The organism is Sphaerisporangium sp. NPDC004334 (assembly GCF_053602655.1).
Genome location: NZ_JBSGDZ010000011.1, coordinates 1 through 111,830, shown reverse-complemented (window position 1 = coordinate 111,830; position 111,830 = coordinate 1). Strand labels below are relative to the sequence as shown.

Annotated in this window: 103 protein-coding genes, 1 tRNA gene, 2 pseudogenes and 2 riboswitches (1 of these 108 running past the window's edge); of the genes and pseudogenes, 63 read left to right on the top strand and 43 right to left on the bottom strand. The window is 72.1% G+C overall.

All coding sequences use genetic code 11. The features are described 5' to 3' along the window. The 3 genes from ACWEN6_RS16065 to mce form a co-directional block, all read right to left on the bottom strand. Positions 1–410: the 5' portion of an AI-2E family transporter gene (locus ACWEN6_RS16065; protein WP_452570872.1), read on the bottom strand. The gene continues 1,039 nt to the left of window position 1, outside the view; 410 of the gene's 1,449 nt are visible here — the first part of the coding sequence; the start codon lies at positions 408–410; its stop codon lies off the left edge, out of view. A gap of 182 nt (positions 411–592) precedes the next feature. Beyond that, positions 593–1,885 carry a DivIVA domain-containing protein gene (locus ACWEN6_RS16060; RefSeq protein ID WP_380826956.1) on the bottom strand — a complete coding sequence of 431 codons (1,293 nt, stop codon included), beginning with the start codon at positions 1,883–1,885 and terminating at the stop codon, positions 593–595. A 275-nt stretch (positions 1,886–2,160) separates the two neighbouring features. Continuing rightward, a complete protein-coding gene (gene mce / locus ACWEN6_RS16055) occupies positions 2,161–2,589 on the bottom strand; it encodes a methylmalonyl-CoA epimerase (RefSeq protein WP_354841907.1) in 429 nt (142 codons plus the stop codon). A gap of 188 nt (positions 2,590–2,777) precedes the next feature. Between mce and ACWEN6_RS16050 the strand changes: the two genes are divergently transcribed. Further along, a complete protein-coding gene (locus ACWEN6_RS16050) occupies positions 2,778–3,965 on the top strand; it encodes an acetyl-CoA C-acetyltransferase (protein ID WP_452571001.1) in 1,188 nt (395 codons plus the stop codon). A gap of 298 nt (positions 3,966–4,263) precedes the next feature. Here the strand turns inward: ACWEN6_RS16050 and ACWEN6_RS16045 are convergent, their stop codons facing one another. After that, positions 4,264–4,743, bottom strand: a complete 480-nt coding sequence (locus tag ACWEN6_RS16045) for a MarR family winged helix-turn-helix transcriptional regulator (protein ID WP_452570871.1) — start codon at positions 4,741–4,743, stop codon at positions 4,264–4,266. 109 nt (positions 4,744–4,852) lie between these two features. On the opposite strand from ACWEN6_RS16045, the gene ACWEN6_RS16040 reads away from it, so the two are divergent. Continuing rightward, positions 4,853–5,686: an alpha/beta fold hydrolase gene (locus ACWEN6_RS16040; RefSeq protein WP_452571000.1), complete on the top strand. Its 834-nt coding sequence runs from the start codon at positions 4,853–4,855 to the stop codon at positions 5,684–5,686. A 52-nt stretch (positions 5,687–5,738) separates the two neighbouring features. Next, positions 5,739–6,851 (top strand): CapA family protein, encoded by a 1,113-nt coding sequence (locus ACWEN6_RS16035; protein WP_452570870.1) that lies wholly within the window; start codon positions 5,739–5,741, stop codon positions 6,849–6,851. 64 nt (positions 6,852–6,915) lie between these two features. On the opposite strand, the gene ACWEN6_RS16030 is transcribed toward ACWEN6_RS16035, so the two are convergent. Further along, positions 6,916–7,143, bottom strand: a complete 228-nt coding sequence (locus ACWEN6_RS16030; RefSeq protein ID WP_452570869.1) for a hypothetical protein — start codon at positions 7,141–7,143, stop codon at positions 6,916–6,918. A gap of 177 nt (positions 7,144–7,320) precedes the next feature. Between ACWEN6_RS16030 and ACWEN6_RS16025 the strand changes: the two genes are divergently transcribed. After that, a complete protein-coding gene (locus tag ACWEN6_RS16025; protein WP_452570868.1) occupies positions 7,321–8,607 on the top strand; it encodes a sensor histidine kinase in 1,287 nt (428 codons plus the stop codon). Continuing rightward, positions 8,604–9,284, top strand: coding sequence for a response regulator (locus ACWEN6_RS16020; protein ID WP_452570867.1), 681 nt, complete (start codon positions 8,604–8,606; stop codon positions 9,282–9,284). The genes ACWEN6_RS16025 and ACWEN6_RS16020 overlap by 4 nt, the downstream gene beginning before the upstream one ends. Before the next feature lie 36 nt (positions 9,285–9,320). Here the strand turns inward: ACWEN6_RS16020 and ACWEN6_RS16015 are convergent, their stop codons facing one another. Further along, positions 9,321–10,013, bottom strand: coding sequence for a DUF4230 domain-containing protein (locus ACWEN6_RS16015; protein ID WP_354841926.1), 693 nt, complete (start codon positions 10,011–10,013; stop codon positions 9,321–9,323). Positions 10,014–10,044: 31 nt separating this feature from the next. Continuing rightward, complete coding sequence (locus tag ACWEN6_RS16010) at positions 10,045–11,538, bottom strand: hypothetical protein (protein WP_452570866.1); 1,494 nt, start codon at positions 11,536–11,538, stop codon at positions 10,045–10,047. A 407-nt stretch (positions 11,539–11,945) separates the two neighbouring features. Between ACWEN6_RS16010 and ACWEN6_RS16005 the strand changes: the two are divergent. Then, positions 11,946–12,452: pseudogene (locus tag ACWEN6_RS16005) on the top strand (MarR family winged helix-turn-helix transcriptional regulator); the annotation flags it as partial. A 220-nt stretch (positions 12,453–12,672) separates the two neighbouring features. On the opposite strand, the gene ACWEN6_RS16000 reads toward ACWEN6_RS16005, so the two are convergent. Then, positions 12,673–14,394: a S8 family serine peptidase gene (locus ACWEN6_RS16000; protein WP_452570865.1), complete on the bottom strand. Its 1,722-nt coding sequence runs from the start codon at positions 14,392–14,394 to the stop codon at positions 12,673–12,675. Between the two features lie 170 nt (positions 14,395–14,564). Between ACWEN6_RS16000 and ACWEN6_RS15995 the strand changes: the two genes are divergently transcribed. After that, on the top strand, positions 14,565–15,524 hold the full coding sequence (locus ACWEN6_RS15995; protein WP_452570864.1) for a tetratricopeptide repeat protein: 960 nt from the start codon (positions 14,565–14,567) through the stop codon (positions 15,522–15,524). Between the two features lie 256 nt (positions 15,525–15,780). Continuing rightward, positions 15,781–17,190, top strand: a complete 1,410-nt coding sequence (locus ACWEN6_RS15990) for an NAD-dependent malic enzyme (protein WP_354841940.1) — start codon at positions 15,781–15,783, stop codon at positions 17,188–17,190. A gap of 104 nt (positions 17,191–17,294) precedes the next feature. Here ACWEN6_RS15990 and ACWEN6_RS15985 read toward each other — a convergent pair whose 3' ends face one another. Then, positions 17,295–18,059 carry a hypothetical protein gene (locus ACWEN6_RS15985; protein WP_452570863.1) on the bottom strand — a complete coding sequence of 255 codons (765 nt, stop codon included), beginning with the start codon at positions 18,057–18,059 and terminating at the stop codon, positions 17,295–17,297. Between the two features lie 177 nt (positions 18,060–18,236). Here ACWEN6_RS15985 and ACWEN6_RS15980 point away from each other — a divergent pair, with 177 nt between their 5' ends. After that, the gene (locus ACWEN6_RS15980) at positions 18,237–18,815 is read left to right on the top strand and encodes a YqgE/AlgH family protein (RefSeq protein ID WP_354841945.1); all 579 of its coding nucleotides are present in this window, start codon (positions 18,237–18,239) and stop codon (positions 18,813–18,815) included. On the opposite strand, the gene ACWEN6_RS15975 is transcribed toward ACWEN6_RS15980, so the two are convergent. Beyond that, positions 18,808–19,557: a TetR family transcriptional regulator gene (locus tag ACWEN6_RS15975; protein WP_452570862.1), complete on the bottom strand. Its 750-nt coding sequence runs from the start codon at positions 19,555–19,557 to the stop codon at positions 18,808–18,810. The two genes, ACWEN6_RS15980 and ACWEN6_RS15975, sit on opposite strands and share 8 nt — an antisense overlap. Before the next feature lie 136 nt (positions 19,558–19,693). On the opposite strand from ACWEN6_RS15975, the gene ACWEN6_RS15970 reads away from it, so the two are divergent. The 6 genes from ACWEN6_RS15970 to ACWEN6_RS15945 all read left to right on the top strand — a co-directional run bounded on the left by ACWEN6_RS15970 (position 19,694) and on the right by ACWEN6_RS15945 (position 26,297). Continuing rightward, on the top strand, positions 19,694–21,265 hold the full coding sequence (locus ACWEN6_RS15970) for an MFS transporter (RefSeq protein ID WP_452570861.1): 1,572 nt from the start codon (positions 19,694–19,696) through the stop codon (positions 21,263–21,265). Positions 21,266–21,361: 96 nt separating this feature from the next. Next, entirely contained in the window at positions 21,362–21,613 is a 252-nt protein-coding gene (locus ACWEN6_RS15965) for a DUF3039 domain-containing protein (protein ID WP_354841953.1), read from the top strand. Positions 21,614–21,787: 174 nt separating this feature from the next. After that, the gene (locus ACWEN6_RS15960) at positions 21,788–22,675 is read left to right on the top strand and encodes a zinc metalloprotease (RefSeq protein WP_452570860.1); all 888 of its coding nucleotides are present in this window, start codon (positions 21,788–21,790) and stop codon (positions 22,673–22,675) included. Between the two features lie 250 nt (positions 22,676–22,925). After that, positions 22,926–23,606, top strand: coding sequence for a hypothetical protein (locus ACWEN6_RS15955; RefSeq protein ID WP_452570859.1), 681 nt, complete (start codon positions 22,926–22,928; stop codon positions 23,604–23,606). A gap of 237 nt (positions 23,607–23,843) precedes the next feature. Further along, positions 23,844–25,601 (top strand): DEAD/DEAH box helicase, encoded by a 1,758-nt coding sequence (locus ACWEN6_RS15950; protein ID WP_452570858.1) that lies wholly within the window; start codon positions 23,844–23,846, stop codon positions 25,599–25,601. Between the two features lie 120 nt (positions 25,602–25,721). After that, the gene (locus ACWEN6_RS15945) at positions 25,722–26,297 is read left to right on the top strand and encodes a nicotinamidase (protein WP_380826936.1); all 576 of its coding nucleotides are present in this window, start codon (positions 25,722–25,724) and stop codon (positions 26,295–26,297) included. 155 nt (positions 26,298–26,452) lie between these two features. Here ACWEN6_RS15945 and ACWEN6_RS15940 read toward each other — a convergent pair whose 3' ends face one another. Then, positions 26,453–27,739: a nicotinate phosphoribosyltransferase gene (locus tag ACWEN6_RS15940; RefSeq protein ID WP_452570857.1), complete on the bottom strand. Its 1,287-nt coding sequence runs from the start codon at positions 27,737–27,739 to the stop codon at positions 26,453–26,455. 45 nt (positions 27,740–27,784) lie between these two features. Here ACWEN6_RS15940 and clpS point away from each other — a divergent pair, with 45 nt between their 5' ends. The 5 genes from clpS to ACWEN6_RS15915 all read left to right on the top strand — a co-directional run bounded on the left by clpS (position 27,785) and on the right by ACWEN6_RS15915 (position 30,477). Beyond that, positions 27,785–28,075, top strand: coding sequence for an ATP-dependent Clp protease adapter ClpS (gene clpS, locus ACWEN6_RS15935; RefSeq protein WP_354916606.1), 291 nt, complete (start codon positions 27,785–27,787; stop codon positions 28,073–28,075). Further along, positions 28,072–28,599: a DUF2017 domain-containing protein gene (locus ACWEN6_RS15930; RefSeq protein ID WP_354841972.1), complete on the top strand. Its 528-nt coding sequence runs from the start codon at positions 28,072–28,074 to the stop codon at positions 28,597–28,599. The genes clpS and ACWEN6_RS15930 overlap by 4 nt, the downstream gene beginning before the upstream one ends. A 9-nt stretch (positions 28,600–28,608) precedes the next feature. Beyond that, complete coding sequence (locus ACWEN6_RS15925) at positions 28,609–29,019, top strand: M67 family metallopeptidase (RefSeq protein ID WP_354841974.1); 411 nt, start codon at positions 28,609–28,611, stop codon at positions 29,017–29,019. A gap of 229 nt (positions 29,020–29,248) precedes the next feature. Further along, positions 29,249–29,527: a MoaD/ThiS family protein gene (locus ACWEN6_RS15920; RefSeq protein ID WP_354841977.1), complete on the top strand. Its 279-nt coding sequence runs from the start codon at positions 29,249–29,251 to the stop codon at positions 29,525–29,527. 2 nt (positions 29,528–29,529) lie between these two features. Continuing rightward, entirely contained in the window at positions 29,530–30,477 is a 948-nt protein-coding gene (locus tag ACWEN6_RS15915; protein ID WP_354841980.1) for a PLP-dependent cysteine synthase family protein, read from the top strand. Between the two features lie 191 nt (positions 30,478–30,668). On the opposite strand, the gene ACWEN6_RS15910 is transcribed toward ACWEN6_RS15915, so the two are convergent. Continuing rightward, positions 30,669–32,318, bottom strand: coding sequence for a DUF3352 domain-containing protein (locus ACWEN6_RS15910; RefSeq protein ID WP_452570856.1), 1,650 nt, complete (start codon positions 32,316–32,318; stop codon positions 30,669–30,671). Positions 32,319–32,499: 181 nt separating this feature from the next. Between ACWEN6_RS15910 and ACWEN6_RS15905 the strand changes: the two genes are divergently transcribed. From ACWEN6_RS15905 to ACWEN6_RS15880, 6 genes are all read left to right on the top strand, one after another. Then, on the top strand, positions 32,500–33,291 hold the full coding sequence (locus tag ACWEN6_RS15905; RefSeq protein WP_452570855.1) for a thioesterase family protein: 792 nt from the start codon (positions 32,500–32,502) through the stop codon (positions 33,289–33,291). A 251-nt stretch (positions 33,292–33,542) separates the two neighbouring features. After that, positions 33,543–34,403 (top strand): glutamate racemase, encoded by an 861-nt coding sequence (murI, locus tag ACWEN6_RS15900; protein WP_452570999.1) that lies wholly within the window; start codon positions 33,543–33,545, stop codon positions 34,401–34,403. Between the two features lie 204 nt (positions 34,404–34,607). Continuing rightward, positions 34,608–35,360, top strand: coding sequence for an MBL fold metallo-hydrolase (locus tag ACWEN6_RS15895; RefSeq protein ID WP_452570854.1), 753 nt, complete (start codon positions 34,608–34,610; stop codon positions 35,358–35,360). Between the two features lie 4 nt (positions 35,361–35,364). Next, complete coding sequence (gene rph / locus ACWEN6_RS15890; protein ID WP_354841991.1) at positions 35,365–36,081, top strand: ribonuclease PH; 717 nt, start codon at positions 35,365–35,367, stop codon at positions 36,079–36,081. Next, positions 36,078–36,701, top strand: a complete 624-nt coding sequence (gene rdgB / locus ACWEN6_RS15885) for an RdgB/HAM1 family non-canonical purine NTP pyrophosphatase (RefSeq protein WP_452570853.1) — start codon at positions 36,078–36,080, stop codon at positions 36,699–36,701. The genes rph and rdgB overlap by 4 nt, the downstream gene beginning before the upstream one ends. 47 nt (positions 36,702–36,748) lie before the next feature. Then, positions 36,749–38,569: a molybdopterin-dependent oxidoreductase gene (locus ACWEN6_RS15880; RefSeq protein WP_452570852.1), complete on the top strand. Its 1,821-nt coding sequence runs from the start codon at positions 36,749–36,751 to the stop codon at positions 38,567–38,569. Between the two features lie 133 nt (positions 38,570–38,702). Here ACWEN6_RS15880 and ACWEN6_RS15875 read toward each other — a convergent pair whose 3' ends face one another. Beyond that, on the bottom strand, positions 38,703–39,365 hold the full coding sequence (locus ACWEN6_RS15875) for a response regulator (RefSeq protein ID WP_452570851.1): 663 nt from the start codon (positions 39,363–39,365) through the stop codon (positions 38,703–38,705). Continuing rightward, positions 39,362–40,477 (bottom strand): sensor histidine kinase, encoded by a 1,116-nt coding sequence (locus ACWEN6_RS15870; RefSeq protein ID WP_452570850.1) that lies wholly within the window; start codon positions 40,475–40,477, stop codon positions 39,362–39,364. Before ACWEN6_RS15870 ends, ACWEN6_RS15875 begins: the two co-directional genes overlap by 4 nt. Before the next feature lie 215 nt (positions 40,478–40,692). Between ACWEN6_RS15870 and ACWEN6_RS15865 the strand changes: the two genes are divergently transcribed. From ACWEN6_RS15865 to ACWEN6_RS15850, 4 genes are all read left to right on the top strand, one after another. Further along, positions 40,693–41,130, top strand: coding sequence for a DUF6223 family protein (locus ACWEN6_RS15865; protein WP_452570849.1), 438 nt, complete (start codon positions 40,693–40,695; stop codon positions 41,128–41,130). A gap of 334 nt (positions 41,131–41,464) precedes the next feature. Next, positions 41,465–42,172 carry a sulfotransferase family protein gene (locus ACWEN6_RS15860; RefSeq protein ID WP_452570848.1) on the top strand — a complete coding sequence of 236 codons (708 nt, stop codon included), beginning with the start codon at positions 41,465–41,467 and terminating at the stop codon, positions 42,170–42,172. A gap of 1,251 nt (positions 42,173–43,423) precedes the next feature. Next, the gene (locus ACWEN6_RS15855) at positions 43,424–44,176 is read left to right on the top strand and encodes a toxin glutamine deamidase domain-containing protein (protein ID WP_452570847.1); all 753 of its coding nucleotides are present in this window, start codon (positions 43,424–43,426) and stop codon (positions 44,174–44,176) included. Further along, a complete protein-coding gene (locus ACWEN6_RS15850) occupies positions 44,173–44,457 on the top strand; it encodes a hypothetical protein (RefSeq protein ID WP_452570846.1) in 285 nt (94 codons plus the stop codon). The genes ACWEN6_RS15855 and ACWEN6_RS15850 overlap by 4 nt, the downstream gene beginning before the upstream one ends. A 115-nt stretch (positions 44,458–44,572) precedes the next feature. Here ACWEN6_RS15850 and ACWEN6_RS15845 read toward each other — a convergent pair whose 3' ends face one another. From ACWEN6_RS15845 to bcp, 7 genes are all read right to left on the bottom strand, one after another. Then, positions 44,573–47,098 carry an ABC transporter permease gene (locus ACWEN6_RS15845; protein WP_452570845.1) on the bottom strand — a complete coding sequence of 842 codons (2,526 nt, stop codon included), beginning with the start codon at positions 47,096–47,098 and terminating at the stop codon, positions 44,573–44,575. A 1-nt stretch (position 47,099) separates the two neighbouring features. Further along, complete coding sequence (locus ACWEN6_RS15840) at positions 47,100–47,861, bottom strand: ABC transporter ATP-binding protein (protein ID WP_354842016.1); 762 nt, start codon at positions 47,859–47,861, stop codon at positions 47,100–47,102. A gap of 268 nt (positions 47,862–48,129) precedes the next feature. After that, positions 48,130–48,822 (bottom strand): response regulator transcription factor, encoded by a 693-nt coding sequence (locus ACWEN6_RS15835; protein WP_354842018.1) that lies wholly within the window; start codon positions 48,820–48,822, stop codon positions 48,130–48,132. Then, positions 48,819–50,000 carry a sensor histidine kinase gene (locus ACWEN6_RS15830; RefSeq protein WP_452570844.1) on the bottom strand — a complete coding sequence of 394 codons (1,182 nt, stop codon included), beginning with the start codon at positions 49,998–50,000 and terminating at the stop codon, positions 48,819–48,821. The genes ACWEN6_RS15835 and ACWEN6_RS15830 overlap by 4 nt, the downstream gene beginning before the upstream one ends. Before the next feature lie 438 nt (positions 50,001–50,438). Continuing rightward, positions 50,439–51,596, bottom strand: a complete 1,158-nt coding sequence (locus ACWEN6_RS15825; protein WP_452570843.1) for a hypothetical protein — start codon at positions 51,594–51,596, stop codon at positions 50,439–50,441. Continuing rightward, positions 51,572–51,645: transfer RNA gene (locus tag ACWEN6_RS15820), tRNA-Leu, on the bottom strand. The genes ACWEN6_RS15825 and ACWEN6_RS15820 overlap by 25 nt, the downstream gene beginning before the upstream one ends. A gap of 50 nt (positions 51,646–51,695) precedes the next feature. Continuing rightward, the gene (gene bcp / locus ACWEN6_RS15815) at positions 51,696–52,169 is read right to left on the bottom strand and encodes a thioredoxin-dependent thiol peroxidase (RefSeq protein ID WP_452570842.1); all 474 of its coding nucleotides are present in this window, start codon (positions 52,167–52,169) and stop codon (positions 51,696–51,698) included. A gap of 123 nt (positions 52,170–52,292) precedes the next feature. Here bcp and ACWEN6_RS15810 point away from each other — a divergent pair, with 123 nt between their 5' ends. Further along, entirely contained in the window at positions 52,293–52,637 is a 345-nt protein-coding gene (locus tag ACWEN6_RS15810) for a DUF3618 domain-containing protein (RefSeq protein WP_354842029.1), read from the top strand. A 230-nt stretch (positions 52,638–52,867) separates the two neighbouring features. Here ACWEN6_RS15810 and ACWEN6_RS15805 read toward each other — a convergent pair whose 3' ends face one another. Further along, complete coding sequence (locus tag ACWEN6_RS15805; protein ID WP_452570841.1) at positions 52,868–54,055, bottom strand: amino acid deaminase/aldolase; 1,188 nt, start codon at positions 54,053–54,055, stop codon at positions 52,868–52,870. Positions 54,056–54,088: 33 nt separating this feature from the next. Then, the gene (locus ACWEN6_RS15800; RefSeq protein ID WP_452570840.1) at positions 54,089–55,576 is read right to left on the bottom strand and encodes a hypothetical protein; all 1,488 of its coding nucleotides are present in this window, start codon (positions 55,574–55,576) and stop codon (positions 54,089–54,091) included. Positions 55,577–55,823: 247 nt separating this feature from the next. On the opposite strand from ACWEN6_RS15800, the gene ACWEN6_RS15795 reads away from it, so the two are divergent. Next, on the top strand, positions 55,824–56,516 hold the full coding sequence (locus ACWEN6_RS15795; RefSeq protein ID WP_452570839.1) for a type 1 glutamine amidotransferase domain-containing protein: 693 nt from the start codon (positions 55,824–55,826) through the stop codon (positions 56,514–56,516). Positions 56,517–56,560: 44 nt separating this feature from the next. Here ACWEN6_RS15795 and ACWEN6_RS15790 read toward each other — a convergent pair whose 3' ends face one another. Together ACWEN6_RS15790 and ACWEN6_RS15785 are read right to left on the bottom strand one after the other, a co-directional pair. Then, positions 56,561–58,075, bottom strand: a complete 1,515-nt coding sequence (locus ACWEN6_RS15790; RefSeq protein WP_452570838.1) for an ArnT family glycosyltransferase — start codon at positions 58,073–58,075, stop codon at positions 56,561–56,563. A gap of 398 nt (positions 58,076–58,473) precedes the next feature. Beyond that, a complete protein-coding gene (locus tag ACWEN6_RS15785) occupies positions 58,474–58,605 on the bottom strand; it encodes an ATP-binding protein (protein WP_452570837.1) in 132 nt (43 codons plus the stop codon). On the opposite strand from ACWEN6_RS15785, the pseudogene ACWEN6_RS15780 reads away from it, so the two are divergent. Then, positions 58,604–59,320 (top strand): annotated as a pseudogene (locus tag ACWEN6_RS15780) (DUF5753 domain-containing protein). The gene ACWEN6_RS15785 and the pseudogene ACWEN6_RS15780 overlap by 2 nt on opposite strands. Positions 59,321–59,351: 31 nt before the next feature. Continuing rightward, positions 59,352–59,483, top strand: a complete 132-nt coding sequence (locus ACWEN6_RS15775) for a DUF397 domain-containing protein (RefSeq protein ID WP_452570836.1) — start codon at positions 59,352–59,354, stop codon at positions 59,481–59,483. A gap of 131 nt (positions 59,484–59,614) precedes the next feature. Here the strand turns inward: ACWEN6_RS15775 and ACWEN6_RS15770 are convergent, their stop codons facing one another. Beyond that, entirely contained in the window at positions 59,615–59,839 is a 225-nt protein-coding gene (locus ACWEN6_RS15770) for a hypothetical protein (RefSeq protein ID WP_354929159.1), read from the bottom strand. 166 nt (positions 59,840–60,005) lie between these two features. Between ACWEN6_RS15770 and ACWEN6_RS15765 the strand changes: the two genes are divergently transcribed. Both ACWEN6_RS15765 and ACWEN6_RS15760 read left to right on the top strand, forming a co-directional pair. Next, positions 60,006–60,524, top strand: a complete 519-nt coding sequence (locus tag ACWEN6_RS15765; RefSeq protein ID WP_452570835.1) for an RNA polymerase sigma factor — start codon at positions 60,006–60,008, stop codon at positions 60,522–60,524. Next, the gene (locus ACWEN6_RS15760; RefSeq protein WP_452570834.1) at positions 60,521–61,003 is read left to right on the top strand and encodes a hypothetical protein; all 483 of its coding nucleotides are present in this window, start codon (positions 60,521–60,523) and stop codon (positions 61,001–61,003) included. Before ACWEN6_RS15765 ends, ACWEN6_RS15760 begins: the two co-directional genes overlap by 4 nt. Before the next feature lie 89 nt (positions 61,004–61,092). Here the strand turns inward: ACWEN6_RS15760 and ACWEN6_RS15755 are convergent, their stop codons facing one another. Next, positions 61,093–61,926, bottom strand: a complete 834-nt coding sequence (locus ACWEN6_RS15755; RefSeq protein ID WP_452570833.1) for an alpha/beta fold hydrolase — start codon at positions 61,924–61,926, stop codon at positions 61,093–61,095. A 96-nt stretch (positions 61,927–62,022) separates the two neighbouring features. Here ACWEN6_RS15755 and ACWEN6_RS15750 point away from each other — a divergent pair, with 96 nt between their 5' ends. Continuing rightward, the gene (locus ACWEN6_RS15750) at positions 62,023–62,673 is read left to right on the top strand and encodes a TetR/AcrR family transcriptional regulator C-terminal domain-containing protein (protein WP_452570832.1); all 651 of its coding nucleotides are present in this window, start codon (positions 62,023–62,025) and stop codon (positions 62,671–62,673) included. A 64-nt stretch (positions 62,674–62,737) separates the two neighbouring features. On the opposite strand, the gene ACWEN6_RS15745 is transcribed toward ACWEN6_RS15750, so the two are convergent. Continuing rightward, positions 62,738–63,853: a glycoside hydrolase family 11 protein gene (locus tag ACWEN6_RS15745; RefSeq protein ID WP_452570831.1), complete on the bottom strand. Its 1,116-nt coding sequence runs from the start codon at positions 63,851–63,853 to the stop codon at positions 62,738–62,740. 662 nt (positions 63,854–64,515) lie between these two features. On the opposite strand from ACWEN6_RS15745, the gene ACWEN6_RS15740 reads away from it, so the two are divergent. Both ACWEN6_RS15740 and ACWEN6_RS15735 read left to right on the top strand, forming a co-directional pair. After that, the gene (locus ACWEN6_RS15740) at positions 64,516–65,373 is read left to right on the top strand and encodes a hypothetical protein (protein WP_452570830.1); all 858 of its coding nucleotides are present in this window, start codon (positions 64,516–64,518) and stop codon (positions 65,371–65,373) included. A gap of 12 nt (positions 65,374–65,385) precedes the next feature. Then, the gene (locus tag ACWEN6_RS15735) at positions 65,386–66,102 is read left to right on the top strand and encodes a hypothetical protein (protein WP_452570829.1); all 717 of its coding nucleotides are present in this window, start codon (positions 65,386–65,388) and stop codon (positions 66,100–66,102) included. Here the strand turns inward: ACWEN6_RS15735 and ACWEN6_RS15730 are convergent. The 7 genes from ACWEN6_RS15730 to ACWEN6_RS15700 form a co-directional block, all read right to left on the bottom strand. Beyond that, positions 66,089–67,465: an L-serine ammonia-lyase gene (locus ACWEN6_RS15730; RefSeq protein ID WP_452570828.1), complete on the bottom strand. Its 1,377-nt coding sequence runs from the start codon at positions 67,463–67,465 to the stop codon at positions 66,089–66,091. The two genes, ACWEN6_RS15735 and ACWEN6_RS15730, sit on opposite strands and share 14 nt — an antisense overlap. Positions 67,466–67,624: 159 nt before the next feature. Further along, complete coding sequence (gene gcvH / locus ACWEN6_RS15725) at positions 67,625–68,014, bottom strand: glycine cleavage system protein GcvH (RefSeq protein WP_354842072.1); 390 nt, start codon at positions 68,012–68,014, stop codon at positions 67,625–67,627. Then, the gene (gcvT, locus tag ACWEN6_RS15720; protein WP_452570827.1) at positions 68,011–69,102 is read right to left on the bottom strand and encodes a glycine cleavage system aminomethyltransferase GcvT; all 1,092 of its coding nucleotides are present in this window, start codon (positions 69,100–69,102) and stop codon (positions 68,011–68,013) included. Before gcvT ends, gcvH begins: the two co-directional genes overlap by 4 nt. 33 nt (positions 69,103–69,135) lie before the next feature. Next, positions 69,136–69,236, bottom strand: a riboswitch (glycine riboswitch). Next, positions 69,237–69,334, bottom strand: a riboswitch (glycine riboswitch). It abuts the riboswitch before it with no gap. An 18-nt stretch (positions 69,335–69,352) separates the two neighbouring features. Then, complete coding sequence (locus ACWEN6_RS15715) at positions 69,353–70,063, bottom strand: gamma-glutamyl-gamma-aminobutyrate hydrolase family protein (RefSeq protein WP_452570826.1); 711 nt, start codon at positions 70,061–70,063, stop codon at positions 69,353–69,355. A gap of 11 nt (positions 70,064–70,074) precedes the next feature. Next, entirely contained in the window at positions 70,075–70,839 is a 765-nt protein-coding gene (locus tag ACWEN6_RS15710; protein ID WP_452570825.1) for a 3-oxoacyl-ACP reductase, read from the bottom strand. Between the two features lie 67 nt (positions 70,840–70,906). After that, complete coding sequence (locus ACWEN6_RS15705; protein WP_452570824.1) at positions 70,907–72,250, bottom strand: aldehyde dehydrogenase family protein; 1,344 nt, start codon at positions 72,248–72,250, stop codon at positions 70,907–70,909. Between the two features lie 33 nt (positions 72,251–72,283). Further along, on the bottom strand, positions 72,284–73,630 hold the full coding sequence (locus ACWEN6_RS15700; protein WP_452570823.1) for a glutamine synthetase family protein: 1,347 nt from the start codon (positions 73,628–73,630) through the stop codon (positions 72,284–72,286). A gap of 144 nt (positions 73,631–73,774) precedes the next feature. Between ACWEN6_RS15700 and ACWEN6_RS15695 the strand changes: the two genes are divergently transcribed. Both ACWEN6_RS15695 and ACWEN6_RS15690 read left to right on the top strand, forming a co-directional pair. Then, entirely contained in the window at positions 73,775–74,497 is a 723-nt protein-coding gene (locus tag ACWEN6_RS15695; RefSeq protein ID WP_452570822.1) for a FadR/GntR family transcriptional regulator, read from the top strand. Between the two features lie 185 nt (positions 74,498–74,682). Further along, positions 74,683–75,534, top strand: a complete 852-nt coding sequence (locus ACWEN6_RS15690; RefSeq protein WP_452570821.1) for a hypothetical protein — start codon at positions 74,683–74,685, stop codon at positions 75,532–75,534. Between the two features lie 18 nt (positions 75,535–75,552). Here ACWEN6_RS15690 and ACWEN6_RS15685 read toward each other — a convergent pair whose 3' ends face one another. Next, positions 75,553–76,143, bottom strand: a complete 591-nt coding sequence (locus ACWEN6_RS15685; protein ID WP_452570820.1) for a TetR family transcriptional regulator — start codon at positions 76,141–76,143, stop codon at positions 75,553–75,555. A gap of 87 nt (positions 76,144–76,230) precedes the next feature. Here ACWEN6_RS15685 and ACWEN6_RS15680 point away from each other — a divergent pair, with 87 nt between their 5' ends. Next, positions 76,231–77,487, top strand: coding sequence for an FAD-dependent oxidoreductase (locus ACWEN6_RS15680; protein WP_452570819.1), 1,257 nt, complete (start codon positions 76,231–76,233; stop codon positions 77,485–77,487). Positions 77,488–77,611: 124 nt separating this feature from the next. Continuing rightward, positions 77,612–77,806, top strand: a complete 195-nt coding sequence (locus ACWEN6_RS15675; protein WP_354842100.1) for a hypothetical protein — start codon at positions 77,612–77,614, stop codon at positions 77,804–77,806. Positions 77,807–77,917: 111 nt separating this feature from the next. On the opposite strand, the gene ACWEN6_RS15670 is transcribed toward ACWEN6_RS15675, so the two are convergent. Continuing rightward, on the bottom strand, positions 77,918–78,559 hold the full coding sequence (locus ACWEN6_RS15670; RefSeq protein ID WP_452570818.1) for an alpha/beta hydrolase fold domain-containing protein: 642 nt from the start codon (positions 78,557–78,559) through the stop codon (positions 77,918–77,920). Positions 78,560–78,855: 296 nt separating this feature from the next. On the opposite strand from ACWEN6_RS15670, the gene ACWEN6_RS15665 reads away from it, so the two are divergent. Next, positions 78,856–79,776 (top strand): TIGR03620 family F420-dependent LLM class oxidoreductase, encoded by a 921-nt coding sequence (locus ACWEN6_RS15665; protein ID WP_452570817.1) that lies wholly within the window; start codon positions 78,856–78,858, stop codon positions 79,774–79,776. Positions 79,777–79,825: 49 nt separating this feature from the next. Here ACWEN6_RS15665 and ACWEN6_RS15660 read toward each other — a convergent pair whose 3' ends face one another. From ACWEN6_RS15660 to ACWEN6_RS15650, 3 genes are all read right to left on the bottom strand, one after another. Next, positions 79,826–81,445: a High-affinity nickel-transporter gene (locus ACWEN6_RS15660; RefSeq protein ID WP_452570816.1), complete on the bottom strand. Its 1,620-nt coding sequence runs from the start codon at positions 81,443–81,445 to the stop codon at positions 79,826–79,828. After that, positions 81,442–82,806 (bottom strand): hypothetical protein, encoded by a 1,365-nt coding sequence (locus ACWEN6_RS15655; RefSeq protein ID WP_452570815.1) that lies wholly within the window; start codon positions 82,804–82,806, stop codon positions 81,442–81,444. The genes ACWEN6_RS15660 and ACWEN6_RS15655 overlap by 4 nt, the downstream gene beginning before the upstream one ends. An 81-nt stretch (positions 82,807–82,887) precedes the next feature. Beyond that, positions 82,888–84,279, bottom strand: coding sequence for a DUF4331 domain-containing protein (locus ACWEN6_RS15650; RefSeq protein ID WP_452570814.1), 1,392 nt, complete (start codon positions 84,277–84,279; stop codon positions 82,888–82,890). A gap of 342 nt (positions 84,280–84,621) precedes the next feature. Here ACWEN6_RS15650 and ACWEN6_RS15645 point away from each other — a divergent pair, with 342 nt between their 5' ends. The 11 genes from ACWEN6_RS15645 to ACWEN6_RS15595 all read left to right on the top strand — a co-directional run bounded on the left by ACWEN6_RS15645 (position 84,622) and on the right by ACWEN6_RS15595 (position 98,291). Continuing rightward, entirely contained in the window at positions 84,622–85,467 is an 846-nt protein-coding gene (locus ACWEN6_RS15645) for a MurR/RpiR family transcriptional regulator (protein WP_452570813.1), read from the top strand. A gap of 26 nt (positions 85,468–85,493) precedes the next feature. Next, positions 85,494–86,189 (top strand): SDR family oxidoreductase, encoded by a 696-nt coding sequence (locus ACWEN6_RS15640; RefSeq protein ID WP_452570812.1) that lies wholly within the window; start codon positions 85,494–85,496, stop codon positions 86,187–86,189. An 85-nt stretch (positions 86,190–86,274) separates the two neighbouring features. Next, entirely contained in the window at positions 86,275–87,630 is a 1,356-nt protein-coding gene (locus ACWEN6_RS15635) for a formimidoylglutamate deiminase (protein WP_452570811.1), read from the top strand. 243 nt (positions 87,631–87,873) lie between these two features. After that, entirely contained in the window at positions 87,874–88,815 is a 942-nt protein-coding gene (locus ACWEN6_RS15630) for a sigma-70 family RNA polymerase sigma factor (protein WP_452570810.1), read from the top strand. Positions 88,816–89,067: 252 nt separating this feature from the next. Continuing rightward, complete coding sequence (locus ACWEN6_RS15625) at positions 89,068–90,381, top strand: ammonium transporter (protein WP_354842128.1); 1,314 nt, start codon at positions 89,068–89,070, stop codon at positions 90,379–90,381. Further along, the gene (locus ACWEN6_RS15620) at positions 90,378–90,716 is read left to right on the top strand and encodes a P-II family nitrogen regulator (protein WP_354842131.1); all 339 of its coding nucleotides are present in this window, start codon (positions 90,378–90,380) and stop codon (positions 90,714–90,716) included. The genes ACWEN6_RS15625 and ACWEN6_RS15620 overlap by 4 nt, the downstream gene beginning before the upstream one ends. A 7-nt stretch (positions 90,717–90,723) precedes the next feature. Further along, positions 90,724–93,087: a [protein-PII] uridylyltransferase gene (locus ACWEN6_RS15615; protein WP_380826861.1), complete on the top strand. Its 2,364-nt coding sequence runs from the start codon at positions 90,724–90,726 to the stop codon at positions 93,085–93,087. Positions 93,088–93,256: 169 nt separating this feature from the next. After that, complete coding sequence (locus ACWEN6_RS15610) at positions 93,257–96,907, top strand: nitrate- and nitrite sensing domain-containing protein (protein ID WP_452570998.1); 3,651 nt, start codon at positions 93,257–93,259, stop codon at positions 96,905–96,907. Positions 96,908–96,938: 31 nt separating this feature from the next. Further along, a complete protein-coding gene (locus ACWEN6_RS15605; protein WP_380826859.1) occupies positions 96,939–97,361 on the top strand; it encodes a roadblock/LC7 domain-containing protein in 423 nt (140 codons plus the stop codon). After that, a complete protein-coding gene (locus ACWEN6_RS15600) occupies positions 97,361–97,720 on the top strand; it encodes a DUF742 domain-containing protein (protein WP_354842137.1) in 360 nt (119 codons plus the stop codon). Before ACWEN6_RS15605 ends, ACWEN6_RS15600 begins: the two co-directional genes overlap by 1 nt. A 13-nt stretch (positions 97,721–97,733) precedes the next feature. Next, entirely contained in the window at positions 97,734–98,291 is a 558-nt protein-coding gene (locus tag ACWEN6_RS15595; RefSeq protein WP_354842381.1) for a GTP-binding protein, read from the top strand. Between the two features lie 167 nt (positions 98,292–98,458). Here the strand turns inward: ACWEN6_RS15595 and ACWEN6_RS15590 are convergent, their stop codons facing one another. Together ACWEN6_RS15590 and ACWEN6_RS15585 are read right to left on the bottom strand one after the other, a co-directional pair. After that, positions 98,459–99,418 carry an SIS domain-containing protein gene (locus ACWEN6_RS15590; RefSeq protein WP_452570809.1) on the bottom strand — a complete coding sequence of 320 codons (960 nt, stop codon included), beginning with the start codon at positions 99,416–99,418 and terminating at the stop codon, positions 98,459–98,461. Further along, the gene (locus ACWEN6_RS15585) at positions 99,415–100,554 is read right to left on the bottom strand and encodes a hypothetical protein (protein ID WP_452570808.1); all 1,140 of its coding nucleotides are present in this window, start codon (positions 100,552–100,554) and stop codon (positions 99,415–99,417) included. Before ACWEN6_RS15585 ends, ACWEN6_RS15590 begins: the two co-directional genes overlap by 4 nt. A 153-nt stretch (positions 100,555–100,707) precedes the next feature. Here ACWEN6_RS15585 and ACWEN6_RS15580 point away from each other — a divergent pair, with 153 nt between their 5' ends. From ACWEN6_RS15580 to ACWEN6_RS15565, 4 genes are read left to right on the top strand one after another with little or no spacing between them, the layout of a single operon-like run. Beyond that, positions 100,708–101,844, top strand: coding sequence for a polyamine ABC transporter substrate-binding protein (locus ACWEN6_RS15580; RefSeq protein ID WP_354929078.1), 1,137 nt, complete (start codon positions 100,708–100,710; stop codon positions 101,842–101,844). 10 nt (positions 101,845–101,854) lie between these two features. Further along, the gene (locus ACWEN6_RS15575) at positions 101,855–102,793 is read left to right on the top strand and encodes an ABC transporter permease (RefSeq protein ID WP_452570807.1); all 939 of its coding nucleotides are present in this window, start codon (positions 101,855–101,857) and stop codon (positions 102,791–102,793) included. Then, positions 102,786–103,559 (top strand): ABC transporter permease, encoded by a 774-nt coding sequence (locus tag ACWEN6_RS15570; RefSeq protein ID WP_354842151.1) that lies wholly within the window; start codon positions 102,786–102,788, stop codon positions 103,557–103,559. The genes ACWEN6_RS15575 and ACWEN6_RS15570 overlap by 8 nt, the downstream gene beginning before the upstream one ends. Further along, entirely contained in the window at positions 103,556–104,620 is a 1,065-nt protein-coding gene (locus ACWEN6_RS15565) for an ABC transporter ATP-binding protein (protein ID WP_452570806.1), read from the top strand. Before ACWEN6_RS15570 ends, ACWEN6_RS15565 begins: the two co-directional genes overlap by 4 nt. A 47-nt stretch (positions 104,621–104,667) precedes the next feature. Here ACWEN6_RS15565 and ACWEN6_RS15560 read toward each other — a convergent pair whose 3' ends face one another. After that, entirely contained in the window at positions 104,668–105,282 is a 615-nt protein-coding gene (locus ACWEN6_RS15560) for a TetR/AcrR family transcriptional regulator (protein WP_452570805.1), read from the bottom strand. A gap of 133 nt (positions 105,283–105,415) precedes the next feature. Here ACWEN6_RS15560 and ACWEN6_RS15555 point away from each other — a divergent pair, with 133 nt between their 5' ends. From ACWEN6_RS15555 to ACWEN6_RS15540, 4 genes are all read left to right on the top strand, one after another. Continuing rightward, entirely contained in the window at positions 105,416–106,699 is a 1,284-nt protein-coding gene (locus tag ACWEN6_RS15555) for a glycosyltransferase (protein WP_452570804.1), read from the top strand. Positions 106,700–106,765: 66 nt separating this feature from the next. Continuing rightward, positions 106,766–108,196 carry an aminobutyraldehyde dehydrogenase gene (locus ACWEN6_RS15550; RefSeq protein WP_452570803.1) on the top strand — a complete coding sequence of 477 codons (1,431 nt, stop codon included), beginning with the start codon at positions 106,766–106,768 and terminating at the stop codon, positions 108,194–108,196. A gap of 309 nt (positions 108,197–108,505) precedes the next feature. Then, positions 108,506–111,628: a nitrate- and nitrite sensing domain-containing protein gene (locus ACWEN6_RS15545; RefSeq protein WP_452570802.1), complete on the top strand. Its 3,123-nt coding sequence runs from the start codon at positions 108,506–108,508 to the stop codon at positions 111,626–111,628. Continuing rightward, positions 111,625–111,830, top strand: a 206-nt coding sequence (locus ACWEN6_RS15540) for a roadblock/LC7 domain-containing protein (RefSeq protein ID WP_452570801.1), incomplete at its 3' end; no start/stop codon positions are given. The genes ACWEN6_RS15545 and ACWEN6_RS15540, both read left to right, overlap by 4 nt.

Below are 111,830 nucleotides of genomic sequence, written 5' to 3'. Positions count from 1 at the left end.
CCGAACGGCAGGTCGGGCCCCGTCATGCCGTCGTCCGCGCCGTCGGCGGCGGCCATCTCCCGTCCCCGCCGCCCGGGCGACGCCACCGCGCGCCCCGGCGACGCCATGCCGCGCCCGGGCACCCCTTCGCGCGCGGAGAACGACTCCCCCGAGAGGGACGACTCGCGCGCGGAGGACGACTCGCGCGCGGGAACCGGCTCGGGTGAGGATGACGCCGTGCGGCGTGGCGGGGCGTACTCGCGTCCCGGGGACGCCATGCTCTGCGCGGACCGTCCCCTGCGGCCGCCGGACGGCGCCGCGGCGGGCATGATGTCGGTCACCTCCGAGGCGTCGGCACGGGCGTCACGCGCGCCCTGGGCCCTCCCTGGAACATCGGACGCGGACCTCGCGTCCGGAGGAAGGTCACGCACGGTCTGCTCCTCGCCGTCGGGGGAAGTCGGGGTCGTGGAAACGGGCGGACAACAAAGGAGAGCCTAGCGACCCGTGATCGCCAGGCTCTCCTCCACCGTCCTGCGTCCCCTTCGCCGGCCTCGCCCTGCTCGGCGGACTCGGGCGCCTTACCCGAACCGCCGGCCTCGGCCAGGTGGGCTGGTTACTCCTGCCACCACTCGGAGTCGTCCTCGGCCGGGGCCGCGGCGCGCTGAGGAGCGGGGGCCGGGCTCGGCTTCTCGCTCACCGAAGGCGTGGCCGCCAGCGCCGGCTTGGGCGCGGGGGCCGCGACCGCCGGGGCCTCGTCCATGCCCGGCAGGGCGGCGCCGCCGAGGAGCTGGCGGAGCTGGGCGAGGTGGCTGGTGATGCTGTCGCGCTGGCGGGTCAGCTCGTCCACCTGGCGCTGGGCGACGGTCCGGTTGCGCTCGGCCTCGGACTTGGCCTCAGACACGATGGAGTCGGCGCTGGCCTTGGCGTCGGCGACCATCTGGTCGGCGTTCTTGCGCGCGTTGGCGAGCAGCTGCTTGGCGTGGGTGTCGGCCTCGCGGCGGGTCTGCTCGGCCTGCTGGGTGGCCTTGCTGGCGCGCTGCTCGGCGGTGGCGGCCCGCTGCTCGGCCTCGGCCACCATTTTCTGGGTGTTGGCCTGGGCGGTGGCGTGACGCTCGGCCTCCAGCCGCTCGGCCTCCTCGCGGCGGGCGGCGAGCTGGATCTCGAACTCGGCCTCGTCCTGGGCGCGCTTGGCCTCGGACTCCTCCAGGACCCGCTGGGCCTGCGCCCGCATCTCGTCGGCCTGGCGCTTGGCCGTGGTGAGCACCTCGTCGCGCTCGCGCTTGGTGGAGGCGCGCAGCTGGGCGACCTCGCGCTCGGTGGTGGTGCGCAGCTTGGCGATCTCGCGCTCGGCGTCCGCGCGCTTCTCGGCGACCTCGTGGTCGGCCGTGGCGCGGAGCTTGGAGACCTCGCGCTCGGTGGTCGAGGTGAGCTCGTCGGCCTCGCGCTTGGCGGTCGAGCGGATCTCCTCGGCCTCCCGCTCGGCCATGGTGCGCATCTCGTCGGTCTCACGGGTGGCCAGCGCGCGCTTCTCGGCGGCCTCATGCTCGGCCGCCGCCCGGACGTCCGCCGCGTCCACCTTCGCCGCGGCCTTGATCTCGTTGGCCTCGGCCCGCGCGGCCTGGACGAGCTCGGTGGCCTGCTCCTCCGCGAGACGCAGCAACTGCTCGATGCGGGCGCCGAGACCGGAGTAGGTCGGGCGCTCCTGCTCCTGCAGCTGCCGCTGGGAGTCGGACAGCTCCCGTTGCAAGGCGGAGAGCTGCTCACGAGTCTGCCGCAGGTCGGTGTCGAGCTGCTTGAGGTGGTCGTGAACCTGGTGCCGGTCGTAGCCACGGAGAACCACGTCGAATTCCCGCGTGGGGGCGTCTTCAAAGAAATTGTTCAGCTGGGCGTCGATGTCGGACTGCATGAGGCTCGATCCTGGGTTGTCGAGACGGCTACACGGGCCGGACGGGGGGCGGACATCCGATGCGGGGGCCGGTGCCGGCGGGCGCGCGCGCCCAGGCACTCGCTCGCAGGGGCGCGCTGCCGCTCGCCCCTGATGTCCTCGTGCCCGGCTCGCCCGTCCACGGCGGGTCCACGTACCGGATGGTAGGCCAGCGTACTCCGGTGTTGCCGAATTGGAGGTCCCGTCCGACTTTCTGCGCGACTTGTTACGAATAAGCCATTGTTAAGTTTCGTCAGCTAGGACGGACGAGGAGGGGACTCGACCAGCTCTGTCAAGACTCCTCCCACATCTTTCGGATGAAGAAACGCGATTGACGTGCCCATTGCGCCGTGCCGCGGGTGCAGGTCGATCAAACGCACCCCCGTGGCGCCGATGGCCTCCAGTGCGGCGGTGACATCGCTCACACCATAGGCGACATGATGGATGCCCTCACCCCGCTTGGCCAGGAACTTGCCGACCGGCGTCCCGGCGTGCAGCGGTTCGAGCAGCTGGATGTAGGACCCCCCGCCCTCGCCGTCCGCCACGTGCAACATGGCCTCTTTCACCCCCTGCTCCTCGTTGACCTCCCGGGCGACCACGGTCACGCCGAAGGCCGACTCGTAGAACGCGATCTTCTCCTCGAGATTCTCGCAGGCTATGCCCACGTGGTCGATTCTCAGCAGCATTGCGTGTCCTCCGTCCGTGACCGGCCGCGAAAGCCGGAATGCCCAGCGGGTCTCTCGCGAGCCGCGCGGCGCGCGCTCCGAGAGACCTGCCTTGGGGGCGGGTGGTGCGTCGTAGGTATGGTGGCAAAGTCGCCGAAGACCCCATCATGGAGGCCCTGGTGTCCAGTTCTCCCGCCACCCCGCCCGGCATGTCGCGATCGGTCATCGTCGCGGGGGCCCGCACGCCCATCGGCCGCCTGCTCGGTTCCCTGTCCGGCCTGTCCGCCGTCGAGCTGGGCGGCCTGGCGATCAAGGCGGCCCTGGAGCGTTCCGGCGTGGCGCCCGAGCAGGTCCAGTACGTGATCATGGGCCAGGTGCTGCAGGCGGGGGCCGGGCAGATCCCCTCGCGCCAGGCGGCGGTGAAGGCCGGCATCCCGATGAGCGTGCCATCGCTGACGATCAACAAGGTGTGCCTGTCCGGCCTGGACGCCATCGCGCTGGCCGACCAGCTCATCCGGGCCGGCGAGTTCGACATCGTGGTGGCCGGCGGCATGGAATCGATGACCAACGCCCCGCACCTGCTCCCCGGCCTGCGCAAGGGCGTCAAGTACGGCGGGGCCGACATCGTCGACGCGATGGCGTTCGACGGGCTCAGGGATGTCTTCGACCAGGTGTCGATGGGGGAGTCCACCGAGCGGCACAACACCCGCCTCGGCATCGGGCGTGAGGAGCAGGACGCCTTCTCGGCGCGCTCCCACCAGCTCGCGGCGGCCGCCGCCAAGGACGGCACGTTCGACGACGAGATCGTCCCGGTGACCCTGCCCCAGCGCAAGGGCGACCCCCTGGTCGTCTCCGCCGACGAGGGCGTGCGCGGCGACACCACCGTGGAGACGCTGGCGCGGCTGCGGCCCGCGTTCACCAAGGACGGCACGATCACGGCCGGCTCGGCGTCCCAGATCTCCGACGGCGCCTGCGCGGTCGTGGTGATGTCCCGGGCCAAGGCCGAGGAGCTGGGCCTGACCTGGCTGGCCGAGATCGGCGCGCACGGCAACGTCGCCGGCCCCGACAACTCCCTGCAGTCGCAGCCGGCCAACGCCATCCGCCACGCCCTGGGCAAGCAGGGGCTGACCGTGGACGACCTCGACCTCATCGAGATCAACGAGGCGTTCGCGGCGGTCGTGCTCCAGTCGTCCAAGGAGCTCGGCGTGGCCGAGGACAAGGTGAACGTCAACGGCGGCGGCATCGCGCTGGGCCACCCCATCGGCGCCTCGGGCGCGCGCATCGTGCTGGCCCTCGCCCACGAGCTGCGCCGTCGCGGCGGCGGCACGGGCGCGGCCGGCCTGTGCGGCGGCGGCGGCCAGGGCGACGCGCTGATCATCACCGTCCCCGCCTCCTGACCTCCCGTGGACGCGGGCGTCGATCGGCGGTCCGCGCAGGCGTGGGCCGTCCGTCCCGTCGCCGCTCGAGGTTTCGGCGGTTCTCGATGAACCGGACCGCTTGAGAGATGGGCCATCTTTAAGGTGTCTTGCCGGGTGCAGTGAATATGGGAGTCAAGTCTCGCGGGTGCGCGCGCATTGGCGCGTGGCATGCCGCGCCGGGCCCGTCTCCGCCGGGTTTCCGTGTCCGCGCTCCGGCGCACGCGGCGTGGGCGGCCCCGGCCGCGACGGCCGGGGAGTGACCTCCTCGGCTGGGGCGTCAGGCGTTGCGGGCGGCGTACGCGCTCGCCGAGGCCGTGACTTGGCGCAGGGTGCGCTGAAGGACGGCGATGGTGGCGGCGTCGATGCCCACGGCCTCGCCGATGGCGGCCGGGATGTGGCAGACCGCGGCCCCCAGGGCGCGGCCCTCGTCGGTGAGCGCGAGCTCCACCGTGCGCTCGTCGTCGGCCCTGCGCCGCCGGGTGAGCAGGCCCCGCGACTCCAGGCGCTTGAGCAGCGGCGAGACGGTGTTGTAGTCGAGCTGGAGCTGGTCGACGATGTCGCGAATGGTGCTGCCGTCGTGCTGCCAGAGCACGACCATCACCAGATATTGCGGGTAGGTGAGTCCTAGGGGCTCCAGCAGCGGGCGGTAGACGGCGGTGAGGCTGCGCGAGGCCGCGTAGAGGTCGAAGCACAGCAGCTCCGACAGCGCGCCCGGCGCGGTGTCGGCCGGTGCCGGGCCCGGTGTGCCTGGTGTCATGGAAAGAGTTTACGCCAGGTCCGGCGCTCCCGATTATCTCGCGCACGAGGTAATCGTGTACGATGCGATGGCAGGCGAACGCAACAGCACCTACCTCGAAGGAAGCGTCATGGCGTACATCACCGTTGGCAACGAGAACTCGACCCCGATCCAGCTCTACTACGAAGACCACGGCTCCGGGCAGCCGGTCGTGCTCATCCACGGGTATCCCCTCGACGGGCACTCCTGGGAGAAGCAGACCGCGGCGCTGCTCAAGGCGGGCTACCGCGTCATCACCTACGACCGCCGCGGCTTCGGCAGGTCCAGCCAGCCCACCACCGGCTACGACTACGACACCTTCGCCGCCGACCTGGACATGGTGCTGAGTGAGCTCGATCTGGACGACGCCGTGCTCGTCGGCTTCTCGATGGGCACCGGCGAGGTCGGCCGCTACCTGGGCACCTACGGCTCCACGCGGGTGAGCAAGGCCGCCTTCCTGGCCTCGCTCGAGCCGTTCCTGCTCAAGACCGACGACAACCCGACCGGCGTCGACAAGTCGGTCTTCGACGGCATCCTCGCCGCCGTGACCGCCGACCGGTACGCCTACTTCGACGCCTTCTACGCCGACTTCTACAACACCGACGAGAACCTCGGCACCCGGCTGAGCGAGGCCGCGCTCAAGGCGAGCTGGTACGTCGCCGCCGGCGCGTCGGCGTACGCCTCGTCGGCCTGCGTGCCCACCTGGCTCACCGACTTCCGCGCCGACATCGCCAAGATCGACGTGCCCACCCTGATCCTGCACGGCACCGCCGACCGCATCCTGCCCATCGACGCCACGGCCCGGCCCTTCCGCCGGCTGCTGCCGCAGGCCACCTACGTGGAGATCGAGGGCGCCCCGCACGGCCTGCTGTGGACCCACGCCGACGAGGTCACCGAGGCCCTGCTGGCCTTCCTCAAGAGCTGACCCGTTCCCAGCGGGAGCCGAGTCGTTCCCGCGGCGCGGATAGCATGAAGACATGCGACGTCGATCTTTGACGTTGTTCCTCTGCGGTGACGTGATGCTCGGCCGGGGCGTCGACCAGATCCTGGACCACCCCGGTGATCCGGCGCTGCGGGAGGCGTCCGTCCGGGACGCGCGCGACTACGTCGGGCTGGCCGAGGCGGTCAACGGCCCGGTTCCCCGCCCCGCCGGCGACCGCTGGCCGTGGGGCGACGCCCTGGCGGTCCTGGAGGAGTCGGCGCCCGGCGTTCGCATCGTGAACCTGGAGACCAGCGTCACACGCTGCGGTGACTTCTGGCCCGGCAAGGCCGTCCACTACCGGATGAATCCCGCCAACCTCTCCTGTCTCGCCGTCGCCCGTCCCGACGTCTGCGCGCTGGCCAACAACCACGTGATGGACTTCGGCCGCCGGGGCCTCGCCGAGACGATGGACGCCCTGACCGGCGCGGGGTTCCGCGCCGCCGGGGCCGGGCGGGAGATCCGCGAGGCCCGGCGGCCCGTGGTGCTCACCCCGGACGGAGGCGGCCGGGTGCTGGTCTTCTCCTGCGGCATGGAGTCCAGCGGCGTTCCCGCGAGCTGGGCGGCGACCGCCGACCGGTCAGGCGTCGACCTGGTCCCCGAGCCGGCGCACATCGGCACGGCGGAGATCGCCGGCCGGGTGCGCCGGGCCAAGGGCCCCGGTGACCTCGTGGTCGTGTCGCTGCACTGGGGTTCCAACTGGGGCTACCACGTTTCCCCGGCGCAGCGGCGCTTCGCGCACGCGCTGGTGGACGCGGGCGTGGACGTCGTCCATGGGCACTCCTCACACCACCCCCGCCCGGTGGAGGTGTACCGGGACCGGCTCGTCCTATACGGCTGCGGCGACCTCATCGACGACTACGAGGGCATCACCGGCTACGAGCGCTACCGGGACGACCTGAGACTGCTGTACTTCGCGTCGCTGGACGCGGACACCGGAAGGCTGCTCGACCTCACCATGATCCCCATGCGGGCTCGCCGCCTGCGTCTCGACCGCGCCTGCGACCAGGACGCCGAGTGGCTCAGGGCCGTCCTCGATCAGGAGAGCCGCGCCTTCGGCGCCGCCGTGGCCCACACCCCGGACGGCGCCCTCACCCTCCACCCCCGATAGGCCCGCCTCGCCTCCCGTGCCGCGCGCTCGCCTTATCGTGCAGGGCCTCCAGCGTGCGGAGCGCTCACTGTGGGCGGGGAGCGGCGGCGATGACGACGATGATCCCGAGCGCGGCCAGCGCCAGGTTGGCGTACAGCTCGTAGCCGGTCAGGAAGCCGATGCGGGGGACCACCACGCGGTTGAAGAAGTTCAGGAAGATCGCCATGAAGGGCTGCACGGCCACCCGGTCGATGGCCCCGCTGATGCCCTCGGCCGCCAGCACCAGCCCGGCCACCTCGATGTTGTTGCGCATGACGGAAAGCTATGGAGCCGCCGGCCCGCCTCGTAACGGCCATACGGACCGCCGTCCTGGACCGCCGTATCCGGCCTCGGCGCTCTCTCCGGCGAAAGTCTCGTCCCTGTTGACTTCCGTATCGCCCGGCTCGCGGGGATGGGCGCTGCGCGGGGGCCGGTCGTAAGCTCGCGGCAGATGAACGGATCAGCCATCGCCTCCGCGCCGCGGCGGCCCGTCCGCGACGCCCTCGCGGACATCGCCGTCTTCCTGCTGGCGGCGGGCTTCGGCCTGCTGACCATGGCCGAGCGCCTCGACGCGGTCATGCCCTCACCGGCGTGGCTGTTCACCCTCGACCAGGTCGTCGGCGCGCTGGGCTGTGCCTCGCTGTGGCTGCGCCGCCGGTGGCCGGTGGAGCTGGCGCTGGTGCTGGTCGCCCTGTCGGCGTGGTCGGAGATGGTCGCGGGCGCGATGCTGGTGGCGCTGTTCACCGTCGCCGTTCACCGGCCTCCGCGCGTCTCCGGCGGCGTCTTCGCCCTCAGCCTGGTGTCCGCCCTCATCTACACGTTCCTGCGTCCCGAGCCCGGCCTGCCCTTCCCGCTGCTGTTCGTGCTGGGGCTGGCCATCCAGGGCGCGGTGGTGGGCTGGGGACTGTTCATCCACCAGCGGCGCAGCCTGGTGCTGTCGCTGCGCGACCGCGCCGTCCGCGCCGAGACCGAGGCCCACCTGCGCGCCCTGCAGGCCCAGCACCAGGCGCGCGAGGCGATCGCGCGGGAGATCCATGACGTGCTCGGCCATCGGCTGTCGCTGCTGAGCGTCCACGCCGGCGCCCTGGAATACCACCCGGGCGCGTCCCCCGACGACGTCGCCAGGGCGGCCAAGGTCATCCGCGAGAGCGCCCACCAGGCGCTCCAGGACCTGCGCGAGGTCATCGGCGTACTGCGCGCCCCCGTCGGTGAGCTGGCCCCCCTGGGCCTGGCCGACGTGCGCGCCCTCGTCGCCGAGTCGCGCCTGGCCGGGATGCGGGTGAAGTTCACCGAGGAGCTGCCGGGCCCGGCCCCCGACCGCGCGGGGCGCACCGCCTACCGCATCGTCCAGGAGGGCCTCACCAATGCCCGTAAGCACGCGGTGGGCGCCGAGGTGCGCGTCCGGGTGCGCGGCGCGCCCGGACGCGGGCTGGAGGTGGAGATCCGCAACGCCCTTCCGGCCCCGTCCGCGCGACCGGCCCCGTCAGGAGCGGGGCAGGGGCTGGTGGGGCTGGCGGAGCGGGTCGCCCTGGTGGACGGACGGCTGGAGCACGGGCCCGCCCCCGAAGGTGACGGGCGGCCGGAGCATGGGCCCGCCGCCGAAGGACTCCCCGTCGAAGGACTCCCCGTCGAAGGGCCCGCCGCCGAAGGACCTGCCGCCGACGGTGACCGGACGCTGGTGGACCGGGCCACCGAAGGTGACTGGCGGCTGTGGGCCTGGTTACCGTGGCCGCCATGACCTCGATCGAGTCGTCCCCGGTGCGCGTGCTCATCGCCGACGACGATCCCTTGGTACGGGCCGGGCTGGTGATGATGCTGGGCGGCGCCCCCGACATCGCCGTCGTCGGCCAGGCCGGTGACGGCGCGCAGGTGATGCCCCTGGTCGACCGGCACGCTCCCGCAGTGGTGCTGATGGACATCCGCATGCCGGTGATGGACGGGCTGGCCGCCACCAGGGCGCTGCGTGCCCGGCCCATGGCGCCGGAGGTCATCGTGCTGACCACCTTCGACGCCGACGACCACGTGCTCGCCGCACTGCGTGCCGGGGCCGCGGGCTTCCTGCTGAAGGACACTCCGCCCGCCGAGATCGTGGCCGCTGTGCGCCAGGTGGCGCAGGGGCGCCCGGTGCTGTCGCCCGGGGTGACCCGGCGCCTCATCGCCCGGGTGGCCGAATCGGGCCACGACCGGCGGCGTGCCCAGGCCAGGGAGCGCCTGACGTCGCTGAACGACCGTGAACGCCAGGTCGCCCTCGGGGTCGGTCAGGGCAGGTCCAACGCGGAGATCGCCGCCGCGCTCTACCTTGGCGTCCCGACGGTCAAGACCCACGTCTCCGGCATCCTCACCAAGCTGGGCCTGAACAACCGCGTCCAGATCGCGCTCCTCGTCCACGACGCGGGGCTGCTGGACGAGGAGTGAGACCCATGCCGCGGCCTTCGGGGTGTGGCGGCCGGGTCAGGGCTCGTCGGTGTAGGCGACGGTGACCTTGGTGAAGCCCAACGACTTCAGCATGCCCTCCAGCATGAGCTTGGTGTTCTGATCGGCGCGGTTGCGCAGGTCGCTGGCCTGAGCGGCCTCGGCGATCTTCTGCTCGGCCAGGACGTACAGCTCCTGCTGGTTCTGGGGGGAGTTGGAGAGCATCTCCTGCACGCGGTCGAGCAGGCCGCGCTGCTGGGCGTACACGTAGGACTTCTTGTTGTCCAGGTTCGGCTTCTCCAGTTGCGCGTGCGGGATGCGCACGGTGACCTCGGTGCGATCGGCGGAGACGGTGATCGCGTCCTTGGGCAGGCGCGAGAAGTCGACGTAGGCGTTCACCCCGCCCGCGCCGACGAAGAGCGTGCGCGATCCTTTGACGGCGTCCGGCAGGAACGGCGCGTCCTTCTCCAGGTCCACGATGACCTGGAAGTTGCCGGTGGCGGACTGGAATCGGCTCATGTTCTGGATCGACTGCAGCAGCACCGGCTGGCTGCGGTCGATGGTGGTCTCCCCGAACGGGTTGAGGTACGACCAGGTCAGCTTGGCGCCCACGGTCAGCAGCACGAGCACGGTGAGAACCCCTGCCAGGATGCGCCAGCCGCGGCGGGATCGGCGTGGCGCCGGTTCCGCCGCCTCGGCGGCCGTCCGGGGGGTCGACGTCTGGCGGTTCACGGCCGTTCTCCTTCCCGGGATGCGAGGTTTCTCACCTTGCCGAGGCCACCGACGTCCGTGCGGGCGAAGAAGGACCGGACGAGGAAGGGCCGGGCGTGGAAGGACCGGACGAGGAAGGGCCGGGCATGGTCGGGTACGGCGAGCCGGGGACCGGCGACCGGCCGGAGTAGAGCGTGGCGCCGGCCGGCCCGGCGGGCGGAGTGGCGTCCCCGCCGCGTGACATCCGCCGCGTCGCCGCCCCGCCGTCGCCGCCGTCCCTCCCGTGCCGGCCGTCCCTCCCGTGCCGGCCGTCCCCGCCGGGAACGGCCGGCGTGCCGCCACCGCCCGCGACGGCCACCCCGCCGCCGAAGTGCGAAGCCTTCAGCCGGCAGGTGGCGAAGTCGGTGTAGAACATGCGCAACCAGTCGCGGCGCTGGCTCTCGCTGAGCGCGGAGAACCACGCGGCGGCCGCCTGGTGGCCCGGCAGCGGCCCACTCGGCAGCGGCTCGCCGCGCAGCCAGGCGCTCACGATGGCCCGGTAGCCGTCGGCGCGGGCCTCGCCGCACCGCGGGGCCAAACGCTCGACGAACTCCGCCGCGGCCCTTGACGCGTAGCCGGGGGTGAGGTCGTCCACATGGATGGCGACCGCGCCGGCCGCGCCCCCAGAGGCCGGGCGGGCGTCGTCGCGCGGCCGCTGCTCGACCCGGGAGAAGGCGGCGGGCGTGCCGGTGAGCCGGGCGGCGATCGTGGTGAAGGCGGCTCCCAGCTCGGTCAGGCCGCTGCGCATGCCGGGGTGGACGCACACCGTGATCGGCCACTCCTGGCAGCTGTAGACCATCGTCTCGGTGGCGGCGACGGCCTGCGGCTCGCCGAGGACCCGTGCCATGCCCGTGCCCGCCGCGAGCACCGCCAGCAGCGCGAAAGCCAGCGCGAGCGCTCTGCGGGTCACAACGGTGGTCCAGATGAGCAGCAGGGCGGTGGTCAGGCCGAGCAACCACAATGACTGGTCGGCGAACGCCGCGCGGCTCAGCCCCTCGAACGGGTCGTACGGCTCGGGCGTCGCGGGCGCGAGCTTGACGATCCAGCCCGACCCCGCCGACAGCGACGCGAACAACGCGTAGCTGCCGGCGCCCGCCGCGAACGGGGCGAGCGCCCAGGGCGCGGCCCAGCCCGTGACCCAGCCGATCACCGCGTACAGCGCGAGACCGGCGGCGCCCACGGCGAGGCCGCTCGGCGCCAGGTGGCCGGCCTGCTCGGTGAGGACGGCCTTCATGGCGAGCATGGTGACGGTGGCGCCGAACGCGCCCACCACGACCGCCAGCACCGCCAGCGGCGCGCGCAGCACCCGCCAGCCGCCCGGCAGCCGGCCGCGGGCGGCGCGGCGCTTGCGCACGGCGACCCACGCGGCGAACGCGGCGGCCACCGGCCCGGTCAACCGGAGCGACCCGATGACCGCGACGACGATGTTCTCCCATGCGGAAATGCCCGGTACAAGGACGCTCCACGCCGCGAGCAGGCCCAGCGCGAGCAGCATCCCTACCGCCACCAGCGCGCTGTGCTTCAGCTCTTCGCGCGAAACGCCCCTTTGCTCAAGCACGGCCCCGCGCGGGCCGGAGACCCGGCCGCGCGGCCCGTGCCGTCGCGCACATGCTCTTCATTTGAAAAACCCCCGTGCCTGGATGAGCGGCGCGTTTCGGCACCGGTGCCGGCCCCTTGGCACCCGGCACCCGACCCTGCTCGCCACGCCGCACACCCGCGGGGATCGCGTAGCCGCGCCTCGCGTCGTACGGCGCGGCTTTCCCCTTGCTTTGGGTCGGGCTTTGCCGCGCCTCACCTCTTGACATGCACACCATAACGGAGCGTGATGTTTGGCGTCCCCGTTCTTGGGTATGCGATGGAACTCAGTGACCCTGCGTCAATGGCGGCGACAGGCGCTAGCGTAGCGTTGTGTCCATCGGTGTACCGAAGCCGCTTAACCTGCCGTTCGACCCCATCGAGCGTGCCGCTGAGACCTGGCGCGTCCGTTTCGGGCCGTCCTCCGCCATGGCCGCCGTCACATCGATCATGAGAGCGCACCAGATCCTCATCGGGCAACTGGACACGCTGCTCAGGCCGCACGACTTGACCTTCGCGCGCTACGAGGCGCTGGTCCTGCTCACCTTCAGCAGGACCGGCGCGCTGTCGCTGTCGCGCATCGGCGAGCGGCTCATGGTCCACCCGACGAGCGTGACCAACACCATCGACCGGCTCGAGCGCGCGGGGCTGGTACGCCGCATGCGCAACCCCAAGGACGGCCGCGGCGTCCTGGCCGAGATCACGGCCAAGGGACGCGAGGTGGTCGAGCGGGCGACCGCCGATCTGATGGGCGCCGACTTCTGCATGACGATGTACGGCGACGGCGAGAAGACCGAGATCTTCGGCCTGCTGCGCACCATGCGCGTGGCCGCCGGCGACTTCCCCGCCTTCGAGGAGGAGGACGAGGTGCTGGTGCCGGGGCGGCCCGGCGCCGGGCCGTCGCGGCGCGACGGCGGCCGCGGCGGCGACGCGAAGGGGCCCGCCCCGAAGGACGGGCCCCTGTGAACCGGCTGACGCCGGGCGTGCCGTCACCCGTGCGGCCCCATGGCGGGGGGCGCTCTACGGGCGTGGCGCTCCGGCTCCAGCGCTGGTTCTCGTTCCGGCTCTAGCGGCCGACGGCGCGCAGGGCGTCGACGATGCCCTTGCCGTAGAAGCCGTTGGACGCCGTGGTGCCCTCGCACACGTGGGTGGCGGTCACCGTGCTGCCGCTCGGCAGGATGCGGGTGTAGGTGTAGGCGGGCGGGTTCGGGCAGGCCGTCTTGGTGGCGGTCGCCTTCAGGATGCTCTCGACCAGGTCGGGCGAGAGGGTCTTGCCGCCGTTGCGGAAGTCCCGGTGGCCGTACTTGCTGACGATCAGCGCCGCGACGCCGACCGCGCGGGGCGAGGCCATCGAGGTGCCCTGCAGGTACTGGTAGTACGCGCAGGTGGCGCCGGCGCAGTCCTTGACGACGTAGTTCACGGTCGGGTTCCCGTCGGCGTCGATCTCACCGTTGGCCACGGCGAGCGACTTGGGATAGGCCGACAGCGTCGCCTTGGTGATGTCGCGGGTGTTGTCCGGGGTGTCGTAGACGTCGCCGCCGGGGGAGGCCACGTCGATGTACCCGTTGCCGTGGTCGGAGTAGTACGCCTTGCGCTTGCTGATGCCGGTGGAGGACACCGAGATCACGTGCTGGCCCTCGCTCGGCATCGAGACGCAGCTGGGGGGGACGGTGCGGGTGCGCGGCGCCTCGCCGGGCACGTCGGCGAAGTCCGGGCTGGTGGTGTCGACGAACGTCTTGGTGTAGTCGCTGGCCTGGTTGCCGGCCGCGGAGATCAGCGTCACGCCGTGCCGGTGGGCGTAGTCCAGGGCCCGCTGGGTGGCCTTGATGATCGTCGCCTGCTCCAACTGGTCGGAGGGCGAGTCGGCCGGGTTGTCGACGCAGTTGAACAGCCACGGGTCGATGTAGTAGCTCATGTTGACCACGTCGACGCCGATGTCGCCCGCGTACGTCAGGGCGTCCACGGTGGGCTGCAGGAAGAAGTAGCCGGAGTCCTGGCCCGCGCGCAGGTTCACCAGCGTGACCTTGGGGGCCACGCCCGCGATGCCGAGCTTGTTGATCGGCGAGGCGATCGAGGAGGCCACGTGCGTGCCGTGCCCGTCCTCGTCCACGTCGTTGGGGTCGTTGCAGGACTTGTCGGGCTCGTCCTCACAGGGGCCGTCGATCGGCTCGCCGTTGGCGTCGGCGGGGACGTCGACGGTGAAGTTGCGGCTCAGCGCCTTGTTGAAGTTCGGGGCGATGTCGGGGTGGGAACCGTCGATCCCCGTGTCGAGCACGCCGACCAGGACCTTGGGGTCGCCCTGCTCGTACTTGTGCGCCTCTTCGGCGTGGATCTGCTTCATGTCCCACTGCAGGTCCGAGAGCGGCTCGGCCTTCACCGCGTGGCCGTGCTTGAACGGCCCGCCGCCGCGGCCCTCCTTCTCGACGGCCTTGGCGTCCTTGGCCGCCCGCCCGGTGAGGGCGGTCCTGGCGGCGCTCTTGGGAACGCTGCCGACCGCGCGGTCGCGGGCCACGCCCTCGATCGCGGCGGAGCTCGTCACCGCGGAGACGAAGCCGGCGTTCGTGGTCGTGACCGTGGCCAGGCCCACGGCCTGGTTCACCTTGACCACGCTGCCGCCCGCGGCCTCGACGGCCTTCTGGGCGTCCGCCGGCGCGACGCCTTCCTTGTACAGGACGACGTACTGGGTCGCCGTCGCGGGTTCGGCCGTCGTTCGGACGGCCTGCGCCGGGAACGCCAGGGTGGCGGCGATCACGGCTGCTGCGGCGGAAACGACGATGACGCGTCTCACACCCACCTCCAAGTGAGCTGAATTCATGCCGAGAGCCATCGTTCGGGATATCCGTGATTTATGACAGATCCGTGCGAATTCGCGATAAAGGCGTGACATAACGGGGCCGAGTCTTCCGAGGGTGCGCCCGCCGACCATGAGCACACGCCGGATGCGGCAGGATTGGACGTATGAGCCCAGCGGACTTCACTCGACCGGCTTCGTTGCAGGGGGCCGTGGATCTCGGTGCGCGCAAGCAGGCGCTCGAAGCCCAGGCCCGTCGCGAGGCGGCGGCGCAACAGGCCGCCGCGGGAGGCGCCCCCGCGGCGCCGGCGGCCGGCACGGTCATCGACGTCACCGACGAGACCTTCGCCACCGACGTCATCGAGCGCTCCATGCGCACCCCGGTCATCCTCGACCTGTGGGCCACCTGGTGCGAGCCGTGCAAGCAGCTCAGCCCGATCCTTGAGAAGCTAGCCGCCGAGGCCGCCGGCCGCTGGGTGCTGGCCAAGGTGGACGTCGACGCCAGCCCCCAGATCAGCGGCGCGCTCCAGGTGCAGAGCATCCCCACCGTCCTGGCCGTCTTCCAGGGCCAGGCGGTGACCGGCTTCCAGGGCGCGCTGCCCGAGGCGCAGGTGCGCCAGTGGCTCGACCAGCTCATGCAGGCGCTCGCCCAGTACCTCCCGCCCACCCCGGACGCCCCTCAGGACGAGCAGGGCGCGGAGCCGCAGCCGCAGACCGACCCCGACCTGCTCGCGGCCGAGAAGGCCATCGAAGAGGGTGACCTCGACGCGGCGGCGGCGGCCTACGAGCGGCTGCTCGCCCGCTCGCCGGCCGACCCGGACGCCAAGATCGGCCTGGCCGGCGTGGGGCTGGTCCGCCGCACGCAGGACCTGGACGCCGGCGCGGTCCTCCGGCGGGCCGCCGAGAGCCCGTCCGACGTCGAGGTCCAGAGCCAGGCGGCCGACATCGAGATGCTCAGTGGCAAGGTCGACGAGGCCTTCGAGCGGCTGGTCCAGACCGTCCGCCGCACCTCGGGCGACGACCGCGACCGCGTCCGCCGCCACCTCCTCGGCCTGTTCGACGCCCTCCCCGCGAGCGACCCCTCCGTCGCCAAAGCCCGCCGCAACCTCGCCAGCGCCCTCTTCTGACCCCTCGCCCCCCAAGGCACCCCGAGCCCGTCAAGCCATTCCCGCGGATCGGCCACAACGCCCCGCTCGGGGCGCCGCCTCAAAGGCGCCCCGAGCCGGCCGAGCGCAGCGAGGCAAAGAAGCACGGCATGAGGCGGAACAACCTGCTCGGGTCTGGCACGATGGATGTCCCGGAAGGGGAGCAGGCGAGCCGGGATGCACCAACAGCGGCACCCGAGCGAGCGCGACCACCACACCCGCAAAGGAGCGGATCGACGTGGCCACCGTGCCGAGCGTGTCGTACTCCATCACCGTCCGTCTCGAGGTCCCGGCGGGCGGTAAGGCCGTCAGTCAGCTCACCCATGCCGTGGAGACCGCCGGCGGCGTGGTGACCGCCCTAGACGTGACCAACGCCGGTCACGAGAAGCTGCGCATCGACGTCACCTGCGCGGCCAAGGACACCGACCACGCGCAGACGATCGTCGACAGCCTGGACGCCGTCGAGGGCGTCGTCATCCACAAGGTCAGCGACCGCACGTTCCTCATGCACCTCGGTGGCAAGATCGAGATGCAGTCGAAGGTGCCGCTGCGCAACCGCGACGAGCTGTCGATGGCCTACACGCCGGGCGTGGCCCGGGTGTCGCTCGCCATCGCCCGCAACCCCGAGGACGCCCGCCGCCTGACCATCAAGCGCAACACCGTCGCGGTGGTCACCGACGGCTCGGCCGTGCTGGGCCTGGGCAACATCGGGCCCGCGGCGGCGCTGCCGGTCATGGAGGGCAAGGCGGCCCTGTTCAAGCGGTTCGCGGGCATCGACGCCTGGCCCATCTGCCTGGACACCCAGGACGTCGACAAGATCGTCGAAGTGGTCCAGGCCATCGCCCCCGGGTTCGGCGGCATCAACCTGGAGGACATCTCGGCGCCGCGCTGCTTCGAGGTGGAGCGGCGGCTGCGCGACCTGCTGGACATCCCGGTCTTCCACGACGACCAGCACGGCACCGCCATCTGCGTGCTGGCCGCGCTCACGAACGCGCTGCGCGTCGTCGGCAAGTCGCTGCCGGACGTGAAGATCGCGATGGCGGGCGCGGGGGCGGCCGGCACGGCCGTGCTGCGCCTGCTGATGGCCGCGGGCGCGCGCAACGTCGTCGTCTGCGACTACCTCGGGGCCGTGCACCAGGGCCGCGACGACCTGGACGCGTCGCTGCGGTGGATCGCCGAGAACACCAACGCCGAGGGGTACGCGGGCGACCTGCGCGGAGCGGTCAAGGGCGCCGACGTCTTCATCGGGGTCTCGGCGCCGGGCATCCTGACCGGCGACGACATCGCCGCCATGGCCGACCGCGCCGTGGTGTTCGCCCTGGCCAACCCCGAGCCGGAGGTCTCGCCGGACGACGCCCGCGAGCACGCGGCCGTCGTGGCCACCGGCCGCTCGGACTACCCGAACCAGATCAACAACGTGCTGGCCTTCCCGGGCGTGTTCCGCGGCCTGCTGGACGCGCAGTCGCGCATGGTCACCGAGGGCATGCTGCTGGCGGCGGCCAACGCCCTGGCCAACGTCGTGGCGGTGGAGGAGCTCGGTCCGAACTACATCATCCCGAGCGTGTTCCACCCCGATGTCGCCACCGCGGTCGCCGCGGCCGTCCGCGAGTCGGCCGGCGGCCGGGCACGAGGCTTCACCGAGGCGTGACGCCGAGGACCCACGCCGGCCACGCCCCGGCGTTGTGAAGGCGTGGGCCGTCACCACGGGACGTGAAGGCGTGGGCCGCCAGCGGGGCGTGAAGGCGTGGGCCGTCAGCGGGGTGTGAGCGGGCGGCGGCCGGTCGCGTAGAGGGGGCGGGGACGCAGCAGGGGCTCGACGGGGGCGCGGCGGGGCCAGATGACCGCGATGCCCCAGAGCATGCCCCCGAAGATGACCATGCCGACGGCGGTGGCCATCTTGCCGTACAGGTCGGCGGGCGGGCCGGTGTAGGGAAGGCGGTCGATGCCCTGCCGGCGCAGCAGCGGGTTGTACCGGTGGGCGCGCAGGCCGTTGACGTGCCGCGCGCCGTGCTCGCCGCTGGAGTGGGAGGCGCTGTCGCTGTCGCTCTCGCTGTAGACGCTCTCGCGGTACTCGCCGTAGGACTCCTGAGAGTCGCGGGAGGCCGGGGTGGCCGTCGAGCCGGTGGAGCCGGTCGGGGCGTCGTCCTCGCAGCCGGAGTAGACGCGGAAGGTCGTGGTGCCCTGGCCCTGAATGGTGACGGTGACCCGTTCGCTGGTGCGCGGTTCGAGGTAGACCGGGATGTTGCGCTGGACGCCGGGCCAGAGCACGCCGTTGCGCACCAGCGAGCCGCCTCGGTAGACGGAGTACTCCACGACGTCGCGGTGGCGGGGGGCGGTCATGATGACGTCGGCCCGCCCGGACGGGCATTCGACCTTGGACATGGTCACCTCGACGCGCCCGTCGCGAAGGTCGCGCGCCTCACGCCCGGTGACGCCCGCGGCGTACGAGGCCCCGGCGGCCGGGACGCCGGCGGCCACGCCCGCCGCCACGAGAGCCAGCATCATGAGGCGGTACATGAGGCCCCTTCCTTTCCTCCCATGCGCGGTGTTCGCGAGCCGATCGGATCCTCCAGTCATCGATACTACATACCGACAGTGCCCGGTTGAACGCGTTGAGTAACATATAGCGAGGTGGCGGCCCTGTCTGCCCGGGGGCGGGCGCGCGTTCCCCGCATCACGCGTCATGATGGATGCATGGCGGAGGCGATCTACGTCGGCGGGCTCCTCGTGGCGACGCCACTGCTTGACGACCCGAACTTCCGGCGCGGCGTCGTGCTGATCCTCGAGCACGACGAGGACGGCGGCACCCTCGGCGTCATGCTGAACCGGCCGAGCGAGGTCACCGTGACGCAGGTGCTCCCTTCCTGGGACTCCCTGGTGTCCGGCCCTCCGGTGCTCTTCGAGGGCGGGCCGGTGCAGACCGACAGCGCGCTGGCCCTGGCCTCGGTGCCGAGCGGGCAGGAGCCGCTCGGCTGGCGCAGGCTGCACGCGGGCTCGTCGGCCGTCTCCAAGCTCGGCACGGTCGATCTGGACGCGCCTCCGGAGATCCTCGCGGGCGAGATCACGCAGATGCGCATCTTCGCCGGGTACGCCGGCTGGACGGCGGGCCAGTTGGAGAGCGAGATCCGCGAGGGCTCGTGGTACGTCGTCGAGGCCGAACCGGGCGACACCTTCGACTCGCGCCCGGCCAACCTGTGGCGGTCGGTGCTGCGGCGTCAGCCGGGCGAGCTGGCGTTCGTGGCGACCTGCCCGGACGACCCCAAGCTCAACTGACCGCGGCCGCGGGCGGCTCGGCGCCCGGGTGCTGGTCGGCGGCGACAGGGTCCTCGCCCTCGCACGGCTCGTGGCCGGCGTGGTGGCCGGAGGGCGGTGCCGCCGACGGTGCCGCCGACGGTGCCGCGGGCGGGCGGTCCCAGCCGGGGCGCAGCGACTGCTCGGCGAGGTCCAGCGCGCGCTCGACGTTGGCGACCAGGCTGTGGAGATAGCTGTCGTCGTCCACCGAGCAGTCCATCCCGACGCGGACGGCCGAGGTGGCGAAGGCCACCAGCAGCCGTGGGCGCGGGTCGGTGGCGGGGTCGGTGCCCTGGCGCCTGGCGATCTCGACGGTGAGCTTCTGCTCGATGTCGGCCATGCGCGCGAAGCTCGTGCACAGCAGCGCCGGGTTGGCGTCGACGACGCGGCGGTGCCGCAGGAAGCGCTCGGTCTCCTCGGCGGCGTCGCTCGCCATGGCGTGGATGAACTCGCGGAAGGCGCGGGTGAGGGCGGTGAACGGCGGCTCGTCCTCGGGCCGGGCGGCGAGGGCGGCGTTGATGCGCTCGTCGTACTCGAGGGTGAAGTCCAGGGCCAGGTCTTCCTTGCTGCCGAAGTAGCGGAAGAACGTGCGCGGGGAGACCTCCACCGCGGCGGCGATCTGGTCGACGGTCGTGGCCTCGTACCCCTGGGCGAGGAACAGCCGGAAGCCCGCGTCTATCAGCGCCAGCCGGGTCTGGTGCTTCTTGCGCTCCCGAAGACCCATGCCGGTCACCTCCTCGAAATGTTCACTTCACATTGTGCCACAAGTCATGATCTGTCGTATAAAACCGTTTGTCATCTGTCATGCTCTGCCATAAATTACTAGAAGTCGACCAATCTTTCGAAACGGGGGATCTTCCATGGCACAAGCGCTGGCCGCGCCCGCCGACGCGCCGGTCCGACGCGGGCACGGCCACCCTTGGCTCACGTTGCTCGCCGTCGCGCTCGGCGTGATCATGGTGATGCTCGACGGCACGGTGGTCTCCATCGCCAACCCGGTGATCGGCAAGGACCTCGGGGCGTCCCTGTCGGACCTGCAGTGGATCACCAGCGGCTACCTGCTCGCCCTGGCCGTCTTCCTCATCACCGCCGGCAAGCTGGGCGACCTCTTCGGCCACAAGCGGGTCTTCCTGGTGGGCATCGCCGGCTTCGCCCTCACCTCGCTCGCCATCGGCCTGACCTCCTCCATCGGCGTCCTGATCGCCCTGCGGGTGCTCCAAGGCCTGTTCGGGGCGCTGCTCCAGCCGGCCGCCCTCGCCCTGTTGCGCGCCGCCTTCCCCGCCGAACGCCTGAACATGGCCATCGGCATCTGGGGCGCGGCGATCGGCGTCTCCAGCGCCGCGGGCCCGATCATCGGCGGCCTGCTCGTCGAGAACGTGAGCTGGCAGTCGGTCTTCTTCATCAACGTGCCGGTCGGCGTGGTCGCGGTGCTGGTCGGGCTGTGGGTCATCAAGGAGAGCAGGTCCGAGGTGCTGTCCAAGGTGGACGTCCCCGGCGTGGTGCTCCTGTCCGGCGCGATGTTCTGCCTGGTGTGGGCCATCATCAAGGCGCCGGGCTACGGCTGGGGGGATGCCCGGACGATCGGGTTCTTCACCGGGGCCGTCGTGCTGGGCGCCGCCTTCGTGTTCTGGCAGACCCGGGCCACCGAGCCCCTGCTGCCGCTCACCCTGTTCCGCAACGCGTCGGTCTCCATCGGCACCGTCCTGATGGTGCTCATGGCCTTCTCGATGTTCGGCGCGATGTTCTTCCTGACCTTCTACTTCCAGGGCGTGCACGGACTGTCCCCGCTGGAGTCGGGCATGCGCATGCTGCCGATGAGCGCCGGCATGATCGTCGCCTCCCCGCTGGCGGGCGCGGCGCTGAGCAGGTTCGGGCCCAAGGTGCCGATCGCCGTCGGCATGCTGATCACCGCGATCTCGATGTTCCTGCTCTCGCGCCTCGGGCTGGAGGCCGGCTACCTCGACACCGCCGTCCCCTTCGCGCTGCTCGCGTTCGGCCTTTCGCCCGTCATGGTCGGGGCGACCGAGGTCATCGTCGGCAACTCGCCCGAGGAGTACAGCGGCGTCGCCGGAGGCATGCAGCAGTCGGCCATGCAGGTGGGCGGGTCCCTCGGCACCGCGGTGCTCGGCGCGCTGATCACCGCCCGCGTGGGGGACGTCCTGCCGGGCAATCTCGCCGCCGCGCACATCCCCGCGACCCCCGCGCAGGTCGAGGCGATGAAGAACCTCGTCGCGATCGGGGTCGCTCCGGTGCAGCCGGGTACGCCCAAGCCGATCGCCGACGCGCTGACGCACGCGGCGCACAGCTCCTTCCTTTCGGGCATGCACTTCGGCTTCACCGTGAGCGTCATCGTGGCCGTCCTGGCCGCGATCCTCGCCCTGTTCGTCCGGGCCGGGCGCAAGACCTACGACGCCGCCGTCCACGTGGGCTGAGGTCCGCTCCCGGCCGGCCCGCGCCGCAAGCGAGGGCCGGCCGGATCAGGGGTTCGTCCGCCGCGCCGCTCCCCGGCGCACGTAGACTCGGATGTCGTGAGCACGAAGATCCTTCCCGAGAGCGAAGTACGGCCGAACCTCTCGCACGGCGACGAGGGAGACCACGAGCGCTTCTCGCACTACGCGGACAAGAACAAGATCACCGAGAGCATGGTGACCGGCACGCCGATCCGGGCGCTCTGCGGCAAGGTCTGGGTCCCGAGCCGTGATCCCAAGAAATACCCGGTGTGCCCCGAGTGCAAGGAGATCTACGAAGGTCTTCCCCTGGGCGGCGGCCCCAAAGAGTGACCCCGCGAGGCCGCGCGTCCGGCCGTGCGGCGAGTCGTTCGTGCTCGGGCGAGCCTGGGTGAACCCTTGGCCGGGGAGCGAGTGTTGCTCCCCGGCGATCGGCGCGGCGGCGGCTAGCGTCAGCACTCTGACCTGATCGAACCGGGGGAGTGCATGGTGCGGCGCACGGTTGCCGTGTCTTTGGGGTCTCTGGCGTGCCTGTTCACGATCGCGGGCGCGCCCGGCGTGCCGGCCCGTGTCGCCGCCGCGCGCCCGTGCGGCGGGCACGCGGGTCCCCCGCGCATGGACGGGCGCGGCCCGGAGCCGTACGCGCCCGACCGCCGGGACACCGAGCGCATGCTCTCGGAGATGCGGCGCCGGCTCGGCGCCCTGCGTCCCGGTCTCCGGGCCCACACGGTCACTGTCCCCTTGTGGGTCCACGTGATCACCGACGGGCAGGCGGGCGCGCCGGAGGCCGCCGTCACGGCCCAGGTCGAGACGCTGAACGCCGCCTACGGAGGACGGCTCGGCGGCGCCGACACCGGCGTGCGGTTCGCGCTGCGCGGCGTCACGCGCACCGACAACCAGGTGTGGTTCCACCAGCCGCTCGCCAACGAGGCCGCCATGAAGCAGCGGCTGCGCAAGGGCGGCGCCGAGACGCTGAACCTCTACGTCGCACAGTTCGGCGAACTGGTGCTCGGCTACGCCACCTATCCGCACTGGTACCAGAACAGCCCCAAGTTGGACGGTGTCGTGGTCGACTGGCGCAGCCTGCCCGGCGGCAGCCTGCGCGACTTCGGCAAGGGGTACACCGCGGTGCACGAGATCGGCCACTGGCTCGGGTTGTTGCACACCTTCGAGAACGGCTGCGGCTCGCCCGGGGACTCGGTCGACGACACCCCGCCCGAGGCCACCTCGACCCAGGGGTGCCCCGATCGCAAGGACACCTGCCCCGACCTCGGCGACGACCCGGTGCACAACTACATGGACTACGCCCACGACCGCTGCATGTCGGAGTTCACCGCCGGCCAGGCCGCCCGCATGCGCGACATGTGGACCGCCTACCGCGCCCCCACTCCCTGACACCTGCCGCGTCCCCGCCCAATGACCGCCGCGCGCCGGATCGCCGTTCCCGCGGTGGTGTCAGGAACCCGGTGACCTCGCGGCCCTGACGCCGGATCGCCCGCGCTTCGGGGCGCCCCCACATCCGCCCGGGCCGGTCTCCGGCGGGGCGTCCGGACGGCCCGTTGCGGTCATCGGCGTCATTATTCGAATGTTTCGTTGACGGAAGGGCCGCCCTGGAACGGATACTCGGTGCACGGGAGGAGGCGCTGTGGACAAGTACCGCACCGGGCGACGGCCGTACGGCGAGCCCGTGTGGCCTCCGCCGGAGGAGGAAGGGCTGCCGCCGTCGGCCCGGCTGTACGGCGCTCCGGCCACCCCCTCGCGGGTCAGGGTGCCTTCCTGGGCCCGCCGGGTGCTCCTGTTCGTCGTGGCGGTGGTCGTGGGCGCCGCCCTGGTGGCCGGAGTGGTCGCCTTCGCCGTGAGCCGCCTGAACGCGAGCCCGGGCCCCGTCCCGGTGGACGACGGCGTCGCCGGAGTCGGCTACACGCTGCCGTCCGGCTGGACGCCGGGAACGGTCCCGCCGGTCACCGGGTTCACCTCGGTCGCCACCGCGGGCGACTCCGCGCTCGTCATGGCCCGCCCGGCCGGGCCGCTTCCGGTCGCGGGCCCGCGTGCGGCCACGCTCGACCTGGCCGAGCTGTACGGGCGGCTGCTGCTGCACGGCGACGAGGTGGAGGTGGTGGACGACCGCCCGGTCGCGGTGAACGGGTTCACCGGCCACACCCGCGCCCTCCGCGCGACCTACACCGACGTGGTCAACCAGCCCGCCTATCTGCGTGTGACACTTCTCACCAAGAACGGCGAGAGCGTCGTCCTGCTCGCCGTCGCGCAGCCGGACACCCCCCGGCGCCGTGCCGAGATCGACGCCATCATGCGCGGAGTCACCTAGCCCGGCCGTCCTCCGCCGGCGTCCCTGTGGACGCCTCAGCGGCGTGCCGCCGGTCCCTGGACGGGGCGATAGCACGGGAGGGGCGCGATGGCGAGCATCCTCGGGGGCGGCACGTCCTGTCGGTGTCCCCCGCTATCGTGGCTTCACTGTGAGGGAGCGAAGCGAGCGCGACGACAAGATCATCAGTGTGGGGCACCGCCCCGAGGTCCGGAAAGGTCCTCTGACAAGGAGGTCGGCGTGAGCTCGTTTGCCGCGTCCCATCTGTCACCTTCCTATCCCGACCGAGCCGCGTGGGGCACCGCGCCCAAGCTCCGCGCGTGGCAGCAGGAGGCGTTCGACCTCTACTCCCGGCGCGAGCCGCGCGACTTCCTGACCGTGGCGACCCCCGGCGCCGGCAAGACGACGTACGCGCTGCGCATCGCCAGCGAGCTGATCAGCCGGGGCATCGTGCGGGCGATCACCATCGTGTGCCCCACCGAGCACCTCAAGCGCCAGTGGGCCGACGCCGCGGGCCGGGTCGGCATCGCCATCGATCCGGAGTTCAAGAACAGCCAGGGCGCCACCTCGCGCGACTACGTCGGTGTCGCGGTGACCTACGCCCAGGTGTCGATGCACCCCGCGCTCCACCGCGCCCGCACCGAGGCCCGCAAGACGCTGGTCATCTTCGACGAGATCCACCACGCGGGCGACGCCAAGTCCTGGGGCGACGGCGTGCGCGAGGCGTTCGAGCCGGCCGCGCGGCGCCTGGCCCTCACCGGCACCCCCTTCCGGTCCGACACCAACCCCATCCCGTTCGTCACCTACGCCGAGGACGGCGAGGGCGTGCGGCGCAGCGTCTCCGACTACTCCTACGGCTACGGCCCCGCGCTCGCCGATGGGGTCGTCCGCCCGGTGATCTTCCTGGCGTACGCCGGTGAGATGCGCTGGCGCACCCGCGCCGGTGACGAGATCACCGCCACGCTCGGCACGCCGCTCACCAAAGACCAGATGGGCCAGGCGTGGCGGGCCGCCCTCGACCCCAAGGGCGACTGGATCCGCCAGGTCCTGCGGGCGGCCGACAAGCGCCTCACCGAGGTGCGCAGGCACGTGCCCGACGCCGGGGCCATGGTCATCGCCACCGACCACGAGACGGCGCGCTCCTACGCCAGGCACCTGCGCGCGATCACCGGCGAGGGCGCCACGGTCGTGCTGTCGGACGACCCCGGCGCCTCCGACAAGATCAAGCAGTTCAGCGCCTCGGAGGAACGCTGGTTGGTCGCCGTCCGCATGGTCTCCGAGGGCGTCGACATCCCGCGTCTCGCGGTGGGCGTGTACGCCACCAGCGTCTCGACGCCGCTGTTCTTCGCCCAGGCGGTGGGGCGCTTCGTCCGTGCGCGCAGGCGTGGCGAGACGGCCTCGGTGTTCCTGCCCTCGGTGCCCACCCTCATGGGCCTGGCCGGTGAGATGGAGGCCGAGCGCGACCACGTCCTGGACCGCAAGCTCCCCGAGGAGGGCCTGGACGACTTCCTCGTCGAGGACGCCCGGCAGAAGAAGGACAGTCCGGACGTCCTGGGCGACGAGCTGCCGTTCGAGACCGTCGAGGCGTCGGCGACCTTCGACCGGGTGCTGTTCGACGGCGGCGAGTTCGGCACCTCGGCCGAGCCCGGCTCCCCCGAGGAGGAGGACTTCCTCGGCCTGCCGGGGCTGCTGGAGCCCGACCAGGTGGCGGTGCTGCTGCGCAAGCACCAGGCCGATCAGCAGGCCGCCCGGCGGCGCAAGGTGGCCGACGCTCCAGCCCCGGTGGCGCTCGCGCCGCACGAGGAGATCGCGGCCCTGCGCAAAGAGCTGAACGGCCTGGTCGGCGCCTGGAACCACCGCACCGGCCAGCCGCACGGCGTCATCCACGCCGAGCTGCGCCGTGCCTGCGGAGGCCCGGCCATCGCCCAGGCCTCCGCCGACCAGATCCGCGCCCGCATAGAGACCATCCGCAAATGGGCCACCCAACGCTCGCGCTGACCCCGCACCCGCTGACTCCGCAGCCGCCCGGGTGACCGGCACCACCATGAGCACGCGGCGCACCGGCGCTCCGGCCCGAGCGTCCGACATTCCCGTCCCGTCATCTCCAGGGAGACCGGCTTGAAGAGCGCGCTTGTCATCGTCGATGTGCAGAACGACTTCTGCGAGGGCGGCAGCCTCGCGGTGGGCGGCGGCGCCGAGGTCGCCGCCGCCATCGGTCCGCACGCCGCCACGGGCGGGTACGACCACGTCGTGGCGACCCGCGACTACCACGTCGACCCCGGCGACCACTTCGCCGAGCACCCCGACTACCAGCGCACCTGGCCCGCCCACTGCGTCGTGGGCACCTCCGGGGCCGACTTCCACCCGGCGCTCGACACCTCCGCCGTGGAGGAGGTGTTCAGCAAGGGCCGGCACAGCGCGGCCTACAGCGGCTTCGAGGGCGCCAGCGGCGCGGGCACCGGGCTGGCCGAGTGGCTGACCACGCGCGGGGTCGAGCGGGTGGACGTGGTGGGCATCGCCACCGACCACTGCGTGCGCGCCACCGCGCTCGACGCCGCGAACAACGGCTTCGCCGTGCGCGTTCTGCTGGACCTCACGGCCGGCGTCGCCCCCGCCACCACCGAAGCGGCCCTCACCGAACTCACCACCGCCGGCGTCGCCCTGACAGGCACCCCCATCCTCAGAACAGCCTGACCCGGCCCAGGGCGCTCCGGCCGGGCGCCGTACAACGGCGCCGGCTTCGCCGTACCCCACCCCGCCGGCCCGGCGCCGATGGAGCACGTCTGGTCGGGCGGGGCGGTCTCGGCCGGCGGTGAGGTGAGACGGGGAGGCAGTGGTGGGGCTGCGGGTCAGGAGAAGAGGGTGGGGATGACGGGGTCGCCTTGGGAGAGTTGGTGGGCGAGGACGGGGAGTTCGGCGACGGAGGCGCGGTGGCGCTCGCGGGCGGCCTCCAGCGGTTCCCTGCCGACGATCTCGCCGCCGCGCACCAGCGTGTGCAGCAGCGGCCGCGCGCCCTCGGGAGCGGGGGCGCCGGGCGCGGTGGTGACCAGCTCGGCGGCGGCGACGCCGTCCTCGACGACGCGGAAGGCGTCCTTCCTGCCGCCCCGGCTCGGCTTGCCGACCGACTTCTTGGCCACCGGCCGCAGCACGCCCTCGCCGTCCTCGCGGGCGACGAGCTTGTAGACCATGGACGCCGTGGGGGCCCCCGACCCGGTGACCACCGAGGTGCCGACGCCGTACCCGTCGACGGGCGCGGCGGCGAGCGCGGCGATGGCGTACTCGTCCAGGTCGCTGGTGACCACGATGCGCGTCTTGGTGGCGCCGAGCCCGTCGAGGAGCTTGCGCACCTCGCGGGCGACCACCGCGAGGTCGCCGGAGTCGATGCGCACGGCGCCGAGCCCGGGCCCGGCCAGCTCCACCGCCGTGCGCACGGCCTTGGCGACGTCGTAGGTGTCCACCAGGAGCGTGGTGTCGTGGCCGAGGGAGTCGATCTGCGCCTGGAAGGCGTCGTACTCGCTGCCGTGCAGCAGGGTGAAGGCGTGCGCGCTGGTGCCGGCCGTCGGCACGCCGTACACGCTGCCGGCCATCAGGTTGGAGGTGGAGGAGAAGCCCGCGAGGTAGGCCGCCCGCGCCGAGGCGACGGCGGCCCGTTCGTGCGTGCGCCGCGAGCCCATCTCGATGATCGGCCGGTCGCCCGCGGCGTGCGTCATGCGGGACGCCGCCGAGGCGACCGCGGAGTCGTGGTTGAGGATCGACAGGATCACCGTCTCCAGCAGCACAGCCTCGGCGAACGTGCCGTCCACCACCATGATCGGCGAGCCGGGGAAGTAGCACTCGCCCTCCCGGTAGCCGTACACGTCGCCGGAGAACCGGTAGGAGGCGAGGAAGTCGAGCGTGCGGTCGTTCACCACCCGCCGCTCGCGCAGGAACGCCAGCTCGGCATCGCCGAAGCGGAAGTCCGCGAGGGCGTCCAGCACCCGCCCGGTGCCCGCGACGACGCCGTACCGGCGGCCCAGGGGCAGGTGGCGGGCGAAGACCTCGAACACCGCCCGATGGTGCGCCGCCCCGCTGTCCAATGCCGCCTGCAGCATCGTCAGCTCATAGTGATCGGTGAGCAACGCGCTGCTCATGGCCATCTTCACAAGTCGAAGACTACGACTGGCGTAGGGCAGGATGGGAACGTGGGTAGTACCGCTCCAGCCGAGGTCGAGCGTCCGTCGACGGACGTCCGTCCCGACCTTCCGTGGCTGACGATCGTGTGGAACGACCCGGTCAACCTCATGTCGTACGTGACCTACGTCCTGCAGACGGTCTTCGGCTACCCCAAGGTCAAGGCCGAGAAATTGATGCTCGACGTGCACCACAAGGGCAAGGCCGTCGTGGCCAGTGGCACCCGTGAGGAGATGGAACGCGACGTGCAGATCCTGCACTCCTACGGCTTGTGGGCCACCGTCCAGAGAGATTCGGCGTGAGCACGGGCTTCAGCGCGACGCGTGGCGGTGGGGTCGCGATCCTGCTGGACGCCGGGGAGGCCTCGATCCTGCGCTCGCTGGTGTCGCAGGTGCTCGGCCTGGTGGAGCCGGGCGCGACGGGGGACGACCCGCTCGAGCGGGCGCTCGGCATCGGCTCGGCGACGGCGCCGTCCGATCCGGTGCTGGCCCGGCTCTTCCCCTCCGCCTACGCCGACGACGACGAGGCGGCCGCCGATTTCCGCCGCTACACCGAGGCGACGCTGCGCGAGGGCAAGCGGGCCGACGCCGAGGTGCTGCTGAAGACCGCCGAGCAGGGCAAGGTCGAGCTGACCGGCGAGCAGGCGCAGGCGTGGCTGCGCGCGCTGAACGACGTGCGCCTGGCGCTCGGCGTGCGCCTGGAGGTCACAGAAGAGGTGCACGAGGAGCTGGCCGGGATGGCCGAGGACGACCCGCGCTACCCGGCGTACGTCACCTACGACTGGCTGACCTACCTCCAGGACACGCTGGTCCGCGCCCTTTGGTAACTTCCAGGCATGCTCACGATCTCACGGGAACTGGTCGACAAGATCATCGCCCACGCCTGGGCCGATCACCCGGACGAGGCATGCGGGGTGATCGCCGGTCCGGCGGGCTCCGACCGGCCCGAGCGTTTCATCCCCATGGAGAACGCCGAGCGGTCGCCGACGTTCTACCGCTTCGACTCGATGGAGCAGTTCCGCGTGTGGCGCGAGATGGACGACCGCGACGAGGAGCCGGTGGTCGTCTACCACTCGCACACCTCGACCGAGGCGTACCCGTCCCGCACGGACATCAGCTACGCCTCCGAGCCGAACGCCCACTATGTGCTGGTCTCCACGGCCGATCCCGATGATGTGCAGTTCCGCTCGTTCCGCGTGGTGGACGGGGTCGTGACCGAGGAGCAGGTGGAGATCGTCTCCTCGTGAGGCTCGCAGGGGAAGCGGTAGAGTTGGGAACATGCTGATGACCGATCCGGTGTCGCCGAGCGCCCGCGTGCGCCCCGGCCGGTCGTCCCCTGTGCAGAACCATCTTTTCGCGCACACTCCGTTCACCGTCGTCTACGACTGTTCCTGAACGCAGGAATCCCAGCCCCGCCCCGCGTGTTCGCACACGTTGGGTGTCCCGTGACGACCACTGACCAAGGAGAAACACGCGATGGCCATCGAGGTTCGCATTCCGACCATCCTCCGCACCTACACCGACGGCGCCAAGTCGGTGAACGCCGCGGGTGCGACTCTCTCCGACCTGATCGGCGACCTCGAGTCCCGCCATCCCGGGCTCAGGGAGCGCATCGTCGACGACTCCGGCCTGCGCCGGTTCGTCAACGTCTACCTCAACGACGAGGATGTGCGGTTCCTCGGCGGCCTGGACACCCCCGTCGCCGACGGGGACACCGTGACCGTCCTGCCCGCCGTGGCCGGAGGCATGCGCTAGTCATGCGCTTCGACTCGCTGATCGACTCGGTCGGGAACACCCCTCTGGTGGGTCTGCCGCGCCTGTCCCCGTCCGCGGACGTTCGCGTCTGGGCCAAGCTGGAGGACCGCAACCCGACCGGGTCGGTCAAGGACCGCCCGGCGCTGTGGATGATCGAGCAGGCCGAGAAGGAGGGCCTGCTCACGCCCGGCTGCACGATCTTGGAGCCCACCTCCGGCAACACCGGCATCTCGCTGGCGATGTCGGCCCGGCTCAAGGGCTACAAGCTGATCTGCGTGATGCCGGAGAACACCTCCGAGGAACGCCGCCAGCTGCTGCGCATGTGGGGCGCCGAGATCATCCCCTCGCCGGCGGCGGGCGGGTCCAACGAGGCGGTGCGGGTGGCCAAGCGGCTGGCCGCCGAGAACCCGTCCTGGGTGATGCTCTACCAGTACGGCAACCCGGCGAACTGGCGCTCCCACTACGAGTCGACGGGGCCGGAGATCCTGCGGGACCTGCCCTCCATCACCCACTTCGTGGCCGGTCTCGGCACCACGGGCACCCTGATGGGCGTCGGGCGCTACCTGCGCGAGCACGTGCCCGGCGTGCAGATCGTGGCGGCCGAGCCGCGGTACGGCGAGCTGGTGTACGGGCTGCGCAACGTGGACGAGGGGTTCATCCCCGAGATCTACGACGCCGACGTGCTGACCACGCGTTTCTCGGTGACCTCGGCGGACGCGCTGCGCCGCACGCGCGAGCTGCTCGGCTCCGAGGGCATCTTCGCCGGGATCTCCACCGGCTGCGCCCTGCACGCCGCGCTCGGTATGGCGGCCAAGGCGGTCAAGGCCGGGGAGCGCGCCGACATCGTGTTCATCGTGGCGGACGGCGGCTGGAAGTATCTGTCCACCGGCGCCTACGAGGGCACGCTGGACCAGGCGGAGGACCGCCTGGAGGGCCAGCTCTGGGCCTGAGGCCCGCTCTTCACGCTCACGAGTGCGGGCCCCCTCTCCCTGGAGAGGGGGCCCGCGTTCGTCTTCCCGCCCCGGACCGGACCGCGTCCTGGCCGGACCGCGTCCTGGCCGGACCGGCGTCCCACCGGGTCGGTCCGGCTTTCCGTGGTCGGCAGGGCGCCGCGGTCCCGGAGGCGCCGCGGTCCCGAGGCTCAGTTGAACAGGACGCGCAGGCTGAAGGACGTGATGTCGCCGGACCGCCGGGCGCTGAGGCCCACCGCGCGCAGCACCTGGGCGCTGGCCCGCTCCTCGCCGCTCAGGTCGTCCAGGTAGTACTTCTCGATCTTGTCCAGGTCGATGTAGAGCGCGGCCGCCGCGGAGTCCGCGTCCGGGACCGCGGTGGTGAAGGTCTCGCTGTCGCCGAGCGCGCCGTCCTTGGCGAGCTCGGCGGCGTACTCCTGAGAGCTGGCGAGGACGAGTCGTCCATCGGCCGCGACCTTGGCGATCTGCGGCGCCGCCGTCCCTGAGTCGGCGACGAACTTCTCGATCTTGGCGACGACCGCCTGCGCCTTGGCCGGGTCGGTGGTGAGCACGGCGCCGGCCTTGGGCAGCTCGCCGTCCAGGCCGCGCTGGTCCACGGCCACGGTGAGGTTCTGGCCCAGCAGCGTCACCAGGTCCTCGGGGAGGGAGATGCCGTAGGTCTGCCGCGCCTGCTGGACGAAGTCGGAGAACGACCGGCCGCCCGAGGCGCCGTCGGCGGCCTCGGTGATCTGCGGCCACTGGCCGGCCAGCAGCTCGCCGAGGCCGGACACCGACAGCGCGCCCACGGTCGAGGCGGGCAGCCGCGACAGCCGCGCGCCTTCCACGGCGGCGGGGGCCTTCATCGTCCCGCCGCGGGAGATGCCGGTCAGCTCGGCGTACCCGCCGTCGAAGCGCAGCGCCCCGGCGAAGCGCACGTTCTTCACCATGTCGAGGGTGCCCGCGGGCGGGGTGGCGCCGGTGGCCTGCGCGGCCCTGGCGATCCGGCCGGCGTCGCCCCAGAACGACAGCACGCCCGGCTCGCCCACGGCCTCACGGTCGGTGGCGAAGGCGGCCTCGCCCGACAGCGGCGCGGCCGTGGCGTAGGCGTCGGCCTCCGCCTGCGTCTCGGCGAGGATCGCGTAGCCCTCCCGGAACGCCAGGCCCTTCAGCTCGCCGCCGGTGTTCAGCTTGCGCACCCCGGCGCGGGCCTTGTCCTCGTCGGTGACCTGCACGGCCGCGACCACCCGCGGCGTGCCGGAGCCCGCCTTCGGCGCCAGCACGCCGAGGCCGACGCGGTCGCCGAGCCACGGGGCGACGTCGCGGGCGTAGTCCACCTCGGCCAGGCCGGAGTCCCCCTGGCGCAGCAGCTCGAACAGCGACCGGCGCGGGTCGTCGCCGGTGAACGCGCCCCGCGTCGCGGAGAACTTCCGCGCGAGCTGGAACAGCGCGAGCTTCTGGTTCGCGGCCGGGTCGAGGTCGAGCCGCACGTACGCCATGGTCCCCGCGGGCAGGACGTCCTCAGGCTGGGCGCCGCCGCCGCTGAGCAGGGTCATCGCGTACACGCCGCCGCCCCCGACCAGCGCCACGACGACGGCGGCGACGATCGCCAGCAGCCAGCCCCGCCCCCGCCTGCGGGCGGGCGGTGGCGGCGGCGGCGCGCCGATCTGCACGTGCTGCCACGCGGGCTCCCCGGCCTGCGTCGGCCCGGCGAGGGGCGGCGCGGCGTAGGTGAAGGACTGGGTCCCCGGAGCGGCGTGCCGGCCGGGCGACGGGTGCCGGTAGGACACCGTCCGGTCGGGGTCCTCGTTGAACGGGTACGGGGGGAGGGGTTGGCCTGCCATGGCTCCGCTTTCGATGGATAGGGGGATTGTCCTCAGGTGGGAAGGGATCCGCCGCGAGGCTAGATCGCCGCGGTAGCGAAGCACTTGCAGGCCGCTTTCCACGGGCCGTGCGGACCTCGGTAGGGTGAGGCTTCCAGAACGAAATTCGGTTCGTTTCGCGCGGGACGGGGCCAGGGAGCAGATGACGAAGTTCGACGAGGCGACGCAGGCGATCAGGGTCGACGCGACCACCTACGACGTCTGCCTCGACCCCGGCTACGCGATCGGCGGGCCGCTCAACGGCGGGTACCTCATGGCCGCCGTGCTGCGGGCCGTCGTCGACGCCTCCCCGTACGAGCACCCGGTGTCCACCGCCGCGCAGTTCCTGCGGGCCCCGAGGCCCGGGCCCGCCCGCGTCCGGCTGGAGCAGCTCAAGGCCGGCCGGACCGCCGCGATGACCCGCGCGACCCTGGTCCAGGACGATGTCTCCTACATCGAGACGCTGGTGACGACCGCCACCCTCGGCGACGGCCCGAGCGAGTGGATCGGCGAGCCCGCGGTCGCCATGCCTGCGGTGGAGGAGTGCCTCCCGCTGCCGTCCCCCAAGGACGAGTCGAACATGACGTTCAACGCCCAGATCGAGACCCGGTTCGACCCGCCCACCATCGGCTGGTTCACCGGCACGCCGACCGGGCGACCGGAGTCGCGCGCGTACTTCCGCATGGCCGAGCCGCAGGACCCCGACCCCTACATCCTGGCGATGGCCGTGGACGCGCTGCCGCCGGTCGTGTTCTCCGCGGGCGCCAGGGGATGGGCGCCGACGGTCGAGCTGACCTGGCACCTGCGAGGGCTGCCCGTCCCCGGCTGGCTGAAGGTCGTCGGCCACGGGCGCCTGATCAGGGACGGGTGGTTCGACGAGGACGTCGAGATCTGGGACTCCGCGGGCAACCTGGTCGCCCAGTCGCGTCAGCTCGCCCGGCTCGGCCGTGGCTGAGCGGCGGACGGGCCGCGCGACGGCCGGGCGGCACGCGGGCGGTGCGACGGCCGAACGGCGGGCGGGCCGCGCGACGGCCGGGTGGCACGCGGGACGCGGGACGGTGGCCGTGCGCGGGCCCCGCCGGGACGGACGGCCCGGTGAGGGATTACTCCAATGTGAGCATTCTTACCAAGAGCGATTGTCCACGGTCCCCTAATGTTGGGATCATGGTGGACATCGGGAGCGTCGCCCACGCGCCATGGGTCAGCATGATCGACGCCGTGGAAGAGCAGAATGACGGGCACGGCCCCGCGATCGGGATCTTCGACAGCGGCGTCGGTGGCCTCACCGTCGCCCGGGCGATCATCGACCAGCTCCCGAACGAGTCGATCCTGTACGTCGCCGACACCGCGCGCCAGCCGTACGGGCCCAAGCGCATCGCCGAGGTGCGCGCGTACGCGCTGGAGGTCATGGACCACCTCGTCGAGCACGACGTGAAGATGCTGGTGATCGCCTGCAACAGCGCCAGCGCCGCCGTGCTGCGCGACGCCCGCGAGCGGTACGACGTCCCCGTGGTGGAGGTCATCCAGCCCGCGGCCCGGCGGGCCGTCCGCGCCACGAGGAACGGCCGGGTCGGCGTCATCGCCACCCGCGCGACCATCGAGTCCATGGCCTACCACGACGCCTTCGCCGCGGCCCCCGACGTGCGGCTGACCGGAGTGGCCGCCCCCCGGTTCGTGGAGTTCGTCGAGCGCGGCGAGACGATGAGCGACGAGCTGATCGAGGTCGCCCGCGAGTACCTCCGGCCGGTGGTCGACGACGGCTGCGACACGCTGATCCTCGGCTGCACCCACTACCCGCTGCTGACCGGCGCGATCTCCTACGTGGCCGGCAACGGCGTCACACTCGTGTCCAGCGCGGACGAGACGGCCAAGGACGTCTACCGTGTCCTGCACGATCGCGGCCTCGCGGCGCGGAGCGGGACGCCCCGGCACAGGTTCCGCGCGACGGGCGACGGCGCCATGTTCGCCCACCTCGGGCGGCGGTTCCTCGGACCGGAGATCGTCGACGTCGAGCGCGCGCTGGTGGGCGACATCTCCGGCGAAGGGGCGCTCGCCGCGCCCAACTGAGACCACACGCGCCCCGATGGGACGGGGCGTGGACGGCGGGCGGGGCCGGCAGGGTCGCGCCCGGCGCCCGCCGTGCCGGGTGCGGCGCCCGCCGTGCCGGGACACCCTGGGTCGGGACACCCGTGCCGGGGCGCGCGAACGAACAGTGCTGACCGCGTCGCGTCAGTGTGACAAGGCGCTACCGCGCCGAGTGAGGAGTCCGCCGTGAGATTGACGATCGTGGGCTGTTCCGGGAGCTTCCCCGGCCCTGACAGTCCCGCGTCCTGCTACCTGCTGGAGGCCGAGGGGTTCCGCCTGCTCCTTGACTTCGGCAACGGCTCCCTGGGAGCCCTGCAACGCCACATCGGCCTGTACGACGTGGACGCCATCTGCCTGTCGCACCTGCACGCCGACCACTGCCTGGACATGTGCTCCTACCACGTCGTGCGCACCTACGCGCCGTCGGGCCCGCTGCCGCGCGTCCCCGTCCACGCCCCGAAGGACGCCCCGCGCCGCCTGGGCGCGGCCTACGGCATGGACGACGAGCCGGGACTGGAGACCGCCTTCGACTTCTCGGCGCTCGCGCCCGGCACGTTCTCCGTGGGGCCGTTCGAGGTGACGGCCGCCCAGATGAACCACCCCGTCGAGACCTACGGCTTCCGCGTCGCGCACGGCGGCCACGCGGTCGCCTACTCGGCCGACACCGGGGAGTCCGCCGAGCTGGTCGAGCTCGCCGCCGGGGCCGACGTGCTGCTGTGCGAGGCGTCGTTCCTCGACCGGCCCGGCAACCCGGAGGGCCTGCACATGAACGGCCGCCAGGCCGCCGAGCACGCCGCCCGCGCCGGCGCCGGCACGCTCGTGCTCACCCATCTGGTGCCCTGGAACGACCCGGAGCAGATCCTGCGGGAGGCCGGGCGCGGAGGGTTCGAGGGGCGGGTGGAACTCGCGCGGAGCGGGGCCGTGTATGACCTAAGGTGAGCCCATGGCACGTGATGATGGACGCAGTCCCGACCAGCTCCGGCCGGTCACGATCACCCGCGACTGGCTCGCCCACGCCGAGGGCTCGGTCCTGGTGGAGTTCGGCGGCACCCGGGTGCTGTGCGCCGCCACGGTGCAGGACAACGTGCCGCGGTGGCGCAGGGGCAGCGGCCTCGGCTGGATCACCGCCGAGTACGCCATGCTGCCCCGCTCGACCAACACCCGCAGCGACCGCGAGTCGGTGCGCGGCAAGATCGGCGGCCGCACCCACGAGATCTCGCGGCTGATCGGCCGCTCGCTGCGCGCCTGCGTCGACTACAAGGCCCTCGGCGAGAACACCATCGTGCTCGACTGCGACGTGCTGCAGGCCGACGGCGGCACGCGCACGGCCGCCATCACCGGGGCCTACGTCGCCCTCGCCGACGCCATCGCCTGGATGCGCAAGCGCAAGATGTGCCCCGGCGACCCGCTGGTCAACTCCGTCGCCGCCGTCTCGGTCGGCATCGTCGGCGCCACCCCGCTGCTCGACCTGTGCTACACCGAGGACGTCGCCGCCGAGACCGATATGAACGTCGTCATGACCGGTTCGGGGGAGTTCGTCGAGGTCCAGGGCACCGCCGAGGGCATCCCCTTCGACCGCTCCACCCTCGACTCCCTGCTCGACCTGGCCGGCGCGGGCTGTGCCGAGCTCACCGCCCTCCAGCGCCGCGTCCTGTCGTGAGCGTGGTGCGCACGGTGGTCCTGGCCACCCGCAACGAAGGCAAGATCGTCGAGCTGCGGCGCATCCTCGCCGACGCCGACGAGAAGATCGAGCTGATCGGGCTCGAGCGGTTCCCCGAGATCGGCGAGATCGCCGAGACCGGGCTCACGTTCGCCGAGAACGCCTTGATCAAGGCGCACGCCGTCGCCTCGGCGAGCGGGCTGCCGGCCATCGCCGACGACTCCGGGCTGTGCGTCGACGCGCTCAACGGCATGCCCGGGGTGTTCTCCGCCCGCTGGTCGGGCTCCCACGGCGACGACGCCGCCAACCTACGGCTGCTGCTCGCCCAGGTGTCGGACGTGCCGGACGGCCGCAGGGGCGCCCACTTCGCCTGCGCGGCGGCGCTCGCCCTGCCCGGCGGCGACGAGCGCGTCGTCGAGGGCACGCTCGCCGGCACGCTGATCCGCGCCCCGCGCGGGTCCAACGGGTTCGGGTACGACCCGATCTTCGTCCCCGAGGGCGAGGACCGCACGACCGCCGAGTTGTCCCCGGCCGACAAGGACGCCGTCAGCCACCGGGGCCGGGCCTTCCATGCCCTGGTGCCCGTCCTGCACGAGCTGCTCGCGGGGAAGGCCCCGTAACCGGGGCGTAAGATCCGGGCGACCGGTTCAGGCGTAGCGTTCGTCCTGTGAACCTCAACCAGACGCGCCCGCGCGGGCAGGCATGGGCGGCGGCGCTCATCGGCCTCGTGGCGGGCGCGGTGGCCCTGGGCATCGGCCAGCTCGCCGCCGGGCTGCTCGACCCGAAGGCGTCTCCGGTCATCGCGGTCGGCGACGCGGCCGTCGACCGCACGCCGGCCGCGCTGAAGGAATGGGCCATCCGCACCTTCGGCGCCAGCGACAAGTTCGTCCTCATCTCGGGCATCGTGGTGGTGCTCGCCCTCGTCGCCGCCGGTCTCGGCCTGCTGGCCCGCCGCCGCGCGGGGTACGCCACGGCCGGGCTGCTGGCCTTCGGCGTGGTCGGCGCGGTCGCCGCGGTCACCCGGCCCGACGGCGCGGTGCTCGACGTGCTGCCCTCGGCGGCCGGCGCGGCGGCCGGGGCCTGGGCGCTTCGCATCCTGGTCCGCCGGGCGTGGCCCGACGCCGAACCGGGTTACGGCTTCCCGCGCTACGACGACCCGCCCGCCCCCTCGGGTACGGCCATGCCAGGGGAGCATGCCACGCAGGACCTCCACCGGGGCGAGGACCTGCGCGATCCCTCCACCAACGGTTCCTCCGGGGCCGGTGTCTCGGCCACGGGTCCCTCCGCGGCCGGTGTCTCGGCCACGGGGTCCTCCGCGGCCGGTGCCGTGGTGGCCGGTACGCCGGGGGAGCCGGAGGGCGCCGAAGAGCGGCCGGCCGGGCGTCCCGCCGTCATGCGGGCAACGGCCGAGGAGCCCGAGTTCGACCGGCGCGCCCTGCTCGGCGGGGTCGCCGCGGGCGTCGTGGTGGCCGGGGCGGGCGGGCTGATCGGACGCGCCCTCGGCGGCCGGCTCGACGTCTCCACCGAACGCGCCAAGCTCGCCCTGCCCAGGGCGGCGACGCCGGCCAAGCCGCTTCCCTCCGGAGTGGACTTCCGCCTGGACGGCCTGTCGCCCTTCACGACGCCCAACCGCGACTTCTACCGTGTCGACACGGCTCTGGTCGTCCCGCAGGTGGACCCGAAGACGTGGACGCTGAAGATCCACGGCATGGTGGACCGGCCCGTCGAGATCACCTTCGCCGACCTGCTCAAGCGGCCCCTCATGGAGGCCGACGTCACGCTGACCTGCGTGTCCAACGACGTCGGGGACAACTACGTCGGCAACGCGCGCTGGCTCGGCGCCCGCCTGGCCGACGTGCTGCGCGACGCCGGCATCCGCTCGGGGGCCGACATGCTGCTGTCCACCTCCTCCGACGGCTGGACCTGCGGCACGCCGGTGGACATCGTGATGGACGGCCGGGACGCGCTGCTCGCCGTCGCGATGAACGGCGAGGCGCTCCCCGTCTCCCACGGCTTCCCGGTGCGCCAGGTCGTCCCCGGACTGTACGGCTATGTCTCGGCCACCAAGTGGGTCACCGACATCAAGGTGACCCGCTTCGACCAGGACGAGGCGTACTGGACGCCGCGCGGCTGGGCGCCCAAGGGCCCGATCAAGACCGAGTCGCGCATCGACCTGCCGCGCGGCGGGTCCACGATCCCCGCCGGCCGCACGGCCATCGCCGGCGTGGCCTGGGCGCAGCACCGGGGCGTCGACGCCGTCGAGGTCCGCGTGGACAAGGGGACGTGGCGGCAGGCGCGGCTGGCCGCGGTCCCCGGCCCGGACACCTGGCGGCAGTGGGTGGTGGACGACTGGGACGCCACCCCCGGCAAGCACACCATCGAGGTGCGCGCCACCGACGCCACCGGCCAGACCCAGACCGCCGACTACTCCCCGCCCGCCCCCGACGGTGCCACCGGCTGGCACTCCATCCTCGTCGTCGTCAAGTGAGACTCATCCGGAATCTGGGCGCGGCGGGATCGGTGAGCGAAATCTGGCGTCCGCCGGGACCGGCGACCACGTCTCTGGAGAAGGACGACGATACGGCGCCGCGCTCGGACCACGGGCCGATGAGGAGGAGATGTCAGGAGCTGCCCGGAGTCACCAGGCCGGATTCGTAGGCGAGGACCACGAGTTGGGCACGGTCGCGGGCGCGGAGCTTCGCCATGGCCCGGTTGATGTGGGTTTTCGCGGTCATCGGGCTGATCACCATGCGGTCGGCGACCTGGTCGTTGGACAGCCCCTGCGCTACCAGTGCGACGGCCTCGCGTTCGCGGTTGGTCAGCTCTTTCAGCCCCGTGCCGGTGCCGGTGCTGACCGGCTGGGTGAGGTATCTGTTGATGAGCATGCGGGTGATCGACGGCGCGAGCAGCGCGTCGCCACGCGCGGCGACGCGTACGGCGTGCAGGAAGTCTTCCGGCACGACGTCTTTGACGAGAAATCCGGCCGCGCCGGCACGCAGGGCTTTGAAGACGTGTTCGTCCAAGCCGTAGTTGGTCAGGATGACGACGTGCACCCCGGCCAGAGCCGGGTCCGCGGCGATGCGCCGGGTCGCCTCGATGCCGTCGACGAGCGGCATCTGGATGTCGATGAGCGCGACATCGGGCAGATGTTCCTTGGCCAGAGCCAGGCCCTCCATCCCGTCGCCGGCCTCGGCCACCACCTCGATGTCGTCTTCGAGGTCGAGGAGCGCGCGGAATCCGCTGCGCAGGAGCGGCTGATCGTCGACCAGCAGGACACGGATCATGGCGTCCGATCCACAGGGAGTTCTGCGTGGACGGTGAAGCCGCCCTCACCACGCGGCTCCGCGCGCAGGCGGCCCCCGAGGGCGGTGACACGTTCGCGCATCCCGAGCAGCCCGACACCGGGCACCGGCGCGGTGTCCGGTGTGGCCTTGCCGTCGTCTTCGACGCGTATCTCCAGGGCGCCTGGGCGGTAGTGGACCCCGACCGACGCGGTGGCGGCCGCGGCATGCCGGACGATGTTGGTGAGCGACTCCTGAACGATCCGGTAGACGGTCCGGTCCACCGCGGCCGGCAGACCGTGCCGTCGCCCTTCGATCGTCAGCGTCGCGTCCAGGCCGCTCCTCCGAGCCTGTTCCACCAGCTCCTCAACGTGGTCGAGCCCACGCGGCGGGGTCGTGTCGTCGTCGCGCAGCGCTTCCAAGGTCGCGCGCAGCTCCCGGGTCGCCTCACGTCCGGCCTCCTGGATCGCCAGCAGGGCCTCCGGCACCTGTTCACCCCGCCTCCGGGCCACATGGACGGCGACCTCGGCCTGCACCTTGATGACCGAGATCTGGTGGGTGAGCGAATCGTGCAGCTCCCGCGCGATGTGCAACCGCTCCTCGTCGGCGCGGCGTCGCGCGGTCTCCTCCCGGGTGCGCTCTGCTTCCTCCGCCCGCGCCTCGGCCTGTCGCAGCGCCTCACCCGCGGCGCCGGCCGCGACCAGCCAGGCCAGCTCAAGAGCACCCCGGGCCTGCGCGAACGCCTCGCCCGTGTCGTGCAGGCCCGAGGCCAGGGCCGCGATGGGCAGCGCGGCCAGCATGGTCACGCTCGCCGCCACGGTGATGACGCGGTGTCCCGCCCGTACGGCGGCGTACACCGCGAACAGGTACGCGATGGCGGGTACGTCGAACCCGGCCGCCTGGTAACCCACCGCGCACAGCCCGGTGACGGCCAGGACCGGAACCGGAGCCCGGCGGCGCGCGGCCAGCACCAGGCCGCCGACCCCCAGCAGCCCGTATCCGAGCAGGTCGAGGTACGTGGCGGAGCCCTGCCCTGACAGCCCGGTGACCAGCAGCGCCGCCGCCACGCCGACGGCGATCACCCAGTCTGTGACACCGGCCCGTCCTGTGCTCATGGGCGCACCTTAGCCGGACGTCCGCGTGGGCGAGTCCTGCCCATGGATGATCGACCGGCTACCGCACACGCGGTACCTTCGCGGCTCCTGCGACGTCCGCTGTAGCCGGCTGCGGCATCGGCGGCAGCGCGGATCGCCATCGTCCGCTGGACGACCGGCGGTAGGTCCGGCGGACATGATCGGGCGACATCCAGTCGTAGGAGAAGGAGCACCTCATGTCAGTCCGATTCGTGCTTGCCGCCGCCGCGGCCGCGCTGCTGTCGGGGTTCGGGCTCGCCACACCGGCGGCCGCGCACGTCTTGGCCCAGCCGGACCCCGTCAGTGCCTACGCCTTGACCACCGGGCGTCTCTGGTCCGGCGTGGGCGCGCTGCTGGGGCTGGCGGGCGTGGTCATCGGCGGGCTGGCTCTGGCCCGCTCCGCCGGTCGCATCGGCAGCGGCGACGGGAGGAGAGGGGCCATCGTGGCCCTGGTGGCGGGGCTGGGGGGCATGGTCATCGGCGGGCTGGTCGTGGCCGCCGCCAAGGGTGGTCCCGGCACCGGCTACGGAATAGTCGGGGGCTACGTGGCTCTGGTGGTGGGACTGATCGCCATGCTCCTCGGCGGGCTGGCTCTGACCCGCTCCCGCCGCACCGCTCGCCGACCGACCGGCTGACCGCGTGGCCTTTCCCCGGGAAGCCGGCGCGGTGCCGGCCCGGGGGCTGAGGTTCACGGCGCGGCGCTGGGACGAGAGGGCCGTCCAAGACCGTACAGTCCCCTGTCGTGCGACACGCGATCATCGCGTTCGGCCTGGTCGGCCTGGTGGGCGGGGATCGAGCCAGGTGGTTCTCTGGTGGTCGGCCCGGGGTCCGGCGACCAGCCGCCGGTGCTGACCTTCGGCGCCGCCGTTCGGCATATGAGTGATCACCGGGCCTGTGCTCGCAGCCCCGGGATCGGGGAGCCGACACGTAATGCCGACACGTAATGCCGACACGTAATGGAGGAGCGACATGCTGACCGTGATCGGCGCGGGGTTTCCGCGCACCGGTACGAGCTCGATGAAGGCGGCACTGCAACGGCTGGCCTTCGGGCCCTGCCATCACATGTTCGACGTCATGACGAACCCCGGCCTCACCCAGAGGTGGGCCGCCCTGGCCACCAGCGACACGGCGGACTGGGAGCACCTGTTCGAGGGATTCCGGTCCGCGGTGGACTGGCCGGCCTCGCACTTCTGGCGTGAGCTGGCGGCGAAGTACCCGGCGGCCAAGGTGATTCTCACGGTCCGCGACCCGCACGCCTGGTACGCGAGCATGCAGATGCTCATCGCCAACGGCCCGGCACGGCAGCTGTCGGAGAACATGCCGCCGGAGGCCGCCGATCTGTACACGTCCATGGTGACCATGAGCCCGCTGCTCGACCGCATGGTGCGGGAGGCGTTGGACAGCGACCGACCCTTCCGTGAGGGCCTGCCCGACGAGAAGGCCGCCATCGCGGCGTTCGAGCGGCACACGGCCACGGTGAAGGAGAGCCTGCCGCCGGAGCGGCTGCTGGTGTTCGACGTGCGCGAGGGGTGGGAGCCGCTCTGCCGGTTTCTGGGCGTGGACGTCCCCGCCGGCGAGCCGTTCCCGCATCTGAACGACGGCAAGTCGATGCGGGAGGCGCTGGAGAGGGTGTTGTCAGGAGGCGGCATCGTGTCGCCGTTCGCCCCGAAGGACTGAACCCTCCCCCACACGAGGTGATCGCGCTGATTATCCGCTTTCCTTCGCCTTTCCCGCGCCGCCCGGCCCGGCGTGTGGTCCCAGGTGAATGCCGCAATCGGCACGCCGGGTCCGCGCGGCGCCCCTACGATCGGCCTCTGACCGGGTCGGTGCGGAACTTGGGGGAGCACAATGACCGGAACCAGTCACGGGGGTCAGTCGCGCGCGGGGGCGTCGCGGCGCAGGTCCCGCGACGGCCACGACGCCCCGGGGCCGCTCAGGCCGCCGGGGCTACCGGGGCTACGGCCGGGGCCCCCCGGGCCGCCGGAGCCGCCGATGGCGTCGGAGGCGGGGAGGCCCGTGGGGACGCGGGTCGCCGAGGTGGGGTACAACCCTGTCGTCACCTCCGACGGCGTCCGCTGGCGTGACTACGAGCTGGCCGCGGAGATCCCCGCGGACGAATGGCGGCCGTCGTCGGCCGATCCGCTCACCAGCCGGCAGGAGCCCGTGCCGGCGGTTCTCCAGGGCTACGAGATGGCACCTTCGCCGGGGCAGATCCAGATCCCGGGCCTGGCCCGCGCCCCGGAGGGCTCACCGGAGAGCCGTACGCCTGATGGCCATGTCTCGCCGTGGGAAACGCCGCAGGCCCGAGCGCCGGGCGAACGGCCGCCGGCCCATGCGAGCGGAACGGGGAACACCACGCCGCTGGACACCGAGGGGTTCCGGCGGCAGCCACGCGAGACCGCCCCGGTCCCCGCGCCGGACACCGCTCTCTGGCAGGACGGGTTCACCCTCCCACGCTGGAAAGCGGCCCCCCCTCCACAGCCCGCACCCGCCCAGCCCCTGTCGGCACAGTCGGTGTCCGCCCAGTCGGTGTCGGCGCAGCCTGTGTCCACCCAGCCCGTGTCGGCGCAGTCGGTGTCGACGCAGCCTGTGTCCGCCCAGTCGGTGTCGGCGCAGCCTGTGTCGGCGCAGTCTGTGTCCGCGTCGTTCTTGTCCGCGCAGGGCGCGCCCGCGCGACTCGGGCCCGCGTCCGGTCGTCACCACCTCGTTTCCACGCAGGACGCTCCGGCTCGCGGACGCCGCCACCCGGAGCGTGGCGGGCACGGCCCGGCCCATGTTCGACGCGAGTCCGCGTATGAGCAAGGGGCGTCCGCTCATGGTGGTCCAGGCGGTGCGAGCGGCGATCCTGATGCGCCGGGCGGTCCAGGTCTGTCCGGCGGTCCCGGTGTGTCGGGCGGCGGTCCCGGTGTGTCGGGCGGGCATTCGGGTGTGCTGAGCAGCGGTCCCGGTTCGCTGGGCGACGGTCCCGGTGTGCTGGGCGGGCATCCGGGTGTGCTGGGCGGCGATCAGGAGGTGCTGGGCGGGGATCTCGGTAATGGGGTGTGGCCGGGGGTGGTGGCGGGCGACTGGTTCGACGGTCCTGGCCGTCCGCCCCGGCTCGACCTCGCGCGCCCGTACGGCATGTCGGGTGGGCTGGCCTGGCCCGATCCGCAGGTGCAGCGCGACCTGTGCCAGGCGGTGCCCGAGGGGGCGCGCTTCGCCGACCCGCGCGGCACGTGGATCCGTCTGATCAACGGCGAGGGCCCGTCCGACGATCCCTTTCGGGCGACGAACTCGCTCGACTGCGCGCTCGCGGTGATCTCCACCTGGCACGGCGAGCCGGTGGTGGCGGCTCCGCGGCAGCCCGAGTACGACCGCCTCGGCCGGCCCTCGCTCGGCGGCGAGCCCGGCGGCGTGGCCCGCGCCGAACGCTGGCTCGGGCACCGCTTCGAGTACGTCGGGCAGGGCCGCCGCGCGTACGCCCTGGTCGCCGAGCGGCTGGGCGCCGGCGGCCATGGTGCGGCGGCCGTGCTGGTCACCCGCTGGCCCTCCGGCGGCAACCACGCGTGGAACGCCGTCAACGCCGCGGGGGAGGTCGTGTGGGTGGACGCCCAGCGCGGTCACACCTCCGTGGACCCACCGCCCGGCCCGGTGGCCGGGGTGTTCTGCGTGGCGCTCGACCGGCGGGGGAGGCGGCTGTGAGCGGGCACGGGATGTCGGCGGAGCAGGCGCGGGTGGTGGCCGAGGAGTACTTCAACGGCCCGCTGCCGGCCGAGTGGGCCACGGAGGTCGGGCTCTACGCCTTCGACGAGGGGTACGTCGCCTGGCCGCGGCCGCCCGAGCCGCAGGATCCGAGCGCGCTGCCGGCGATCGTGGGGGGCGGGTGCGTGGTCATCGACCGCGCCACCGGCGAGGTGTCCATCCGCCCCTTGCTCACTCCGGAGGCCGTCGTCGAACAGTGGTCGGGACGGCGCCCCCGGTAGGCCGGGCGCCGCCGGTACGCGGCCGGACCCACCTGGCGACGGGCCCGGCCGCGGGTGGGCCCGGCCCGCGCGGGTGGCCGACGTCGTCCGGACCGCCCACCGCGCCTGGCCGAGTTCAGTCGGCGGCGAGGGAGCCGACGATGGAGGCGCGGGCGGCGCGGCGGCCCGGCAGGACCGCCGCCAGTACGCCCGCCGCGCCCGACAGCAGGACGAACAGCAGCACCTGGGTGACCGGGACCCGGAACAGTACGCCCTCCATCAGCGTCCGCGAGGCGGCCCAGCCGTACGCGACGCCGAGCACCGCCCCCACCAGGGCCCCGATGAGGCCGAGGATCAGCGCCTCGACCGACAGCATCCGGCGCAGTTGCGGCCGGGTCAGCCCGAGAGCGCGCAGCAGCGCCGACTCGCGGGTGCGTTCGTGCACCGACAGGCTGAGGGTGTTGGCGATGCCGAGCAGCGAGATCAGGACCGCCAGGCCCAGCAGCCCACTGATGATCATCAAGGCCATGTCGAGCGCCTCGTCGAACTGTCCGCGGGCTTCGGTGGCGCTGAGCACCTTGGCCGTCGGGTACGGCTCGGTCGCGGCCTCGACGGCGCGCCGGGAGACGTCGGGCGTCACGCCGTCCTTGACGTTGACGATCAGCCGGCTGTCGCCGAGCGGGCCGAAGTACCGGTCGAACTCGGTGTCGGGCACGGTGACGGCCGGCAGCGGGGTCGACTCCGGGTCGAACAGGCCGAGCACCTTCAGCCGTACGGCCCCCGCCTTGGGCGTCCTGACCGTGATCGAGCCGCCCGGCCCGGTGCCGAGCCGTTTGGCCAGGTCGTCGGCGATCACCGCCGAGCCCGGGGCGAAGCCCCGCATGGAGCCCTCGCTGAGCGCCGGCTGGTACGGGCCGCTGAACGCGCCGACGTCGTTCGTGCGCCTGGTGTCGCCGATCCGGGCGGCCGCCTGCCGGAACTCGACGGTCGAGGCGAGCTCGGGCCGGGCGCGCAGGCCGTCGGCGAGCGCGCGGGGGAGCAGCGCGTCGGCACTTGAGGTCAGGTCCTCCTGCGGCGAGATCATGTAGTCGATGGGGAACTGGTCGTCCAGCTTGGCCGTGTACGTGGCGCGCGTGGTGGCGGTGATGACCGAGATGAGCGTCATGAGCGTCACGCCGATGGTCAGCGCGACCGTCGTGGTGGCCGAGCGCTTGGGGTTGCGCTGGGAGTTGTCCAGGGCGAGTCTGCCCGGGACGCCGAACAGCCGGGCGGGCGCCCATCCGGCGAAGGTGCTGAGCGGTCCGACCATCAGCGGGCCGAGAATGAGCACGGCGAGGAAGGTGAGCACGCCGCCGCCCATGACGATGAACAGGGCCTGCTGCCCGGGCGAGGAGATGACGCCGTAGGCGGTGACCCCGGCGCCGCCCAGCAGGAACAGCATGGCGAACACGACGCGCAGGACCCCGGTCCGGAAGGCGTGCTCGTCGGTCTGGCTGCGCAGCGCCGCGACCGGGGCGACCTTGGTGGCCGTGCGCGCGGGCAGCAGCGCGGCCCCGACGGTGACGACCAGGCCGACGGCGAGGGCGAGGGCCATGGTCCGCGGCGCGAGCGAGACGCCGCCTCCGGGCGCGTCCATGCCGAGCGTCCTGAGCAGGGCGAGCGCTCCCGCGCCGAGCCCGAGCCCGGCCAGCAGGCCGAGGGCCGACGACAGCAGGCCGACGACCGCCGACTCCAGCAGGATGGACCCGAAGACCTGGCGGCGCGTCGCGCCGATGCAGCGCAGCAGCGCCATCTCCCTGGCGCGCTGAGCCACCAGGATGTTGAAGGTGTTGTAGATGACCAGGGCGGCCACGAACATCGCGACCAGGCCGAACATCAGCAGCATCGTGCCGATCACGTCGATGTCGGCGCCGCTGCTCCTGGCCAGCTCCTGCGCGAGCTGGTGGCCGGTGTAGAGGCGGGCGCCGTGGCCGGTCACGGCGGCCGAGACGGCGCCCTTCAGCCCTTCGGGGGTGACGCCCGGTGCCGCGACGACGTCGATCTCGACGAAGCCCTTCTGGCCGGTCATCGTCTGGGCGGTCGCGGGGGCGAAGCCCACCGCGCCGGTGACGGCGAGCTGCTGGTCCACCCCGACGTCGAACAACCCGACGAGGCTGAAGGGATGCGGCCGGCCGTCGGCGTCGAGCACCCGGACGGTGTCGCCGACGGCGAACCCGCGGGTCTTCGCCGTGTTCTTGTCGATGACGACCTGGTCGGCGGCGGACGGCGCGGTGCCGGAGGTGATCTCGGTGCGGTTCAGCCGGCCGCCGACCACCGAGACGCCGGTGGTGGCGAAGTCGCCGACGGCCTTGCCGTCCTTGCCGAGCAGCGCGGCGCTGCCCTGGACCAGCCCCTGCGCCTCGGCGACGCCGGCCACGCTCTTGATCGCCGCCAGGTCGGCCGCGGTCAGCCGCGGCTGGTTCTCGCTGGTGCTGACCGGCGGGAGCACGGCCACGTCCACCTTGTCGGCCGAGGCGGCGATGCGCTGCGACAGGCCCGCCTGGATCGTGTCGGTCAGCACGAACGTCCCGGCGATGAAGCCCACCCCGAGGGTGATCGCCAGCGAGGTGAGCAGGAGCCGGAGCTTGTGCGCCAGCAGCCCGGCCAGCGTGGTGCGGAACACCTCAGCCCTCCAGCTTCATCAGGGTGTCGAGCACGTTCTGCGGCGACGGCTGCGCCAGCTCGGTCACCAGCATCCCGTCGCGCAGGAAGACCACCCGGTCGGCGTAGGAGGCGGCGACCGGGTCGTGGGTGACCATGACGATGGTCTGGTCCAGCTCGCGGACCGAGGTGCGCAGGAACGACAGCACCTCGGCGCCGCTGCGCGAGTCGAGGTTGCCGGTCGGTTCGTCCGCGAAGATGACCTGGGGCTTGCTGATCAGCGCGCGGGCGACCGCGACGCGCTGCTGCTGCCCGCCCGACAGCTCGCTCGGCCGGTGCTTGAGCCGGTCGCCGAGCCCGACCGTGCGGATCACCGCCTCGAACAGCTCCTGGTCGGCCTGGCGGCCGGCGATGTCCAGCGGCAGGCGGATGTTCTGCTCGGCGGTGAGGGTCGGCAGCAGGTTGAACGCCTGGAAGATGAAGCCGACGCGTTCGCGCCGCAGCAACGTCAGGCGCTTGTCGCTGAGCCGGGTGATGTCGACGTCGCCGATGCGCACCTCGCCGTCGGTCACGGTGTCCAGGCCGGCCAGGCAGTGCATCAGGGTGGACTTCCCGGAGCCCGACGGGCCCATGATGGCGGTGAACGCACCGGTCTCGAACCGGACGTCCACCCCGCGCAGCGCGTGCACGGCCGCGTCCCCGTGGCCGTAGACCTTGCTCACGCCACGGGCGACGACCGCGGCGGGCGCGGTCCGCAGGACGGCTTCCTCTCCGATGACGGTCACGGCTGGCTCCTCAAGCGGTAGGGGATTGATCTGCGAAGATTCCGCGAGATCAACGCTATGGCCGCCGATCTCGCCCGCCATGACCCTAGGGAAGGGACTTCGAGTAGGCCTGGAGGGGCGTCGCAGACGGGCGGTGCGACCCTCGAGGTACCCGCGCCTCCCCCTTTCGGCCGACCCGCCGCCGCCGGAGGCGCACATCCGCACCGCACACCCGCACCGCACACCCGCACCGCACGGACGGCCGTGGCCGCCCGGCTCGCGGCAGCGGTCAGCGGTCGGAGGGCTTGGCCAGGGGGGTGATCAGGCCGGTCTCGTAGGCGTACACGACGGCCTGCGCGCGGTCGCGGACGCCGAGCTTGGCGAGGACCCGGCCGAGGTGGGTCTTCACCGTGGCCTCGGCCAGCGTGAGCCGCCGCGCGATCTCGGCGTTGGACAGCCCGCGCCCGACCAGCACGAGCACCTCGCGCTCGCGCGCGGTGAGCTGTCCCAGCGTCTCCGCCTGGGGCGCCGTCGCGCCCGGCAGGTGGGCGGTGAAGCGCTCCAGCAGTCGCCTGGTCGTGCTGGGCGCGACCACCGCGTCCCCGGCGTGCACCGAGTGGATCGCGCTGAGCAGATCGGACGGAGGCACGTCCTTGAGCAGGAACCCCGAGGCCCCGGCCTTGAGCGCCGCGAAGGCGTAATCGTCGAGGTCGAAGGTGGTGAGGATGAGCACTTTGGGCGGGTCCGGCATGGCGCGGATCAGCCGGGTCGCCTCCACGCCGTCCACGCGGGGCATGCGCACGTCCATCAGCACGATGTCGGCGCGCACCGTGCGCATCAGCTCGACCGCGTCGGCTCCGTCCGCGGCCTCGCCCACGATCTCGATGTCGGGCTGGGCGCCGAGGACCATGCGGAAGCCGGCGCGCACGAGCTGCTGGTCGTCGACCAGGACCACCCTGATCTGGTCGCCCGGGACGCTCACGCGGCCCGTGCCACGGGGAGTCGTGCGGTCACCTGGAACCCACCTCCGGGGCTGGGGGAAGCGTGCACGCTGCCGTCGTACATCGCGACCCGCTCGCGCATGCCGATGAGCCCGTGCCCGTCGATGCCGCGGGGCGCCGCCGCGCCTCGTCCGTCATCGGTCACCCGCAAGTGGACCTCCCGTGGACCGTACTCCATATCGACCCGCGCGTGTGTGCCCGGTCCGCCATGTTTGAGGGTGTTGGTCAGGGCTTCCTGGACGATGCGGTAGATGACGAGCTGGACCCCCTCCGACAGGTCGCAGGCCGTGCCGGTGACCGTGTACTCGACCGGGAGGCCGGACTGCCGGATGTGCAGCAGGAGCCCGTCCAGGTCGGCCACGCCCGGCTGCGGCGCGTACTCCTCCTCGCTCGCGTCGTCCTGCCGGAGCACGCCGACCAGACGGCGCATCTCGGCCAGGGCCTGCCGCCCGGTGCTGGAGATCGTCCTCACGGCCCGCCGGGCCTGCTCGGGATCGGCGTCGATGGCGTACCCCGCCCCGTCCGCCTGAACGATCATGACGCTGACGTTGTGCGCCACCACGTCGTGCAGCTCGCGGGCGATGCGGGCCCGTTCGGCCGCGGCGGCGATGCGGACCTGCTGGTCGCGTTCACGCTCGGCGCGCTCGGCCCGCTCCTCCAGCCCTTCCAGGTAGCGCCGCCGGGTGCTGGCGTAGATGCCGGCGATCCAGGTGGCGACCATGAACACCGACGCGGAGGCCAGGGAGAACGCCGTCATCGTGCCGTAGCGGAGCAGCAGCAGCACGATGCCCAGCTCGACGATCGCGCCCGCCGCGAGACCCCACCGCAGCGCGCGGCCGGAGACGACGCTGTACAGCGCCACCAGGACGGCGACGTTGGCGGGAAGCGGCTGGATGTGGGTGAGCCACTGGAAGAAGGAGAGCAGCGCGATGATCGCGAACACCGGGACGGGGTGGTTGCGGCGCCACAGCAGCGGCGCGAGCAGCGCCGCCGACATCGCCGTGTACCCGACGTAGTCCAGACCGAGCGCGCCCGGCGGATGGGAGCCGTTGGCGATGTTGCCGGCGGCGGTCAGGCACAGCAGCAGGAGCGGCACCACGAACAGGGCATCGACCAGCTTGCCCTTGCCGGAACCCCACGCGCGCAGTCTGCCGAACACGTATTCAACCCTACGTTCGCGCACTTCACCCGCCCTTCCGCCTGGAGAGGGATCTGCTTCTACGACCCAGGTCGTACAGCCCCTGAAGGCTTACACCGGTCTTACGGGCCGTGGGGGATAGTTCTTATTGGGAGCACCCCTTCGGGGGAGTAAAGGGAGAAGTGAGATGTCGGGCTTCGAAGACGACGGGTCGCGTGGCTGGGGGGACTGTCACGCGACCCCGGGGATCCCGACCTCGTCTCCTACCCACGCTTGACGCCCTCTGCCCAGCGGGCTGACGCGGAAAGAGCCGCCTCCACGACGTGGAGGCGGCTCTCGTCGTCCCGGGACCTTCCCGGCCGCCCCGGCGGATCCCGCCCGGCCACTTCGACGGTGGCGTCCCCGGGGGAGGCCTCTGGCCGCCTGGACGGTGGCGTCCTCGGCTACATGTCGGCCGTCTCAGCGCACGTGTCTGGTCGCCGCGACGGTGGCCTCCTCGGCGTAGGCCCAGTTGCCCGCCACGGTGCGCAGCGCGGGCAGCCACTTGCCGGGCTCGTCCCGTCCCGCCGTGAGATGGCGCACCGCGGTGTCGCGCATGCCGGCGCAGACATGGGCCAGGTACACCCCCGCCGCGCCGAACCCCGGCACCCCCACCTCGTTGCCCCGCGCCAACTCGCACGCCTTGTCGAGCGTCCCGGACGCGCTCGCGTCGAGGTCGCGGCCGAGGGCCTCGAGGGAGCGGTGGTCGATGCGCTTCATGTCGCCGAGCTGCGCGGCCGTCGCCCCGTGGTACCCCTTGGGTGGGGTCTCGCCGTCGCGCAGGTGCGTCGGCCACAACACCGGCGGCACGCTGTCGCGCATGGTGGGCGCGGCGCGCCAGAAGGTCTGGTACCCGCCGAGGCCGCCGGCCACCGTCGCGGTCCCCGCCGCCGTCGTCCCCGTCAGCGCCCCCTGTGACACCCCGAGCCGGACGGCGAGCCCGGACAGCATCGAGGCCACCGTGCCGTTGACCTTGGCCATGCTCGCCACCATCCCGCGGACGACGACGCCGGCCTCGACCATGGCCTTGTTGGCCACATAGGTGGTGCTGGCGCCGATGCCCGGCACCACCGCGGCGGCGAGGTAGGGCGCCACGAAGCTGAGCAGCGAGGACCCGATGATCGCCGAGGACAGGCCGAGCCCGGTGTAGGCCAGGGCGCTCGCCTTCAGCGCGCCGACCATCTCGTCGTACATGCCGGCCGCCTGGTCCAGCGCCGTCTGGTAGGGCCGCAGCCGGTTGGCCATGAAGGCGTCGCGGCCCTTCTCGGCCCAGTGGTCGGCGTGGGCGCGACGGGTCACGGCGTCGGTCATCTGCTCACTGGCGTGCCGGACGAGCGTGGCGACCTCGGCGTACCGGTCGCCCGCGTGCCACATCTGGGCCGGGTCGGACACCACCGACAGCAGCAGCAGGGCGACGGGCCAGCCGAGGGGGAACACGATCGCGGCGCTGGTGGCGTTCGCCGCGCCCCACGTGCTCGGCGCGGAGGTGACGACGTCTGCGAAAGTGGCGCCCATGGTGATCGTTCCCCCGGGGAGGTGGACGAGCGACGGGGTGGGGTCGGTGGGATTCGAACCCACACTGTCAGGTACCTAAAACCTGTGCCTCCTGCCGTTGGGCTACGACCCCGTGCCTGCGGCTGGCGCCATCCTAGTTGAGCACGCGCCCGGCCGTGCCGGTCAGGCCAGACCGAGATCTTTTCGCAGGCGCGCGACGTGACCGGTGGCCTTCACGTTGTAGAGCGCCTTCTCGACCTTGCCGTCGGCGTCGATGACGAAGGTCGAGCGCAGCACGCCGACCGTCGTCCTGCCGTACATGGTCTTCTCGCCGTACGCCCCGTACGCCTGGTGGACGGCCAGCTCGGGGTCGGAGAGCAGCGGGAAGGTGAGCCCGTCACGTTCGGCGAACTTCGCGAGCTTCTGCGGGGTGTCCTTGGAGACGCCCAGCACGACGAAGCCCGCGCCGGTCAGCGAGGCGAGGCTGTCACGGAAATCGCACGCCTGCTTGGTGCACCCAGGCGTCATCGCCGCGGGGTAGAAGTAGAGGATGACCCGCTTGCCGCGGAAGGACTCAAGGCTCGTGGCCTCGCCCTCGGAGTCGGGCAGGGTGAAGTCGGGTGCGGCGTCGCCGGGCTCGAGTCTCGTCTGCGTCACGGGAACAACCTACCGGCATGCCCAGCGTGCCGGGCGGTCACCCGACCTGACAGACTGATCGCTGCAATGTAGCGGCGAGCCGGGCGAGGGCGGCTCGCCCGGGAGACAGAGAAGGGGATCGTCATGGCCGACACCGATCCCGAGGCGCTCGAGCGGGAAATCGAGCGCACCCGGGCGGAGCTTGCTGTCACCGTTGACGCCATCGTGGACCGCGTCAGCCCCAAGCGGGTCGCCGGGCGCGGCGTCGCCAGGATCAAGGCCAATGCCGAGCACCTGGTCACCACCGCCCGCGACATGATCGGCGGCGCCGGTCACCCGCGGGGGTACGCGCAGTACGGCGCCTACGGCGAAGACGACGGCTGGCAGGACGAGCCCCCGGCCCGCAACCTGGCCCCGATCCTCATCGGCGTCGGCGCCATCGTCATAGCCGGCGCCGCCTACACCCTCTGGCGCCGCACCCGCCGCTGACCCCCTGGGCCGCACCCACCCGTCGTCACCAGGCATCATCGGCACGCCCTCCACCCACCTGACGATGGCCCTTCGGGGGTTGAGGAAAGGCGCCGCGTCGGCGGGACGCAGGTCGGCGATGCCGGCGCCCTCGTACGGCGCCCGGGACCGGCTCCGGCCACGGCACCCGAGTAAGCGGTTCGCGAGCCGGTTCGGTGGCGATGAAGTTCGTGGAGCGGTTCGCGGGCCGGTCAGAGGAAGGTCTTGCCGTCGCCTCGGTAGGTGGGGAGGGTGTCGACCAGGCGGTCTCCCTCGATCAGGTGCAGGGCGTCGAAGCGCTCGCACAGTTCGCCCGCCTTGGCGTGGCGGAACCACACGCGGTCGCCGATGCGCAGGTCGTTGGCCGCGCGGCCCAGCAGCGGGGTTTGCACCTCACCCGCGCCCTCGCGCCCGTCGTAGCTCAGCCCGGCCGGCAGGTACGGCTGCGGGAGGCGCGACACGCCGGGGGAGCCGGAGGCGTGGTACCCGCCGCCGAGCACGGTGACCACCCCGGGGGCGGGCCGGCGCACGACGGGGAGCGCGAACAGCGCGGCCGGGCGGCCGGTGAAGCCGCGGTAGAAGTCGAACAGGCGCGGGTGGTAGAACCCCGACCCGGCGGCGATCTCGGTCACCGCCTTCTCCCTGGTGGTCTTCTCCACCGAACCGGTGCCGCCGCCGTTGACGAACTCCAGGTCGGCGACCCGCCGGACGGCCTCGACGACGCGTCCCCTCCGGACGATCAGCTCGCGCCGCGACCTGGCCTGCACCATGCGCAGGGCACGGCCGTAGGGGCCCGGCACCCGGTCGCCCACTCCGGCGATCTGCGCCTCGTACGCCATCAGGCCCACCAGCCGGAACCCCGGACGCTTGGCCACCTCGGCGGCCAGGTCGGCGGCCTGCCCGGGCTCGCGGACCGGGGAGCGCAGCACTCCGGCGCGCATCCGCCCGGCGAACGCCAGGAAGCTCGCGTCGATGTCCAGGCAGAGGCGGATCTCCTGGCGCGACGGCACGCCGGCCGTCGCCGCCTCGATCAGGTCGAGATGTTCCGGGCAGTCGATCATCACGGTGATCTCCCGTGCGGCCCGGGGATCGCCCGCCAGGCTCGCCAGCGCCTGCCGGTCGGCCGTCGGATAGGCCACCAGGATGTCGCGGAACCCTTCGCCGGCCAGCCACAGCGCTTCGGGCAGTGTGAACGCCATGACGCCGGCGAAGCCGTCCATTTCCAGGACGCTCCGCAGAACCGCCCGGCAGCGGATGGACTTGCTGGCCACCCTGATCGACTTGCCCTTGGCGCGGCGGGCCATCGACGCGGCGTTCTCCCGCAACGCCGCGAGGTCGAGGATCGCGAAGGGCGGGTCGAGTTCGGCGGTGGCGCGTTCGTAACGCTGGCGCTCGTCCATGCCGGAAGCATAAGTGCGCCGACATAGATGAGCCTAGGTCACGTTAGCCTGGCGTATCTCCGCACGCCTCTCCGCACGCCGGGCGCGGAGGTTCTGGAAGGCCAGGCCGGCCGCCAGGCACGCGACGGGGATGACGGGCACGACGTAGCGGTGGTCGAACGCCGCGATCAGCGGCGGCAGCAGGAGCAACGTCATCGCCACCGCCCACGGCAGCAGCACCGGACCGCCCAGCCGCCGCCATCGCGCCAGAACGCCGAACAGCCCGGCCAGCAGGATGACCGCGAGGAGCGGGCCCCGCAGGAACCCCTGCGACTGGTAGGCCCGCAGCAGCCCCGCGTACGGTTCGACGAGCCGGGTGTCGGCCCTGCCGCCCTGGTAGGCCGCCGTGAGCTGCGGAGCGCTGCGCCCCGACGAGGCGATCTTGCTGGTGAACGGCTTCACCGAGTCGGGGAAGACGTAGGCGCTCTGCGGGCCGGGGGTCGGATAGACCCGGCGGGTCCACTCGAAGCTCCACAGCGCGTCCCTGAGGCCGGTCACCAGGAAGTCCACCGGCTGCGCCATGATGGCCTCCTTGGAGAACGCGCCGCTCAGCCGCTCGCGGTCGGCGTCCTTGCGCACCTTGGCGAGCGGTGAGCCGGCCTCCCAGATATAGGACGGGGGAGCGGGCCGCCGTCCGGGAGGATCGGACGGGCACAGCACGCGCTCTTCCCCGGCCGGGTGGATGCGCGCGCAGTCGGCGAAGCTCATGGTGCGCGCCCAGAGCCAGACGTTGCTCTGACCCAGACCGTAGACGCCGTGCTCGCTGTGGTGCCACACGGCGTAGCCGCCGATGCCGGCCATCGCGGCGAGCGCGCACGCCACCAGCGGACGCCACCCGGCCCGGGCGATGACCATGCAGACGAGCACGACGATGAGCACGGGAAGCCCGACGGTGCGAGTGAGGGTGGCCGCCATCAGCGACAGCCCCGCCACGACGGCCGTCCCCACCGTGGGCCGTTCTCGCCACAGCAGCGCCGTCACCGCGGCCGTCACCAGGAAGGTGAACAGCAGGTCGGCCATGACGAGGTGCTCAAGCTGGACCAGGTGCACGTCCAGCAGCACCGGCACGGCGGCGAGCGTCGCCCCCCAGCCGGGCAGCCGGGCACGGCGCCGCAGCACGGCGTACACGCAGACCGCCATCGCCAGCCCGAGCAGGTGCTGGACGGCGATCACGGCGGCGAAGCCCTGCAAGGGGCGCAACGCCCATAGGAACAAGGAGTAGCCGACGGGGCGGGACTCCAGCGGCTGTAGACGGACCGCCGCGTTCACGTACACGAAGGAGTCGGCCCAGAACCACAGCGCCGGGCGGTACCCCAGCATGGCCACCAGCCGGAGCACGGCCCCGGCGGCGAGGACGAGCAGGAATACCCAGTGGGCCCGCGCGGCGGGGAGCACCCGGCGGATGCGCGTGGCCGGCCCCGCGGACGCCGGACGGCCTTCGGCAGCCGTCGCGGCCGTGGACCCGGCCGTGCTCGAAGCCATGCCCGGCAGCACCGGCACCTCCTCAGGCGGACAACGGGTTCTTCATGCTAGGCCGCTTCCCCAACCGCCTCTGCCGGTTGTCCACAACCCGAACCGCCCCTGCCGGTTGTCCACAACCCGAACCGGCGGGCACCCGGCCACCCGATCGCCGACTCGTTCACCACAGCGCCCGGCGAACAGGATATAGAGTTACATAAGTCACTTTATTGGCCATATCACCAGATGCGACTGAGGGGGCGATTCCCTCATGGCCAAGATTCTCTTCGTGGTGACCGGAGCTAGTTACTGGACGCTCAAGGACGGCACCCGGCACCCGACCGGTTACTGGGCCGAGGAGTTCACAGCCCCGTACAGCGCGTTCACCGAGGCCGGCCACGAGATCGTGGTGGCCACCCCCCGTGGTGTGGTGCCGCACGTGGACGTCATGAGCCTGCGTCCCTCGATGGCGGGCGGCGAGCAGGTCGCCCTGCGGGAGGAGGAGATCCTGCGGTCGGCCGAGGAGCTGCGGCGGCCGATCGAACTGGCGGACGCCCGCCTGGAGGACTACGACGCCGTCTACCTCCCCGGGGGCCATGGCCCCATGGAAGACCTGTGGAACGACGCCGACGCGGGCCGCCTGCTGACCGCGGCCCTGGCCACGGGCAAGCCCCTGGCCATCGTCTGCCACGCGCCCGCCGCGATGCTGGCCACGCGGCGGAAAGGAGTCTCGCCTTTCGCCGGCCACCGGGTCACCGCCTTCACCAACGACGAGGAGGAAGCCGTCGGACTGGCGTCCAAGGCCAGGTGGCTGCTGGAGGACGAACTGGTCCACCTGGACGTCGACTTCACCCGCGGCGAGAGGTGGAAGCCGTACACGGTCGTAGACCGCAACCTGTACACCGGTCAAAACCCCGCCTCCGCCGCCCCTCTGTCGCAGGAACTGCTCAAAGCCCTCGATTGACACGTCGCCGCGATCTGACCGCACCCGGATCGACGGGCTCGGCGTCAGTCGTAGTGCCGGAGGCGGGGCCACAACCGGGACCAGGGCAGGCGGAGTCCGGTGCAGACGTAGACGTGGCCGCCGGCCTCGATGTTGCGGACGCCGTACGGGTTGGAGATGGTGGCCGCCTCGCGCACGCTGGTGAACAGGCCGCCAAGGTAGCCGGCGTAGCCGGAGCCTGCGCTGCCGGGTGCGACGGCGACGACGGTGGTGGCGTCGGGGTTGCCGGGCCCCCACCACCACACGCTGTTGTGGCCGCTCACAGTGGTGGGAAGCCCCGTGCCCCTGCCCAGTTCGTTGATGGCGCCGGCCTCGCTGTAGTTCTCGGTGAAGATCACGGCTTGGGCCCGTTGGGCGGGCGGCAGGGCGTTCCACACGTCGCGGACCGTGTCGACGAGTTCGGGCCATCCGACGGTCTCGGCCAAGGTGGAGTCGATGGTGCGGCCGGAGCCGGCGCGGGGGAGCGGAAGAATCGGTAACAGGCCGAGCGCGAGCACGACGGTGAGGAGCGCGGTCGCCACGGCGAAGGTACCGATGCGGAGTCGCCGGGCGTACAGCCATCCGTCGACGGCGACGGCGCCCGCGGCGAGCAGATAGACGTACGCACCGGCCAGGTAGTAGATCTTCGCGCCGGTCGTGAGGGCGTAGAGGACGAACAGCAGCCCGTAGGCCCACACGAGCGCCCGCCACAGCGGCCGCTCGGAGCGCCACAGCAGGCGCAGCCCGGCCGGCCAGACCCACACCAGGGCCAGGCACACCAGCAGCAGTTGGCCGATCGCCCAGACGGGGATGTTGAGCAGGCCGCCGTTCTCCCGGTTGAGCTGACGGGTCATGGCGATCGTCGCCCACTCGTGCTGGGACTGCCACCAGATGTCGGGAACGACGAACGCCACCGCGATCGCGGCGCCGGCCGCGAACCAGCGGTTGAGCACGAGCCGGCGGCCCCCGCCGAACAGGGCGCCGATCACGAGCGCCACGGCGAAGAAGCCCGGCTGGTGGTTGTCGGCGACGCCGAGGCCGAGCACCAGCCCGGCGACCGGCCACCAGCGGGGGTCGCCGGTGCGTCCGATGCGGACGACGACGAGGGCCAGCGCGGCCAGTGCCAGCACCGCGTACGGGGTGGTGTTCGCCACGTGGTCGGCGGCCCACAGGACCGGCATGGTGGCCACGGCCACCGCCGCCAGCAGTTGCGGCCGCCTGCCGCCGCCGATTTCGCGGGCGGTGAGCCCGCCGACCACGACCGTGGCCCAGGCGGCGAGCGCCGGCCACACCCGCAGGCCGGGCAGCGACACGCCGAACAGGTCCAGGGACACCCGGGCCAGCAGCGGCGCCAGAACGGGCTGGTCGACGTAGCTCGCCTGCAGATGCCGAGCGGCATCGAGGAAGTACAGCTCGTCGCGCTGGAAGCCGTACCGGGGCGAAAGCGCCATCAGCACGGCGAAGACGACCCCGCCGACCGCGATCACCCGGCGGTCGAATGGAGCGAGACCGGCGGGGACGGCGCCGGCGTCATCCCGCACCGCGGAATCGTGCGCGCGGCCGTCAGCCATCGGCCCACACCCTGGCACAGGCGCCTTCGCACGCACGGCCGCACCGTCCGCGCGACGCCCGGAGGCATACGAACACCGTGGCATGCTACATCGCCGGCCGTGTGACCGGCCGATCACCGCGTATTTCGCGCGGCCTTTCCTGAGCCGGCCGATCGGCGTGGAACCTTTCTGGTCGATGTCGCTCGTGCTGATCGGAGAAAAGCCGTCCCCGCCGGGGGCAACGGGGACGGCCGCTCGTGACCCTCTGATTCGTATTGAACGACCGTTACGCGCGCGCGGAACGGCGGCACGGCCGACGCATTCCATGGGGGACCGTAAGAGTGGTCGCAGGGGGCATTGAGAGCGGTATGGGAATAGCGGAAACGCCGTCACTCGTGCGTGCGGGTATATCTGACCTGGAACCAGACCGTGCGCCCGGCGGCGTCCTCGTGGACGTCCCAGCGATGGGACAGCGTTTCGACGAGCATCATTCCGCGCCCGCCCTCACGAACCGACTCCATGGTCAACATGATCGAGCTGGCCAAACGCCCGCCGTCCCGCCGCTTCGCCGAGCTCTGCGACCAGATCTTCGGCCTCGACGGCACCATGGTCCGCCTCTACACCGCCACGACCTGGAACAAGGCCCCCGAATACCTTCGCCCGTGGCTGGAGGAGGAAGAACAGGCGACCGGCCTGCGGACCTGGCAGCCCACCATCGTCCCGGGACTCCTTCAGACTCAGGCGTAATCCAGAGAAATCCTGGCCGCGATGCCCGGTCTCATGGGTGAAGAACTGGAGCAACGGCTTGCGAACCGTATGCAGCGGCAGGCGATACTGCACCGCGAAAGGCCTCCCGCGCTCACCGTAGTGATCGACCAGGCAGTGCTCTATCGCACCATCGGTGATATAGAGGTCATGCGGGAGCAGTTGCTGCACCTGTTCGAAGTCGCCCGGCGTCCATACACGACCATCCAGATCGTGCCCAATACCGTCCGTGCGCATTGCGGGCTGGCAGGTGGGTTCGTCATCGCCGAACGGAACGGATCACCCTATGCCGCGTATACGGACGCACAACCCTTCGGACGCACCTTCGACGACCGTCACTTGATCGCGGAACTCGTCCGCCTGTATGACGCTCTCAGGGCGGAGGCCGTGCCGTCCAGTCAGTCACTTCGATTCATTGAGGAAGCGGTGAACCAGATTGACGCAAGATCTCACGACCGCACGATGGCGTAAGAGCAGTTATAGCGCTGCCCAGGGCGAGTGCGTGGAGGTGGCGACCGACCGCGTGCGACTCCGGGCCCTGCGCGACAGCAAGAACACCGCCATCCCGGCGATCGTCGTCACTCCAGTCGAGTGGGGCGCTTTCCTGGCCGGTGTGAAGAACGGCGAGGTGTGAGCTTCGTCCATCGGCGGTGAAGAGTCCGCGGCGGGGGAACGTTTCTTCGGGGGTGATCTTCGGGGGTGAGTAAGGCCAGCCGCGTGCGTGCTGGGGCCGGCTGGCCCTACCTTGCGACGGAGGTCGGTCGCCTACTTCATGCTGTCGGCCAGGTCCACCAGGGCGGTGGCCGCGCGGAAGAACTTGTTGCGTCCCAGGTCGCCGACCGTCTTGATGCGGAAGGCCTCCTGCAGGAGCTTCGCGTCGTTCTCGCTGACGCCGGACAGCGCGGATACGGGAGCCTTGACCAGATCCGCGAGGCTCTTACTCTCGTACTCCTTGTCGAGCAGCTTCGACATTTCTGCGGTGACCGCCATGGTTCCCCCCGTTGATATGGCTTTCGAGTGATTCGCCGAGCACTCCAGACCTTCCCCCCAGCGGCACCGGTCATGGTCATCCGCCGACAAGGCGCGGTCAAAGTGCTTCCTCGCCGGTATGAACCTCCGCGGCCCGGGCGCCGACTGAACGGGCGAAGGAGGGCGGATGAGCGATGAACTGCTGGTGGTGCGCTGCCAGCTCGGCGAGCGCGAGGCGTTCGCCGAGCTGGTACGGGCCTGGCACGGTGCGGTCGAACGGTACGTCGGGCGAATGCTCGCCGGCCACGACGATGACGTGGTTCAGGAGATCTGGCTGGCGGTCTTCAAAGGGCTGCCGCGACTCCGGCGGCCGGACCGGTTCGCGCCGTGGCTGTTCACCATCGCGCGCCGCGCGGTGATGAACCGGCTGCGGGACGCGTACGCGCGGCCGGAAGCCGAGCAGGTGGACGACCTGCCCGGCCGGGACGAGGCGCAGGACGTCGTCGACCGGGAGACGCTCGGCGGTGCGCTGGCGGCGCTTCCGGTGCGGGAACGGGAGGTGCTGTTGCTGTTCCATCTCCAGGACCTGTCGCTGGACGCGTGCGCGCAGATCTGCGGCGTCCCGGTCGGAACGGTCAAGTCGCGGCTCAACCGGGCTCGGAGGTTGTTGCAGGAGGAACTCGTGAGGAAGGGGTACGTGGGATGAGGCCGGAGGACGTGCTCAAGCGGCTGGACGCGCCCTTGTCGCTGCGGCGGCGGATCGGATACGTGACCCTGGCCTGCGCGGGACTCGCGGGGAGCGGGCTCATCGGCGTGCTGTGGGCGACCGAGCCGGGGCTGCCGCCGCGGACGAAGGCCGCCTTCGCGGTGCTGGTGGCGATCGGGCTCTGCTGGGCGGCGTTCGGCGGCTGGGCGGTGACGCGCCGGACGCCGCTGTTCGCCCGGGACCGCGTCGTGGCGGGTTGGATCGGACTGGGCGCGTGGCTGACGCTGACCATCGGCGCGCTGGTCATCACCACCCTGCGGCACAAGATCGATCCCTCGGCGATCGCCATGCTGCCGGCCCTCGGCGTGCTAGCCGTGGTCAACCTCCGCGCCGCCCGCCGCGCGAGAACGGCCCTCCTGCGCCGCAAGGACGAACTGACGCGACGCCACGCCCCGGACGGCGACGACGTGGAACGATGACGGCAGGCGGAACGATGACGGCAGGCGGAACGATGACGGCAGGCGGAACGATGACGGCAGGCGGTCCGCGACATCACGGTCAGGTGGCGTCAGCCCGCCGAGGGGTGGAGCACCTTGTCCGCGAGCCGCTGGATGATCCCGGCGACCTGTTCGTGGTCTCTCAGGTCGGCGCCGTGGTCGCGGCCGCGCATGATGACGCGCTCGGCGTGCGGCATGACGCTTTCGATGGCGTCGAGCCGCTCGCCGAGGTGAGCGGGGCTGCGGTCGCCGCCGAGCAGCACGGTCGGCACCTTGATCGTCGCGTAGGTGTCGAGCCGCACCCCGAGCCGGTCGAGTGCGTCCAGGGAGTCGAGCTGGCCGGGGATGAGCCTGCGGTACCTGGGGATCAGCGCCACCGCGAGCCCGGCCAGTGAGGCCTGCCGGCCGGGCATCCCCACCGAGCCGCGCAGGAAGACGGCCATGGCCTTGCCGGGCCGTCCCGCCGCGAGGGCGGCCCGGGCCTGCGTGAGGATGTGCCCGTCCGCGCCGCTCAGCGGCGGCCCTATGACGGTGGCGGGCTCGTAGACGACCGCCCCGGCGAACGACGACGGTGAGGCGGCCAGGGCTTCGAGGGCGACGACGCCGCCGTCGGAGTGGCCGTAGAGGACGACCGGTTCGCCGACCGCTCGCACCAGCGCCATGACGTCCTGCACCTCCTCGGCGATCGTGCAGGGGGAGCCGCCGAGCCGGGGGTCGGGCTTGAGGTCCATGCGGTACTGGCGGCGGTGCGGGCGCAGGACGCGGAAGCGGGCCGCCAGGACGCCGGCGAGGCGCCGGCAGCGCGTGCCGTCGTCCAGACCTGGGCCGAGCAGCACGACGGCCGGCCCTTTGCCTTCGTCGTAGGCGCGGACGTCGGTGCCGTCCGCCGATGTCGTGACGAGCACGGTGCCTCCTGAAGCTCGGGGGAGCGGACGCTCCTTAGCAGTGCTCAGTTCTCCTTAGCAGCGATAAGGTAACTTAGCGCTGCTAAGGTGTCAACGATGCGAGCGAACGACAAACGGCCCGGCCTGAGCCGTCAGACGTTGGTCGATACAGGGCTGCGCCTGCTCGACGAGGTGGGGCTGGACGGGCTGACGGTGCGCCGGCTCGCCGCCGAGCTGGGCGTCCAGTCACCGGCTCTGTACTGGCACGTCCGCACCAAGCAGGAACTGCTGGACGCGATGGGGGACGAGATCATCCGGGCGGCGGGCATGGGGCCGCCCCGGGAGGAGGAGTCCTGGCAGGACTGGCTGGACCGCCGCGCCCGCGCGTACCGTGCCTCACTGCTGTCCCACCGCGACGGCGCGCGCATCGTCGCAGGCGCTCGGGGGAGGTCCCCGGTGACGCTCCGGCTGTTCGAGGAAGAGCTGTCCGCCATGGTCGCCCGGGGCTTCACCCCGGCGCTGGCCCTGCACACCATCACGGCGTTGAGCCACTACGTCATCGGCTCGGTCCTGCAACAGCAGACCGAGCCCGAGCGGCCGGCCGCGGCCGCCGATGCGACGGAGGGCGACATACCGGCCATCCTGCTGGCGGCCGTCCGGGACGGCGGCGGCCCGTTCGGCGAGCGCGCCTTCGACCACGGGCTGCGCGCGTTCATCGACGGCACCGCCGCCGCCCTGGCACGCCGGAACGCCGCCTCTCCGTCGTGAAACCGCGCGGGGAGCGGGCTCTCCACAGCCCGCTCCCCGCGTCCGTACTCAAAAGCCGCTCAGGTCAGCCGCTGGTGCAGGCCGAGCCGTTGAGGCTGAAAGCCGTGGGGTTGGGATTGCTGCCGGTGTGGGTGCCCTGGAAGCCGAACGTGGTGTTCGCGCCGGGCGCCAGGGAGCCGTTGTAGGACACGTTGCGGGCGGTGACCGTCGAGCCGCTCTGGCTGACGTCGGCGTTCCACGAACTGGTGACCTGCTGCCCGGCGGAGAAGGACCAGGTCACCGTCCAGCCGTTGATCGCGCTGCTGCCGGTGTTGGTGACGGTGAGGTTGGCGGTGAAGCCGTTGTTCCACTCGTTCTTGGTGTAGGACACGCGGCAGGGGCCGCTCCCACCGCTGGGAGAAGGCGAAGGCGTGGCCGAGGGGGTGGGGTTGGGCGTGGGAGTGCGCGTCGGCGTCGGCGTAGGAGTCGGCGACGGGCTGGAGCCGTCCAGGGTGATGTTGGAGTTGCCGCTGCTCTGGTAGCCCTCGGTGGCCAGGATCTGGTAGTCGTGACTGCCGAGGTTCATGCCGTAGCGGGCCCAGGCGTCGAAGTGGTTCCCGACCGTGATGGTGCCGCCGGTCTTCTTGGACTGGCGGACGCTCCAGTACTGGTTGAAGGTGCTGTTGTTGCCCTCGATGGAGGGGGCGTTGTACCGGGTGGTCTCGTAGATGTCGTAGGTGCCGCCGTCGGTGGTGACGGTGCCCTTGAAGCTGCCGGTGGGCCGGTAGGTGCCCCAGTTGTCCAGGATGTAGTACTCCACCAGCGGGTTCCTGGTCCAGCCGTACAGGGCCAGGTAGGCGTTGCCGGAGGGGTTGAAGCTGCCGGAGTAGGTCACCGTCCTGCGCGCGCCGGGCTTCCACCCCTTGCCGGCGACGAAGTTGCCGACGTTGCTCCAGGAGGTGCTGTAGTTCCCGCCGTTACCCAGGGTCATGGACGACGATCCACTGCCGTTGGTCCAGAACGAGTAGAAGTAGCCGTTGTTGGTGCCGGTCTGGTTGCTGGTTATGGCCGCGTGGGCGGTGCCCGGCAGCAGCAGGGTCATGGCGGAGACCAGCGAGAGCACCATGGTGCAGGCACGGCCGATGAGCACTCTGGTGTGGCTACGGTGGCGAATCGGCGGGCGGATGGGGGCGTCGTTCATGTGCGCGCTTCCTCCTCGTTAAGGCCGGCGCGGGCCAGGCGGCGTGTCAGGACCCGGCGGTGCGCCGCCGGTGACCGGGATGACGGCCACGGCGCGCGGCGTCGTACGACGCGGCGGAGGTCGGCCGGTCCTCGTCGGCCGACGACCGGAAGCCCTGGTCGTGGCAGGCGACCCGGATCGACAGCGGTTGAGCCTGTCAGCGGCGACAGTGTTCGCCCGATCCCGCCGCCCTGTCAACGCCCACCGAAAGCTTCCGAAAGTCGGACCTGGCCAGAGCAAGGCGTATCGCTGCTCAATGGCCATTTCCCGCTTAGCGGGGTGGGGCACACCAGATGAAAATTTCGGAGAAACGCCGAATCAATTTCGGCGCTTGGGTCCGACTTTCTTCGCCCTCACCGTCAGCGGGACCGCCCTGGGGTTGCCTTGCCCTTCAGGAGCATGCGGTCGTACGGGCAGAGACGCGGCGAAGCCGGCCTGACAGCGCGCACACCCCAACCCGCCGCCGGACACAAAAAAGAGGGGCAGTGGCCGTGATGGCGGTGCCCCTCTAAGTGTGTTCATCAGGCTAACACGTGTCCTGACAACGCGCTACGGTACTTTCCGTGTTCACGTCATCACCCTCCGCGTCGAACGAGCCGTATGCCCGGCATGCTCTCGCCCGCATGATCGACTTCTTCAAGGAGGACAGCGCTCCATGGGCGCGCAGACTTTGGGACGTCGGGTCCCTATTGGCATTGGAAGAACTATGGGAAGTCGGCACATGGCAGGCTCGGGGAGTCCTCTCGTCCGTGGCCTGCGACTGGCAGCGCGCTCAACTGCGTGTGCTCATCGGTCCGGACCGCGGGCTCGGGGAGCGTGAACTGCGGAAAGAAATCACAGATCTCCTCGCCAGGCCGCTGCCCGACCCGAGTCCCGCTCGCAGACGGCTGCGCGAGATCATCGATCACGCTCGATGTGGTTACCTTGAGCGCTGGGCCGCCGCAGTGGTGGCGCCCGACCGCCCTGGCGCGGAACGGTTCTCCCGCACTGTCGCCGCTCACCTGCTGGATCTCGGATACAGCTCCACTCACCTCATGGGCTGGGTCCAGGACCTCTACTCCTGTCATGCGGACACCGGTGACATCGCCGCCAGCGCGGCCGCCCTCGCACAGGCGGAAACCCGATCTTTCGAGGTGCTGATAGCTCTCTCCGGGGTGCCGCACCGCGCGCTTGCCGAGCCGTTGGCGGGTTGGGTACCCAAGGAGCAGGTCATCGCATGGCTGCATAAGTGGGGACATAGCACTGTAGATGTGAGGCCCGGGGGAGGTTTCTCGTACCGTCTTAACGCCCTGGACGTGTATGGGGCCGCTGAGCAGGCGCGGCAGATGATCGAAAGAATGGTCGCGCGCTCGTCGTACCTTCGGCATAATCGGGCGGGAATCACCCCTCTGCCGTACATCTGGGTGGCGGGTCATCCGGCCCCGATACGCTCAAGTTCGCCCGCCCGTGGCGCTGATGTGGTGTCCCTCGTCAACGAGTGACACCTCTACCGCGTGGACGGGGCGCGCAGCCGCATCGACGAGGCCCTGGAGTTGGCCGCGCCCGTCAACCAGGGATCGCTCGGACCTGCTGTGGCCGGTGTCTGGGCGGCCATCGAGTCCTTGCTGTCGCATCCGGACGATCCGCAGGAGTCTGAACGGTCTGGCAAGGCCGTCGCGGCGGATCGTCTCGCGGCGATCATCGCCTGCTCGTGGCCCAGGGCCGAACTGACGGCCTTGGCTCATCATCACAAGCCGCGGAAGCCCGATGAGCTCGCGAACCACATCGCGGTCTGCACATCCAACCGGGAGCGGGCGCGGTGTGTCGCCGAGGCGCTTCGGATATCAGGACCATCGGCACTGGATTTCTCCGGGGCGCGAAGCAAATACAGCGACGCTCCCGCCGCGCGGCGGATGGCGGCGTTGATCGCCGATCCCCGGCGGGTGCTGGGGGAGGTGATGGGCACCTACCGGGTCGCGCTGAGACGGCTCTATCGGACGCGCAACATCGTCTCGCACGGGGGTGCCATGCAGGGGGTGGCCTTGGAGGCCTCGCTACGGACGGCCGCGCCGTTGGTCGGCGCCGGGCTGGATCGCATCGTGCACGCCGACCAGGTGGAGCGGTTGGCCCCTCTGGATCTCGCCGCGCGGGCGGAGGTCGCGCTGAGGCTGGTGGGCGGGGAGACCGGGCTTTCCGTGGTCGATCTTCTGCAGCCCGTCAGCATTCGATGACGTTGACGGCGAGGCCGCCTCGGCTGGTCTCTTTGTATTTGTCGAGCATGTCGCGGCCGGTGTCGCGCATGGTCTTGATGGCTTTGTCGAGGGCGACGAAGTGGCGGCCGTCGCCGCGCAGGGCGATGCGGGCGGCGGTGATGGCCTTGATCGAGGCGACCGCGTTGCGCTCGATGCACGGGATCTGCACCAGGCCGCCGATCGGGTCGCAGGTGAGGCCGAGGTTGTGCTCGATGCCGATCTCGGCGGCGTTCTCCACCTGTTCGGGGGTGCCGCCGAGCGCCTCGGTCAGGCCCGCCGCGGCCATGGAGCAGGCCGAGCCGACCTCGCCCTGGCAGCCGACCTCGGCGCCGGAGATGGAGGCGTTCTCCTTGAACAGCACGCCGATCGCGCCGGCCGTGAGTAGGAAGCGGACGACGCCGTCCTCACCGGACTGCGGCGCGAAGCGGTCGTAGTACGTCAGAACGGCGGGGATGATGCCGGCCGCGCCGTTGGTGGGAGCGGTGACGATGCGGCCGCCGGCGGCGTTCTCCTCGTTGACGGCGAGGGCGAACAGGGTGACCCAGTCCATCGTCTGGAGCGGGTCCTTCTCGGGGGACTCGCTCTGCAGGCGCCGCAGCATCTGGTTGGCCCGCCGCTTGACCTTCAGGCCGCCGGGGAGCACGCCCTCCTTGGCGGTGCCGCGGCGCACGCACTCGGACATGACGTTCCAGAGGTTCAGCAGAGCCGACCTGATCTCCGCCTCGGTGCGACCGAAGGCCTTCTCGTTCTCCAGCATGAGCCCGGAGATCGACAGCCCGGTCTCGGAGCACAGCCGCAGCAGCTCGGCGCCCGAGGTGAACGGGTAGGGCAGCTCGGTGTCGTCGGACTTGATGCGGTCGGCGCCGGTGGCGTTCTCGTCCACCACGAAGCCGCCGCCCACCGAGTAGTAGACCTTCTCGCGGACCTGCTCGCCCTCGGCGGTGAAGGCGGTGAAGCGCATGCCGTTGGGGTGGCCGGGCAGGGAGATCTTGCGTTCGAACACCAGGTGCTCGCCGACGACGAAGGGGATCTCGCGGGTGCCGTACAGCTCGATGGTGCCGGTGTCGCGCATCTTCGCCAGGCGCTCATCGACGGTGTCCACGTCGACCAGCTCGGGCTTCTCGCCGGACAGGCCGAGCAGCACCGCCTTGTCGCTGCCGTGTCCCTTGCCGGTCAGGCCGAGCGAGCCGTAGAGGATCGCCTCGACCCGGGCGGTCTTCTCCAGCAGGCCGTCCTGGTGCAGGCCGCGGGCGAACTTGTGCGCCGCCGCCATCGGGCCGCCGGTGTGCGAGCTGGACGGCCCGATGCCGATCTTGAACAGGTCGAAGACGCTGATCGCCATTGATCATTCCGTCCTTGGAAGCGATGTCGTGCGAGGGATGCCCCCATATGCGCCGGATACGCGCGGGACAGGTCATGCGGTCGTGGCGCCGGCCGGTCCGGGCGGCCGGCCGGCGAGAGTCGTCATGGGTGGACGGGGATGGTGAATGGACGGCAGGGCTTAGGACTCGGCGGTGGTGACCGTGGTGTACTCCTCGGCGGTGAGGAGGTCCTCGTGGGGGCCCTCGACGCGCACGCGGAACAGCCAGCCGTCGCCGTAGGGGTCGGAGTTGACCAGCGACGGGTCGTCCACGACGACCTGGTTGACCTCCACGACCTCGCCGGTGAGCGGGGCGTAGATGTCGCTCACGGACTTGGTGGACTCCACCTCGCCCACCGCGTCGCCCGCCTCGACCGTGCCGCCCACCTCGGGCAGCTGCACGAAGACGACGTCACCCAGCGCTTCGGCGGCGAACGCCGTGATGCCCACGGTCACGGTGAGGCCGTCGTCGAGGCCGGCCACCCACTCGTGCTCCTTGGTGTAGCTGAGCTCCTCGGGAATGCTGCTCACTTGCTCCTCCGGTAAAAAGGCAGGTCAATCACGTCGACCGGTTCATGGGTACCACGGATGTCGACCGCGAGCCCATCGGACACGTTGGTGTCCACGTAGGCCATCGCGATCGGCTTGCCGAGGGACTGGGACGGCGCGCCGCTGGTGACCTCTCCAACGACGGTGCCGTCAGTCAGCAGCACCACGGGATAGCCGTGGCGCGGCACTCGGCGGCCCCGCGCGACCAGGCCGGTCAGGCGCCGGCGCGGAGGGACGTCCTTGAGCGGCGCGAGCGCCGCGCGGCCGACGAAGTCGCCGGCCTTGTCGAACCGTACGACCCGGCCGAGGCCGGCGTCGAAGGGGGTCAGCCCGGCGTTCAGCTCGTTGCCGTACAGCGGCATGCCGGCCTCCAGGCGCAGCGTGTCGCGGGCGGACAGCCCGGCGGGACGCAGGCCGTGGGAGTCACCGGCCTTGGTGAGCTCCTGCCACAGCGTGACGGCGTCGCCCGCGGCGACGAACAGCTCGAAGCCGTCCTCGCCGGTGTACCCGGTGCGGGCGATGAGCGCCTCGACGCCGGCCACGGTGCCGGGCAGGCCCGCGTAGTACTTCAAACCGGGCAGGTCGGCGTCGGTGAGCGTGGCGAGGATCTCCTGCGCGCGGGGCCCCTGGACGGCGATCAGCGCGTACTCGGCGGACCGGTCGCGCACCTCGGCCTGGAAGCCCTCGGCGCGCTCGGTGAGCTCGGCCGCCACCCGCTCGTAGTTGGAGGCGTTGGCCACGACGAGGTACTCCTCGGCGGCCAGCCGGTAGACGATCAGGTCGTCGAGCACGCCGCCGTCGGGCGCGCAGATCATGGTGTAGCGGGCCCGGCCCGGCTCCAGCGTCGACAGGCTGCCCACCAGCGCGTGGTCCAGCGCCTCGCCCGCCTGCGGCCCGGTGAGGAAGATCTCGCCCATGTGGGAGAGGTCGAACAGCCCGGCGGCGGTGCGCACCGCGTTGTGCTCGGCGGACTCGCTGCCGTAGCGCAGCGGCATCAGCCAGCCGGCGAAGTCGGTGAGCGTCGCGCCGAGGCTCTCGTGCACCTCGCGGAGCGGTGTGGGTCGGGACATGATGCGCACCTCAGACAGGGTTGGATGAGAGCATCCTCCCCCTCTGTCATCGGTGCCTGAGAGTTTCGCCCGGGTTTTACCGGACTTTCACCTTCGGCGAGGCCCCACGGAGCGGCCTGCTTTCCAGAGATCACCTGGCCCGCGCGGTCCTTTGCCTTGTGAGGTTCGCGGGGAGGACTTGCTCCTTCAGGGGTCCTGACCGGATGTCAGGACGCTCTCCCGCACGGGATCATCGGTGTTCCCGCCCACCCTACCAATGCCGATCGCCCGCCGTCGCGGCGGCGACGAGCGCCTCGAACAGCGGGCCGTCCTCGCCCGCCTCGGGGTGCCACTGGACGGCCAGGGCGAAGGGGTGGCCCGCCAGCTCCACGGCCTCCACGGTGCCGTCCTCGCAGGTCGCCGCGACCGTGAGGCCGTCGCCGAGGCGATCGGCGGCCTGGTGGTGGTAGTGGGCCGCGGCGACCTCGTCGTCCCCGAGGACCTTGGACAGGGCGGTGCCCGGCACCGGGCGCACCGGCAGGTGGCCGAACTCGCCGGGGGCCGGGGAGTGCCCGTCGTGCCCGACGACGTCCGGCAGGTGCTGGTGCAGGGTGCCGCCCAGGTGGACGTTCAGCACCTGCATCCCCCGGCACACCCCGAGGAAGGGGAGCCCGGCCGAGAGCGCCGCCCCGACCAGACCGAACTCCGCCTCGTCACGGGACTCGCGGACGTAGCCCGTCCGCGGGTGCGGGCGCTCGCCGTACCTGGCCGGGTCGACGTCCCCGCCGCCGGCCACGATGAGGCCGTCCAGCCGGCCCGCCAGCGACGCCGGGTCGCCCGCCGGAGGCAGGATGACCGGCTGGCCGCCCGCCCGTTCGACGTGCTCGACGTAGGTGTACGGCAGCAGCGCCGCCGGCATCCGCCAGACCGTGAAGGCGGCGGGCTCGACGTAGCAGGTGATGCCGATGACGGGTCGCGACATGGTCGACCAGGCTACAGCGGGGTCACGTAGGCGCCGGAGATGCCGCCGTCCACGAGGAACTCCGCGCCGGTGATGAAACTTGCATCGTCGGAGGCCAGGAAGGCGACCGCGGCGGCGATCTCGGACGCCTCGGCGAACCGGCCGAGCGGGATGTGCACCAGGCGCCGCTGGGCCCGCTCGGGGTCCTTGGCGAACAGCTCCTGCAGCAGCGGGGTGTTCACCGGTCCCGGGCACAGGGCGTTGACCCGGATGCCCTCGCGGGCGAACTGCACGCCGAGTTCGCGGGACATGGCCAGCACGCCGCCCTTGGAGGCGGTGTAGGAGATCTGGGAGGTCGCCGAGCCCATCACGGCGACGAACGACGCGGTGTTGATGATCGAACCCTTGCCCTGCCGCCGCATGTACGGGATGGCGTGCTTGCAGCACAGGTACACGCTGGTCAGGTTGACGTCCTGAACCCGCCGCCAGGCGTCCATGCCGGTGGTCAGGATGGAGTCGTCGTCGGGGGGCGAGATGCCGGCGTTGTTGAAGGCGACGTCCACCGAGCCGTAGGTCTCGAACGCCGTGCGGAACATCTCGGCGACGTCGTCCTCGCTGGTCACGTCGGTCCGGACGAAGACGCCCCCGACCTCTTCGGCGATCTTCGCGCCGCCCTCCTCGTCGAGGTCGGCGCACACGACCTTGGCGCCCTCCTCGGCGAAGCGGCGGGCCGTGGCGAGGCCGATGCCCCCCGCCGCGCCCGTGATGACGGCGACGCGGTCGCGCAGACGTTGCATGGTGAGGTACTCCCTGGTGCTGGTGGACTCCCGTGGCCCCCGGGCGGGGCGGTGGGACGGCGGGCGGTCAGTGGGCGATGAAGACGTTCTTGGTCTCGGTGAAGGCGGCCAGCGCGTCCGGGCCCAGCTCGCGGCCGAGCCCCGACTGCTTGAACCCGCCGAACGGCGTCCAGTAGCGGACCGAGGAGTGGGAGTTCACCGACAGGTTGCCCGCCTCGATGGCGCGGGCGACCCGCAGGGCCCGCCCGACGTCCCGCGTCCAGATCGACCCCGAGAGTCCGTACCGGGTGTCGTTGGCGATCTGGACGGCCTCGGCCTCGCCGTCGAAGGGGACGACGCCGACCACCGGCCCGAAGATCTCCTCGGTGTAGGCGCGCTCGTCCAGCGACTCGTGGGTGAGCACGGTCGGCGGGAACCAGAAGCCCTTCCCGTCCGGGCACGTCCCCTGGAAGTGCGGCGTGCCGGTCACGAACGAGGCCACGCGGTCGCGGTGCTCGGCGCTGATCAGCGGCCCCATGGCGGTGCCGGGGTCGCGCGGGTCGCCCACGACGAGCCCGCCGACCGTCGCGACCAGCCGGTCGAGGAACTCCTCGAAGACCGGACGCTCCACCAGGATGCGCGAGCGCGCGCAGCAGTCCTGCCCGCTGTTGTCGAACACGGCCGAGGGGGCGGTGGCGGCGGCCCGCTCGATGTCGGCGTCGGCGAAGACCACGTTGGCGCTCTTGCCGCCGAGCTCCAGCGTCACCCGCTTGACCTGCTCCGCCGCCCGGGCGGCGATGAGCTTGCCCACCTCCGTCGACCCGGTGAAGACGATCTTGTTGACGCCTGGGTGCTCGACCAGCCGGGCCCCCGCGACCTCCCCTGCCCCGGGCAGGACCTGGAGCACCCCCTCGGGTAGGCCGGCCTCCAAGGCCAGCTCGGCCAGCCTCAGAGCCGTGAGCGGGGTCCACTCGGCGGGCTTCACGATGACCGTGTTGCCCGCCGCCAGTGCCGGGGCCGCCCCCCAGGTCATGATGACCATGGGGAAGTTCCACGGCACGATCACGCCCACGACGCCGAGCGGTTCGGCGAAGGTGATGTCCACCCCGCCCGGCACCGGGATCTGCTTGCCATGATTGCGCTCCGGGGCGCCCGCGTAGTAGTGCAGGACGTCGCGGACGTTGCCGGCCTCCCAGCGGGCGTTGCCGATCGGATGCCCGGAGTTGGCCAGCTCCAGCTCGGCCAGCTCCTCGCCGTGCCGGTCGACCAGGTCGGCGAAGCGCCGCAGCAGGCGGGCGCGGTCGCCGGGGGAGACCTCCCGCCAGGCGGGGAAGGCCTTCCTGGCGCGCTCCACCGCGCGGTCGGTCTCGGCGAGGTCGGCGAGCTCGACGTCGGCGAGCACGGTCTCGGTGGCGGGGTTGATGATCTTCATGTTCGGTGCGCCTCGGTGGCCGGGGTGGTCATGTCACATCCGCTCGAAGCCGCGGAACAGCTCCCAGTCGGTCACCGCCGCGTCGAAGGCGGCCAGCTCGACCCGGGCGTTGTTGGCGTAGTGCTCGACGACCTGCTCGCCGAGCGCGTCCTTGGCGATCTTCGACCCCTCCCACAGCGCCAGGGCGTCGCGGAGCGTCGACGGCACGGTCTCGGCGCCCGCCGTGTAGGCGTTGCCGGTGCAGGCATCCTCCAGCGGCAGCTCGTGCTCGATGCCGTACAGCCCGGCCGCGATGAGGCCGGAGACCGCCAGGTAGGGGTTGACGTCGCCGCCGGGCACGCGGTTCTCCACGCGCAGCGAGGGGCCGTGCCCGACCAGGCGCAGGGAGCAGGTGCGGTTGTCCACGCCCCACTTGACCGCCGTCGGGGCGAAGCTTCCGGGGACGTACCGCTTGTAGGAGTTGATGTTCGGCGCGTACAGCAGCGTCAGCTCGCGCATCGCGGCGAGCTGCCCGGCGATGAAGTGCTCGCCGAGCCGGGACAGCCCGTGCGGCCCGTCCCCGGCCATGACCAGCTCGCCGTCCTCGCCGCGCAGCGAGATGTGGATGTGGCAGGAGTTGCCCTCGCGCTGGTTCGGCTTGGCCATGAAGGTGACCGACATGCCCTCCTGGGCGGCGATCTCCTTGGCGCCGTTCTTGTAGATCGCGTGGTTGTCGCAGGTGGTCAGCGCCTCGGCGTACCGGAAGGCGATCTCGTGCTGACCGAGGTTGCACTCGCCCTTGGCCGACTCGACGTACATGCCCGCGCCCTCCATGCCGAGCCGGACCCGGCGCAGCAGGGGCTCGACGCGCGCGCCGCCGAGCAGGGAGTAGTCGACGTTGTACTGGTTGGCCGGGGTCAGGTCGCGGTACGCCTTGGACCACGCGGTCTCGTAGCCGTCGTTGTAGACGACGAACTCCAGCTCGGTGCCCACGTAGGCCGCCCAGCCGCGCTCGGCCAGCCGGGCCGTCTGCCCGCGCAGGATCTGCCGGGGCGAGGCCGTCACGTCCGAGCCGTCCTCCCAGACCAGGTCGGCCATCAGCATGGCCGTGCCCTCCTGCCAGGGCACCCGGCGCAGGGTGGACACATCCGGGCGCATCACGAAGTCGCCGTACCCCCGCTCCCAGGACGACATGCTGTAACCGTCGACGGTGTTCATGTCGATGTCCACGGCGAGGAGGTAGTTGCATCCCTCGGCGGCGTGGTGCAGCACCTCCTCGAGGAAGTAGCGCGCGGACAGCCGCTTGCCCTGGAGGCGTCCCTGCATGTCGGCGATGGCAAGGAGCACGGTGTCGACCCGCCCGGCGGACACCTCTTCACGCAGTTGGTCGACGGTGAGCACCGTGTCCCCTTCCGGCAAAAGTCTAGAAACAGACCATTGGAGGCATGCAAGCACCAGCGGCGGCCCCCCGTCAACGGTCCGCCCCGCCCCGGCAGCGGAATGGACTAATCTCGAACCATTGGGACCGTTTCAGGGGAGGGCGTGATGGACGGGCACCAGCTCGTCGCGCTCCTGCGGCCCGTCCGCGCCGGCAACGCCTTCGAGGAGACCGTCGAGCGGCTGCTGCAGGCCATCAAGCTCGGCGTCGTCGCGCCCGGCGACAAGCTTCCCCCCGAACGCGAGCTGGCCGCCCGGCTCGGCATCAGCCGGGTCACCCTGCGCGAGGCCATCCGCGCCCTGCAGGAGGCCGGCTACCTCGACGTGCGCCGCGGCCGGTACGGGGGAGCGTTCGTCGTCTACCAGCCCCCGCGCCCGCGCCAGGGCGACCTGCGCAGGGCCGTCAAGCAGATGGGCGCGGACGAGCTGGACGACGCGCTGACCTTCCGCATGGCCATCGAGTGCGGCGCCGCCCAGGTGCTGGCGGCCACCGAGCTCACCGGCGAGCAGCGCGAAACGCTGGGGCGCAGGCTGGCCGGCGTCAACGACGCCGCTCCGGCAGACTACCGGCGGCTGGACACCGCCTTCCACCTGTCCATCGCCGAGCTCACCGGGTCGGCGCTGCTGGCCTCGGCCGCCGCCGACGCGCGGCTGCGGGTCACCGACCTGCTGAACGCCATCCCGGTGCTCGGCCCCAACATCGACCACGCCGCCGCGCAGCACGCCGCGATGGTCGCCGCCATCCTCGCCGGGGACGCCGAGGCCGCGCGGCGGGCCGTCGTCGAGCACCTGGAGGGCACAGCCTCCCTCCTGCGCGCCTTCCTCGCCTGAACGCCCCGGCGGCCGATCGGCTGTGAACGCCGCGGCGGTCCGTCGCAAGCGGAACCGCTCCCGGGCACCGCGCCGCCCTCCCGATCGTCGAACAGAGGGCCGGCCGAGAGCGGGACCGGCGGAGCGGACGGCACGGCCCGGTGGATCAACGACCCCGGGACCGTACGTAGCATCGGTACTGGGGGATGCCTGTGGGAGTCTGGTTTCACGAACGGATCATCGACACCGGACGGCTGCCGCTCTTCTGCTTCCTGTCGGCGCTGATCGTCACGTTCGTCTTCACGCGCGTCAACGTGCGGCTCATCCGGGCCAAGGTCGGCTGGTTCCGCGACGTCAACGTCGGGGACGTCCACGTCCACCACGTCGTGTTCGGCGTGGTCCTCATGATGTTCGGCGGGGTCGCCGGGCTGGTCACGGCGGGGCTGTCCTCCGGCTGGTACGCCTGCACCGCGGCGGTGTTCGGGGTCGGCGCGGCGCTGGTGCTGGACGAGTTCGCGCTGATCCTGCACCTGCGCGACGTCTACTGGTCGGAGGAGGGGCGCACGTCGGTCGACGCGGTGTTCGTGGCCGTCGCGGTGACGCTGCTCCTGCTGCTGGGCCTGCGCCCCTTCGGCTGGGAGGAGCCCGAGCCCTCGCCGGCCGGCCGGTGGTCGGCCGGCCTGTTGCTGCTGCTCAACCTCGCGCTCGCCGTGGTCACGCTGCTCAAGGGCAAGATCTGGACCGGCCTGGCGGGGCTGTTCGTCCCCGTCCTGCTGATCGTCGGCGCGGTGCGGCTCGCGCGTCCTGGGTCCCCATGGGCGCGCTGGTTCTTCGCCCCCGGCTCGCGGCGGCCGCGGGCGTCCAAGATGGCCACGGCGGTCCACCGGGAGATCCGCTGGCGCCGTCCGGTGATCAGGGCGAAGATCGCCGTGCAGGAGTTCGTGTCCGGCCGGCACGACCTGCCCTCGGTCTGGAGCGGCAAGGCCGCCGAGGCGGTGAAGAGAGGCGAGGCGGCGAAGAGAGGCGAGACGGCCGCGCGGCCCCGCCGGCACCCGTGACGGCCCCTCCCGCTCCGATCACGGGCGCAGGTGGGCCACCAGACGTCTGACCTGGTCGGCGTAGTGGTCGGTGAACTCCGGTGAGGCCGGGTCGGCCTCGCACAGCACCCGCACCAGATGCGGGAAGGCCACGCCCGCGCTCGACAGGGCGAACAGAGCCAGCATCAGGCACGCCGGGTCGATGTCGGCGGGGAACTCGCCGTCCGCCTGGCGCCGCCGCATGTCCGCGAGATCGCGCAGCAGGTCCTCGCCGAGCTCGGGCGTGACGGCGCCGCCCTCGGTGAGGCCCTCCCACACCATCATGCGGCCGAAGTCGCGGTTGGCGGCGTTGGCCCGGACGTAGGCCGCGGCCAGGTCGGGGAGCGGGGCGGCGGGGTCGGCGAAGCCGCTCTCGGCGCTCTGCCAGCGGTCGGTGAGCTCGCGGTACAGGCCTTCCTTGCCGCCGAAGTAGTACGAGATGAGCTGCTTGTTCACCCCGGCTCTGGCCGCGATCTCGCTCACCCGGGCGCCGGCGAACCCTTTGGCGCCGAACTCCTCGATGGCTGCCCGCACGATGCGCTCTTTGGTGCGCTCGGGGTCGCGCCGCCGTTCGGCGGGGGCACGTCTCATGGGATCACGCTAGCACTCTCATCCTCAAGGATGAGGTTTCCATCCATCCGGTTGACAGAATTATCCATACGTTTGATAGTTGGAGGCATGAACCCACGCATAGCGGTGATCGGAGGCGGCGTCGGCGGCCTCTGCCTGGCACAAGGACTGCACAAGGCGGGCGCCCGGGTGACCGTCTACGAACGCGACCGCACCCCCGGCGACCGGCTGCAGGGGTACCGCGTCCACATCGACCCCAACGGCGCGCGGGCCCTGCACGACTGCCTGCCGCCACGGCTCTGGGAGAGCTTCGTCGCCACCACCGGCGCGCGCGGCCAGGGACTGGCCTTCCTCACCGAACAGCTCGAAGAACTGCTGCTGATGCAGGTACCCGAGGTCGACGACCCCGTCGATGACCACCACTCGGTCAGCCGCATCACGCTCAGGCAAATCCTGCTGTCCGGGATGGAAGAGGTGGTGCGCTTCGGCAAGACCTTCGAGCGCTACGAGCGGGAGGACGACGGGCGCGTCCGGCTGTTCTTCGGGGACGGCACCAGCGACGTCGCCGACATCGTGGTCGGCGCGGACGGCGGCAACTCGCGGGTCAGGAAGCAATACCTGCCGCACGCCCAGCGCGTCGACACCGGCATCCTCGGGGTGGCCGGCAAGTTCCCGCTCACCGCGCGCACCCGCGACCTGATCGACCCGGGCCTGGTCGAGCGGGCCAGTAACGTCATCCCGCCCAAGGGCGCCGGCCTGTTCTGCGCCCCGCACGACCTCGGCGAGGCCCCCGCCCCGCCGCGCGGCGTCATCGGCGGCACCGACAGGGAGGGCGCCCTGTACGACAACACCGGCAGCTACGTCCTGTGGGCGTTCGCCGCGCAGCAACGGCGCTACCCGCGAGAGCCGTCCGCCCTGTCCGGCGAGGAACTGCGCGACACCGTCGCCGGCATGATGACGGGCTGGCACCCCGACCTGCGCCGGCTGGTCACCATGTCCCACCCCGACACCGTCTCGCTGCTGCCGATTCGCACCTCGGTGCCCGTCGGCCCCTGGCCGGCGACCACGGTCACCCTGCTCGGCGACGCCATCCACAGCATGACGCCGATGCGCGGAGTCGGGGCCAACATCGCCCTGCGTGACGCCGGCCTGCTCTGCCGGGCCCTCACCAGCGGGCAGGACCCGGTCGAGGCGATCGCCGGCTACGAGGAGCAGATGCGGGAGTACGGCTTCGCCGCCGTCCGCGACTCGCTGCGCGCGGCCCGGCAGTTCGTCGGCGGCGGCACCGTGACCAGGCTGGCCTTCAAGACCTTCCTGCGCACCGCCCGCCGCTTCCCCGCCGTCCGGCGGACGATCTTCTCCTGACCCGGGCCCGCCCGGCCGCCTCCTGAGCACGGTGGCCCTCTGCGCCGTCCGCGACCACGCATAGCCGGCCGATTACGGGGGAGTGAGCGGGGACGAACGTTGATCGGGTGAGGAGGCAAGCGCGATGAAATTCATGGACAAGTGGAAGATGCGCCAGCTCAAGGCCCGCGCGAAGCGGCAGATCGGCGCGCAGACCGGCAACCGCGCCATGGCCGCCGAGGCCCGCACCGAAGAGGCCGAGGCCCGGCTGCTCCAGACCCGCGACCGGCTGGAGGAGGTCGCCCGGGAGATCCGCCGCGAGTACGGCGTCCGCCACTGACGCTCCGGAGCGGCCGCCGGCCGCCGCGCGCCGAGCCGCGTCCGCGGCGGGCGTGGCGGCCGGTTTCGTGCCCGTGGCGCTCGCCCCCCGTGACGGGCGCCGCTCAGGGGCTCAGCCGGGCAGTCGCGAGAGGAACGAGGCGACGACCTGCCGGACGTCCTCGCGGCCGAGGTCGTCGTCGTGGCCTCCCGCCGTGAGGTAGGTCGTCACGGGGTGGCCCGAGGCCAGCAGGGCGTTGCTGAGGTCCAAGGTCTGCGTCGCCGGGACGACGTCGTCCTCCCGGCCGTGCAGCAGCAGGACGGGCACCCCGTTGCCCACGTGGTTGGCCGGCGTCACATCCGCGGTGGCCTGGTCGCCGGGAGCCGGGACGTGGCCGAGCAGCCGCGCCCACGGGCTGCCGGCGTCGCGGCACTCCGGCCAGTCGGCCGCCAGCGGGTCCAGCGGAGGAGCCCAGGCGATCACCCCGGCCACGTCGTCGGGCGCGTCCACGCCCCGCAGCGCGAGGTGCAGGGCCAGATGGGCGCCCGCCGAGGTGCCGGCGACCAGCAGCGGCACGCCGGGATGATCGGCGCGGACCTTGCGCGCCGCCTCGCGCACGTCGTCGAGCTGCGCCGGCCAGGTGGCCTCGTGGCTCAGCCGGTAGGTCGCCGGGTGGACGTCGAGCCCGTGGGCGGCCAGGATGCCGCGCGAACGCTCCCCGGCGTCGCGCTGCATCCACGCCCCGCCGTGCAGCCAGATCAGTGCCCGCCTCATGCCGTGATCCTATGGCTCGCGGCCGCTTGCCTCTGCGGCCGCCGGCGTCCTGTACGCCTCGCAGCGGGGAGGAGTGGACGCGCCATCGGCCGGCCCGCCCGTCTCTCCTGATGTGTAGTGGAATCATGACCGTGCGTGGCGGGCGTCGCCGGTGGGGAGGCTTCCAGCGTGACGGGGCCCGCACCACCATGGGCGGGCCCGCGGCGCCGGCGGACCCACCCGATCACGTGTCGACGGATCACGATCGAGCGGGCCGGCGGGCAGGCGGACCAACGGATGGACGTGGAGAGGCGAGCATGCACAAGGACACCTCGGCGGTTCCGGACCCGGCGGAGCTCAGGCGGCGGCTCGGCAGGAGCGGCGTGTGGCTCGGCACCCTCGGCCGCCTGGACGCGGAGAGCACCCGCAGGGCCGCCGGCGCGATCGAGGACCTCGGATACCGGTCCCTGTGGATCTCCGAGGTCTACGGCGCCAAGGACTCCCTGGTGAACTCCGGCATCCTGCTCTCGGCCACCGACCGCCTCATCGTCGCCACCGGCATCGCCAACCTCTACGCCCGGGACGCGGCCTCGGCGGACTCGGGCGCCAACGCCCTGGCCGAGGCGTGGTCGGGGCGGTTCATCCTCGGCCTCGGCGTGAGCCACGTGCCGCTGGTCGCCGTGCGCGGCCACGACTACGGCAAGCCCGTCTCGACCATGCGCGCCTACCTCGACGCGATGGACCAGGCCCCCTACCAGGCTCCGCTGCCCGAACGGCCCGCCCGCGTCCTGGCCGCGCTGCGCTCGGGCATGCTGAGGCTCGCGGCCGAACGCACCCAGGGCGCGCACACCTACTTCGTCGGCCCCGACCACACGGCCAAGGCCAGAGAGATCCTCGGCCCCGAGCCCCTGCTCGTCCCCGAGCAGGCCGTCGTCCTGGACACCGACGCCGACCGGGCCCGCGCCACGGCGCGCGAGTACATGGCCCTGTACCTGACGCTGCCGAACTACCTCAACAACCTGCGCGAGATGGGCTGGGGCGACGCCGACTTCGCGGACGGCGGCAGCGACGCCCTGGTGGACGCGATCGTGGCCTGGGGCGACGCCGACGCCATCGGCGAGAGGGTCCGCGCCCACCACGACGCCGGAGCCGACCACGTCTGCGTCCAGCCCCTCACGTCCACGATCGACGAGACCCTCACCCACCTGGGCGTCCTGGCCGCCACCCTCACCACCTGACCAGCGCGCGCCCGGCCCGGCGCGGGGTGCTGTTCGCGCCGGGCCGGAGTCAGACGGCGCCGGTCAGACCCCGGACGGCGAGGCCGGCGCCGAGCAGGACGACCGTCGCGGCGGTGCCGATGGGCGTGAGTCCGGCGAGGCGGCCCGCCAGGCCCTCGCGTTTCGCGGCGAGCGCGTCCAGCCGGCTCGCCAGCCTCACCAGCAGCAGGCCGGTCGCCGTCAGGGTGGCCGCCATGCCCAGGCCGTAGGCGGCGACCAGGGCGACGCCGAACCACGTACGGCCGAGGGCGGCGGCGCCGAGCAGCACGATCAGCGCCGACGGGCTCGGCACCAGGCCGCCCGCCACCCCCAGCCCGATCAACCCGGCCCGCCCGCCGCCCCCACGCGCGTGCCCGTGCCCGTGCGCGTGTCCGTGTCCGTGCCCGTGCGCGTGTCCGTGCCCGTGCCCGTGTCCGTGCCCGTGCCCGTGTCCGTGCCCGTGTCCGTGGCTGTGGCTGTGGGCGTGTCCGTGGCCGTGCGCGTGTCCGTGGCCGTTCTCGGGGGAGCCGCGGTGGGCGCGGGCGGCGGACCACAGCAGGCGCAGGCCCACGGCGGAGATGAGCAGGCCGCTGGCGATCCCGAGCCAGGACAGGACCGACTCCCCGGCCACGGCGGAGAGCGCGCTGATCAGCAGGCCCACGACGAGCACGCCCGCGGTGTGCGTGGCGGTGACCGTGGCGCCGACGACCAGGGCGTCACGCGGGCGGCCCCGGCGTCCGGCCAAGTAGGCGGCCATGACGGTCTTGCCGTGCCCGGGGATCAGCGCGTGCCCGGCGCCGAGCGCCACCGCGAGCAGCACGGCCAGCAGGCCGAGCGGCACGGTGAGGGACGAGGCGCCGATGAGGCCGGTGAACGTGCGGTCCAGGCCGGCCAGCCAGTCCCCGATCGGCCCGGGAAGGGACGGCCCCGCCAGGGAGGCGAGCGGCAGGCCCCCGGCCCCGTCGCCCGGCGCGGAGCCGGAGGCGGGAGCCGGCGCCCCCGACCCGGGAGCCGACGCCGCCTGGCCGGAAGCCGGCGTCCCCGATCCGTGAGCGGGCGCCGCCTGGCCCGGGTTCGCGGAGGTGGTGCGCAGGGTGGCCGAGCGCTGGTCCAGGGGGTCGGTGAGCAGGTCGGCAGGGTAGGAGCGCAACTGGCCGCTCACGCTCGTCGCGGGCACGGCCGGCCGGTCGAACCGCACTCCCTCGGGGACCGCGGTGATCTCGCGCCAGCCGATGCGGTCGCCGAGGAACGCGTCGGTGAACACGATCGAGGACGCGGCGGAGACGGCGGCCGGAGCCGACAGAGCACAGGTGAGGCGGCTGGTCCGCAGACCGCCCTGCCCCGGGGCGTAGGCGTAGGAGGCGGCGCCGACCTGCCAGGGCAGCGTCCTGCCGTCCACCGTCAGACGCTGGGCGCGGGACAGCTCCGCGCACGCCGCGGCGGCGTACGCGGCCCGCTCGGCGGGGGAGGCCGCGCCGGAGCCGTCGGCGTCGACCCGCGCCGCGCTCTGCAGCGTCGGCAGTTCGGCGTAGTCGACGATGGCCGTGTTCCCGACCCGTTGCGGGGTGACCCGCAGCCCGTCGTAGTGGTTGACCGTGAAGTTGCCGAGCGGGTGGGCCGCCACGACGGCGGCCAGGACCAGGGCGATCATGAGGGCCTCGCGAGGGCGGGGAGGTCGGGGGAGAAGCGCGGTCCGGCGGACGCGGCGGGCGGGCGGACGGCGGAGCCGCGTCCGAGCGCGTGCTCGATCGTGGCGCGGTGGTAGCGGGCCAGGGCGTTGCGCCACCCTCGGGCGGTCGCCTTCCTGGCGTACGGAAGGGCCTCGCGGGACCGGCCCGCCTTGTGCAGCGCCCAGGCCAGGGCGTCGGCGGCGGCCATGTTGGGGTTCCTGCCGTACTCGGCCTTCGCGTGCCGCACGGCCTCGGTCGCGGACCCGTGGTCGGCCTCGAACTCGGCCCAGGTGAGGTCGTCACGGACCCCGCCCGCGGCCATCAGCCGCTTCTGGGCCCTCAACAGCTCCCACTGGGGGGCGGGGTCCCTGCCGAGCTTCCGCAGGACCTCGCCGTACTCGACGATGTACTGGGCCAGGGGGAGGCGCTCGACCACGGCGGCGTACCCGGCGGCCGCGTCGCCGAGCCGTCCGCCGAGCGCCTCGGCGCGGGCCCGGCCCGCCAGGGCGGGGACGAAGCCGGGCAGGGCGCGGAGCGCCTCCTGGTACATCCGCCCGGCCCGCGCCAGGTCGCCCGCGCGCAGCGCCAGTTCACCCAGGTAGTAGCGGCAGTAGGCGACGTCCTCGGGGGCGAGCGCGTCGTCCAGGGCCGCCGACAGCATCCGCCGGGCCTCGCGGAGGTCCCCGCGCAGCTCGGCGTCGTAGGAGGCGCGGGTGAAGGAGGCGACGCCGGGCCGCAGGTCCATCATGCGCCGCACGGCGGCGGTGGCGCCCGCGTAGTCGCCGAGCTGGGTGCGGGCGTCGGTCAGCACGCCGTAGGCGGCGGCGCCGTAGGGGTCGGCCGCGATCGCCCGCAGTGCCAGGCGGGCCGCGTCGGCGAAGTCGTGGCGCCCGGCGGCGAGCGCGGCCCGGCCGGTGAGGACGGCCGGGTCGCCCGGCGCCAGGGCGGCCGCGCGGGCCAGCGCCCGTTCGGCCCTGACATAGGACGAGGGGTCGGCGGTGACCCGGGCCTGCTCCACGTAGGCGACCCCGAGCGACGCCCACGCCTGGTGGTCCTCGGGCAGCCTCCTCAGCCGCTCCGTCAGGGTCTTCACGGCCGCGGCGGCTCCGGCGGGGGAGAGCGCGACCCCGGCGGAGGTCGCCTGGCCGGACAGGGACTGAGTGGACAGGGACTGGGCGGACAGGGTCTGGGTGGACGGGGCGGCGGGCGCGGCCGGCCCCGGTGGCAGCAGGGTGGCCGCCGCCGTGACCGCCAGGGCCACCGCGAGGGCGCCCGCGCCGGTGAGCGCCGCCGCGCGCAGGCCGCGGTATCCGCCTCGGCGACGGCGATCGAGATCGGACATGGTGAGTCTCCCTGGGGGTTCGGCGAAGCCGCGGCGTTCCCGCCGGCCCGGCGCCGCTCGGCGGCGCCGGGGGGGCGTGGGTCAGCGCTGGTTGACGGCGGCGGAGCCGGGCAGCGGGATGTAGGGGAAGTGCGGCTGGGACGGCTTGTCGTTGGCGTCGACCTTGTCGCCCGCGGCCAGGGCGTCGACCAGCTTGCCGGTCAGCGCGGCGCCTTCGACGGCCTGGAGCGAGATGTCCACGACGTCGTCGCCCAGACGGCGCCCGTTCGGGAAGCCCTGCAGGTCGCCCGCGAGGACGCCGAGCCGGTTGGGGTCGCGCGCCGGCGGCACCGCCATGTTCAGCCGCAGCATCTCCGAGGGCCGGAACGCCCTGGGGTCGGCGTCCCTGTTCAGGATCTGCGAGTTGAGGTCGGCCTTGATGGGGCCGTTGGCCTTGGCGATGCCGGTCAGGAAGATCTCTACCAGGTCGGCGCGGGGCGTCTTGGGCGCGGGGATCTTGTAGATGCCCTCGACGAGCTTGGGCAGCTCGGGGTGGGTGACCCGCTTGACGACCGCCGCGATGCCGGCGTCCTTGTCCGGGCTGATCGCGTTGAAGGTGTCCTTCAGGGCGGCGGGCACCACGACCTCGTTGACCAGCGGGTTGCCGAGCCGTGACACCTGCCGGTACCCGCCCGGGCTCCACTTCTCGGTGGTGGACCACACGCCGATGACCGGGTTGCGCCGGGCGTCGCCCCTCAGCGCCACCTCGTCCTTGGGCACCTGGATGGCGATGCTGTGGACGTTGTAGCCCTTGGTGGTGTCCTGGCCGACCTCCGACAGGTCGCCGCCGTACAGCAGGTCGAAGACCCGCAGGTCCACGAAGAACGCCTCGTCGGCCTGCCCGGCGAAGCTCTGGCCGCCGCCGGGCAGCCGGCGCAGCGACTGGGCGCGCAGCCTGCCGTAGTCGGGCATCGACGCGGCGCCGGTGTTGCTCGGCGCGACCACGCCGTCCTTGACCACCGTCGTCCACCCGTCGCGGGCCGTGAACTTCTTGAGCGTGTAGCGCTGGCGGAACAGCAGGTTCTCGTCGCCGATCGAGGTGACCGGGCCGTTGTTGTACAGGAAGGTCGAGGCGCCGCGGCGGTCCTCGTCGCGGAAGGTCCACTGGTAGGTGACGTCCGGCAGCCCGTTGCCGTTGTTGTCGATCTTGATGTTGTAGCGCGACCTGGTGTCGAAGGTGTAGAAGTTCGGCCCGCCGGCCGGCTCCTCGAACGGGATCCAGTTGGCGATGAGCGTGACGGTGTCGGGCCTGTCGGGGCTGACGAAGGCGTACACGTCGGTGTTGTCGTTGCGCGGGTCGCCGGCGATGAGCGGCGCCTCGCGGTGGGAGGAGGCGCCGCCGGCCTCGGGGCGCAGCAGGGTGAGCGAGGAAGCGGCCACCACCCCGGCGACGCCCAGAGCCAGCAGGGCTCGCCGGTTGATCCGGAGCTCCATGTCGTCGAAATCCTTTCGGCCACCGGTCGCGTCGCGACCGGGTGTCGGCTGTGTGGAAGAGGTCCGGCCGGGTCCTCACGACGAGATACGGGGCCGCGGCGACTTCGGATTGGCCGTGGACCCGGAAAACGCGGAATCGTGAAAACGGTTCCGGCGGCGGCCCGGCCGCGCGGGGGCAGGGACGGTCGGGCGTAACGGGGTTCCCGGGCGGGCCGATCCTGATCGGCGGGGATGAGGACGGCGCTCTCGTGCGTTGTCGATCGCGGGGGCGCGCCCCGGTGGCTGGAGGTGACGGTGGCGGACGGGCTCGGGCAACTGATCGGGGACAGGCGTCTTTCACCCGTGCAGCAGCGCATCGCGCACTACTTGAGCGAGAACCTCCCTGACGCGATCTTCCTGTCGAGCGTCGAGCTGGCCGAGCGCGCAGGGGTGAGCCAGCCGTCGGTGACCCGGTTCGCGATGGCCCTGGGCTTCGCCGGGTACCCGGAGTTCCGCCACGCGCTCCGTCCGCTCGTGCTGAACGGCGACGGTCCCGCCGACGCCGTGCCGCCGCGTGCCGCGGGCGACGGGGCCGCCGTGGGGCGCTCTCTGCTGGAGATGATCGACCGCGAGATCCGCAACCTCGCGGCCGTCCGCGACCGCCTGGCCGGCGGGGTCCCGTCGCCCGGCCGGCCCGCCGACGGCCTGTCCGGGCGCATCCGGGGGCTCGGCGCGGCGCTCGCGGTGTGCGAGCCGCTGCCGGTGGTCGGGCTTCGGGTGTCCTCCGGACCGGTCATGACCTTCGCCTATTACGCCCGGCGCATCCACCCCGACGTGCGGCCGCTCGTCCACGGCGGCTCCGAGCTGACCGACGGGCTGCACGCCGCCCGCCGGGCGGGCTCGGAGTGGCTGCTGGCCGTCGTCCTGCCCCGCTATCCGCTGGAGGTCGTGCAGGCGCTGGAGTACGCCGCCAAGCTGGGCCTGCGCACGGCGGTGATCACCGACCGCGCCGAGGTGCCGTTCCCGGCGGACGTGGTACTGCACGCGCCGGTGGGGGAGGAGCCGGTCTGCGGTTCCCACGCGGCGCCGCTGACGGTGGCGATGCTGCTGCTGGCGGCGATGGCCGAGGCGGCGCCGCTGCGCACCCGGGCCCGGCTGGAGGAGGACGAGCGCATGAGCGGCCAGACCGGGGTCTTCCTCCAGCCCTGAGCGCTCCTGCGCCTAAGGTGAGGCGCATGACGGCACGACCCATCGCACTGATCACCGGCGGCTCCCGCGGCGTGGGCGCGGCCATCGCCCGGGCTCTGGCCCCCACGCACGACCTGATCCTCGGCGGGCGCGACGGCACCGCGCTGCGCGCCGTCTGCGACGAGCTGGGCGCGCGGCCCTGGTCGGTGGAGCTGACCGACGAGCGCGCCGTGGCCGAGGCGGCGGCGGACGTCCAGCACCTCGATCTGCTCGTGCACAGTGCGGGCGTGGCGCGGCTCGGCACGGTCGCCGAGGTGCCGGTGCGGGCGTGGCGCGAGACGATGGAGGTCAACGTGATCGCCGTCGCCGAGCTGACGCGCCTGCTGCTGCCGGCGCTGCGGGCCGCCCGCGGGCACGTGGTGCTGATCAACTCCGGGGCCGGCCGGCGGGCCAACCCCGGCTGGGCCGCCTACGCCGCCAGCAAGTTCGCGCTGCGCGCCCTCGCCGACGCGCTGCGGCAGGAGGAGGAGCCGCACGGCGTGCGCGTCACCTCGGTGTACCCGGGGCGGGTGAACACCGACATGCAGCGGGACGTGCGCGAGCAGGAGGGCGGCGCGTTCGAGCCCGAGCGCTATCTGGTGCCCGAGTCGGTGGCGCGGGCCGTCGTCGCGGCCGTGACGGCGGGCGGGGACGCGCATATCACCGAGATCGACATACGCCCCTCCGCGGGACCGGTCGCCTGAGCGTCATCCTCCCTTCCCGACATTTCATATGACGCAAATGAATTGATTCATATATCGGGACATACGTTGACTTTTTCCTGGACAGATGGGGGGAGTGTCCGACCTTAGCTACTGGTGCGAGCTGGCCTGGTTGCATCCCGGCGAGGTGGTCGCCGGGGTCCTGGTCGAGGTGGAGGGCAGCCGCATCTCCGAGGTCTCGCGCGGCGTCCCCGCGCCCCGGGGAGTCGTGCGCCTGACCGGCCTGACGGTGCCCGGCCTGGCCAACGCCCACTCCCACGCCTTCCACCGCGCCCTGCGCGGCCAGGCCCAGGGCGGCACCGAGAGCTTCCAGGCCTGGCGCGAGCGCATGCACGAGGTGGCGGCGCGGCTCGACCCCGACACCTACCTCGACCTGGCCAGGGCGACCTTCGCCGAGATGGCGCTGGCCGGCATCACCTGCGTCGGCGAGTTCCACTACCTGCACCATGGCGTGGGCGGGCGGCCGTACGCCGATCCCAACGCGATGGGCCACGCCCTGATCCGGGCCGCGAGGGAGGCCGGCCTGCGCATCACCCTCCTGGACGCCTGCTACCTGACCGGCGGCATGGGCGCGACGCCGAGCGGCCCGCAGCTGCGCTTCGGCGACCGCGACGTCGACCGCTGGGCCGAACGGGTGGACGCTCTGGCCGACGAGTACGCGGGCAGCGGCGACGTGGTGGTCGGCGGGGCCGTGCACTCGGTGCGCGCCTGCCCGCCCGAGCGGATGCACGTGGTCGCCGAGTTCGGCCACCGCAGGGCCGCTCCCGTGCACGTCCAGGTCTCCGAGCGGCGCACCGAGAACCGTCACTGCGTCGAGACCTACTGCGCCACGCCGGTCCAGGTGCTGTACGAGCACGGCGTCCTCGGCCCTCGCACGACGGCCGTTCACGCCACCCACCTGTCGGACGTGGACGTGGCCCTGCTCGGCGGGTCCTCCACCCACGTGTGCGTGTGCCCCACCACCGAGCGCGACCTGGCCGACGGCATCGGCCCGGCCCGCCGGCTGCACGACGCCGGATCGCCGGTCACCCTCGGCAGCGACAGCAACGCCATGATCGACCTGCTGGAGGAGGCCCGGGCCGTCGAGCTCGGGGAGCGCCTGACGACGGGCGAGCGGGGCCACTGGACGGCCGCCGACCTGCTCAGATCGGCCACGATGGTCGGGCAGGCCTCGCTCGGCCACCCCGACGCGGGCTTCATCACCCCCGGCGCCTGGGCCGACCTGGTGTCGGTGCGGCTGGACTCGGTGCGCACCGCGGGCGCGGGCAGCGGCTGCCCCGCCGAGACCGTCGTCTTCGGCGCTTCGGCCTGCGACGTCCACTCGGTCGTCTCCGGCGGCCGGAGGGTGGTCGTCGAGGGCGGCCACGTTCTCGGCGACGTCGGGACGATGCTGGCCGACGCCATCTCCGCGCTACGCGAATGATCCCATTTGTCGCTGTTTGACGGTCGGTTATCCGGGCATCCGTGTGTCTCTCAGGTGCGAAGTCATCCTTGAGGAGGAGCCCGGAAACCATTCTCCGGTCGTATCTCTTTAGGGAATCTTTGCCTTGGACTGAACGTTGATCCGGCAAAGAGGGGGAAGCGCGTCGCACCGGTCACTGGACGGCCGGCACGACGGGCTCACCCGCACACCAGGGCGGGCGCGGCGAGACGAGGTGCCATCAGGATGGCAAGGCCGACGGGGAATCGGACGCAGGACCAGCAGGCCGCTGAGAGGGACCTGCTCGGCACCTACCTGGCCGAGATCGGGCGGGTGCCACTGCTCAGCGCGGACCAGGAGGTCGAGCTGGCCAAGCGCATCGAGGCGGGGCTGTTCGCCGAGCAACTGCTCGACAGCGGGGAGCCGGAGCCGAAGATCGCCGGCGCCCTCGACGAGGAGCTCGAACGGCTCGCGGTCTCGGGGCAGCGGGCCAAGGACGAGTTCATCCAGGCCAACCTCCGGCTCGTGGTGGCCGTCGCGCGCAAGTACTCCGGCAGGGGGATGCCGCTGATCGACCTGGTCCAGGAGGGGAACCTGGGCCTGGTCAGGGCCGTGGAGAAGTTCGACTACCGCCGGGGCTACAAGTTCTCGACCTACGCCACCTGGTGGATCCGCCAGTCGGTCGGCCGCGCCATCCACGAGCAGGCCCGGCCGGTACGCCTGCCCACCCACGCCGGTGAGCAGATGACCCGCCTGATGCGCGTGCGCCGCGACATGATGGCCGAGCTGGACGCCGAGCCGACCGACGCCGACCTCGCCGAGGTCCTCGACCTGCCGATCGAGCGGGTGCGCGAGCTGCGCCGCTGGGCCTCCGACCCGGTGTCGCTGCAGCTCGGCGTGGGCGACGAGGACGAGACGGAGCTCGGCGACATGATCGCCGACGACACCTGGGCCGACCCCGAGCAGCAGGCGATGGACACCCTCGAGCGCGAGCGCCTGGACGACTGGCTGCAGGGCCTGGAAGGCCGCACCCGCGAGATGTTGCGCTGGCGTTACGGCCTGGTCGACGGACGTGAGCACACCCTCACCGAGGTCGGCGAGCGGTACGGCATCGGCCGCGACCGCGCGCGGCGCATCGAGCGCGACGCGCTGGCCCGCCTGCGCAAGATGGCCCAGGCGGCCGCCTAGCCGCTCCCTGGAACACCCGACATCGGCGCGTCCTTTTGGGACGCGCCGATGTCGTTAAGGCGACCCTCCGAAACGTGGCCGAAACATCGATGTCGTGAGTTTCACGTACGTGAAACACGCCAGGTCCAGACCTGAAACGGCAGAAGAACACGCTTTCGCCCAACGTCAGTGTGCAGCCGGTCAATGAAGCCCTGGAGCGCCCACTGCGGGAGAAAACGGCCACACGCCATTTGTAAGGGAGGGTCGCATCGAATGAAGATCGATAGCGGCACCACAGCCTGGATGCTCGCGGCCACCGCGTTGGTGCTGCTGATGACTCCGGGCCTCGCGTTCTTCTACGGGGGCATGACCAGGGCCAAGAGCGTCCTGAACATGATGATGATGTCGTTCGTCAGCATCATCACGGTAACCATCGCCTGGGTCATCTACGGTCACTCGCTGGCGTTCGGCACGAACGGCAACGACTTCCTCAACAAGTTCGTCGGCGGGCTCAAGGAGGTCGGGCTGCAGAGCCTGGTCGACACCGCCACCAAGGACGACGGCACCGGCATGCCGAGCCTGGTGTTCTCCGCCTTCCAGCTCACCTTCGCCATCATCACCGTCGCGCTGATCAGCGGTGCGATCGCCGACCGGGCCAAGTTCGGCGCCTGGGTCGTCTTCTCCATCGTGTGGGCGACGATCGTGTACTTCCCGGTGGCCCACTGGGTCTGGGGCGGCGGCTGGCTGACCCAGCTCGGCATCGAGGACTTCGCCGGCGGCACGGTGGTCCACGTCAACGCCGGTGCGGCGGGTCTCGCGCTCGCCCTGGTGATCGGCAAGCGCAGCGGCTGGCGCAAGGACCCGATGCGTCCGCACAACCTGACCCTGGTGCTGCTGGGCGTCGGCCTGCTGTGGTTCGGCTGGTTCGGCTTCAACGCCGGCTCCGAGCTGGCCGTCGACGGCACCGCGGGCCTGGCCTTCATGAACACCCAGGTCGCGACGGCGGTCGCCGCCGGCGCCTGGATCCTGGTCGAGAAGCTCCGTGACGGGCACTCCACCACGCTGGGCGTGGCCTCCGGCGCCGTCGCCGGTCTGGTCGCCATCACCCCGGCCTGTGGTTTCGTCGACCCCTGGGCGGCGATCGTCATCGGCGCCATCGCCGGCGCGGTCTGCGCCTACGCCGTGGGCCTGAAGTACAAGCTCGGCTACGACGACTCGCTCGACGTGGTCGGCGTCCACCTGGTCGGCGGCGCGCTCGGCGCCATCTCCCTGGGCTTCCTCGCCGCCTACCCCTTCCTGGACCCGCAGGCCAAGGGTCTGTTCTACGGCGGAGGGTTCACCCAGCTCGGCCGCCAGATCCTGGGCCCGGTCGTCGTGGGCCTCTACTCCTTCATTCTCGCCTGGATCATCGGCAAGATCATTGACAAGACGATGGGCTTCAGGGTCACTGAAGAGGACGAGGTCACCGGCATCGACATCACCACCCACGCCGAGACCGGCTACGACCTCGGCTCCGTTCACGCCTCCGGCGTCGCCGCCAAGGTGAACGGCCCAGTCCCATCAGTGGCGAAGAAGGTAGACGCATGAGGCTCATCACAGCGGTGATCAAGCCCTTCAAGCTCGACGACGTCAAGGCCGCTCTCGAGCAGTTCGGGGTCAAGGGCATGACCGTCAGCGAGACCAGCGGTTACGGCCGGCAGCGCGGCCACACCGAGGTCTACCGCGGCGCCGAGTACCAGGTCGACCTGGTGCCCAAGGTGCGCGTCGAGGTGCTCACCGAGGAGGAGGACGCCGAGGACGTCATCGACGTCATCGTCAAGGCGGCGCAGACGGGCAAGATCGGCGACGGCAAGGTCTGGTCCGTGCCCGTGGAGACCGTGATCAGGGTCAGAACGGGAGAACGCGGACCGGAGGCCCTCTAACCGGATGATGAGAGGCGACGCTCGCTCATATGCCGCGGCCCGCAAGGAGCGGGCCGCGGACATCGACCGCTGGCTGGCCGACCTCTTCCGCACGGCGTATCCACAGCCGCACGGAGGACGCGAAGGCCGGATCGGGCTCGGGGGGGCCAAGAGCGGGTTCTCCTCCGGAGACGAACGCGGCGCCGGCATCTCCCTCGGGGGGACCGGCGCACCGTCCGCGGGGGCCGGCGCGGCCCTGACGGGCACCGGCATCGCGCTGGTGGCCGTCGGAAGCCTGGGCCGCGCCGAGTTGGCCCCCGGCAGTGACCTCGACCTGGTGCTGCTGCACAACGGGCAGGAGGACATCGGCCGCATCGCCGATCGCCTCTGGTACCCGATCTGGGACTCCGGCCTCGGGCTGGACCACTCGGTGCGCACCGTCGAGGAGGCCACCAAGGTGGCCCGCGAAGACCTCAAGGCGGTGCTCGGGCTGATCCAGGCCCGGCACATCGCCGGCGACCCCGAGCTGACGCGGGCCGCCCGCGAGGCCGTGCTGGCCGAGTGGCGCTCCGACTCCCGCCGCAGGCTGGCCGAACTGCACGAGTCGGCCGACAAGCGCGCCGAGTCCTCCGGCGAGCTGGCCTTCCTGCTCGAACCCGACCTCAGGGACTCCCGCGGGGGCCTGCGCGACGTGCAGGCCATGCAGGCCGTGGCCGCCGCGTGGGTGGCCTCCGCGCCAGGCCCGCGGGTCCGCGAGGCCTACGAGTTCCTCCTGGACGTGCGCCACGGGCTGCACCTGGTCACCGCCCGCGGCGCCGACCGCCTGGTGCTGCAGGAGCAGGACGCCGTGGCCGGGGCGCTCGGCCTGCTGGACGCCGAGGCCCTGATGCGCCGCATGGCCGAGGCGGGCCGCACGATCTCCCACGCCTTCGACGCCACCTGGCGCACCGTGGACCGCCTGCTGTCCGGGCCGGCCCCGCGCGGGCGGCGCCCGCTGGCCGACGGCGTGGTCGAGCACGGCGGGGAGGTCGTCCTCGCGCGCGGGATCAACCCCAAGAACGACCCCATCCTGGTGCTCAGGGCGGCGGCCGCCGCGGCCGAGGCCGGGCTGCCGATCGCCCCCGCCACCGTCTCGGTGCTCGCGGCCCAGTCGCCGCCGCTGCCGGTGCCCTGGCCCGACGAGGCCCGCGACGCGCTGGTCGCGCTGCTCGGCGCCGGGCGCGCGGCCGTGCCGGTGTGGGAGGAGCTCGACCAGGCCGGCGTCATCGTCCGGCTCATCCCCGACTGGGAGCGGGTGCGGCACCGCCCGCAGCGCAACCCCGTCCACCGCTTCACCGTCGACCGGCACCTCATCGAGGCGGCCACGGGCGCTGCGTCGTTCACCCGCGAGGTGTCCCGGCCCGACCTGCTGCTGATCTCCGCCCTGCTGCACGACATCGGCAAGGGCTGGCCGGGCGACCACTCGACCACCGGCGAGATCGTCGCCAGGGACATCGGCGCCCGCATGGGCCTGGTTCCCGCGGACGTCGACACGCTGGCCACCGTGGTGCGCCACCACCTGCTGCTGCCCGAGACCGCCACCCGCCGTGACCTCGACGACCCGGTGACGATCTCGCGGGTCGCCGAGGCGGTCGGCACCCGCGAGGTGCTGGAGCTGCTGGCCGCCCTCGCGGTCGCCGACGGCAACGCCACCGGACCGGCGGCCTGGAACACCTGGAAGGCGTCCCTGGTCTCCGAGCTGGTCCGCAAGGTGCGGTCGGCGCTGTCCGGCAGCCCGCCCGCGCCCGCGCCCTCGCTGTCGGCGCAGCAGGCATCGCTGGCCAGGCACGGCGGCGGCGCGGTGCGCGTCAACGGCGGCGCGGTCACCGTGGTCGCGCCGGACCGGCCAGGCCTGCTCTGGCGGGCGGCCGGCGTGCTGGCGGCGCACCGCATGGTCGTGCGCTCGGCCTCGGCCGCGTCGGCGTCCTCCACGGCGGTGATCGAGTTCGCGGTCATCCCCGAGTACGGCACGCCGCCCGACCCCGCCACCTTGGAGGCCGATCTGCGCCTGGTGCTGGCCGGGCGGCTCGACATCGAGCAGAGGCTGGCGCGGCGCACCCGGTCGGTGCGCCCGGCGCGGGTTCCGGTGGCCCCGCCGCGGGTCAGCCTGGTCGACGACGCCTCGCAGACGGCCACGGTCGTCGAGGTGCGGGCGCACGACCGTCCGGGACTGCTGTGGCGCATCGGGCGCGCCTTCGGCGAGTGCAACCTTGACGTGAGGGCGGCTCGCGTGGAGACTCTGGGCGCGGAAGCGGTGGACGTCTTCTACGTGGTCGACCGATCGGGGCAGCCCATCATGGACGCCGCGCAGCGGGTGCAGGTGCGCGAGCACGTGCTCGCCGCCCTGCGCTGAACCCGCAGGTCAGCCGACCAAGATCGCTCCCCGATTCATAACAATTACGTTGGGTGTGCCGGTTCGGTCCTCGGCAACGGTGACCTTGTGGTCGAATTGTCCCGGTTATGTCCTTATCAGCCATGCCGTCATCCATGCATGGAAGAGCGCAGGGGGTGGCGCGGTGAGCATGATGGATCCCGAGACCAAGGCGGCACACCCGGGGGCCCATCCGGAGGCCGGCACGGGCGCCAAGCGGCGCAGGCATGGGGGCGGGCAGGCCGGCCAGAGCGGCCCCGGCGGCCTGCACGGGGCACACGGCCAGCACAGCCAGCAGGGCCAGCACGGCCAGCACGGCCAGCACGGCCAGCGTGCCCGTCGCGGGCCGGGGCGCCTCGCGCCGCGCAACTGGCGGGTGCCCGCGCGCCTGACGGCGCTCATCCTGGTGCCCACGCTCGTCGGCGTCCTGCTGGCGGGTCTGCGCGTCGTGTCCTCGATCGACGGCGTCGCCGCCTACCAGCGCAACGCCGCCGAGGCCACGATCGCCGCTCATCTGCGCGAACTCAGCCTGCAACTGGGGTTGGAACGCGACAGGTCGGTCTGGTTCCAGACCACCCGCCAGCAGCGCGCCGCCCTGCTCGACCAGCGCGGCGCCGTCGACGCGGCGATGACGAAGGTGCGCGGCGACCTCGGCACGATCGACTCCGACTACGGCGTGCGCGCCGTCCAGGACGCCCAGCAGGTCAAGAACCGCCTGGACACCATGGCGGTCATCCGCAAGGGCGGCCAGGCGGCCAAGTACACCGACATCGTGTCCTCGCTGCTGCGGCTGCACGACGAGATCATCCAGAGCAGCGAGGACCCGCAGCTCGTCGGCGACCTGCGTGGCCTGAGCGCCCTCGCCCACGCCAAGGAAGAGGCCTCCCAGCAGCGCGGCACGCTCATCGGCACTCTGGCGCGCGGCCAGCGGTTCACCGCGGACAAGCTGGAGGACTTCATCGCCGCCCGGTCGCGGCAGAAGAGCGCCGTCGCCACCTTCAGCGGTGAGGCCGGGGCCGACAACGGCCGGCTGCTGTCGTCCACGCTCGTGGGCGAGCAGGCGATCAGGGCCGAGCTGACCAAGTCGTGGGCGATCGCCCTGGCCTCGCGAAACCTGCCGGTGCAGGCGAACGGGGCGCGCGGGCCCGCGGCGGTCAAGCAGTGGTTCGACGACAGCACCAAGACCATCGACCTGTTCCAGCGGGTGGAGAACCAGGTGGCCGCCACCGTGGCGGCCCGCGCCTCCGCGCTGGAGTCGGCCGAGCGCCGCAACGCGATCATCGCCGGGGTGCTCATCCTCGCCCTGATCCTGCTGGTGCTGGCCACCACGGTGCTCATCGCCCGCTCGCTGGTCCGCCCGCTGCGGCGCCTGCGCTCGGAGGCGCTGGAGATCGCCGGGTTCCGCCTGCCGGCCGTCGTGCGGCGCATGCGCGAGAGCGGCGACGTCGCCGAGGCCTCGGACGTCCAGCCGATCGTGGTGGGAACCAACGACGAGATCGGCGAGGTGGCGTCCGCCTTCGACGAGGTCCACCGGCAGGCCCTGCGGCTGGCCGCCGAGGAGTCCCAGCTCCGGGGCAACGTCAACGCGATGTTCGTCAACCTCTCGCGGCGGATCCAGACGCTCGTCGAGCGGCAGATCTCCCTCATCGACGGCCTGGAGCGCGGCGAGCAGGACGGCTCGCGCCTGGCCGACCTGTTCAAGCTGGACCACCTGGCCACCCGCATGCGGCGCAACAGTGAGAACCTGCTGGTCCTGGCCGGGCACGAGGCCGCGCGCAAGCGCAGCCAGCCCGCCAAGCTGGTGGACGTGGTCCGCGCGTCGCTGTCGGAGGTGGAGGACTACGAGCGCGTCAGCGTCAAGGTCCACCGCAACGCGGCCATCGCCGGGCACGCGGCCAACGACGTGGTCCACCTGGTCGCCGAGCTGGTCGAGAACGCCCTGGCCTTCTCGCCGGGCAACACCCGCGTGGTGGTGTCCAGCAGCATGATCGAGGGCGGCGGCGCGCTGCTGGCCGTCAGCGACTCCGGCATCGGCATGACCGTCGAGGAGATCACCGAGACCAACCGCAAGCTGGCCGACCCGCCGGTCGTGGACGTCTCGGTGTCGCGCCGCATGGGCCTGTTCGTGGTCGGCCGCCTGGCCTTGCGCCACGACATCCGCGTGCAGCTTCGGCGCGGCGACGCCGCGGGCCTCATCGCCATGGTCCTGTTCCCGCCGCAGCTCATCTCGGTGTCCGCCGGGCGCGGGCCGGTGCTCCCGCAGCGCGGCGCGGCGCAGGAGACCCCCTCGCCCGCGTTCGGCGGCTCCGACCTGGCGGCCAACGGCGCCTATGGCGGTGGCGAGCCGTTCGCCGCCTTCAACGGGCGCGGCGCCCAGCCCGCCGCCGGCGCCGGCCCGCTCACGAACGGCGCCACGCCGCCGCCGAACGGCGGCGGGCCCACCCCGGCGCCGAACGGCACCGGGCCGTACTCCTCGCAGAGCCCGTTCCAGCCGTTCCGCACCGGCGCGGGCGCGGCGCCGGTGGGCGGTGACACCCCGGCGTCCGGGTCGCGCCTGAGCGCCTTCGGCGGCCCCGCGCCCGCCGCCGCCCCCGGAGGCGCCGGACCGGTCCCCGCCGGCCCCGGACGCGGGCAGGGCGCGCGGGACGACGAACCGATCTTCGGGGCCGTGCGCGGTGAGGAAGGCCCCTTCGGCGCCGGCAGGGGCGACGAGGCGGGGTTCGGTCCCGTGGGCCCTTCCACGGGGCCCTCCGGGCCGTCCGGACCCGTCACGCCGCCCGTGTGGCCCACCGAACCTGCGGGCTCCACCGAGCACGCGGGCCCGTCCACCGATTCCTCCGGCCGCTTCGCCGCCTCGGCCGGTCCGTCCACCGGCGCCGCGGGCACTTCCGTCGGTCCCGCGACCGGTCCCGCCGGTTCCGCGGGGCCGTTCGGGGGGCCGTCCGGTCCGTCCGCCGGGCTGCCCGTGCGCGCGCCCGGCCAGTACACCCAGGCCGACCCGCCGACCGCGCCCTTCTCGCCCGGCCTCCCGCCCGCTGACGCCTCCGGGCCGCGGACGGGCGCCGGCGCCTCCAGCGCGCACGCGGGCGCGGCGGGCCCGCGCACCGGCCCCCTGGAGCCGGACACCGGCCCCGCCGGGCCGAGCGGCCCGCGCACCGGCCCGTCCGGCCCGTCCGGCCCGTCTGGTCCGGCCGGTCCGCGGACGGCGCCGCCGGTGCCCGCCGAGTCGCTACTGGAGCATGGCGACGAGTTCCTGCCGATCTTCGCCGCCGTCGAGTCGGCGTGGTTCCGCCGTCCCGACCCGCACGAGATCGCCGCCGCCCGGGGTCAGGCCCCGGACGGCCAGGCAGCGGACGCGGAGACGGCTCGCCCCGAGGACGTCGAGGAGCCGGTCGGCTACGCCGAGCAGGAGTCCGGGACGTGGGAGCCCGAGGCGCGCGAGCCCGAGCGCCGGGAGGCCGGGCTGCGTGAAACCAGGCTGCGTGAAACCGGGCCGCCCGCCGCGGGCGCGGCGGCGTGGGGCTCCACGGCCGACTCCGGATGGCAGGCCGCCGACGCTGTGAAGGAGCCCTCCCTGGGCGGCGTCACCGCCGCGGGCTTGCCGAAGCGGACGCCGAAGGCCAACCTTGTCCCGGGATCGGTCGCCGGTCCGTCCGCTCCGGCGGCCGCGGCTCCGCTCCCGTCGCCGCAGGTGTCCGCCGAGCAGGTGCGTGCCAGGATGTCGCGGTTCCAGCAGGGCATCCAGCGCGGCCGCGCCGACATCACCGAGGCGTCCCGCACCACCGACAACGACAACCCCTGACCACTTGACGCGGCACTGATGAGGAGGGCTCGTGATTGACCTGAGTCACGAGGCACGCAGGTTCGACTGGCTGATCACGGAGTTCGTCAGCGGGACACCGGGCGTGGCGCACGCGGTCGTCGTCTCGGCCGACGGACTGCGGCTGGCCAACTCCGAGGGGTTCCCGCCGGACCGGGCCGACCAGCTCGCCGCGGTGGCCGCCGGCCTGCTGAGCCTGACGGTGGGCGCGTCCCGCGTGTTCGACGGCGGCGGTGTGACCCAGACCGTCGTCGAGATGCAGTACGGCATCATGCTGGTCATGGCGATCAGCGACGGCTCCTGCCTGGCCGTGCTGGCCTCCCCCGACTGTGACATGGGCCTGGTGGCCTACCAGATGACGCTGCTGGTGGAGCGCGCCGGGCAGGTGCTGACGCCCGCGCTGCGCGCCGAGTTGCAGACCTCCAGGATCCGGTGATGCTCGAGGGTGACGGGACCGAGGACGAGCCCCTCTTCCGTCCGTACGCCGTCACCGGGGGCCGTGCCGAGCCGAGCTACCACCTCGCGATGGAAACTCTGGTCTCATCGGCCCCCATAATGGGCGATGATTTGTCCCTGCTCACTCCCGAGCAAGAAGCGATCATCGTGCTCTGCCACTCCGTGCGTTCGGTCGCCGAGATCTCCGCGCTGCTGCGGGTGCCGCTCGGCGTGGCCCGCGTGCTGATCGCGGACATGGCCGACGAAGGTCTGGTACGCCTGCATCTGCCGCGGCTCAACCAGGGACAACCAGACCACAACCTGCTTGAAAGGGTTCTCAGTGGACTTCGCAGGCTCTAGCCGCGGCCCGGCGCTGACGTCGACGAAGATCGTCGTCGCGGGCGGGTTCGGCGTCGGCAAGACCACCTTCGTTGGAGCGGTGTCGGAGATCCTCCCGCTGACCACCGAGGCGGTCATGACCGACGCCAGCGCGGGCATCGACGACCTGGGTCTGACTCCGCACAAGACCACGACCACGGTGGCGATGGACTTCGGCCGGCTCTCGCTGGACCAGGACCTCATCCTGTACCTGTTCGGCACGCCGGGGCAGCACCGATTCTGGTTCATGTGGGACGACCTGGTGCGCGGCGCCATCGGCGCCGTCGTGCTGGTCGACACCCGCCGTCTGGCCGACTGCTTCCCGGCGATCGACTACTTCGAAGAGGCCGGGTTGCCCTTCGTGGTGGGCATCAACGGCTGGGACGGGCACTACCCGCACGTCGAGCAGGAGGTGCGCGAGGCGCTCACGCTCGCCCCGCACATCCCGATCGTCCGGACCGACGCCCGCTCGCGAGACGCCGTGAAGTCCACCCTGATCACCCTCGTCGAGTACGTCCTGACCCTCAGATCGGCCTACGGCCGCACCAGTTAGTCCGCCGTCCAGGAACGTTCACCGGCTCGGGCGCCGCAGCGGGCGCCGGCATCGCCGCACCGCGCCCCGCCGGCCCGGCGCCTTTCATCTCCAGCACACGGCGGGTGAAGAGCCGCTCCCGGTGGACGTAGGTGGGTCACCGCATCAGCGGCCGAGCGGCCGGGGTGTCAGGCGGCTGAGCCGGACCACCAGGTCGCGGCGACCAGTTCGGCGACGAGGGTTTCGGTGAGCAGGGCGACGTCGGGGTCGTCGTCACCTGTGTACCTGAGCGGGTGCGCGCCCTCCACCGCGCCGCCGACGGCGAGCACGGCCGAGCCCCGCTGCCGCACCCACTCCATGGCCTGGCCGTCGTAACGCGAGCCGGGGAACAGGATGGCGCGGTAGTCGAGGGTCTTGGTGAGGTACACGTCCACGTGGGCCCAGTCGCCGGTCTCGCACGCGTCGGCCGGCCGGCGCGGCCCCTCGCGGACCATCAGCGCCGACTGCTCGGCCGAGGACAGCCGCTCGGCGGGAGCGATGGCGTAGACGCCGTGCGGCCCGTCGAGCAGGGTCAGCGCGTCGGCCAGCCAGACGCCGCGGCGGTCCAGCAGGTCGGCGTTCGCCTCCGCGGCCCGGCGCACCAGGCCGGGGACGTCGGCCTTGACCCCGGTCAGCCTGGCCTGGAGCGCGAGCAGCAGCGCCAGCGTGTGCTGGAAGGTGCGGCAGGAGACCCCGCCGCGCTCCTCGCCCGCCGCCATGTCCACCACCAGGTCGGCCCCCTCGGTGACCGGGGAGCCCGCGGTGTTGGTGAGGGCCAGGACGGTGGAGCGCCCGCGATGGCGGGCGAGGGCGTCCAGGGTCTCCCGGCTGCCACCGGTCGCCGAGATGGCGACGACCAGCGTGTCGCGCGACGGCGGGTGCCCGAGCGCGGCCGAGGCGTACTCGGCGACCGCGTCCACCCCGGCCGCGCGCAGCCGCAGCGCCGCGACCCCGGCGGCGTAGCGCGAGCTGCCCATGCCGAGGAAGACCACCCGCCGCACCTCCCGCGGGATGTCCTCGAACGGGTCGCGTTCCTCCAGCGTGGCGGCCAAGGCCGCGAGCGCGGCGGGCTTGGCTCCCAGGTCGGCCAGGAACAGTTCGGGGTTCACGCGGTCTCCTCGGTGCGGTGCGGGAAGCGGGCGCGCAGGACGCCCATGGGGGCGTAGCGCCAACGGGGGAGGTGCAGGGCGGCGTAGATCAGCTCGCGGCACTCCTGCTCGATCTCGAACGGGCCGAGCAGCGACTCCTCCAGCAGTTCCGGCCTGCCGCGGGCGGCCAGGCCTTCACGGTAGGCGGTCAGCAGGACGGCACGCGCCTCGGCGGCCCAGACCAGTGCCCGCGCCGGGTCGGCGCCGCGCCGCAGGATCGCCACCTGCGCCACGTGTTCCAGGCTCGTCCCGAGCTGGGCCAGGTCGCGGGCGGCGGGTTGGAACGGGTCGGCGCCGGTCACGGTCGGGTTGCCGTCGAAGTCGATGACGGCGTACCCCTCGCGCCAGCGCAGCGTCTGGCCGACGTGCAGGTCGCCGTGGATGCGGATGAGCGGGGTGCCGGCCGCCCTGCCGAGCCCGCGCAGGCCGGCGGCCAGCTCGGAGGCGTGCCGGGCCAGCCAGGCGCCGTCCTCGCCGCAGGTCAGCTCGAGCGCCCGCGCCAGGGCGTCGCGGGCGCGGGCCGCCCACCCGCCCTCCGCGTCCCCGTCCGCGACCCGGACCGGCTCGGGGAAGGCGGAGGAGGGGGTGGCCATCGCGGCGTGCAGGCCGGCGGCCAGCCGGCCGAGGTCGGCGGCGAAGGCGGTGCGCCCGGCCACCGCCTCCTCCACGCACCACTCCCACCCGTCGGCGGCCTCGGGCAGGTAGGCGGTGACCAGGGCGACCAGCGTCTCGGCCCCGCCGGCGGAGCGCCCGGTCAGCGCCGCGTAGGGCAGGGCGGTCGCGGTGAAGCCGACCGAGGTGAGGTGGGCGAACATCTGGGGCGCGGGCTGGGGGAGCGGCGGGGGCGGCGTGAGCCACTTGACCACCACCCGTTCGCCCACGACCACCGAGTTGTTGGTCTGGTCGACGTCGAACCCGCGCTCGTGCGCCGTGGCCCGCACCGGCGGCAGGGGATGGAAGCGCACGACCGCCTGGCCGCCGGGCGGGTCGTCGCCGCGCGACAGGGCCGCGACGAGCGCCGCCGTGGCGCCGTCCCCGGCGGTCGGCGTTCTCTCCGGCGACGGCGGGCCGTCAGGTTCTGTTGAACTCGGATTCAACTCGGCAACCAAACTACGAGCTAACAATGTCCGGGAAAGTCTTGCTCATGTTGATATTCGCTGCAACACTCCTGCTTTGGTCTGCCGTGCGAAGGTCAGGCACCGCGGTCTTTCTCGTACCACAGAACCTTGAGAACCTAAGGAGTAGCGGCCGTGTCCCGAACCCGGTACACCCGTCATCTTCCGGCTGCGGCGGTCGCCGCCGGTCTTGTGCTCGCCCTCGCGGCGTGTGGCGGTGGCAGCTCGACGAGCGCCGACGGCGCCGCGCCGAGCGCGGCGGCCGACGAGCTCAACCCCAACGCCGATCTGAGCAAGCAGTCGCTCACCATCACCATCTGGGACGGCTACAGCCCGAAGGACCTGCCCCAGCAGGTGGAGCAGAAGCTGAAGTTCCCGCTCAAGATCGCTATCCACGACACCAACGAGACGGCGATGGCCAAGCTGACGGCCGGCGCCGACAGCGGCGTCGACGTGGCGTTCGTCTCGGGCCAGTACGCGCAGGCGCTCAACGAGCAGGGCCTGCTCGAACCGCTGCACCCCGAGCTGATCCCGAACCTGGCCAACCTCTACCCCGAGGCCTCCCAGCTCTCCTTCGACAAGGGCACCAAGTTCTCGGTGCCCTACACCTGGGGCACGACGGGCATCTGCTACCGCACCGACATGGTGAAGACCCCGCCCACGAGTTGGAACGATCTTTTGAACCCGGCTCCCGACCTCAAGGGCAAGGTCACGATGATGACCACCGAGCGCTGGCTGGCGCTCCCCGCCCTGAAGGCCATGGGCGCCTCCATCAACACCACCGACGACAAGCAGCTCGCCCAGGCCAAGGACATGCTCCTTAAGGCCAAGCAGGCCGGCATGCTCTACGACGACACGACCTTCGGCGCCAAGCTCGACAAGGGTGAGGCCGCGCTGGTGGAGGCGTGGGACGGCTGGTGCCCGACCACCAACCCGAAGATCAAGTTCGTGGTGCCCAAGGAGGGAAGCGACCTCTGGTCGGACACCATGGTGATCATGAAGACCTCCAAGAACAAGGAGGCCGCCCACGCGTTCATCAACTTCATCCTCGACCCGCTCGTCCACAGCTGGGTGGCCGAGAACATCCTCTACAAGGTGCCGAACAAGGCCGCCATGGACCTGGTCGCCAAGAACGACAAGAAGCTCATGCAGGACAACGCGCCGCTGCAGATGACCCCGGCGGAGCTGCTGAAGGGCGAGTCGATCGTCGACCTCGGCGAGGCGTCGACCAAGTACACCCGTCTCGCCACCGAGATCTCCGCCAACCAGTGACGGTTTCGCGTTGACCACCGAGCACGACATCGCGCGTCCCGGCGCGGCGCCCCGCCCCTCCACAGGGCGGGCGCCGCGCCGTTCGCGCGCCCTCGGCGGGGCCGCCGCGCGCCTGGCGTTCCTCGGCCCCGGCCTCGGCTACCTGATCGTCCTGCTGCTCGTCCCGCTGGCACTGATCCTGAGCTACACGGTGTTCCGGCGCGGGCGGTTCGGCGGGGTGGTGTACGAGGCGACGGCCGAGAACTTCGTCCGCCTGTTCGACCCCCTCTACTTCGACATCGTCGTCGGCTCGGTGAAGACCGCGACGCTGACGACGCTGGCCGCGCTGCTGATCGGCTACCCCACGGCGTACGTGATCGCCGGGCTGCCGCGCCGCTGGAAGACGCTGGCGCTGGTCGCCATCGTCCTGCCGTTCTGGACCAACTTCCTCATCCGCGTCTACGCCTGGGTGATCCTGCTCAGCGGGCCCGGCCTGGTGAACAAGGCCCTCACCGGCATCGGCCTCATCGACGAGCCCCTGCGGCTGCTCTACAACCAGGGCACGATCGTCACCGGACTGCTGTACTCCTACCTGCCGCTGATGATCCTGCCGCTCTACGCGGCGATCGAACGGCTGGACCCGCAACTGCGTGAGGCGTCGGCCAACCTCGGGGCGCGGCCCGCGCGCACGTTCTGGTCGGTGACGCTGCCGCTCACCGTGCCGGGTGTGCTGACCGGGTGCGTCTTCGTGTTCGTGCCGTGCCTGGGCAACTTCGTGATCCCCGAGATCCTCGGCGGCGGGCGCTCGATCATGGTGGGCAATCTGATCAGGGACCAGTTCCTCAAGGCGCGCGACTGGCCGTTCGGCTCCACCCTCGCCCTGGCGGTGATCGCGGTGCTCGTCCTGCTGCTGTTCCTGCAGGCGTGGGCCTCGCGCGCGTACGGCGGGACGGAGGGCCGTCGTGCCTAGGCGCCGCCTGATCTACGTGCCCTTCTGGGCCACCTACGTGTTCCTCTACACGCCGATCGTCGTGCTGGTGGTGATGTCGTTCAACTCCGGCAAGTCGCCGTACGTCTTCCAGGGCGTCAGCCTGAAGTGGTACGGCGAGCTGGCCGCGGACGCGACGGTCCGGCAGGGGCTGGTCAACACGCTGATCGTCGCGGCCGGCACCACGGTGCTGTCCACGGTGCTCGGCACCCTGCTCGCGGTGGGAATGGCCCGCCACACCCGCTCGCGGCTGCTGGACGCCCTCGGGCTGCTGCCGGCGGTGCTGCCCGACCTGGTGCTCGCCATCGGGCTGCTGGTGTTCTACTCCACGGTGCGGATGACCCTCGGCCTGCACTCGGTGATCCTCGCCCACACCGTGTTCGGCATGGCCTTCGTCGCCGCGGTCGTGCGCACCCGGCTCACCCACGCCGACACCTCGCTGGAGGAGGCCTCCCGCGACCTCGGCGCCTCGCCGCTGACCACGTTCACGCGCATCACCCTGCCCACCCTGGCGCCGGGCATCGCCGCCGGGGCGCTGCTGGCGTTCACGCTGTCCATCGACGAGTTCGTGATCGCCTTCTTCACCGCGGCCCCGACCGAGCCGACCCTGCCCATCGTGATCTACTCGATGGTGCGCTTCGGGGTCACCCCTGAGATCAACGCGCTGGCGACGATCCTGCTCGCGGTGAGCTTCACCGTGGTCATCGTCGCCCAGCGGATGACCCGACTGACGGAGTCCCTGTCTTGAGCGCTGTAACCGACACTCCTGCCGTGCCGCGGACGCTGGTGGGCATCGAGGGCGTCTCCCGGCGGTTCGGCGCGGTCGCCGCCCTCGACGAGGTGTCACTGGACATCCGCCAGGGCGAGTTCTTCGCCCTGCTCGGCCCGAGCGGGTGCGGCAAGACCACGCTGCTGCGCATCCTGGCCGGGTTCGAGTCGCCGGACGCCGGCGCCGTCACGCTGGACGGCGCCGACCTGCTTGCGCTGCCGGCCCACCGCCGCCCGGTCAACCTGATGTTCCAGTCCTACGCGCTGTTCCCGCACATGAGCGTCGCCAGGAACATCGCCTACGGACTGGAGCGCGAGAAGCTGCCTCGCGCCGAGGTCAGGACCCGGGTGGCGGAGGTGCTCGCCACCGTCGGCCTCACCGAGCAGGCCGCCCGCCGCCCCCACCAGCTCTCGGGGGGCCAGCGGCAGCGGGTCGCGCTCGCCCGGGCCATCGTCAAGCGTCCCCGCCTGCTCCTGCTGGACGAGCCGCTGTCCGCGCTGGACAAGAAGGTGCGCGCCGAGATGCAGCTGGAGCTCAAGCGCCTGCAGCACGAGGTCGGCATCACCTTCGTCGTGGTCACCCACGACCAGGAGGAGGCGATGTCGCTGGCCGACCGCATCGCCGTCATGCAGGACGGCCGCGTCCAGCAGGTGGACGCGCCGGTGCGGCTGTACGAGCGCCCGGCGACGCCGTTCGTCGCGGGGTTCATCGGCGCCAACAACCTCTTCGAGGGCACGGTCGCCGGCGGCGGCCTGTCGGTCGCGGGCCTCGGCACGCTGCCCGCGCGAGGCGGCTTCGCCGCGGGCGCGCCGGCGCTGCTCGGCGTGCGCCCGGAGTCGGTCCGCCTGGGTGAGAACGGCATCCTCACCGGGGTGGTGGCGGATGTGAGCTTCTACGGGGGCGTGTCGCACATCGCGGTGCGGGTGCCCGGCCACGACCGGCCCATCCTGGTCGCGGCGCAGGGCCCGAGCCAGGTGCGGGCCGGAGCCGAGGTGGGCCTCGGCTGGTCGCCGGACGACGCCGTGCTGATCGCCGGATGAGCCCGGTGACCCACGTGAGCCCGTGGCGGGGGCGGCCGCCGCGGGACTCAGGGAGCGGCGGGCGCCAGCTCGTTGCCGGTGACGGTCCTGGCGTAGCTCATGATGAGCTCGGCCGCCTCGGCGGGGCCGATGACCGGATGGCGCGCGGTGATGCGGTAGCCGTAGGCGTCCTCGAGCGCGACGAGGTTCCTCGCGATCGTCAGCGCGTCGCCGACCAGGGTGAACACCCCGAGCGCCGCCCCGGTGTCCAGGATCGACTGGTACATCGCCACCTGGCGGTCGTACAGGGTGGTCAGCAGCACGGCGTACACCCTGTTGCGCGCCGCCGCGCCGCCCAGCTCGTTGAGCAGCCGCACCCCCGGGTCGTCCGGCCCCACCGGCAGCCCGGAGCGGATGGTGACCACGAGCTTCTGCGCGGGGTCGGTGCACTGGGCGACGCGCTTGACGCGCAGCTCGTAGAAGCGCTCCATGCCGGCGTGGTGGGCCTCCACCAGCAGCTCGCTCAGGTCGGGGTAGTGATAGAGCACCGCGCCCGACGTCAGCCCGGCCTCCTCGGCGACGTGGTTGAGATGGACCCCCTGGGTGCCGTGACGCAGGATCGCCCGGCGGGCGGCCTCGATGAGGTCGACCCGCCGGTCCGCACGGCTCTTGCGCGAGCTCATACCAGCCTCCCTGTGCCCCGTTGTTGAACCTGGAGTCTAAAGCCCAGCACCGCCTTCAGACCATGAAAACCCGGCTGTTGACCCACCTACCCGTCAAGCATTTGAATCAGTCTTCAAAACCGATGGAGTACCGATGGCCACCATTCTGTTCATGCCGGAGAGCGCCTACGGGCCGACGAACAACTGCGTCGGCATCGGCGACATCCTGCGCCGCCGCGGCCACCGCGTGGTGTTCGCGGCCGAGGCGTCGTGGAAGGGCAAGCTGACCGCGCTCGGCTTCGAGGAGGACCTGGTCGACCTGGCCCCGCCGGCGGAGGAGGAGCAGGACGCGGGCCAGTTCTGGAAGGACTTCATCCGCGACACCGCGCCCGAGTACCGCAAGTCCACCCGCGAACAGCTCGAGACCGTCACCAAGCCGATCTGGGACGCCCTCATCGACGGCGTGAAGTACTGCGAGCCGCGGTTGAAGGCGATCATCGAGCGGGTGCGGCCCGACGTCATCGTCGAGGACAACGTCATCACCTTCCCCGCGCTGCTGACGGCCGGCAAGCCGTTCGTGCGCATCGTCTCGTGCAACCCGCTGGAGGTGAAGGGCGAGGACGTGCCGCCGGTGTTCAGCGGCCTGCCCTCCGGCGACCGCGCCGAGTGGGAGGCGTTCCGCGCCGAGTACGACCGCACCCACCGCGACGTCTGGGCGGCGTTCAACGAGTGGGTCGTGGAGCAGGGCGCCCCCGCGCTGCCCGAGCTCGAGTTCATCCACGAGGGCGATCTGAACCTCTACGTCTTCCCCGAGATCGCCGACTACACCGGCGCGCGCCCGCTCGGCCCGTCCTGGCACCGCCTGGACTCCTCGGTGCGCGAGACCGACGAGCCGTTCGAGGTGCCGGCCTCCCTGGCGGGCGGGGAGGGGGCGCTGGTCTACTTCTCCCTCGGCTCGCTGGGCTCGGCCGACGTCGAGCTGATGCAGCGCGTCATCGACGTGCTGGCCACCACGCCGCACCGGTACATCGTCTCCATGGGCCCGCTGCACGAGGAGATCAAGCTGGGCGGCAACATGTGGGGCGCGGAGTTCGTGCCGCAGACCAAGATCATTCCGCTGGTCGACCTGGTGATCACGCACGGCGGCAACAACACCACCACCGAGGCGCTGCACTTCGGCAAGCCGATGATCCTGCTCCCGCTGTTCTGGGACCAGTACGACAACGCCCAGCGCATCGACGAGCTGGGGTACGGCGTGCGCCTGTCCACCTACGCCTTCGCCGACCAGGAATTGGTCGCGGCCCTGGACCGGCTGCTCGGCGACACCGCGCTGCGTGCCCGCCTGGCCGAGGCCGGCGAGGAGATCCGCCGCCGCGACGGCCTGCGCAGGGCCGCCGACCTGATCGAGGCGACGGCCGCGCCCGCGGCCTCCGCCTGACGTTCCACCCGCCGGCCCCGCCCCGCGCCGTGCGCGGGCCGGCGGCCTCGCCGGAGAGAGAAGCACATGAACCACACCCCCATCGACCCCGCCACCGGAGCGCCGCTGGCCACGGTGCCCGACAGCTCCCCCGAGCAGGTGGCGGGCGCCGTGCGCGCGGCGCGGGAGGCCTACCAGCAGTGGTCGCAGGCCACGCCCGCGGAGCGCTCGCGGGTCCTGCTGCGCCTGGCCGACCTGGTGGAGGCCGACGCCGAGGAGCTGACGCGGCTGGAGGTGGCGCAGACCGGCAAGCCCGCCGCCGTCTTCCGGGACGGCGAGCTGCCGTTCGCGGTGGACAACCTGCGCTTCTTCGCCGGGGCGGCCAGGTCGCTGGACGGGACGGGCGCGGGCGTGCTGAGCGCCGGCTACACCTCGGTGCTGGTGCGCCGCCCGGTCGGCGTGGTCGCCTCCATCGCGCCGTGGAACTTCCCGCTGGTGATGGCGGTGTGGAAGATCGGCCCCGCGCTGGCCGCGGGCAACGGGGTGGTGATCAAGCCGGCGCCGCAGACCCCCGGCACGACGCTGCGCCTGGTGGAGCTGGCCGCCAAGGCGGGCCTGCCGGACGGGCTGCTGCGGGCCGTCACCGGCGACGCCGAGGTGGGAGAGGCCCTGACCGGCGACCCGGGCGTGGACATGATCAGCGTGACGGGCTCGACGGCGACCGGCCGCTCGGTGATGCGGGCCGCGGCCGGCGACCCGGCGGGCGGGCGCTCCGGCCTCAAGCGGGTGCACCTGGAGCTCGGAGGAAAAGCGCCGGCGCTGGTGTTCGGCGACGCCGACCTGGCCGAGATGGCCAGGGGCGTCGCCATGGGCGCCACCTACAACACCGGGCAGGACTGCACGGCGGCGACGCGCGTCTACGTGGAGCGTGAAGTCCACGACAAGGCGGTCGAGGCGCTGCGCGAGACCCTGGCCGCGATCGCCGCCGGCGACCCGTGGGACCCCTGGACCGACATCGGGCCGCTGATCTCGGCCGGGCACCGCGAGCGCGTGCACGGGTTCGTCCGGCGGGCCGTGGCGGGCGGGGCCCGCGTGGTGACCGGCGGCGCGGTGCCGGAGGGCCGGGGGTTCTTCTACCCGCCCACGCTGATCACCGGAGCCGCCCAGGACAGCGAGGTCGTCCAGGGGGAGATATTCGGTCCGGTGGTCGTCGTGCTGCCGTTCTCCGGCGAGGACCAGGCCGTGCGGCTGGCCAACGACACCCCCTACGGCCTGGCGTCCTCGGTGTGGTCGCGTGACGTGGCGAGGGCCCTTCGGGTGTCGCACCGGTTGGATGTGGGTGTCACCTGGGTGAACGATCATCTTCCGATCGCCTCGGAGGCGCCGCACGGCGGGGTGAAGGGCAGCGGCTTCGGCAAGGACATGAGCCAGGAAGCGGTGCAGGAGTACTCCGTCACGAGGCACCTCATGATCAAACACGCGCCGTCCGAGACTCGTGAGGGCTTCCGTCCCGCATAGTTACGGAAGCGAGTCGACGGTTTTATCCCTAGAAGTACCAGTTTGAGTTGATTGTCCATACATGTTCTGTTGGCCGATCTGGTAGGGGTGTGCTGCAATTACCATCGCCTGATGGATGTCTCGGACGTCTCATGCGCCTCGCGCGTGACGTACCCCCCTGCACGCCAGGCTCGGTGAGAGGTTGCGAAATCAGTGAGGAACCCAGAACCCCGGGGCAACCCGGGGCGAAATGACCGTGTGGAGCGGTCCGAGCCGGCCATGACGGGCACTCCGAAGACGGGAAGCCGTCTGAGGCTGAAGAACTGGCGTGTGCGGTCCCGCCTGATCGCCCTCATCATCGTCCCGACGATCGTCGGCGTCATCCTCGGCGCGGTGCAGCTCACCAACGCCGTCGGAAACTCCGCCGAGTACAGCCGCCTCAGCGAGGTGGCCGCGCTCGTGCAGAAGATCGACGTCCTGGTGCACGAGGTCGACCGCGAGCGCGACCTCACCGCCTGGTACCTCGCCGAGGGACGCCGCCAGGCGCGCCTGAAGAAGGTGCGCGCCCAGCAGGCCGTCGTGGACCGCGCCAGAGAGCCCGTGCTCGCCGCGGTGTCGGCGCTGGACGACACCCACACCGCCCGTGTCCGCGCCGAGGCCGCGCAGATCCGCAGATGGCTGGAAGGCCTGCCGGGCCTGCGCACCCGTATCGCCGCCGGCGTGCCCTCGCGAGCGGCGCTCGGCATCTACTCCAGCCTCATCAACGTCCTCACCTCCATGCAGGGCGAACTGGGCGCCTCCGGCAAGGACCAGCGCCTGTTCGGTGACACCATCGCCCTCGGCGCGCTGAGCCGCGCCAAGGAAGAGGTCTCGCGCCAGCGCGGCCTGATGACGGTCGGGCTCACCACCCTGGGCACCCTGGGCGGCGGCTTCGACTACGACGACTTCGTCGACTTCCCCGGCTCCTGGAGCCGTCAACAGAGCGAGACCGCGACGTTCCTGTCCGAGGCCCAGCCCGCCGACGTCAAGTTCTACAACGACACCGTCCGCGGGCAGCAGATCGACAAGGCCGACTGGATGCGCGCCCTGGCGCTGGCGCAGCTGCGCCAGTTCAAGGAGATCCAGGACCTCGACCCGATCCGCCGCGACGACACCACCATCTGGTACACCTCCACCAGCGCCGTCGCCGACCGCATGCGCAAGGTCGAGGAGCGGCTGGTGGACTCGGTCGTCCAGCAGAGCCAGGCGCTCCAGCAGGAGGCCGGGCGGCAGGCGTTCATCTCCGGCGCCGTCATCATCCTCCTGCTGCTGCTGGTCCTCATCATCACCGCCGTGGTCGCCAGCTCGCTGACCCGCCCGCTGCGCCGCCTGCGCGCCGAGGCTTTGGAGATCGCCGGCAGCCGCCTCCCGCAGACCGTCCAGCGGCTGCGCGAGAGCGGCGACACCGCCCCGGCCGCCGACGTCGTGCCCATCGGCGTCAACTCCAGGGACGAGATGGGAGAGGTCGCCCGGGCCTTCGACGAGGTCCACCGCGAGGCGATCCGGCTGGCGGGCGACGAGGCCCGCCTGCGCAGCAACGTCAACGCCATGTTCGTCAACCTCTCCCGGCGCAGCCAGACCCTCGTCGAGCGCCAGCTCAGTCTCATCGAGGGCCTGGAGCAGGGCGAGGAGGACGAGACCCGGCTCGGCAACCTGTTCAAGCTGGACCACCTGGCCACCCGTATGCGGCGCAACAGCGAGAACCTGCTGGTCCTCGCCGGTCAGGAGACCGCGCGCAAGTGGAGCGACCCGGTGCCGCTGGTCGACGTCTGCCGCGCCTCGCTGTCGGAGGTGGAGGGCTACGAGCGCGTCGACGTGCGCGTCCAGTCGGCCACCGCGGTCACCGGCCAGGCCGTCAACGACGTCGTCCACCTGATCGCCGAGCTGGTCGAGAACGCCGTCTCCTTCTCCCCGCGCGACACCAAGGTCGTCATCACCAGCAACCGCGTCGACGGCGGCGGGGTGATGGTGTCGGTCAGCGACACCGGCATCGGCATGACCGCCGAGGAGGCCGCCGAGGCCAACTGGCGCCTTGCCAACCCGCCGGTCGTGGACGTCTCGGTGTCGCGCCGCATGGGCCTGTTCGTGGTCGGCCGCCTCGCGCTGCGCCACAACATCAAGGTGCAGCTGCGCCAGCAGGACGGCGGCGGGCTCACCGCGATGGTGATGATCCCCGAGTCGCTCCTGTCGGTCCCCGGCGGGCCGCGGATCCCCGGCGCGCCCGCCGAGACCGTCGCCGGCCAGTTCGGCGCCACGACGCAGGCCGCCTCGTTCGGTGCGGGAGGCTTCCCGGCCCCGGCCGGCTTCGAGACACCCGCCTCGCGCGGGATGCGCGCGCCGGTCTTCGGAGCCGACGACCCCGGGGTGGCCGCGGCCCCCGGTCCGCAGAAGCGCGGGCCGTTCGAGCGCGGGCCGTTCGAGCGCGACCCCTTCGAGCGTCCCCCGCTGCCCACGCGCGACCCGTTCGAGCGCCCGCCGGCGGGGCAGGGCAGCGCGTTCGCCGCCACGCCGTCGCCCGGCGACCGCGGGCCGTTCGACCGGGACCCGGCCTCCATGGACGACCTGTTCGACCGCTACTTCGACCCCAACCCGCCGATCGACACCCCCTGGCCGGCCGACGTGCCGGCTCCCGGCACCACCGGCGAGGGCGCGGCCCCCTGGTCGTCGGACCTGGCCGACCAGGACACCGCCTCATGGCCGGCCGTCCCCTCGGGGCCCGGCGGGATGACCGGGCCGCTGACCGGAGGCGGGCCGGTGACCGGCGGTCCTGGCGGCCCCGTCACGGGCGGCCCCGTCACGGGCGGCTCCGTCACGGGCGGCCCGGCCGGCCCGATCACCGGCGGGGCGGCCGAGGCCCCGAGGCGCGGCTTCGGGGCGATCCCCGACGACCACACCGGCCCGCTGCCGGTGGTCCACACCTCGGCCCTCGACGACGGGCCGGAGGAGTTCCTGCCGATCTTCGCGGCGGTCGAGTCCGACTGGTTCCGCCGCACCGACCTGGAGCCGGCCCCGCGCGAGAGCGCGCCCGGACTCCCGCAGGAGCCGGCGCTCCCGATGGAGCGCGAGGCCGAGCAGGCCGTCGTCGTGCAGCCGGCCGAGGGCAGAGGCTGGTCCTCGCCCGCCGACGCCGGCTGGCAGGCCGCCCGGGCGGCCAGCGATCCCTCTCTGGGAGGCGTCACCCCCTCCGGGCTCCCCAAGAGGGTGCCCAAGGCGAACCTGGTGCCGGGGTCGGCCGACCCAGGGCCCTCGGTCTTCACCCCGCAGCCCTCGCTGTCGCCCGACCGGGTGCGCAGCCGCCTGTCGAGCTTCCAGCAAGGCGTGCGGAAGGGGCGGGCCGTCGCCCGCGGCGAGAGCGAGCAGAACGACGACTTTGCCCCCAACTGGAACGTTGACCGCAACAAGGAGGACTCGTGAGGGAGCTGAGCCAGGCCGCCCGTGGAGTCAACTGGCTTATCACAGACTTTGTGAACAATGTCCCCGGTGTGGCGCACACGGTGGTCGTGTCGGCCGACGGGTTGCCGCTGGCCTACTCGGAGGGGTTCCCCAAGGACCGGGCCGACCAGCTCGCGGCGGTGGCCGCGGGTCTGATCAGCCTGACCCAGGGCGCCTCCCGGGT

What these genes read in the sequence shown, in the direction of transcription:
- ACWEN6_RS16060 (WP_380826956.1), bottom strand. Translation starts at nt 1,885, where the DNA reads ATGCAGTCCGACATCGACGCCCAGCTGAACAATTTCTTTGAAGACGCC.
- mce (WP_354841907.1), bottom strand. Translation starts at nt 2,589, where the DNA reads ATGCTGCTGAGAATCGACCACGTGGGCATAGCCTGCGAGAATCTCGAG.
- ACWEN6_RS16050 (WP_452571001.1), top strand. Translation starts at nt 2,778, where the DNA reads ATGTCGCGATCGGTCATCGTCGCGGGGGCCCGCACGCCCATCGGCCGC.
- ACWEN6_RS16045 (WP_452570871.1), bottom strand. Translation starts at nt 4,743, where the DNA reads ATGACACCAGGCACACCGGGCCCGGCACCGGCCGACACCGCGCCGGGC.
- ACWEN6_RS16040 (WP_452571000.1), top strand. Translation starts at nt 4,853, where the DNA reads ATGGCGTACATCACCGTTGGCAACGAGAACTCGACCCCGATCCAGCTC.
- ACWEN6_RS16035 (WP_452570870.1), top strand. Translation starts at nt 5,739, where the DNA reads ATGCGACGTCGATCTTTGACGTTGTTCCTCTGCGGTGACGTGATGCTC.
- ACWEN6_RS16030 (WP_452570869.1), bottom strand. Translation starts at nt 7,143, where the DNA reads ATGCGCAACAACATCGAGGTGGCCGGGCTGGTGCTGGCGGCCGAGGGC.
- ACWEN6_RS16025 (WP_452570868.1), top strand. Translation starts at nt 7,321, where the DNA reads ATGAACGGATCAGCCATCGCCTCCGCGCCGCGGCGGCCCGTCCGCGAC.
- ACWEN6_RS16020 (WP_452570867.1), top strand. Translation starts at nt 8,604, where the DNA reads ATGACCTCGATCGAGTCGTCCCCGGTGCGCGTGCTCATCGCCGACGAC.
- ACWEN6_RS15995 (WP_452570864.1), top strand. Translation starts at nt 14,565, where the DNA reads ATGAGCCCAGCGGACTTCACTCGACCGGCTTCGTTGCAGGGGGCCGTG.
- ACWEN6_RS15985 (WP_452570863.1), bottom strand. Translation starts at nt 18,059, where the DNA reads ATGTACCGCCTCATGATGCTGGCTCTCGTGGCGGCGGGCGTGGCCGCC.
- ACWEN6_RS15980 (WP_354841945.1), top strand. Translation starts at nt 18,237, where the DNA reads ATGGCGGAGGCGATCTACGTCGGCGGGCTCCTCGTGGCGACGCCACTG.
- ACWEN6_RS15975 (WP_452570862.1), bottom strand. Translation starts at nt 19,557, where the DNA reads ATGGGTCTTCGGGAGCGCAAGAAGCACCAGACCCGGCTGGCGCTGATA.
- ACWEN6_RS15970 (WP_452570861.1), top strand. Translation starts at nt 19,694, where the DNA reads ATGGCACAAGCGCTGGCCGCGCCCGCCGACGCGCCGGTCCGACGCGGG.
- ACWEN6_RS15940 (WP_452570857.1), bottom strand. Translation starts at nt 27,739, where the DNA reads ATGGCCATGAGCAGCGCGTTGCTCACCGATCACTATGAGCTGACGATG.
- ACWEN6_RS15925 (WP_354841974.1), top strand. Translation starts at nt 28,609, where the DNA reads ATGCTCACGATCTCACGGGAACTGGTCGACAAGATCATCGCCCACGCC.
- ACWEN6_RS15920 (WP_354841977.1), top strand. Translation starts at nt 29,249, where the DNA reads ATGGCCATCGAGGTTCGCATTCCGACCATCCTCCGCACCTACACCGAC.
- ACWEN6_RS15915 (WP_354841980.1), top strand. Translation starts at nt 29,530, where the DNA reads ATGCGCTTCGACTCGCTGATCGACTCGGTCGGGAACACCCCTCTGGTG.
- ACWEN6_RS15910 (WP_452570856.1), bottom strand. Translation starts at nt 32,318, where the DNA reads ATGGCAGGCCAACCCCTCCCCCCGTACCCGTTCAACGAGGACCCCGAC.
- ACWEN6_RS15905 (WP_452570855.1), top strand. Translation starts at nt 32,500, where the DNA reads ATGACGAAGTTCGACGAGGCGACGCAGGCGATCAGGGTCGACGCGACC.
- murI (WP_452570999.1), top strand. Translation starts at nt 33,543, where the DNA reads ATGATCGACGCCGTGGAAGAGCAGAATGACGGGCACGGCCCCGCGATC.
- rph (WP_354841991.1), top strand. Translation starts at nt 35,365, where the DNA reads ATGGCACGTGATGATGGACGCAGTCCCGACCAGCTCCGGCCGGTCACG.
- ACWEN6_RS15875 (WP_452570851.1), bottom strand. Translation starts at nt 39,365, where the DNA reads ATGATCCGTGTCCTGCTGGTCGACGATCAGCCGCTCCTGCGCAGCGGA.
- ACWEN6_RS15870 (WP_452570850.1), bottom strand. Translation starts at nt 40,477, where the DNA reads ATGAGCACAGGACGGGCCGGTGTCACAGACTGGGTGATCGCCGTCGGC.
- ACWEN6_RS15865 (WP_452570849.1), top strand. Translation starts at nt 40,693, where the DNA reads ATGTCAGTCCGATTCGTGCTTGCCGCCGCCGCGGCCGCGCTGCTGTCG.
- ACWEN6_RS15860 (WP_452570848.1), top strand. Translation starts at nt 41,465, where the DNA reads ATGCTGACCGTGATCGGCGCGGGGTTTCCGCGCACCGGTACGAGCTCG.
- ACWEN6_RS15810 (WP_354842029.1), top strand. Translation starts at nt 52,293, where the DNA reads ATGGCCGACACCGATCCCGAGGCGCTCGAGCGGGAAATCGAGCGCACC.
- ACWEN6_RS15805 (WP_452570841.1), bottom strand. Translation starts at nt 54,055, where the DNA reads ATGGACGAGCGCCAGCGTTACGAACGCGCCACCGCCGAACTCGACCCG.
- ACWEN6_RS15800 (WP_452570840.1), bottom strand. Translation starts at nt 55,576, where the DNA reads ATGGCTTCGAGCACGGCCGGGTCCACGGCCGCGACGGCTGCCGAAGGC.
- ACWEN6_RS15795 (WP_452570839.1), top strand. Translation starts at nt 55,824, where the DNA reads ATGGCCAAGATTCTCTTCGTGGTGACCGGAGCTAGTTACTGGACGCTC.
- ACWEN6_RS15785 (WP_452570837.1), bottom strand. Translation starts at nt 58,605, where the DNA reads ATGGAGTCGGTTCGTGAGGGCGGGCGCGGAATGATGCTCGTCGAAACG.
- ACWEN6_RS15770 (WP_354929159.1), bottom strand. Translation starts at nt 59,839, where the DNA reads ATGGCGGTCACCGCAGAAATGTCGAAGCTGCTCGACAAGGAGTACGAG.
- ACWEN6_RS15765 (WP_452570835.1), top strand. Translation starts at nt 60,006, where the DNA reads ATGAGCGATGAACTGCTGGTGGTGCGCTGCCAGCTCGGCGAGCGCGAG.
- ACWEN6_RS15760 (WP_452570834.1), top strand. Translation starts at nt 60,521, where the DNA reads ATGAGGCCGGAGGACGTGCTCAAGCGGCTGGACGCGCCCTTGTCGCTG.
- ACWEN6_RS15750 (WP_452570832.1), top strand. Translation starts at nt 62,023, where the DNA reads ATGCGAGCGAACGACAAACGGCCCGGCCTGAGCCGTCAGACGTTGGTC.
- ACWEN6_RS15745 (WP_452570831.1), bottom strand. Translation starts at nt 63,853, where the DNA reads ATGAACGACGCCCCCATCCGCCCGCCGATTCGCCACCGTAGCCACACC.
- ACWEN6_RS15740 (WP_452570830.1), top strand. Translation starts at nt 64,516, where the DNA reads ATGATCGACTTCTTCAAGGAGGACAGCGCTCCATGGGCGCGCAGACTT.
- ACWEN6_RS15730 (WP_452570828.1), bottom strand. Translation starts at nt 67,465, where the DNA reads ATGGCGATCAGCGTCTTCGACCTGTTCAAGATCGGCATCGGGCCGTCC.
- gcvT (WP_452570827.1), bottom strand. Translation starts at nt 69,102, where the DNA reads ATGTCCCGACCCACACCGCTCCGCGAGGTGCACGAGAGCCTCGGCGCG.
- ACWEN6_RS15715 (WP_452570826.1), bottom strand. Translation starts at nt 70,063, where the DNA reads ATGTCGCGACCCGTCATCGGCATCACCTGCTACGTCGAGCCCGCCGCC.
- ACWEN6_RS15710 (WP_452570825.1), bottom strand. Translation starts at nt 70,839, where the DNA reads ATGCAACGTCTGCGCGACCGCGTCGCCGTCATCACGGGCGCGGCGGGG.
- ACWEN6_RS15705 (WP_452570824.1), bottom strand. Translation starts at nt 72,250, where the DNA reads ATGAAGATCATCAACCCCGCCACCGAGACCGTGCTCGCCGACGTCGAG.
- ACWEN6_RS15695 (WP_452570822.1), top strand. Translation starts at nt 73,775, where the DNA reads ATGGACGGGCACCAGCTCGTCGCGCTCCTGCGGCCCGTCCGCGCCGGC.
- ACWEN6_RS15690 (WP_452570821.1), top strand. Translation starts at nt 74,683, where the DNA reads ATGCCTGTGGGAGTCTGGTTTCACGAACGGATCATCGACACCGGACGG.
- ACWEN6_RS15685 (WP_452570820.1), bottom strand. Translation starts at nt 76,143, where the DNA reads ATGAGACGTGCCCCCGCCGAACGGCGGCGCGACCCCGAGCGCACCAAA.
- ACWEN6_RS15680 (WP_452570819.1), top strand. Translation starts at nt 76,231, where the DNA reads ATGAACCCACGCATAGCGGTGATCGGAGGCGGCGTCGGCGGCCTCTGC.
- ACWEN6_RS15675 (WP_354842100.1), top strand. Translation starts at nt 77,612, where the DNA reads ATGAAATTCATGGACAAGTGGAAGATGCGCCAGCTCAAGGCCCGCGCG.
- ACWEN6_RS15670 (WP_452570818.1), bottom strand. Translation starts at nt 78,559, where the DNA reads ATGAGGCGGGCACTGATCTGGCTGCACGGCGGGGCGTGGATGCAGCGC.
- ACWEN6_RS15665 (WP_452570817.1), top strand. Translation starts at nt 78,856, where the DNA reads ATGCACAAGGACACCTCGGCGGTTCCGGACCCGGCGGAGCTCAGGCGG.
- ACWEN6_RS15660 (WP_452570816.1), bottom strand. Translation starts at nt 81,445, where the DNA reads ATGATCGCCCTGGTCCTGGCCGCCGTCGTGGCGGCCCACCCGCTCGGC.
- ACWEN6_RS15655 (WP_452570815.1), bottom strand. Translation starts at nt 82,806, where the DNA reads ATGTCCGATCTCGATCGCCGTCGCCGAGGCGGATACCGCGGCCTGCGC.
- ACWEN6_RS15650 (WP_452570814.1), bottom strand. Translation starts at nt 84,279, where the DNA reads ATGGAGCTCCGGATCAACCGGCGAGCCCTGCTGGCTCTGGGCGTCGCC.
- ACWEN6_RS15640 (WP_452570812.1), top strand. Translation starts at nt 85,494, where the DNA reads ATGACGGCACGACCCATCGCACTGATCACCGGCGGCTCCCGCGGCGTG.
- ACWEN6_RS15635 (WP_452570811.1), top strand. Translation starts at nt 86,275, where the DNA reads ATGGGGGGAGTGTCCGACCTTAGCTACTGGTGCGAGCTGGCCTGGTTG.
- ACWEN6_RS15630 (WP_452570810.1), top strand. Translation starts at nt 87,874, where the DNA reads ATGGCAAGGCCGACGGGGAATCGGACGCAGGACCAGCAGGCCGCTGAG.
- ACWEN6_RS15625 (WP_354842128.1), top strand. Translation starts at nt 89,068, where the DNA reads ATGAAGATCGATAGCGGCACCACAGCCTGGATGCTCGCGGCCACCGCG.
- ACWEN6_RS15620 (WP_354842131.1), top strand. Translation starts at nt 90,378, where the DNA reads ATGAGGCTCATCACAGCGGTGATCAAGCCCTTCAAGCTCGACGACGTC.
- ACWEN6_RS15615 (WP_380826861.1), top strand. Translation starts at nt 90,724, where the DNA reads ATGAGAGGCGACGCTCGCTCATATGCCGCGGCCCGCAAGGAGCGGGCC.
- ACWEN6_RS15610 (WP_452570998.1), top strand. Translation starts at nt 93,257, where the DNA reads ATGATGGATCCCGAGACCAAGGCGGCACACCCGGGGGCCCATCCGGAG.
- ACWEN6_RS15600 (WP_354842137.1), top strand. Translation starts at nt 97,361, where the DNA reads ATGCTCGAGGGTGACGGGACCGAGGACGAGCCCCTCTTCCGTCCGTAC.
- ACWEN6_RS15560 (WP_452570805.1), bottom strand. Translation starts at nt 105,282, where the DNA reads ATGAGCTCGCGCAAGAGCCGTGCGGACCGGCGGGTCGACCTCATCGAG.
- ACWEN6_RS15555 (WP_452570804.1), top strand. Translation starts at nt 105,416, where the DNA reads ATGGCCACCATTCTGTTCATGCCGGAGAGCGCCTACGGGCCGACGAAC.
- ACWEN6_RS15550 (WP_452570803.1), top strand. Translation starts at nt 106,766, where the DNA reads ATGAACCACACCCCCATCGACCCCGCCACCGGAGCGCCGCTGGCCACG.